This is a genomic window from Paenibacillus sp. FSL R10-2778 (assembly GCF_038593035.1).
Lineage (GTDB): Bacteria > Bacillota > Bacilli > Paenibacillales > Paenibacillaceae > Paenibacillus_AQ > Paenibacillus_AQ odorifer.
On record NZ_CP151956.1, the window covers coordinates 6683300 to 6798642 of the forward strand.

A 115343-nucleotide genomic window follows, 5' to 3' on the forward strand; every position below is an offset into this window, starting at 1 on the left:
GTCTTAGGATTGACCGTTAGCCCAGCCAAATACATTGCATCGTAATTGCCTGTCTGATACAAAGCCCTTGCCAGACTCTGATCTTTTTTCACATCCTTAACCAGCTTCTTCATATCTCCTACCTTTACTCCAAATAAAGGTTCCACAGCGCCATGTCGTAAAAAGGTATGTTTCGTCTGCTCTGTACCCATCTCCTCAAGCTTGCTCATCACTTCATCAACAGTCAGATTCATTAGGACACTCCTTTATCTTCAATGTTCTTATCCCTTTACTGTTTCTCTTATGATCGGTTCACGACCTAACGTAACTCTGTTCTTCCCTGTATTCTTAGAGTGATATAACGCTTCATCCGCTTCCCGATATAAATCTTCGAAAGTCACCTCTCTACGCTCCGTAAAAGAGATTCCGATACTTGCGGTAAGATGAATGCTATCCTGTTCATTCAAGATTATCGTGTAATCACTCATCATTGTACGAAAATCCTCTGCTTCTTTTAAGGCTGCACGTTTATCTTCAGCGAAAAAGCATACAGCAAATTCCTCGCCACCTACTCTTCCAGCAATACCTTTATTCTGGTATACCTGAAGGATTTTATTCGAGAAATCAACTAACGCCTGATCGCCCGCTAAATGACCATAAGTATCATTAATTAATTTAAAATCATCGATGTCAAATAGCAGCAGAGCCAACCCTAATCCATCCGGGATCGTTTGAATCTGGACCCTTTGCATGAAATGCCTGCGATTATAAAGCCCTGTCAGATCGTCAACCGTTGCCTGATAGACCAGTTCACGCTCATATCGCTTTTTCTCACTATGATCACTAAACACAATAAGCATACCCTTATTCTCTGTTGCCGCATGTTCCGTAGCAATTAAAGAAACCCCATAACAGAGCTCCCCTGCGCCAGAACAAACTACCTCAAACTGTCCTTCTGTCCTCTGACTGTAATGAGCTGCAATGTCTTTGTGAGATTTCATAAAAAGATCAATGTTTTTTCCCATCCAGTTATCGTTCGCTATTCGGGTAATGTCGTATAAAATAGCAGTCGCCGCATCGTTTATGCCAATGATATTATCATAACGGTCAGTCAGAACTACGCCGTCTTTCATGTGCTCTAGAATTTTGTTTTTGGTTAGAGGGAAGATGGTTAATTTGGAGCTAACAAAAAGTGCGAAATAAGCCGCTATAATCGCAGGCAAATAAGTAAACGCCGTAAAACCTGTAATGGTAATCTTCAAGAGGGGAAGTAAAAAGACGGAAATAACCGGAACCAGCAAACCCGCCAACAGCAGGATATTAGTCCGCAAATAAACTCTCGGGGTATTCAGTAGGGAAACTGCCAGCAAGCAGACCGCATATAGCCCAAAAAGCTGATCATACGCAATAAAAGCCATACTAAGGAGCGTAGGCTTTACAGCAATTCCACTAACACCCGCGACCGTCAGGACGGACACTTCACTGCGCATCAGATGATGATAGCTATCCGTAAAAATAAGAAGTACATCCATAACAATAGGGATAGAGAAGATGGCAAGCTTCACGGGCAGGCGCCCTGTGGAAGGAGATACGTATTCTTTTACCACAGCATAAGTAAAGAGCGCACTAAAAAAAAGCGGAGCCTGCTGCACATTCTTCCACCACAGCTTAGACTGAAAAGAGGGTGACATAATCTCTCCCGCCGTTGCAACAAATATAAGGCTGACTAACAGCATTAAGATCCACAAATAGCGTCTCCCTGCTAACTTACGGTGCCGATAGGAGCTGACGCCCATGTACAGACTTAGAACACTGCCCATTAATAAGTAATACGGATATCCCTGAATCCATGGCATGCCATATTTCTCCTATTTTTCAAGTCGCTCCTATCATTATAGCCTAATCCTTGGTACAAATGAATCAACAATAACAGCACATCTTATGCTTTAAATTTCACCCGATTGGAGAACATATATTTTCTGGCTAAATCCTTAAATGTTATTTTATCTTGTGCCGATTCAAAGAAACGTTTAGGGATAATCAGCGCTCTCTGTGTGGACACAAAAAACACAAACAAGTTCGTAGTTTCACCTATCTTATGTATCTCTTCCCACTTCACTTGCCCAGTGCCCGCTTCGGAAAGATAAGATATGCCTTCATCTGAAATCGTATAATTTTGCGGTTGCTGAATTAGGTTATCTGTTTTGAACGCCTTTTTCGATTTTTTGATCAAGCTTGCCTTGGTCATATACCATAAGACAGCGGCAAGAATTATAGCAGTCACAGCCAGGATTGAGATGCTTTGAGTACTGTAATCCTTAGTAATTAATAACAAAATCATAAAGTAAGCGACTACGCTAAAAGAGTTGAGTATAATCCGGCTATTCAAGCTGAACCATAAGTTAAACTCCTGAACGTCTTCACTCTTTAGGACTGTATCTACTTTTATTACATTTTCCATCACTGATCGCTCCCTCGACGCCATGTATATTTTAAATTCATCTCATTTTAACATGCCTGAACACAAAAAAGGGACATCCCCGAAGCGATTGCTTCTACATGGGTTGTCCCTCTTCAATCCGTAAGGATTCTTATTTCTTTTGTGCAAGACGTTGTTTGAACTTGTCAACACGGCCGCCTTGTTCTGTATCTCTTTGTTTACCAGTGTAAAATGGGTGGGATGCGGAACTTGCGTCCACACGGAGCACTGGGTAAGTGTTGCCGTCTTCCCATTCCATAGTTTCATTGGATGATTTAGTAGATGCACTCAAGAATTTGAAGCCTACGCTTGCATCCAAGAAAATCACTTGGTTGTACTTAGGATGTATGCCTTCTCTCATTCTGATCGTCCTCCTTCTGAATAAATTCGTGGAGCCTTTATGGTAAATTATCCAAATGATCTGTAGGTTTATATATAGAATAACCTAATAAACGTAGGAAAATTCGTAAATCTTACGATTTAGACCACCGCTCCATCATACGCTTATTTAGAGCACAAAGCAACTAATATTCAAATTACTAATTTTTCCATAACCTTTCAAAGCCTACCCATAACGCCGGAGGTTAGAGCGATTTCACCATTCCTCCATCGACTAAAAGAGATTGTCCCGTAACATAAGTATTCGCAAAAGAGCCTAGAAAAACAGCAGCCTTGCCGAATTCTTCGGGCGTGCCCAATCTTCCTAACGGGATTTGCAGCAGCGCTTCCTCTTGAATCTGCTCCATAGGGATCCCCTCTGCTTGTGCACGTTTGCCGTCTAGTTGAAGAATCCGGTCGGTTGCAATACGCCCTGGTGCGATCGTATTAATTAAAATGCGATCCGCAGCCAGCTCAGTAGCCAAGCTCTTGGTCAAGGCATACACGCCAGCGCGAAAAACATTGGAAAGAATTAACCCCTCAATAGGCTGCTTGATAGAAATCGAGCTTATATTAACGATTCGCCCTGCCCCAGAAGAGCGCAGATGCGGCAGTGATTCACGGATCAAACGAATGGTACTCATCAGTGTGAGCTCAAACCCCTGGTTCCAATCCGCGTCAACCATATCAGCGAAACCTCCGCCATGAGGCCCCCCCGCATTGGTCACTACAATATCAAGCCCACCGTTTAGGGCTACAGCCGTTTGAATAGCATGTACGATATCCTCTGGGACAGTCACATCCATCTGAACCATGTTCACCTGCTGTCCTGTGGCTGCCTGAATCTCTTTCTGTGCGTCTACAAGCTGCTCCATACTCCTGCTGGCGATCATTACCTTCGCTCCCTCACGGGCGTACTCCAGCGCAGTTGCGAGTCCTAACCCTTTACTTGCTGCGGCTACAAAAACTGATTTCCCACGAAGTCCCAAGTCCATCATTAATGCCTCCTTCTTAATTAAACTCCCAACAGCTAAGACTTAAATTTCCATACTGATAACTTCGGTGCAGCAGCTTCGCTTCTTTCCCTTTATCGCCAGTTCCCATAGCTATTATCAAGGGGATAAAGTGCTCATTAGTCGGCACTGCATCAACGCCATAAGGAGCAAGCTCCTGATAGTTAAATAGCGACTCTGTATCCCAAGCTTCCAACCTGTGCTGCAGCCAGTCATCGAATGTCTCCGCCCATTTCTCGACGTTCTCCATTCCCCACTTCACGCTACGCAAATTATGGACGGTTCCACCGCTGCCAATAATCATAATATCCTGCTCACGCAGCTCAGATAAAGCCTTACCCATTAAATATTGCTGTTCATTGGACAGCTCTCGATTAACTGACAAAGACACGACAGGAATATCTGCATTCGGATAGATTAATTTAAGAATAGCCCAAGCTCCGTGATCTAGTCCACGCTCTGTATTAAATTTGCTGACAATCCCATTCTTGTGGAACAAAGACATAATTTGCTGTGCAACCTCATTGTCCCCTTTGGCAGGATAAGTCATTCGATACATCTCATCTGGGAAGCCATAGAAATCATAGATGGTGTCGAAAGTCTCCATAACTCCAACCGATTGTGTGTGTTCTTCGAAATGTGCAGAAAATACAACTATCGCTTTCGGTTTGACATTCCTCTCAGCGAGCTCCCCAAGAAATTTCGTATATGCATTGTTATCAAGTACCAGAGAAGGAGCACCATGGGCAATAAAGTAAGAAGGTATCATAGTTTATCACTCCCTAAGTTCTGCCGTAACCAAGCGATCAGGTCCTGCTGATTCTGCGGTAATACACCATGATCCGAAGGATAAGCTTTAAAGGTTAATAATGGGGTTAGACCTTCGAAATAAGCGGCTGTTTCTGTCCCCACTGAAATTGGAAATACAGAATCATATTCACCATGCGAGATGAAGACCGATACCTCCTGCACACTCTTCAGCTCATAATCCGTCTTCACAAACCCCGGAACATAACCGTTCAGCGCTACAATTCCCCGAAGCAAATTCCCCATAGTAAGCGCGAGAGTCATGGACAAAATGGCTCCTTGACTGAAGCCAAGCAGATAACGGTGTTTAGCATCTATAGGGTATTTGTCGGTGGCGTATTCGATAAACTGCTGCAATTGCGATACAGCCTGATCAAACTGCTCGCGGATGGGATGACCTAGACTTTTGAGATCATAATATTGAAATCCTGCCCCTAAAATCATATTTCCCCGAATCCCGATAATAATAAATTCTTCAGACAAGGACTCAACAAGCCCGAACATATTCTTCTCATTGGAACCTTTGCCATGCAAGGTGAAGATAACCGGATAAACCCGATTCTCATCGTAACCGGAAGGTAGACTGACATCATATATATAAGGTGCCTTCATAACTAAACACTCCTTCAAAATATTTGTAATACAAAAATAATATTTGTAAAGATAATATTATAAACCTCTAGCTAGTATGTCAATTAATAATTTGTTAATATAAAAATATATTTGCTATTACTAATATCAAAAGGGGCTTTACTAATGAATATAGGTTCAAACATTCGTACAATCCGTAAAAGAAAACATATTACGATTGCCCAAATCTGTGAAACTACTGGCCTGTCACAAGGTTTTATGAGCCAAGTTGAGACTAATAAGACCTCTCCTTCGATTGCAACCCTTAGCCTGATTGCGGATGCGCTGAACGTTCCGTTGGCTTATTTGCTGTTAAAAAAGGAAGAGCGGATGCAGGTGGTACGCTCCAAGGAGCGGCAAATCACCAGTAGCGGAAGTGATAAACTGCAAGTTGAGCATTTAAGCTCGGCAGGTGGTGTACGAATGGTGCTTGTCCATTTCCCTCCGGGTACTTCTACGGGTGAAACTCCGCAGGCGCACGAAGGCAAAGAGGTCCATTTAGTAATAAAAGGTGAGGTTTATGCGGAGCAAGGTGAAGATTTCGGGATGTTCCAAGCGGGGGATTCCTTTAGCTGGAATGCCTGTGTGCCACATCTGGTCATAAATAAAGGCGATGAGCCGGCAAGCGTGCTCATCGCCATCCATACAGAGGCTGATAGTGAAACCGTTGATTTTTAAGCTGGCCTACACGTCGTACTCCAGCTGTTTTTTGGCCTGAACAATGAAATCCAGCGGATTCTCAATCGTGCCGGCTTGGTATTCGACCGCCCCAATCTTAAGACCCAGGCTGACCTTATATTTTCTGGAGAAATTATTGTCATTCAACTCCTGAAGCTTGAGCTTAATCCGCTCGATCACAATCTTCGCCCCATCGCTGTCCGTGAACAGCAGCAGGCCCCATGTTGCTTCATCCTTATCTAGCAGATAGAGTGCATCATTGGTACGAATACTCGCCTGACTAAGCTGAGACACGTCATAGATAGCTTCTGCCAGCTGATCTTCAGGAATGATCCGTCTGATCTCTTTCCAATACTTCACCTTCACCACTAGCAGGGTGAGCGGAATCTGATAGCGGGTCGAAATGCTTGTAAATAATGTAGCATCCGTCTGAAAAGAAATACTGTTCCGCAAATTTGTGTTTTCATCTACGATAGCCATATTGGCAGTCTTTTTGCGTAGCTGCTCATTCTCCACCTGCAAATCACGGCTGCTTAAAGTGAATACCCATAGAACGACCGTTAATAGCGGAGTCATAATTAACCAGAAATAAGTATTCAGGCTAATCGTTTCCCCCAGCGTTATCGTCTGGTACATCGTGTAGAATCCGTAAGCAAAGATAAACACCAGATTCAAGACCAGCCCCGCAGTGACCGTCGTAAAATACGTAACAATGGCCAGAATAAAAGCCACCGTTAAAATGATAATATTCTGGAGGTAATCATCCGGTGCACCTGCAATAAAGACGATACAGAGGAACGATAACACCAGGAATGATAAGAGAGCGATGTCCGACACTAAGCTGCGATTACGTCTCACGCTTATCACCACGTTTCTTCATGTGTTTGCGAAGCAGTAGGATCAGCGATAGAACTACCAGCGTCAGCACCAGTAAAATCACGATGATAAAACTGAGTACATCCGACCGTTCCATTATTTTCTGGGCCACAGAGTCCTCGGCTGCTCCAGTGATTGTTTTGAAGCGGTGTGCGCTGACATTACCGTCTTTATCAACGATTGCGCCATCGCCAAACACTTTCCATTTATCCCGCTCTGTAGCGAGCAGCTTCGATCCTAAGTAATACTCTTCCGAGCTGACCCCCGTAACCGCGAGCAATGCACGTCCCGCCTCAAATGGCGAATCAATCAGCTGCAGTGTTCCGATTCGTGCGCCGTATTGCTCTTCAATACTCATTTTCTCATTGGAGCGAATTGTGGTTCCATCTCCGTTATATTGAAAATAAAGCTTAGCATTCTGATCACGGATCACCTTATTATTCTTATAAGCACCAATAGCGATGATATTATTATTTTTCAAATGATCGGCGTTGACGGTATCGGTATAGAACTGGATATTCCCTATATTTCCGCTGGCATATTTACCAAGCAGATTAAAGATATTCGATACACTTAAATAGGCGTAATCATCCATTTGTTCGGGCAGTACAACCGCCACATGATTATAGATCCCATCGCGAATGAACGGATATGGATAGTTATTAAATAAGAGATCCGTGCGATCCTTCGTATTCAGCTGCATTACAGAATCTTTACTGATATAAGCCCACGGCATTTGGTCCCGATCGATAATACATCTGGCTCCTTCGATCTCCAAATCAAAAGCCACTGTCACCGAGAAATTTCCGGAGATATTCAAATTCTGAGGCACCGAGAGATTAAGAATATCGCCATTCGCCAGTTCCTTGGTCAGCTTCTTACTGCCAATCGGAGTATTATTGATGCTCACGGTAACCAATGAACGAGTAAAATCCAAATTCTGTGCATAACGGAAATCCAGGCTGATTTTACCGGAATCGGCAATCGAGCGGTTCGCTGGCAATGAAATAAAATACGTCTGCTCCTGATGATGTGCCCCGGTCAGTTTATCACCTGTCTCAGTGAACGTGATGTTAGAGCTAATCGAAAGCGCAGGTGCTGATACTTCTGTAGCATCCGTTACTGTTTTCAGATCACTGGTGATCTGCCCGATCAGCTCTGGATTAGCAATCAAACGACCCGCTTTAATCAGCAAGTTCTCATCCTTCGAGGTTACAACCAAGGTGGGCTGGGTATCCTTATTCACTAGCTGGAGCAGCGCGTGCGTACCCAAATCTTCAGTGGAGCTTAGCTGAGCTTTCAGTTCGCTTGGTACTCTGTCATACATAGCTACCAGTACAACTGCGGCCTTATTCTGCACAGTGTCTGCCCGGTAGGGAAGCAAGGGAATAGTCTCATCATTTAACGTAATCCCCTTAACAAACCCGGAGAGAGCATAAGTGGCTGCTTCCATTTCTGCCGCCGTGCTTTTGTCCGGTACAGTCAGAATACTCTGATTCTTTGTTAAGGTATCTATCCCGGCGAATCGCTCGCTGAAGTCACTGATCCCTCCACTCAAGGGCTTTGCGGTATAAATCACGTTAACACTGGACGTATTGAACAGATGCAGCCAATTATCCGACGTTTCATCGACCGAACAAAAGAGGTCATCTTGACGATCTGTCTTCAAATAGCCCTGAATGCCCAGCGTATTCGTCCCTTTTTTCAGAAACCCCTTGGGCGCCGCAAGGGTCAACAGCTGTTCGCCGTTGTCTTGTAGTGACGGACGAAACGTATAGAACGGGCTGCCGTTTAGCGTTAAGGTAACACTAGAAATCTGCTCTTCGGTAATTTGTGAAATTTGAAAATGCAGTTTGATCTTTACTTGATCCACATTCCAATAATCCAGAACCTCAAAATATTGCTGCTGGGCACTCGAACCAGTTAAGGACGAGTCTGTTCCCGTAAATGAAGTTGTATAAGTGGACTTATGATCCTGCGGCAACGTCTCTGCGGCAGCAGGATGGGTTGGAATTAACAAAAGGGAGAGGCAGGTTAACAGTATAACCAGCTGTTTTTTTATCTTCATGTTCTGTTTCTCCTGTGATTACATTTTTCTCATATGACTTTTTGGTGCCCCGTTAGTAGCGCTCCGTCTTATACCATTTGGCTTCTCTTTTGAAGATGAGGTCTTTCAGATATAGATATAATCCGTTAGCCGCGACAACCATCCACAGCTGGCAATAAGACACATACATCAACATTACAATCCCTAGATTGGACAAGCTCATCTCGCCCTTTTCTGTCGTTAGCGTGATGAAGGTCCCCACAACGAAAAGAATAATAGCGAGCAGCCATAAGAAATTACTAAGACCTGCAATAGTAGTATGCACATAACCCAAAGCATGCAGGATCAGCAGCACATCCGAGGTGATTAACGACAGCAGCAGCAAGAAGTAAATGGATAGAAAATAAAGAATATCGAACCGCACCTTTGCGGCCGATTTATTGAACAGCAGCGGAATATTTTTGACAATGACATAAATATTGCCCTTCGCCCAGCGGGTTCGCTGCTTGAACCAGACCTTCAGGGTCTGTGGTTCCTGCTCCCACGTGACGGATTTCGGCTGGAACTTGATTTGGTAACCCATCATATAAATCCGGAAGCTGATTTCTGTATCCTCGGCTATCGCTTTAACATCCCAACCACCGATGCTTTCCACAATTGACCTGCGCATAATGAAATTGGTTCCCGGAATAGTGCAAAGCTTGAACAGCTTCCAGCGTCCCGCTTGAGCCATCCATTGAAAGGATAAGGTCTCAATATTAATGAACCGGGTCAGTAAACTTGCATCACGATTACGGGTCCGGAACTTCCCAATCACCGCACCGAGGCTGGAATCATGCATGATCTCAGCAACCAGATAACGCAAAGCTGTTTTCTCCGGAGTATTGTCGGCATCATAAATGGCGATTAGCTCCCCTTTACAGCTGGTAAAGCCTATATTCAAGGCATTGGATTTGCCTTTGCCTCCTGTAACTGCATCCGTATTAATGACTACCAGCTGACGCCCCGGATTTCGGGATTGTATGCCCGCAAGCAGCTCGGCACTGTTATCAGAGGAGTTATCATTAATCACAATAATCTCATACCGATCTTGCGGATAATCCAGCGCCAGCAGAGATTCAACCGTCTTACAAATCACTACCCCCTCATTGTGAGCGGGAACCATAATTGAAACAAAAGGATATTCGCCCTCTATCTCTGGTATATCCTCATTTTCGGATTTAATGTAATATAGATAGCCCGCGATAATGAGGGTCACATTCACCAGCAGCAGAGACCAAATACAGATCACCGCAATCACCATCAGCACGTCTGAAATCGTCATAGGGTCCTCCAAATCACGATTAGTTGTCTCATTTCAAAAACTTTCTGCGATATAACCGGTATCCGATCATTAACAATCCGCCAAACAGCAGCAGAGAAATCATGATCACAACAATAAAAAATTGATTCTGAATATTAAAAAGTCGGGTGAAGCTCTTTTGCTGCTCCTCTGTGTAGCGATAATCGCTATCCACTGTTTCCGGTGTATAGTCCAGGCTTAGAGGTTGTCCATTAATAGAAATCATTCCATCTAATGAGGAGATTGTGTTCTGATCAGTAACGACCTGATGCTCTTCTTGCTTATAATCGGCAAAAGAAACCCAATTCCGTTCCAGACTTCGCAGCATTTCTTCAAGCTGACGCTCATCCTCGGGCATGTCGACGGTGATTACAGTATCCATCGGCAAATGCGGTATCACTTTATTGGATGTATGCAAAGCTTGAACAAATTCCAGCGGAACGCTATATAAAGAGGATGGAAAGGATTTAGAGGTGTCGCTCTGCTCCATATAATCAATCTGTTCATCCGGATATAACACCACAGAATCAAAAAAGCTCATCCCCGCTTCTGAATACTCTTTGTCATACGACCAATGCATTTCCGCTCCGACTCCAAGCGGCCCAAGCCCGTTTTCGGCCAACAGATTGATGAAATCATTCATCTTTCCTTTAAGCGTATGGTCACTGGAGCTTATCGTTGGCATCACCACTGGGGCATTGACCAGAATGCTTCCATTGCTGGATTGCACACTTTTCATAGCCACTAAATAACGCTGCATGGCCGGATAGTCGGTATTGCTGAACACAGGCCGCACACTTGCAAGAAACGGAATCCCCAGTTGATACAGCCGCTCACCCGTTTCTGCCAGCAGTCGCAGATCGGAGAAAGGATAGATTTCTTTGATCGCAAGGTACATTTTAGGAGTAGCAGTGATATGGAGCCAATCCTTCAGAACATACGCCATCCCCAGCGTACTGACATTCCCTTGTTCAAAATATGGGGCATATGTATCATTCCCCTTACTCACAGCGTACGGTGCTTGCAGACCCTCCTCCGCAAAAGAGAGTTGACCGAAGGTTTTGACCGCCTGACTCGCTACAATATAAGGCATATCCTGTACCTTAGCTTGAATTCCGGAGAACTGTCCGATTTCGAGCTCAGCACTCCCGTCATAGATCACATCAGTGGTTAGCTGTAACGCCTTCGTTAGACTAGCGGGTGGGTTGTACCCGATATGCAAATACTGCCCCTGATAATGCTCCCAATCCTCTATATAGGATTTATTCGTGATCGAAATATCCGCTTCGTTACGGACCATGATCACTCTGGAGTAATTTTTCAGCATCCCCTGCTCGTATTGATCTAGGCTTCGAAGTGTAACCTTTGTCGAGTAAGCTGCCAGCAGACGTTGAAGTTCAGTCACATTTCCATCCTTAGAGGTCCCCTTGGCAAGGCTGTCATAGAGCAGTAAGACTTGTTGTGGCGATGCAGCAGATTGAACAGGAGTGGCGGGCAGCAATAGGATGGTTAAGCTCAGCGTCAGCAGCAATATACAGTATAAGATCCCTCTGCGCTTCAAACACTCACATCCTTTTGAGGCTTTGTAAATGGACTAGACATGGTGGGGCTCTCGTTAACCGGCTTTTTGCGATTTTTGGAGAATCTGCGTCCGATCACACTAGATACTGTCAAAAAGGTCACCAAATCAAAAGATAAAGTGAACAAGAATTCATGCTTGGAAATGTCGGCATCACCGGCACCGATAATCGATACAAAAATGCCTGAAAGACCAATGCCTATCGTAGCGACAATCAATACCATCCGCTGCAATCCTCTAAAATTGCGTGCCTTAATGGCTGTTACAAAGGAAGGCATATACAGACCGATGACAAGCACTGTCCAAAGGAAGATAAAACCTATCGTTCGTGGTGCTAAAGCCTTTTTCAGCTGACTGTATCCAGTAAAAAAGTGACTCTGTGCTCGAAATTCCTTCCCAACAGATTGCTCGTAATTGCCCATCGCCGCTGGTTTAATCGAGAATGCACTTTGAGCAGCTACATTAAGAATCGAGTTAAGCTGATCCGGATTCGATATATAGTATTTAAGGATCGAAACAAATCCGTAACGACTGTAAAAGTTCTCTTGGAGGATCGGCGAATTCACATCAATAGTTCCGTATTTCTCGTAGTAAATGCTATTTTTCAAGATGGCATATTGTTCATCAATATCGAATGACTTCAGTGCCTTCTCCGGATCGGAGGAATCCTTCAGCACCCCTCGGGTCATGGCATGGAACTGGTTAATATTCACGAACTCATCCGAGATATTCAAATAAGTGAACACACCTGCGAACAGGATCAAAGCAAGGGAAACCAGGGTCAGAATACGAAAGATCTTATCCCTGCGAATCCAAAGGATTGAACACCCCAGAACCGCAATGATTATACCCACTGGCGCATTTTGCTGCTTGGAAGTAGTCAGGATAATCGTACTGATCAAGAACAGGGCCAGCAGCACGTAGTCATTGTATCTTTTTTGATATAACAACAACCAAGCTGCGAACATAGTAATCATCGTGATCATCACGACGCTCTCACCGTAAAAGGAGTTGAAATAAGCGGTATACCCGGTATCTCCAAATATAAAAATAGCAATACCTGCAGTGACCCATCCCTGCTTGCGGGTCATCCCCCATGTAATAGCCTCTATTAATAAGTAGATCGCCGCAACATATAAAATCGTGTAAATGACTGCTTGAAACCGGATATCGAAAACCTCGCTGCTAAAAAACAGCTTATTAAGTCCAATGGCCAGCTGGATAAATAGGGACTGTGAAGAAAATAATGTCGCGCCATTCTCATTAAAATATTGAAAGATTCCATATTGCTTTACAAAATAACCAAAGTATTGCTCGTCATAATCCGGCAGATTGAAATAAATTCCGTTACTATAGATGCTGCGAAAAAAATCACCATTATCCGCCATTCCGACATACGGGGCGGTAAATAAGGCGATGATGGTTATAAGCAACACTCCAACAGCAGTGATAAAAGCCGGGGACAATGGCAACGGTAGGTTAGCGAGTGTCATCCCCTGCCTCAGAGGTGATTTCACCGTGTTGTTTATCATGCAGATTCACCTTCGTTACTATAGGTTTAAATTAATAGACATAGGCCAATGATGCCATCAGATTGTCAAAGGAATAGGCTTGGCCACTAGCTACATCGCCGAAGCCTCCATACAGTGAGCTGCCGGCATCGGTTATTCTGAACTCGTTCATTCTTTCAATGCTTTTGCGATAGAGTGCATCGTCTCCGATCTCGGCACCAATCATAGCCGTAATGGCGTAAATGGCTGTTGAGCGAATATCGTTAAGCGGCTTTCCCTCACGCGAATATTGTCCATATAATGTGCCAGCCTCGACCTGCTGCTTGATAAAATTAATGCTGGAGGATTTCTGCTGGTCTACCTCTGCCAAAGCCAGAATAGACAGTAGCGATTCTACTGTATTGATATTCTCCGAACTATAGGTTCCACTCTCATAATTAAACCTTGTTTCATAGAAGGGAAACTCATCTGATAAATATCCATCTTTCAGAATAACGCTCATATTATTCAACAAAAAGTCACGAGATTCTCCAGAAACCGACAATTTTTGCATTGTACCTAAATCAATATAACATAAAGTAACGAATGTGTTGGTTTTTTTGTAATTTTCATCATAGAAGTCATACATATATCCATTTTTTACATTATAGTTATAAAACCTCTCACCATACTTAGCCGCTTCTTCTGTATATTGTTTATCTCTAAACGTATCCCCCGCTTCATAAAGCGCACGAATGATACGTAAGTCATCAACGGCAGCATTCACAGGATATAATTTCTGCTGTTTAGGGCTATATCGGTAGCTAAAACCACCCTTCATATCAAAGGTTTGCTTAGCCAGCGCCCATTCTTCTGCAAATCGCTCTTTCTCACCACTCCGTACGGCTGCCAGCATCCTCAGAGAGGCAGACTCACTTAGAATCTCATGGCCGCTTGCTGCTTCCCCGGATTGCTCTGTTTCAATTAAATTCGTATAAACACCGGACGAGCCGGTAAGCTTCGTAACAATAAATTGCTCTAAAGCATCCAATTCCTGTGAAAGGTCCCCCATATCATTATTAGCCGAACCCGTAGGATTCGGTGGCTCTGTTGTATGAACATTCGCGGAGGGCGAGGGTGTTGATGCCGGCATTGCTGTTTGCTCGCATGCTGTTAATGCTGTAAAACCTGTAAGTACCACTACAGCAACAGCTATCTCTTTCCTCAAAAAATCACCTCTCTAAGCATCTGCTTATATTGCCTAGTATTATCTATAACGGTAATATACATCACATCCTTAATCCAAATGTTAAATTTATGAAACCATTAGATGAAAAAAAAGAGGCATCCACACGCCTTCTGACGAGCAGATCCTCCTTTTTCTGTCATCTACTTACTTTATTCCATACGTTCCCAAAAACGATGGGCAGTAATGGCTGCAACGAAGCTAGCCGCGAAAACTTCCCCACCATCGCCTATTATGACTCCCGGACTGCTTCTATGTTCATCTGTTGCAAGCAGCTCAGCAAGTATTGTCGTCATCGCGATAGGTTTAAAATGTGCATAGGCTTGGTTGAGGAATAACGCTGCATCTTTATGGAATTTCTTGCGTTCCGCATTTCCACCAGCCGCATAAATCGCATCGAAGAGCACCGAATCTGTAGTGGACAAGGTATGGATGACTTCAAGCTCTGTGCCGCTTGAGCCTTTAATAAATCCAAGCTTATCACTGATTAGCTCCGGTTGTATCCCAGCTCCCATAAGCGTGTCCAACACAGGCATTACCGCAGCTTCATCAAAACCATCTCCGATAATCACGCCTACTTTCCGCGTGTTGGGATGTTTTTTCGTATTAGCCTGACTTAAGGCAGGGGAAGCTTGAGTGACCTCGGAACCGCCAACTTCTGGAGCCGCTACTCCAATGGCTTCTGCCACAGGTACAGCAAGCTCGGAGGTAATGTTAGCAAGCATATTTACGACCTGCTGTCGGACCGACTTACTCTTAACCTTTCCAAGCTCAAAAGAATAAGCTTCGATAATATGCAATTGTTCCGGAGGGCTCATACTATTCCAGAATAACTTGGCTTGTGAAAAATGATCCTCAAAGCTTTTACTCCGGCTCCGTACCTTACGGCCCTCAACCTTTTCTTGATAATGCACATAACCGCCTTCAGCCTCTGGGACAGGTCTCGGCGTGTTTTGGGCCAGAGAATTATTATGATAACTCACAGTGCCCTGATTAATCGTCTGCCGCCCATATCCGTCACGCTGGTTGTTGTGAAAAGGACAAACCGGTCTATTGATCGGCAGTTCGTGGAAGTTAGGACCTCCAAGCCGAATCAACTGGGTATCCGTATAAGAGAACAATCTGCCCTGAAGTAGGGGGTCATTGGTGAAATCAATCCCTGGCACTACATGTCCGGGGTGGAAAGCCACCTGCTCCGTTTCGGCAAAAACATTATCCACGTTGCGGTTCAAGGTCATTTTCCCAACGATCTGCACGGGCACGACTTCCTCTGGCCATAGCTTTGTAGGGTCCAGCACATCGAAATCAAACTTGAATTCGTCTTCTTCACTAAGAAGCTGAATGCCCAGCTCGTATTCCGGAAAGTTGCCGGCTTCAATCGATTCCCATAAATCACGGCGGTGAAAGTCAGGGTCCGCTCCGGATATTTTCTGTGCTTCGTCCCACACCAAAGAGTGTACACCAAGCACTGGTTTCCAATGGAATTTAACAAAATGCGCTTTCCCCTGTTCATTGATCAGACGGAAGGTGTGAACTCCAAACCCTTCCATCATCCGGAAGCTTCGCGGAATGGCGCGGTCAGACATCAGCCACATCGCCATATGGGCCGATTCCTGATTATTGGCGATGAAATCCCAGAAGGTATCATGGGCTGATGCTGCCTGAGGCATTTCATTATGCGGCTCCGGCTTAAGCGCATGCACTAAATCAGGGAACTTAATCGCATCCTGTATAAAAAAGACCGGCATATTATTGCCTACCAAATCATAATTGCCTTCTTCGGTATAAAATTTGGTCGAGAAGCCCCGGGCATCCCGCACAGTTTCGGCTGAACCCCGTGATCCTGCTACCGTTGAGAACCGGACAAACACCGGGGTCTTCACGGATGGATCTTGAAGGAATTTCGCCTTCGTATATTCTTTCAACGATTTATATACTTCAAACTCCCCGTGGGCGGCAAATCCGCGTGCATGCACGATCCGCTCAGGAATCCGCTCGTGATCAAAATGGGTCATTTTTTCCCGAAAATGAAAATCCTCCAGCAAGGTTGGCCCCCGGTCACCGGCTTTTAGGGAGAACTCATCCTCGGACACTTTCAATCCCTGATTGGTTGTTAAAGCGTGACCTTCGTCCTTACTGCGAAACTGTTCCAGTTGCTCATTTTTGCTATTTCCGTTCACTTTTTGCTGTTCACTCATTAACAATGGCTCCTTCCGAAAGGTAGAGTAACGATAATATTCATCTCTTACCCTTAAGGAAGGAACGGCAAACAAAAAGAAGCGGAATTCCGAGAAGCCATTCTCCCGAAAATCCGCTTTACTCGCTTGTCACTGACCTAACCTTTAATTCTCCGATACGTCTCTTCATCCGAAACAATATATAATCTAGCCTCTTTAGGAATAGGCTGGTCCAGCTTGCGATTGATGCTAAGGTCACTACGATCCGAGAGTAAAGTTGCACCTTGAAGGAGCAATTCCTGAAACGCCTGCCCATAGGTCTTCCATGCACTATTCACTGGAATCTCATAAATATCATCCCCATACTGGCGGCTCAGCAGCTGCGTAATCACCTCTGAATTCCCCTCTTGCAGAGCGGATCGGACTGCCAATCTAGAAATGGCATCATGCGACAGAACGAATTCATTGACCTGAACATGCCTGAAATTCTGTATATTCTTCTCCTGCATAATTTCTACGGTAGTATGTACTTGTGGCGCTATGCGCTCAATGCTGGAGGCGATAAGCAGAGATTTCCCGTCAATTAGCGATGCTTCATCAATCCGTGTGTCTCCGAACACAATGGCTGCCCTGGCTTCGTGTATGTTAGCTTTAAGGAGAATCTCATCGCTGGAAGCATCACCGTTTACAAAGTGGACCTGTTCCATATGCTCCAGCGGATGCCGTCCTATCTCATCAATGATGACGATATGACATTTAGGTGAATAGCATAACACCTCATCTACCGCAGCTTGCGCTTTCTTACTCCAATTGATTAATATCACATGATCCTTTCCCCGGAAGCTCAAAGTTCCTGCTCCTCTCCTTCTCTGCACCTCTGCAATAGAGTCAATGACCTTGCCAATAACCAAGCTGAGAAGACCAATCCCAAAAATATATAGAAACATGGTGAATAGCTTACCAACTACCGTCTCGGCAAAATAATCCCCATACCCAACGGTGGCCATCGTTGTCATAACCCAATAGAAGGCATTAAACCAGTTGTGGAATGTACTCGGTTCAAGCAGGTAAGCTATCGATGCGCTAAGAATTATAAAGATCAAAATAATCAGACCGATCGACCGTTTGCGTAAACGCATCATCCTGTTGGATATTCTCAGAAAAAAATGCATCTGCCATCCCTTCCTCACATTAATAAAGCTGCCTCTCGAGGTTATTACTGAGGGCAGCCTTATCCATGTCCATCTGCGATTTGTGAACTAAACAATCAAACTGCTGACTGCAAATGCTGTGCCGATAAACACCAAGCAGAGCATGGTGCCTACTGCCACATTGCCTTTTTCCAGATGTTCTGAAATTTTAAAGCTTGGGGTCGCCAATTCAAAAATCCAATAAGCAGCGATGAGGCACACATAACCGACAGCAAACCAAATGATCATATGCAGAATAGAGGTATTCGTATACGCCGCTACTCCAATGATAATTGCTGTAGCGAGAAATTTGCCGCCAAGCGCTAGAGCTACAGCCACATTCCCTTTTTTCAGCTCTTCCATATCCTTGAACGGGGTCATCAAGCCAAAGATAACCATACCCAACAATTGCAGAAGAATAATCACAAATATACTGACTATTAAATTAACAACAATCGTCACTTTGCCCACCCCCGAAATTTCGCATATGCCGAGTCATAATCGGCGAAATCATGTACTTCCTCAAGGACTACGGAAGCGGTCTTTTCTTTCTCTAATGCTGCATAACGCTCATCGTCTATCGGCTGCTTGATCCGGTTGCCGGAAGGCAGCTCGAGGACGGCAAAGTTTCTTGTCTTCTCATTATATTTTGTCTTGTATACTCCTACAAGATCAACATCTGTAGTTACCGATACCTTAAGGTTGGTAAGATCCTCGACTGCTGTTTTTTCATCGGGATACGATTTAATGGTCGTCCAGGAAGAGAGGCGGACTTCATTGCGTTGGTCGGCATCTGTGATCAGCTCAGCGTCCATGAACTGCAGTGTCCATATTTTATCGCCAGTAGCATAATTCTCATCATTCGGCAGCAGCTCATTATCCGGCAACACCGTCATATCGCTACCAATTAGATCACCTACAGTACTCTCCACAACCCGGTAATCCCAAGGTACCCGTGCAACACTGTCAGAAGTTTCGGCAGTGCCTGAATCAAACACACTCCCCTGATTACTGGAACATGCACTAAGCAGCAATACCGTTAGAAGCATCATACATAAAGCCCCGATCCGGGCCTTTACTAATCTGGTAGACGACTTGTTTATAGCTTTACTTTTAACCAACTATCTCACTCCCAACGCGATAAAATGACTGGCATTGCCCGTAATCAGTCCGCCAGCCCGGCCGAGCAGCCCACACGGCTTCCCATTAATGACGAACATGCCTGTCAGTAGGTGGAATTCACCTTTGGCGGTGTGTATTCGGGCTAGTTCAGCTCTTTTTTGATATACAGAGGGAAAAAGCTGACTGCTATCATAACCCTCTTCGTCCTCAATTTCTAGAGTTCCACTATCGTCAAAGAGACGTACAGAACCGCCTTCGCGGCCAAATACAGATTTGGACACAAAGCTGCCAGAGAACACAGGCTTATTATAAGTCGGCAAAATATAACGTGAGATCGCCTCACGCTCTTCATTGTCAAATAATAAGCCAAGCTCATACATTCCCCACACAGCTGCAATCAATCCCTTAGACTGCAACAGGATACTGTGTGGTCCATTAAAAAGCTGAAGATTTCCCTGTTCAACAGCATAGGCAAGTGCATCTCCACCCTCATCGACGGCCATCCACTCTTTAGGATATAGGGCGAACATCCGCTTTATCACCCGGTCCTCCCCGTCCTTCAAAATGCCCTCATCGACCCACAGATCGAGACAATCCACACACTGAATAGTAAGCCCGCTATGTCTGGCCAAGGCTTCAATCGTACCCGAATCTTCAAGATGAGAGCCATAAGCAACACAAGCTGCGGTATCTGGTCGTTCTATCTGCCAGGCTGCGGCAAGTTGTTCCTTCATCGCATGATTTGGACTAGTCACACCCGCCTGTTCACAGATCCAAGGTGTTGCTATGGAAGCCTCCACATAACCTGTAGGTGTATCGGCATTCAGTTCCAGAAGCTTGATGGTTCCATCATTAGCTATCGCAAAATCGAACCTTGCATACCGACTGATTAGACCTTCTTCCGGAATAGAAAACCCGTCAAGCATCTCCCAAAGAACAGGAGGAATGCCCAGCAGCTCATACAAATCGCGTTTTAGATGTATATACCGAACCGCTTTATCGAGGATAGCCCACAGCTTTGCGGAGGCTTCCTCAAGCTCTTTATAAATGTCGCTGCGCATCACAGCTATTGCATCCATCCAGTACTCTTCTTCCTCTAGATCTGCCCAAGTGAACCCAAGCTCATGCAGCGCTTGTACCCGTGGGCCCCGCTCCAGATCAGACAAATCTAGAATCTCAAACACGCTCTGCTGATCACTCATCCGCCGAAACCACTCTTACTGGAACCAGATCTCGATGAAGATTTCGAGCCTGAGCTTGATTTAGAGTTCTTCGAAGAGTTTAAGCCACTGGAAGTGCCACCGATTCCGTTCTTTGAAGAGGAACCTCTTCTCGTGATGGAACCCGTGGATGAGGTTGAGGTTTTAGGTTTCACTACAGAACCGGGCACCTTTTTATTCTGAAACTTTTCGCTGCTATAAGTAGGTGGTTTATAAGTGGTTCTCGTGCCTCCATAATAGGTAGGACGGTCCTTAGCCCATCCTCTGGAGGAGTAATTGGCACCGCTGTTAAACAACATGTGATACAGAAGCAAATCCGTCCAGCCAAAACCTGAATGATAACCGCCATAGTTATTCACTACCGTTGTTCCGTTTGAAGTTACTACGCCTTGGCCTTGCTCCTCTACCTCTTTCGTACCTTCTTCGGGGTAGGGAATATTCCAATCCACATTTTTATCAAAATAAGCTTTAACCTCTTCATTAGACCAAGAGACTAGCTGTGGTTCGCCCGCAGAAGTATTCGCGCTAGCCCCCGCTCCGCCAGGAATAAACATAGCATTCGCTAATAAGGCTATGCCTAGCGATGTTGATAATACACGGATGGGTTTGCCATCTGCGGTAAATAATTTTGATGCAGGCAATTCCTTATCCCTTTCTTCTTTAGCCATCGTAAGGTTCTCCTTCCCTGATGATCTTCTATCCCTCAGTGTGCATCGGAACAAGCAAAAGCTCCAGCTTGCCTTCATCCACATTCAGTCGTCCTTCAACCGCCTCATATTCCTTACTGCCCACCACTATATAATTGACATGTTCAAGTGCAGTTATCATATTCATGCTCCACGTACGCTCTTCAATCACTCGTAGATCACCTTCTGGCATTTTTTCGATTAAAACTACACTCATCCCGTTATCCATTATTACCATTCCTTCCTTATATCTGCTATAGCATCTGATACGTTTTTATCACCTTTTCGTTTCAGTTCTAAGCTTGTATAGATTGCCCAGCATTACTTTTGGAATAAGAACGTCTATATAAAAGGAGAACTCCTAACGAACACAAGCTGACAACGAGCAACAGTCCGTATACATGCTCATATGCTTTTGCCGGCGCAAGATCACGCTGAGCATGCAGCAACAGCCCACAGACCGCAACAGATACAGAACCTCCAAAGAACTGAATCAGTTGTAAAAGCCCCATACCTGAACCAATCCAAGTTCGCGGAAGAACCCGAGAAGCTTCATTATTTAAGGATGCCATTGTCGCCGAGAAGGCCGGAGAGAAGCAAAGATAACCAAGCAGAAGAACTACAGGAGATACAGAAAGGTTCAGCGCAAATGCAGCCATAACAGCGGCAAGAATACAATGCCCTATGATTAAGAAGCGCAAGTTGCCATACCGGTCAATAAAACGTCCAACAAAACGGGTAAGAAATGCAGATAATAACGCACCTGGTGCGATAAACAAACCAATCATCAACGCGGATTTACCAAACAGATTAGCGAGCACAAGCGGCATCAGGAACAAATTCCCCAAGTTCAGCACCAGAATACAAAAGCCTATGGTAACTAGCTTCAAGTATCCCGGCATTTTTAGCAGCTGCGGGTTAATAAAGGATTCCTTCGCCTTCTTCAAATACCAAGCGTGCACGATAATAGACACTACGCCCACTGCCAACCATACCAGAGATTGGGTGGTTACGGCTACCAGCAGACTTGCTGCATTTACAACGGTCAGCGCCGCCCCAATAACGTCAAAGCTTGCAGGCTTCGGCTGTTCCTTAGGTAATAACCGCAGTAGTACTGGCAATACAACAAGCACAAGGCAAGTAATTCCGAATAACCCGTTCCAGCCAAAATACTGACTGATGACACCACCAAAAATCGGGCCCAAACCAAAGGCCATTGCACTCCCTGCGGAGATCATGGCGATAGCCGCACCACGTCTTTCAATAGGCACATAACGGCTAGCCAGTACGAGACCCAATCCAGCCATCGCACCCGCGCCAGCAGATTGTACTATTCTCGTTATCAATAATGTATTAAAGTCATGCGCAAATAATCCAAACACTGAGGCCAACCCGAGAGTAATTAAGCCAACGGTCAAAAGTCTCCGAATCGGCACCACGTCTGATAAGCGGCTATAAATAACCGTCGATAAAGCATATCCAATCGAATAGCTCGAAATTACCCATGAACCTAGATCAGCAGAAATTTGGAGATCCTGAATAATGGTTGGAAGTGATACATTAAACATCGTTGTGTTCATCACTACGATAAAAAGGCACATGGTCCATAATGGCATGACTACTTTATCATTCATTACTACTTTCTCATTCATTCCTATCCATCCCTGTCCTAATTTATCTATACAAGCTTATCTAAGTTTATGCCTATAAAATCAGGATGGCAATTGGAATAGGGGGATTTAGACTACTTACGCCACATCAATCCGCACAACAATTCAAACAACTCCATGTAGTTGCGTGGATTTTTGCCCGTTAATGTATGAATGCGATTAAGCCGGTAGTTCAGTGTATTTCGGTGAATATTCAGCTTCTGTACAGTACGATTATGGTCCCCATTCTCAGCAATAAATACTTGCAGTGTTTCAATCAGGCCTGTCTTATCGCCCGACTGATCCAGTAGAGCATAAATCGTCCCGGGCCGTTCTGCCCCGTCATAGGAGAGATGAATTAAGAATCTTAGTTCTTCATAAGTGTACAGTATCTTGAGCGGGTCGACTCTACTACCAACACTAATCGCCGCCTGGGCCTGTTCAAGTGAATAAGCAGCTAACTCCTCTGCTTCGCCAGAACCTATTCGCCCCACATTCGCACATGAATTTAGTTTTCCTATGAGCTCTTTATAAAGAAAAACATCCGTTATAAAAAAAACCGCCTTATCATTCTCCAAATTCCAGTAATGTGGATAGGACCTAAATACATTTTTGAATTCTTTTCCGTTCACATCGCCTTCCACTAGGATCGCCCAGCATTTTTTCTTAAGATCAAGCCCATAGCTGCCCGCCCGTTCCAGAAACTCAAGATCATATGCTTCTTTACGATAAGACAATTCATGATAAAATTTCACACGTTTTACTCGCTCATCCTGTTCCAGCTTGTTCCTTGCTTCCTGCTCAATAAGTAATATAGTAGTGACTCTGACCAGCTTACTAAACGGCCTAACCTCATCTGGATGTCCCGTAATACCTACCACACCCAAAACTTTATGATCTATAATAATGGGTTCATTCACCCCCGGCTTCATGCCGCTGCCATCCTCGTACACTTCAAAGACATGCCCACTTTGAATGGCTATTCTCGCTCCCTCATGTAAGGTTCCGACCCGTTTCAGATCTCCGCTCCCCACAATAAAGCCGCTCTCATCCATAACATTAATGTTATAAGGAACTACGCTCATCATTTCTTGTGCTATTTGTCCTGCAAGTGATTTCGATATCTTCATGTCTGTACCTCCTGTCCCTTTATATTCTACTCAGAAAGCTTCTACCTTAAAAAAGAAAAAGGGGCTGACTCCGTTCAGTCAGCCCCTCTATCACTTTGTATAATTCAATCAGCTTCCTTGGTTCAACATGACTAACCTAGCCACATTCTCAGCCGTTCTTTCCAGATTCTCTTGCCCTTTATTCAAGGCATCCTCCAATGAAGCTGCACCTGGCATGATCCCAAAAATAGCATCAATCCCTTTATCATACAGCACTTCCGTCTGATCGCCGATCCGTCCCGCAAAAGCCAGCACAGGTTTATTATATTTCTTAGCGACCTCAGCAACGCCAAGCGGGGTCTTGCCATATTGGGTCTGGAAATCGATGCTTCCTTCCCCGGTCCACACCATGTCCGCCTGCTGCACTTTTTCTTCAAGTCCAGTATAGTCGATCACAAGCTCAATGCCCTTTTTTAATATTCCGTTTAAGAACACCACCAGTCCTGCCCCAAGGCCACCCGCTGCACCAGCACCAGACATATCTATAATATCGAAACCCAATTGCTCTTTGATGACACTCGCATAATGATGCAGATTGCTGTCCAGCTGTTTGATCATATCCGAAGTAGCCCCTTTTTGCGGACCAAATACATTGGAAGCCCCAGTCGGACCACATAATGGATTCGTAACGTCGCAGGCCACTTCAACCTGTACATCCTTAAGGCGAGGGTCAAATCCACTCAGATCAATACGGGCTAATCTGCCGAGCTCCCCACCACCAAACAACAGCTCATTGCCTTCGGCATCCAGCAGCCTGCCGCCTAATGCCTGCACCATCCCGGCGCCTCCGTCATTGGTGGCACTGCCACCGATACCGATCAGCAGCTTGCTGACCCCACGATCCAGACATGCTTTGATTAATTGTCCTGTCCCGTAGGTAGTTGTAATCAACGGGTTACGTGTCTCTGGGGATACCAGCTGAATGCCACTCGCACTAGCCATTTCCAGCACCCCTGTCAGCCCGTCTCCTGTGATTCCGTAGGATGCGCTAACTTCATTGCCCAGTGGTCCTTTAACTTTTGTTATATATACTGTACCTTCCGTTGCATCGACCAAGGACTGCATCGTTCCTTCGCCGCCATCTGCCATGGGTACATGAATACAAGTAATATTAGAATTTACTTTATGAATGCCTTTTTCCATGGCTTCACAAGCTTCTTTGGCTGTCATACTTTCCTTGAAAGAATCCGGTGCCAATACGATGACAAAGTCTTTATTCATAGAATATCCGTCCCTTCTAGTTGCAAATATAAATTATAGGATGAAGCCGTATAATATAGTGGCGACGATAGCCATCGTCAGACCCACGAGACTTTCATAAGGAATCAGTGACATCCGGTCCTTAATGTTCATCTTAACGGAATCAGCGGTCACGTGGAAGAAGTTACCGTGTGGCAGATGGTCAATGACTGTAGCCCCGGTGTGCACCATAATTGCTGCATTTAGCGGCGCTGTGCCCATCGAAAGAATAGCGGGACCAAATGATCCGGCAGCCACGATAGAAGCCGTAGAGGTTGATGCTGTAGCAGCCGCCATCAGGATCCCTGCAATTGGCGCAAGGAACGTTCCGGAAATCCCCATAGCCGTTATTGCATCTACAACAGTAGCACTCAAATCCGATTTTGAGATAATACCAGCGATAGCACCAGCACCAATCAGGATAATGGCTGTACCTGTCATTTTATTTAACCCTGAGGTTGTAAATGAAATGATGTTCTTCGTTTGTTTCATAGCAATCAATCCAATAATGCCGGCAAGAGGCAAGATGATCATAGAATCGACTTTAAATGATTTCAGCAATTCAATATTTAGAATATTTCCGATTGGGTTAATGGCTAGAAGTAAAATAGCGACAACTGGAGCGACGATGGCACGGCCAAAGCTAGGTTTAACCTTAGTACTGTCTTCCTCTTTAGTTACAACGTCACCCTCTGCAATTTTCACACCTTTGTTGACCAGCAGATTAGCAATAATAACAGTGACAATCAGACCCGCAATGGCTGGGATGAATCCATGAATCATGACCTGAGCCAAATCTACATCAAAGCCTTTAGCTACGGCAATGGTGTTCGGGTTCGGTGAAATAATGTTACCGGCTTTACCGCCACCGACCAGTGCGAGCAGCAAAGCGGTTTTGGAAATGCCGATCTTCTTACCTACGGACAAAGCGATTGGAGCGACAATAATGATAGCGACTGTGATGAATACGCCTACCGCTGTAATAATCATAGTTGCCAGCGCTATAGATAATAACGCTTTCTTTTCGCCAAGCTTATCTACTATGGTCTCGGCCATTCGTTCGGCTGCCCCTGATTCAATCAATACCCCGGCCAGCACACCAGCTGCGAGAACACGTACAACTGCCCCCATAACACTATTCGTTCCGTCGATGACATATTGTACTGTCTCTGCAATGGATGCCCCGCCTAATATTCCTCCGGCAATCGCGCCTAAAAAGAGTGCGTAGACCGGGTTAACCTTTTTGAAAATCAATACGACGGCCAGAATCAATCCCGCAATCGCGCCCATCCAGTTAATTACTGTGCCTTCCATCTCTAGTTGCCCCCTAGTATAAGAATTTGACACTATACAGTGTGTAATTTGATAACGCTTTCTAAACTGAGTATACTGCGCTTACAAACCCAATAATATTGACGGGACAACCTATTTTTTTGTGCATATGCACAAGCTCTGAGCATGAGAAAAAGACCAAGCTTAGGTTTCAGCACACCAGAGCTTGGTCTTTTAACATGAATTAGACGTATTAAGAAACTTGAGTTTCTTTCGTTAGAATAGGGGCAGCAGGATCTTCTGCCAGAACATTATCCTTTGTCTTGGAGAGGAAGATATTCAGCACAATCGCTGTAAGGGAACCAGAGACGATACCGTTTTGCAGCAGCATCCGAGCGAATTCAGGCAATTGATCGAACATCGCAGGTACAGTTGCCGAACCCAATCCAACAGCGATACTACAAGCGGCAATCAGCAGATTACCATCCTTACGCAGATCTACCTCTGACAGAATCGACATCCCGGAAACAGCAACCGATCCGAACATCACGATCATCGCTCCGCCCAGTACGGCATTGGGAATAACTGTTGTCAGAGCCGCCAATTTAGGCAGTAGTCCAAGCACAACCATAATCCCGCCGGCTGCAAAAATAACATTCCGAGTTTTGACCCGAGTCAGCGAGACCAGACCTACATTTTGCGAAAATGCTGTGTACGGAAATGCATTAAAGATCCCGCCCAGCATAATCGCCAAACCTTCTGAACGCAGCCCGTTTACGATCTGCTTTTGTTCCACTTTCTGATCCGTCACTTTACCAATCGCAAAGTAAACACCTGTGGACTCCACCATACTAACAATATTAACAATGATCATAGTGAAAATAGCCGTAAGATTGAACTGAGGCCATCCGAAGTAGAAAGGCTGTGCAACACTTACCCAAGAGGCTTCACCTACTGTAGAGAAACTAACAATGCCCATTCCATAAGCAATAATTGTACCCACTAAAAGACCTATCAAGACAGAGACCGAGCGAAGAAATCCTGTAGTAAAACGGTTAACCGCTAAAATGACCAGCAGCGTGATCAGTGCAAGCAACAAATTGCGGGGATTCCCAAAATCAGCGCTGCCTTCTCCGCCAGCTACGCTATTCATAGCTACAGGAATAAGAGATAACCCAATAATGGTCACGACTGAGCCCGTTACTATCGTTGGGAAAAACCTCAGTAGCTTCCCATAAAGGGGGGCCGCCAGTACCACGAATAAACCAGATAAAATAATTGCTCCGTACACCGTTGCCAAATTGTTGGCACTGCCGATAGCGATAATCGGCCCTACTGCCGTAAAGGTACATCCAAGAATAACCGGCAGCCTGCTGCCAAAATACTTTGTGCCCATAATCTGCAGCAAAGTAGCTAACCCGCAAGTAAACAAATCAGCTGCGATAAGATAGGCCATTTGGGTGGCATTCAGGTTCAGCGCGTTCCCTACGATCAGCGGAACAACAACTGCTCCGGCATACATCGCCAGTACATGCTGAAATCCTAATGCAAATACTTTTTTCTTGCTTAACATCTCGCACTCTCCTTGATTGGCTCTTTTGAACTTTCATTATCAATGAAGTGAATTTCACCTGGTGACATAGATGTAATCCGGGCTAAAGCATGGACTTCTATCCCTCTATCCTCGAGTAGACTCCGGCCTTCTTGGAAGCATTTTTCAATCACACAACCAACGCCAAGGAGTTCAGCGCCAGCCTCTTGCACGATATCAACCAGTCCAACAAGAGCAGCACCAGTAGCCAAAAAGTCATCTACAATAAGCACCTTATCGCTTGGTCCGATATATTTTTGCGAGACACTAACCATATAATCCTCTTTGCGTGTAAAAGAATGTACCGGCGCGGAATAGACCGCTTCAGATAAGGTCACTGCTTTCTTCTTCTTCGCATATACAAACGGTACGCCTAAGGCGATGGCCGTAGCCATGGCAAATTGAATGCCACTCGCTTCAATAGTGATGATTTTAGTGATAGGCAAATGTCCGAACAACCGCTTGAACTCCTGTCCAATTTGTAAGGCAAGCTCCGTATCCACCTGATGATTCAGAAATGAATCTACCTTTAGTACCGTATCTGATAAAATAAGACCCTCTTGTCTGATGCGCTCTTGAAGTACCTTCATAGTAAACTTGATCTCTCCTTCTGAATTAAAAACAAAAAAAGGACAAATCCCTTGAGTCGTTTCTCTCAAGTGAATTTGTCCTTCTGGGTTTTTGTCCCTTAGTGGTGTAACACTGCATAGTGTCCGCATCGCTCGGTCCAGTCCTTCCATAGTCAGGAAGCGGAACCCTAGATGCGCTATTTCACTCATAGTCGGATAATTACAGTGGTTATCCGGTAGAAACTTATGGGCCATATTCCCAAGATTATATGAGTTGACAAGCAAATATAAGGATAATGTATAATGTGAAACTTATATTTTTATAAATGTTCAATATGAATACCTTGTATATCTTACACGCTCTGTCTGGTGCTTACAAGCAAAATTTTAAGCAATTTACATGCCATTTTCAGGTTATTTTCACGAAATTCAATTGTTTACATTTAGTAGTTACTACTCCAATATCTTCTGCGCTGTTTCTTGGGTCGTTACAAGTACATTCATATAACCCCCATTTAGTGCCCCAAGGATCCCCGTTACCTTCTCAAGTGACTCCGCTACACCAATCGAATACCGTGCTTGCTTAATTTGCTCCAGCTCAATGGTCAGTGTTCGATCCGATATTCCGGTATGCACGGGAATCCCGTTGCCATCATAGAAACGTGAACAGATGTCACCAGCGACCTTTCCATTCTCCAGCTCAGCAATCACTGCATCGCCATAAAAACCGCGCCACGCCTCTTCCCCTTTCATTTCCGGCGATCCGATGCCGAACACAGCGATATCCAGATGGTCCCACGCCTTGGCAATGGTCTGATAATACTGGGAATTCATCAGTTGATCTCTAGTTTCCTTTTGCTCCGTGATCGCTGGAACATCAATCATTAACGAGCGCGCACCCCATTTTAGAGCAGCTTGATAACAGATGTTATTTACATGGTACCCGCTCTCCATCTTTCCTGATGGGCCGCCGACCGTAGGTACACAGGTTACAAATGGTCTCTGGGCTTGTGTTAGGCTATCTACGACGGCAGCTAAACTGCTTCCCCAAGAAAATCCAATCGTATCTTTCGGGAGAAGCACTTGCTCGAGCCATCTCGCACAGGCTTGTCCTATAGCTTTGCGTTTAATCGTGCTGGACTGTGCAGGATCTACCTCGACAACAATGGCTTCCCGTAGCCCGAACCGCTCCTTCAGCTCCTGCTCCAATGTAAAATGATCGCCAGTATCGTAATTAATAGTTATTGTAACGATCCCTTCTTCACGTACCCTCTTTAGCATCCTGCTGATGGTGGTACGATATATACCAAGTTGGCTGGAGATTTCACTCTGCGTTAAATTCTGTTCATAATACATTTGTGCTATTTTAATAAGCAGCTTCTTATCTTCTTTTCGATCCATGTTACAACGCCCCCGCGTATTCAACAGTTTGACGGATTTAGACCCCCCCGCTATACTGTAGACGATTGTTTTGCACATTTATTATTATATTGCACAAATGTGCTTAATATCAAAACTTTTATGAAGATGAATGGTTCAGATGGAATCAAGGTATCTCTAAATAAAAACAAAAAATCAAACAAGTGAGGTGCTGGAAATGAACCCTTTAAAGTGGGCAATTGTCGGTCCAGGAAGTATAGCTGCCGAATTTGCGGCTGCGCTGAATGAAACGGGAGGAACGTTGTATGCGGTTGGGTCGCGAAGCTTGGAGAAAGCACAACAATTCGCTAATCAATATGGAGCCACGAAAGCTTATGGCAGTTACAGTGAAATGCTGCAAGATCCTGCAATTGATGTAGTGTACATCTCTACGCCACATAGCAATCATTATGAATACATCATTGAAAGCTTACAGAATAACAAACATGTTCTCTGCGAAAAAGCAATCACGGTGAACAGCAAACAACTTCAAGAAGTCACCCGACTTGCCGCTGAAAAGGATCTGGTTGTGGCCGAAGCTATGACCATCTACCATATGCCACTGTATAAGAAACTGCGGCAGTTCATTGATGACGGCATCATCGGGCGCCTCAAAATGGTGCAGGTCTCCTTTGGCAGCCATAAAGAATATGATGTGAACAACCGTTTCTTCAGCAAAGATCTGGCGGGCGGAGCACTGCTGGATATTGGGACATATGCGCTGTCCTTCACAAGATTCTTCCTGTCCAAACAGCCCCATGAGATTCTTACTACGGTAAAACAATTCGAGACAGGAGTGGACGAGCAATCCGGTATTATTCTTAACAATGCGGCAGATGAAATGGCGGTAATCTCCCTTACAATGCGCTCCAAAATGCCTAAACGGGGGGTGGTTGCAGGAGAGCTCGGATTTATTACCGTAGACAATTTCCCGCGGGCCAGCAAAGCCACCATTCAATATTTGGATGGCACAGTAGAGACGATTGAAGCTGGAGATACAGCTAAAGCTTTGCAATACGAGATTGAAGATATGCAGCGGTATATTGCAGATAAAAGCCATAAAGAGACCCTCAACCTCTCCTTGGATGTCATGGACATTATGAGCAATGTCCGGGAGCAATGGGGGATCAAATATAGCTTTGAATAAATAAACCGTTTAGTAGGCAGCTAACTTAGGCAAATGATTGTTTTTCGAGGTAGATCGCCCGTATTCATCACTTATTCCCCCCATCTGCATTAATGTTAATGAAGTCAAAGTATGGGAGAGTGAATATGGTTGGCCTATAAAAGAGACCGGATCGTTGTCATTATTCAAAAAGGAAAACGGCGCATAATTACAAGGACCCCCCTCCACGGAGTGGACAGATTAGTCTTTGTCATCAACAATCAATATACGAACGCCCCCAACACTACACAAATTGCAAGCGGTGCAGGGCGCAGCAGCGCAAGCGGCAATAATGCCGCCATTGCTTCTCCCTATACACGCCAACAACAAAGTGTCGGCGCAGGCGGTGATGCGACTAACCTAGGCAGCGGGGGCTACAAACGCGGCAAAGCTAAGCCCCTCTTATTATATCCCTATCGCAAAGAAGTTGTGGTCGTTATCAATACCCAGACGGTTAAACTGCCTAAACGGAGCCAGAATGCCTCCGCAACTCAGGTAGCAAGCGGAGGCGGAACGTTCAGCACCGGCGGAACAAACTCCGCTATTGAAAGCCCAGGAACAAGACAGCAGCAGGCGGTTGGTGGAGGATCGGGTGGGCACGCCACTAACAAAGGCACAACTAAACGGCGCCACCTCAAACAACGGTCTCGTTAACCCTATTGGGACTATATAACAAGCATAGCAAAAAGCATGGGCAAACCTGACGAGATCAGGGTGCCCATGCTTTTTGCGGTTTGGCGAGTTGCGCTATAGGTACTTTTTAGTACCTATAGCACTTTAAAGTACGTACTATACTTAATGGACAGATCTCTTCATAATAGCACTTACCGGCCGGTGATTAACACAGCGTAGGAGTGAAAGAAATGTCCTTAGATAAAAAAAGAAGCACCTTGGCGCTCTTAGCTCTAGCCATTAGTGCCTTTGCGATTGGTACCACTGAGTTTATCAGTGTGGGGCTGCTGCCTCTAATCGCCACGGATCTGCATATACCGGTAACCACAGCCGGGTTGACCGTTACTTTATACGCTTTAGGAGTAACTTTTGGCGCACCCATCTTAACGTCGCTAACCACGTCGATATCGCGCAAAACCTTACTGCTAAGCATTATGATCGTCTTTATTATCGGCAATAGTCTTGCGGCGGCTGCGGACGGAATTACATTGCTGTTAATCGCGAGAGTAATTTCCGCTCTGGCCCATGGCTTGTTCATGTCGATTGCTTCGACTATTGCCGCCGATCTCGTGCCTGAGGATCGTAAGGCCAGTGCCATTGCCATCATGTTCACTGGACTTACAGTAGCTACTGTTACGGGCGTTCCACTAGGTACGTTCCTTGGCCAACAACTCGGCTGGCGTGCTGCATTTGTTGCTATTATTGCTATCGGGCTTATAGCACTCATCGGCAATCTGATCCTTGTTCCTTCATCCGGGCTGCGCAAAGGCACCCATACACCCCTTCGTGAGCAAGTTAAGCTGGTCACCAATGGGCGTTTACTGCTTGCCTTCGCAATTACGGCTTTGGGCTATGGGGGCACATTTGTAGTCTTTACTTATTTATCACCCCTTCTGCATGAGATCAGCGGCTTCAAAGAGAATACAGTCGCCGTAATCTTGCTTGTATACGGCATTGCGATTGCCATCGGGAACGTGATTGGAGGTAAAGCCGCCAACCGCAAACCGATGAATGCTCTATTCTATATGTTTGCAGTCCAAGCTGTCGTCTTATTTGTCTTAGCTTTTACCGCACCTTACAAGGTTGCCGCACTGATTACGATCTTCTTTATGGGACTGTTAGCTTTCATGAACGTGCCCGGCTTGCAAGTACATGTCGTTACGCTTGCAGATCGATATGCGCCAAGTGCACGAGATGTAGCTTCTGCATTAAATATTGCTGCTTTTAACGCTGGTATTGCCATTGGTGCGTACCTTGGCGGCATCGTCACAGATCATATGGGACTGATTCATACCACTTGGGTAGGTGCCATCATGGTTCTGTCCGCTGTATTACTAACGGCATGGAGCCGTGCTCTGGAGAAGAAAGATGAGGCTCCTCTCCAGACTAAAGCTGCTTAAAGAGCAGTCCATTAACAACCCAAACAAACTTTTAAATATCTTAGGAGGTTACTTTATTATGGCTCAACATCTACAGGATACAACTACATTACACAACGGTGTAAATATGCCTTGGCTAGGGCTTGGCGTATTTAAAGTGGAAGAAGGCGCAGAACTGATACAAGCGATCAAATCCGCTATTAGACACGGTTACCGCAGCATTGACACTGCCGCAATTTATGAGAATGAAACAGGCGTGGGACAAGCCATCCAAGAGGCTCTGCAAGAGAACAGCTTGTCCAGAGAAGAGCTTTTCGTAACCTCAAAGGTCTGGACCGCAGATATGGGCTACGAAGAAACCATTGCCGCCTACGAGGCTAGCTTAGCTAAACTCGGACTTGAATACCTGGATTTGTACCTTATTCACTGGCCTGTAAAAGGAAAATATAAAGAGTCTTGGAGAGCGCTTGAAACGTTGTATAAAGAGGGCCGGGTAAAAGCCATTGGGGTCAGCAACTTCCAGATTCACCATCTTGAAGATGTACTGAAGGATGCTGAGATTAAGCCGATGGTCAATCAAGTTGAATTACATCCCTATTTGAATCAGCAAGAGCTGCTCGACTTCTGCAAAGAGCAAGGAATCCAATTAGAAGCTTGGTCTCCGTTAATGCAAGGTCAATTGTTCGATCAGCCTGTACTGAAACAAATTGCCGTCAAACATGACAAATCCGTCGCTCAGGTTATTGTCCGTTGGGACCTGCAACGGGGGATTATCACCATTCCTAAGTCTACTAAAGAACACCGGATCGTCGAAAATGTAGCCGTGTTTGATTTCAAATTATCTGACGAGGATATGACTCTAATTAACTCTCTCAACCAAGATCAGCGGGTAGGTCCAGACCCAGATCATTTTGATTTCTAAGGGATTACGCACCTTGCACTAACACTATAAGCACCGGCAACACGAGAAACGAAGCAAGCGTCGTCCACAAAATACATTTGGATACCAGCTCCGGTGAGGCATTAAAACGCTCGGCTAGCACGACGGCGTTGACGGCAACTGGCATAGAAGCCAAAATCAGCAGCACAGAGAACAAGGTTCCGGTAATTTGCAGGATCGATAATCCGAGGTAAGCCACTAGCGGCGCTAAGATTAATCGAATCGACAGCCCAGTCCAAAAAGTAGACTGACCCTTGCGTGCGGATGGCATATTTCTCACTTTAACCATCTGTGCGCCAAGGATCGCCAGTACCACTGGTGAATATCCTCCAGCTACCAAGGCAACCCCTGTAGCCACCTCTGCAGGCAAATGCAGGCCAAAGATACGGAGAAGAAGGGCCAACAGAGCTGCGTAAATGGCAGGAAGTGAAAAGACCGATTTTACTGCATTTTTTACCGAGAACTGAGATCTTGCTGCAAAATAAACGCCTATCGTATTCACGATAATCATCTGTCCGATCACATATACAGAGGCCTTATCGAGACCAAGCTGTCCGAAAGCTAGCAACACCAGCGGAAGTCCATAATTCACGCTATTCGTAAACGTTGAAATCAAGGTCAGACCGGATACTTCGGATGGATCTAGCTTCAATAATTTGCCGACTATATTCGCAATCGCCCATAAGAAGATTAGATTTAGAAGCGAAAAGGCGAGCGTCTTATAAATATCATCCATGGATATCTCTGCAGTAGCCAATGTATTTAAAATAATTGCCGGCGTTAAAAAGTATAGATAAAGCGTCAATAACGGCTTCGTATCCAGATTCTTAAACCGCCCAAGTAGGGCACCCACGATCACAGGAATGGACAAAGGCATGATGACTTGGTATAACGTCGATAACACACTTTGGATCATGAATAGAACTCCTCTGCTGTAGGTTACTTCAAACTATAAGCGTAACAGCGCAGAACGTCTAAGATATGAAATCAATATATCTCATAGCCAAAACCTATCATACCAGCAAAAAAGCTCCCAACCCTTACAAAGGGTTGGGAGCTTTTCGGTATATTGTTACATCATTTTGATCTCAAGCAACTCATATTTAATGATGCCCATCGGTGCATTCACACTAACAATATCGCCGACCTTTTTACCCAGCAATTCCTTGCCTAGCGGGCTTTCATAGGAAATCTTGTTATTAAGAACATCTGCCTCAGCAGCTCCAACAATTCTATATTCGATCTTCTCCGAATATTCGATGTCATTCAGAATAACAATACAACCCATACTAACCTTTGACAGATCCATTTGGCTCTCATCCACGATCTTGGCTTTGGTCAACATTTTCTCCAGAATCATAATACGAGTCTCCATGAACGATTGATCGTCCTTGGCCGAATGGTACTCACTATTTTCCTTCAAGTCTCCATAGCTGATCGCCAATTTAAGCCGTGCGGCCAATTCCTTACGCCCTGCGCCTTTCAATTCCTTCAGCTCTTCCTCTAATTGAGCCAACCCTTCTTTGGTCAAGAACACTTCTTCATTAGACATGTATACAACTCCTATTTTGGATGCTTTATAATATTTTAACCGATATATCCCAAACTTGCGAAAGATCTTACAAGAAGAAACAACATTGTCGTCCTTAAAGGACGACAACCGTTTCTCATAGAAATATAAAGATACTTTAAAGTACAAATCATATAAATGCTTATATTTTAAAAAAATCCCTGCCACAATGGAACATTGGGCAAGGAGGTCAATGCTGCTTAATTATTCTGGCAAATGCTCTTTACAAAAAAGGAGTAACGCTTCTTCCTCGTCCTCTTCCATATCGAAATCGAGCAGTTGACCTGAAGTTGTCTCCTGTAGATCATAACTTACGATGCTGACTTGATCTTCATCCACCTTAATAATCGCTCTAGCGGATACTCCGTTCTCTACATACAGCTCATCATCCTCTGGAACGTCCAGTTGAACGACAAATTCATACCGTTTACCGGTTAGTATACCGAAAGGATCTTTTACATTCTCCACATTGTAGCCCGTAAATGTCAACATAACTCAATCAACCTCTTTTCCTAATACCTGCCACGTCATTGTATCACAAAAAGTAACATATTGTTGTCGAGGTAGTCCGTCAAGCCATGGCTTTGGATTTCTTGATTTGTTTGCTTCGCAGCTGTCCGCAGGCAGCATCAATATCCACACCATGCTCCAGACGAGTGCTTACGCTGACACCCTGCTTCTTCAAGGTATCAAAAAAGGCCCGCACCGTCTCCCGCTCGCTTCTTTGATATTGGCTGTGTTCATCCACCGGGTTATAAGGAATCAAATTCACATTGACGAGCGGGCGTCGATCGCCAATCAGCTCGGCCAGTTCAAGCGCATGCTCTCTGCCGTCGTTTACATCCTTCATCAGAATGTATTCCAGCGTAATTCTCCGCTTGGTTTTCTCCAAATAATAATCTATAGACTCCATTAGCTTCTCTATTGGAATGGCCTTGTTAATCTTCATGATCTGCGTCCGCAGTTCATTATTAGGGGCATGCAAAGAAACCGCCAGGTTCACCTGCGTATTCGCATCCGCAAATTCAACGATTTTGTTAGCCAATCCGCTCGTTGATACGGTAATCCCTCTACCTGCAATTGCTAGTCCCTTGTGATCTTTGACAATCGCCAGGAAATCGAGCAGGTTCTTGAAGTTATCGAATGGCTCGCCAATGCCCATCACTACGACGTGACTGACCTTTTGATCCAGGTTCGCCGCATCCAGATGCTGCTGGACCTTCATAATCTGCTCCACAATCTCTCCGCTGGAGAGATCCCGGCTCTTCGCCAATAGCCCACTTGCACAGAAGCTACAGCCGATATTGCAGCCCACTTGCGTGGTTACACATACAGACAAGCCGTATTTCTGTCTCATAAGCACGGTCTCGATCAGGTTGCCATCCTTTAGGCGGAACAGGAACTTAATCGTCCCATCCGCAGATTCCTGCTTCACATGTTCTTCCAAGGTATGAATGACAAAATTCTGCTCTAATAATTCTACACAATCTTTATTTACATCGAGCATTTCCGAAAAGTCTGTAATCCGCTTCCGATAAAGCCAATCCCAGACCTGCGTAGCCCGAAACTTTTTATGTCCACGTTCTAACAGCCATGCCGCCAGTTGATCAAAAGTTAATCCATAAATGGATTCTATATTCATTCGTTATCCTCTTTTCAAAACGTTAAAGTTCAGACCATCACTACTCATTGTCTCAAATTTTTTTTATTAAAACAAGGGGAGTTATTGGGTTGTGTCGAAGTTTACACCATTAAAGTCTGTTCTATGAACATGTATCTAAGGAGCGATGGAATCATATGGGTTCAACAAGAATAAAAGCAATCAGCCTCACCCTTCTAGCTGCCGTTCTAATCCTTGGCGGTTTTTTAGTGTATATTACTCTCACTGACTATAAACCACAGGAGATTACTACACTTACTGTAAACAATAATCTGCAGCAAGTAATGAAGCAGGGAGAGTCCTTTTCTGTAACTACCTTTAATATTGGCTACGCCGGGTTGGATAAAGGCCAAGATTTCTTTATGGATGGCGGAACAAAGTCACGCTCAAGCAGTAGGGAACAAACGAAGATAAACCTTGAGGCCGTAGCGTCCCTTATGACAGTTACAGACTCGGACCTGTTCATGCTGCAGGAGGTCGACATCGATTCTTCCCGTAGCAACGGTATAGATGAAGTCTCTTACTTGTCGAATAAATTTGCTGATTACAGCAATGTTTTCGCGACCAACTACAAGGTACCTTGGGTACCGCTTCCTGTTCTTGATCCGATGGGCTCGGTGAACAGCGGTTTATTAACTTTATCCCGTTTTAACAGCACAAGTAATATTAGATATGATCTCCCGGGCAAAGAAACCTGGCCTCGCCAACAATTTGATCTCGACCGTGCTTTTGTGGAGAGCAGGTTCCCCGTTGATAATGGAAAAGAACTGATTCTAGTCAATCTTCATTTATCAGCCTTTGACCAAGGCGGAACGATTCGCAAACAGCAATTGGAGTATTTATCGGCTTATATCAAGAAGGAGAATGACAAAGGGAATTACCTCATCTTAGGGGGAGATTGGAACCATTCCCTTCCGGGTACAGCTCCTGATGCTTTCGAGACAACGCAGGATTGGCCGCAATGGCTGCAAGAATTCCCTGAACATTTCCAACAGGGCTTTCAGTGGGCTGTAGATGCCAAGGTACCCTCCGTCCGGACGCTCGATGTTGCCTATACAGAAGGTGTGAATTTCCGCGCAGTGATTGATGGCTTTCTAGTCTCACCAAACGTCAGCATAAGCGGCGTACAGGGTCATGAGTTATCCTTCGAACACAGTGATCACAACCCTGTAACAGCCACTTTTATTCTGCAATAACATGGATTCTCTGATTCTATTTAAAAACAACAAATTTCAGGTTTTTCTCTTGGAAATACTTAATGATAGCGGGCAAAGCTTCTACAGTAATCTTCTTTTCGTGAAATAGATAGACTCCGCCGGACGGATCGGCATGATGAACATATTGAAGAATATCCTCTGGGTTCTTGACGTTCCAATCCTCGGGATCACGATTCCACAATAATACCTTCATCTGCTGTTCCGTCACCTTGGCGGTTAACTTGTCATTGATCGCCCCATATGGCGGCCGAAAAATAGTAATCGGTGATTGTGTAATTTCCTCCAGCGCCTGATTAGTCTTCGCCAAGTTAATCCGGTTCTCCTCAACGCCATTAGCAGTCATTTTGCTATGATCCCACGAATGACTCCCAACCGACATCTTATGCTCATTAGCATACCTAACGGCTTCCGCATTATGAGCTACCTTATTCCCAATGAATAAAAAGGTGGCAGCCACCTTATGTTCTACTAGAATATCTACGATCTCTTTCGTATACTTTGACGGTCCATCATCAAATGACAAAGCAACATAACCCTTTGGCAAACTATACAAAAATTCATTCTCAGGTAATTCATACTTTTCGTACGGTAATGTCTGTTCTTGAGGAGGGACTGAAGGTTCTGGTGTAGGCTCGGCTTGCTGGTTATGAACCGATATCGTCTGCGCAAGGGTAACGAACGGTACCGAAAGTAATGGCTCAGAGTTGGCCTCTAATACGGGTTCGTCCAGCGCTTCAGCACTATCTACGAGTTGTCCATCCATTCGCAGAGGTAACACAAATATCAAACAAGCGAACATGAGACACAGCAGTGCAACCAGTCCAATTCGTTTGGTCTTCTTTCTGCTTATCCTATGCCCTGGTTCTGTAGAGGGAAGCATGGTCTGAACTACCCTCTCCTCTTCTGCTTGAGGATAGTCCTGCTGCTTTAATTGAAGAAGTTGGGTTACATAATTTTCAGAACAGGCAAAATACAATGTTTCGCTGTAAGCTCTGTTCATTATAATCAGCGTGCTGTAGTAACTATTCCGAAACGGATCCCACTTCGGATACAGCGACAATCTCATTCTCCCTCCGGAAAAGGGACCTAGCGCCTTCAATTGTTCGTATGTAAATTCATCTATGGTGAGCTTGCTTCTTGCGTACCCAACATTACGGGTTAGACCTACCTCAATCTGATAACCGGCCTGTTCATGCTCAAGCGACAGTAACTCAATCATTAGAATGGTGTCCGGTTCCTTAGATGCCATGAATCCTATGTATCTCCGTTTCCATCGTTTCGATCCGTCAGACTACTGCCACTCCCAAAAGGAACCGTCATCCGATTGGTGAAATCGCTGATCATACCCGAGAGATACGCCTTTTCTTGGCGAATCGTATCGTACTTTTGTTTTAGATGTGCATTCTCAATCTCAACCCGTCCGATTTTCTCTTCCAGATCATTCATCTTTTTGAGTTTCTCTGCATGGGCTTCGTTATGTTTTTGAATCAGATTTACATATTTTTGCTGCTCCAGCTCAATGGTACTCTTCAATTCCTCAATCTCAGCTGTGAGCGTAGTTTGAAGCTCCCGGTAATCCTCCAGCACTTGATCGACCTTCAAATTTCTCTCAATCAACTTATGCTCAAGCTCGCGGACATTCTTTTCTCTTTCCTCAATAACCTTATTGAGGTTCTTCATATCCCGGTTTAAGCGCTCCACATGACTGCTGGAATGGGTTAACCGATCCTGAAGCTCATTAATATTGGTCTCCGCATGTTGTCTGGCCTGAATAATCTGTTCCACGGAGAAGATCAAATCGAGTGATTTTTTATCAAGCTGAGCTTTGCCTGTAGTAACCAATCCAGCTAAAGTCTCGTCCGAGGTCTTTTCTTCTATTTCTTCGACCTGTTCATCTAATAATTGTACCTTTTGAACCATATCCGACTTGGATTGCTTATCCACTGAATCTTTCTTTTTAAAAAAGGGGGAAATCATCGATTTTATCACCTCAATTATAAAAAAATGTCAAAAAATGTCGAGTGCCCACGAGTCTATTATAGTTTACTTATCTTGTATGTAAGTGAGCCTTTATATCTAACTTTCTGAAATGCACCTAAAGACCTATTCTCTTCTGCAAAATAAAAAAAGCACCCCTTCGGGTGCTTTGATTTCAATTGAATTTATCGGGAAATTGTTTGATCAATCCCTCGGTTAAGATATCTGCGAACATGATCATATGTTCCAGCCCTTTATCAAATGCGGCAATTTCGGCATCCCAATCCTTTTTAACTCTAGCTGTCACGTCATCAGTAATCAATTCCAGATGTTCATGAAGCATTTCCTTTAATTGTTCATAAGAATATTTGGGGTTCTGGCTACTAAGAAACTTGGCAATGTCATCAGCGTTGGCATACCACTCTTTATTGTATTTTTCCACATCGGCCTGATTTCCAGCCTTTACAGCACCTAGAACTTTTCCGGCAATAAGAATATGCTCCCGCAATAATTGAGCCAGCTTATCTCCAACTGCCTCACCGTAATACGGTTTAAAGACATCCCCTATGTCCTGCTGATTCTGTAACAGCCTTGCCAGTACCTTATCCTTGTCCTCAGAATCTGCAAAGGCGCTAACAATGTAGTTCTTTGTCCATACCACATGATCGATCCATAACTTCCTAAGATTATCCTTAAGCTCAATTACGGAGGGGGTTAAGCATTGCTTGTGGGAGCTCTTTTTCTCTTTAGCTGCTGCAGCATCGGCAATTGTAGGTGTAACACTTACAACCAGAAACATACACAATAAGGTTAGCTTCAACATCAAATACTTATTTTTCAATATGACCTATCTCCTTGTGAACAGTGATGGATTTGAATATCTTGTATATTGTGCACCTTTACTTCCATTTCATTCGCAACTATTCTCAGAACACAAAAAAGCACCATCACGTGGACGGTGCCTGGGTCTTACTTTTATCTAAACATCACTTTATCTACGTTGTATTTAGATTTCAGTTCATTAATGATATAGGTTTCATAGATCTCTCTATGAACTGGACTTTCGATCAAACACACATCAATTCTGGTGACCTCGTCCCGATGTTGCTTGATGTCAGATACGGTGTCTTCAAAATGTTTTTTAATTCTTGGTCTTAGCTTTCTCGCTTTACCTACAAACAACAACTCATCCTGATCATTGTAGAACATAAAGATACCGCCGTAATCTCTCGGAATCAGGTGAAAGTCCGTAAATCCGTAAATATTGCTTAACTGCGGGTTAATTTGTTTAGTAATACTAACATCCGCTTTTGGAATCGTTATGTTGATCATTAGCTCACGTCCTCTTTCTATATAGGAGTAAATAGTATCATAAATCGCTAAGTAAGACCATTCAATCTGGCGCAGTCAAATAAATACAATAAAAGCAAGTTCGATTGATCTAATGGAAATATTACTTAAAAATATAGCATTATTCAAAACCTTCCTGCCCAAGGGTTGCGGTCTTAGACAGGAGAGGATTATAAATAAAATAGAGGCGTTTGCATCATGATATATAGATATTTGTCATCTAGGAGGATTTGATTCATGGCAGTAACAGACCGGCAAAAAATAGTAGATAGCGTCCCGCAAAAGGGTTTCTTCGGACATCCTAAGGGACTTTTCACCCTTTTCTTCACAGAATTTTGGGAGCGTTTCTCTTATTATGGCATGCGAGCTATCCTTGTCTACTACATGTATTATGAAGTGACCCAAGGCGGTCTCGGATTACCTGAAGATATGGCACTTTCTATTATGTCTATCTATGGATCGCTTGTATATATGTCAGGGATCATTGGAGGCTGGCTTGCGGATCGGCTTCTCGGGACTTCGAGGGCTGTTTTCTACGGCGGCGTTTTAATCATGTTCGGGCATATACTACTGGCTATTCCAGGCAATACCACATTGTTTTTTGCTTCGATGGTTTTAATCGTACTCGGAACGGGTCTACTGAAACCCAATGTTTCAAGTATTGTCGGCGAAATTTATAGCGAGCAGGATAACCGCCGTGACGCTGCCTTCAGCATTTTTTATATGGGCATTAACCTGGGAGGATTTCTCTCCCCACTAATTGTTGGCGCAGTAGGCATGAATAATTTCCATCTAGGTTTCTCGATTGCCGCAGTCGGAATGTTTGTTGGACTAGTCGTTTATATTATGACTCGCACAAAAAATCTGGGTCTGGCCGGTACGATTGTACACAACCCTATTCCTGCAGATCAGAAGAAAAAAATCTTTACTTGGATTGGTGTAGGATTAGTTGTACTTGCGATTTTGATTACGATCGGCATTCTTACCGGAGTGCTTACCTTTGAAACATTAATAAAAATAGTAGGGGTATTAGGCTTACTTATTCCTACGATGTATTTTATTATGATGTACCGCAGTCCCAAAACAACGGCCGTTGAACGGTCAAGAATTCTCGCATACATTCCTTTATTTATCGCATCGATTATGTTCTGGGCGATTCAAGAGCAGACTTCCACAGTTCTAGCTAGTTTTGCTGATAAACGGACCCAATTGGATTTTGCAGGCTTACACATTTCTCCTGCTTGGTTCCAATCGCTTAACCCGCTGTTTATTATCACTCTTGCACCTATATTTGCCTGGTTGTGGTTAAAGCTCGGTAACCGTCAACCCTCGATTCCGCAAAAGTTCTCGCTTGGTTTATTGTTTGCCGGTTTATCCTTCCTGGTGATTCTAGTACCTGCTTATTTCGGTGGAGCTAATTCACTTGTGAATCCATTATGGCTGGTACTCAGCTATTTTATCATCGTAATCGGGGAGTTATGCTTGTCCCCTGTGGGCTTATCAGCAACGACCAAACTGGCACCGGCGGCTTTTACCGCTCAAATGATGAGTATGTGGTTCTTATCGAATGCCGCTGCTCAAGCAATTAATGCTCAAATTGTAAAGTTCTATACCCCAGATACCGAAATGATGTACTTTGGAGTAATTGGTGGAGTGGCCCTTATCCTTGCGCTTATCCTCTTCCTATTCTCTTCCAAAATTCAGAATTTCATGAAAGGGATACATTAAAGACACCCAAAGGCTGCCCGAGATCTTCTCGGCAGCCTTTTTTTGGTTTCCTATAGTTATCCAACCTCTACACCAGAAACATGGCGACAATCGTCGTGACTACCAGCCCAATCAATACAGGCTTAACATTCCGTCTCGCCAGCTCAAAGGGGCTTACTCCGCAAATAGCGGCCGCCGGAATCAATGCCCACGGAATCAGCGTGCCTCCACCCACCCAAATGGCAGCTACCTGACCCAGCGCAGTTAAAGTCGCCGCATCGGAATGTGTGGCCACCGCAAACAATTTCCCAATAGACCCGGCAAGTGAAATGCCCGAGAACCCTGAACCATCTAGGCCTGTAATGGCTCCGGTTATAGTTGCGGTCACAGCACCCACTGCGCCGTTCAGAGGAACGTTATGCGCTAGAGCGACCCCTAGATCATTTACAATCCCCTGAGATGCGGCGGGCAGCACTTTGCCGAATAATTCAGCAAACGCCGAATCCCCCAGATAGAAAAAAGCGGCAATCGGTATCACAGGACCAAATACTTTGAAGCCAAACGTAAGTCCATCAATCAGATAAGTAGTTACTTGCTCCAATCCTTTATTACGATGTGCCAACAAGGTTACTACAACCAGAATGAACACCGCAGTACCACCAACTAAGGCAGTTGCGTCTCCACCCTGCAAATCGAGCAGAAACATGCCTGCTACATCGGCTAAAAACAGGATGGGAATGGCGATGGCCAGCCATTGTTTCAATGCTGGATGAATCACCGCTGAATCTTCTGCCGTATCATTCTCTGCAGAAAACGCACTCACGGCACTTTTCCCGGCAATAAGCCCGTCTCGCCAAGTTCCCTTCTTCTGATCTCTGCGCATCATCCAATACGCCGTTATCGTAGTCACCACGCCCATAACAATTACAAGCGGAATACTCGCCTCCATGACACTGGTCACAGAAAGTCCGGCCGCATCTGCTGTTAGTTTAGGTGCACCTTGAATAATGTAATCACCTGAGAGCGCAATCCCGTGGCCAAATAAATTCATTGCCATCGCCGCTCCAAGAGCCGGCAGTCCCACTCGAATGGCAACCGGCAGCAGCACAACCCCGATCAAGGCCACTGCGGGTGAAGGCCAGAAGAACCATGAGGTGACCATCATAATCAGACCGATCCCCCAAAAGGCTATGAACGGTGTGCGCAAAAAGCGGGTAAGTGGAGCAACCATGATTTCGTTAATCCCCGTACGTGTTAATACCCGGCTCATGGCTACTATGATCGAAATAATCATGATCGTACCCATTAGCTCCTTGGTTGCATATACAAAAGAGTTGAATACACCTGTGACTGAACCACTGACGGTTTCCGTGGCTAACCACCCAAGTACAAAGATGCCCGCAATACAGATCATCGTTGTGTCCCGTCTCTTGATCAGAAGTGCCATTATAAATACGATAAATGCCAGATATACATAATGGAGCGCTGTTAACTGGATGCCCATCTCTGCACCACACCCTTCTCCTACTATCCGAGTGCTATATGGTATGCAGGGGTGTAGGCTAATGTTCGGTAGAAATGGGCCTAAAACAGCAAAAGAAGCCATCCCGTGCGTAGAGAAAATCTACGTATGGGACGGCTTCTTAATGTTTCTTAATTAGAGACTATTATTTAGCTACAACTCCGCCATCAACCGGCAGCTCAACACCTGTAATGTAAGAAGCTTCATCAGAAGCCAAGAACAATACAGCTTCAGCTACTTCAGAAGCACGACCAACACGTGGCAGCGCAGTCTGAGACATAAAGAAGCTATGCATTTTTTCGTTATTTACAAATTCAGCACTCATTGGGGTTTCGATAAATCCTGGGTGAACAGAGTTCACACGAATGTTATCTTTACCAAAGTCTACAGCTGCTGCTTTACTTAGCATACGAACTGCACCTTTAGAAGCTGTATAAGCACCAGCACCGCTGCTGCCAGTCAAACCTGCGATGGATGAAATATTAACGATGGAACCACCTTTATTGTTCTTCATTTGAGGAACAACATGCTTCATGCCAAGGAATACGCTGCTCACGTTGATGTTCATTACTTTGTTCCATTGATCAACAGTGGATTCGAGCAATTGAACCGGGAATGAGATCCCTGCATTGTTTACCAAAATGTCGATTTTCCCGAACTTGCTAATCACATCTTCTACAACCTTGATCCAGTCTTCTTCGGAAGCCACATTATGTGCATAAGCTGCTGCTTGTCCACCATTTGCTTCAATTTCCTTCACAACTGCTTGTACGGCAGCCTCGTTAATATCAGTGGCTACAACTGTAGCACCCTCTTTGGACAATAAAAGGGCTTCTTCACGGCCCATACCGCTGCCTGCACCTGTAATAATTGCTACTTTATTAGTTAGACGATTCATAATTAGGTCTCCTCTATAATCGTATTGTGATATAATATTTGAGTGATGATAGTCACACTATCACTGTGATATACATCATATCATTTTTACAAAAGAACTACAACCACTCCTTGCTTAATCCAATAAACGGTGGATATAATACTAATAATTGAAAATCCCAATCAAAAAATGGAAGGGTCTAGCCCTCATGAATCCTAAAACACGATACGAAAAAGAAAGATCCGATGGTAAACAGCAACGATTAATTACGATCCTCGAATCCGCAGAACGAGTATTATCACAAAAAGGAATCGAAAAGTCGACGATGCAAGATGTCGCAAGCGAAGCCAATATCGGGATTGCGACGTTATTTCGCTATTTTCCCAGAAAAGAAAAACTCGTAGTGGCTGTAGCCACCCGAATGCTGGAGCCTATGCTCGATCATTTTAAATACGTAGCGGACTTGCCCCTTACTTGTCTTGAACAAATCGAGAAATTATTTGATTTCTTTATTCAGGATCAAAATCATCTAAGTATTATTTTTATGGTCAATTTCGAAAGCTACGCCTCACACTCAAATGAACCTGTTGGGGATGTTCTGAGCTTCAATGCACTCAACCGCAAAATTTGGCATGAATACTCCAGGATCATTCAAAATGGGGTAGAAGACGGCTCTATTCGTGCGGGTCTCCCCGTAAAAGAGACCTTAATTACGCTCATGAATAGCTTTGCCCTCTTTTCCAGAAAACTAACGATGAAAAAAAACATTCTCCTGCTGGAATCGGATCTGGACTCCGACGATCAGCTTGAGCTGCTTAAACAAATTTTTCTGGATCATTTAAAAGCCTAAAAAGCGCCAGTTTCCTTAGGAGGGGAACTTGGCGCTTTTTCTATAGTCAAAACAAAAAGAGACATTTCCAAGGAAATTGCCTCTATCCAGATTCAAGTTGCGACCTATATACTGCCTTCGTTAGCTAGTGAAATGGGCAGGTTGCGACGGGTGATTGTTGATAAAGAAAACGAGGGCTGAAATCATATTCTTTTAACGTACGATCATGCCAAATCGGTGTAGACGAGGGTGACATAGGCGGAATCAACCAGGACCAGCGCCCTGAGACTTGGCGCCCCTGCTCGTTCTCCTGTTGCTGGAATCGAACAAATTGATCTGCTGCTGTATGGTGATCCACGATGCTGACACCTGCTTGCTTGAAGGAATACAGCACTGCGCGATTCAGCTCAAGAAGCGCCCTATCCTTCCAAAGCGTTGTGTTGCTGGAGCGATCCAGTCCCATCACATCAGCTATAGCTGGCAAAGTGTTGTATCGTCCGGTATCCCCTAAGTTACGCGAGCCGATTTCAGTCTCCATGTACCAACCGTTAAAAGGAGCAGCCGTGTACAGAATACCGCCAATTTCCAACTGCATGTCCGCGATAATGGGTACAGAATACCAACGAAGCTGAAGCTCAGCAAAACGTTCAATTTCAGGATGTGTTAACGGTACCTCCTGAATGAAGTGATCAGGAATAGGGAAAACGTAGGGATGCCCGTTGCCAATACTTATCACTAACGGCAACACATCATAATCGCCACCCGTTCCTTGCCAACCTAGTTGCTGGCACATTTTTGTGAATTCATCCGATGCCGGATCGCCTGCACGTCCGTGTTCTTCATCGCCAGGATAACCGGCATAACGAATCAATTGGTGGTTCCAGATCCGAATCCGCTGATTCGGATCTTCTCCGCTGCGGAAGACCGTGATGAGTGAACGAATACGTCCTCCGTTGTTCGCCTTTTCCAGATGTCGCAGCAACGCTTCAGCAACTTGTTCCTCAGTCTCTGCTTGGCGTTCATCGATTAGCTCAATGGATTGCCAAAAAAGACGCCCAATGCAGCGGCTATTGTGGCGCCAGGCCATTCTTGCACCATGCGCTAATTCTTCCGTTGTATGTGTGTAACTGCCTGATTGGTTAATTTCCTCATGTACGGCTAGGATGCGATGATCCGTCTCGGCTTCAGACTTGTCTAGTTCAGCGTAACATTGTCGAATGAAAGCTTCCGCCTGCCGGGTTAATTCTTCGATGTGCTTGCCATTCATATCCCTTATCCCCCATCTAAACCCTTGCTTAAACTCTCAATCCAGTATAACATCCCTCTTCCTATGCCACATCTTTCAGGGAAAAGCGCATAAGAACAACCCGTGAAGCTTGGAGCTTCACAGGTTGTGGCAGGAACATTTAGCGCTCTGAACGTTTCCCTTGCTTATTCAATGAGGCAAGTCTGCTCTTATCCTCGGTCAACAGTTCTTCAGCCAACTCCACACCTTGAGGACCTAGCCAGTCCTGAGCTTGCTGAATCGCCTGCTCAGTATGTGCCAGGCGGTTCTCAGCCTGTGCCAAAGTCTGTTCTGTTGGATGACTAAGTGCCTGAGAGACAGAGAAATGAAGCTTGCCCAAAGAATTTTTGGCTTGAGTTACATTGTCATTCGCTTGCAGACTGGAATCGGGTTGTTTCATAAATGAAATACGCTCCCTTCTGAAATGCGCCTGTTCTCTTCTAGCATGGTTTGGGTGAAGTCATCTTATGCATTCACTATCTACTGGATAATGGATTGCATAAAGGACGTCATTTCATTACTCGCTTTATTCAGGCGCTCAATGACACCGCTGAATTCAGTGACCAATTCTGCTTGTGAGTGTGAAGAAGCAGAGATCGCTTCAATTTCTTGCTCCATTTGCTTAATGGACTTTTGAACATCACTCAGTGATTTTTCAATATTATGGGTTGCTTCTTTAGTGTTAACGGACAGTTTGCGTACTTCCGTAGCAACCACCCCAAAACCTGCCCCTTGCTCTCCTACACGCGCGGCTTCGATTGCCGCATTCAGCCCAAGCAGGTTCGTCTGCTCAGAAATCTCACGAATGAAGCCGGCAACCTTATTCACTTCTTGTGATTCTGTTACGGCTCTACGCGTATTATCTAATATTTGCTGCGAGGTTGCTGATAATTCCTGAGATTGGGCAGCTACGCTCTGCACCATCTCCATTAGATGACTGCTTATCTCATTAATCTCATCTGTGAATCCTTCAAGCTTATTCTCGTTCTCTAGTGTATAGGCAATGGCAAAAACCCCGATTACATCATCATCCGTTCCGTAGATAGGTACACATGTTGAGATTACAGGAGCTCCATAAATTTCTGCTGGGATTCGGTTAGAGCTTGCTATACCTTTCAGTCCATTTGAAAGCGACAGATCTTCAGGCGGGATAGGGTTACCCTTAACCAATCCGAGATCAATAACTTTACTCGGTGCGTAATAATGGAAGATCTCCCTGTCCGTGATTCCAATCATAATATCCTGCGAGTGAATCTTTTTGAAATAAGGTGCTGCGAGGACTAAGGCATCGATAATACTCATCTCTTCATCTCCCATATAAAAAAAATGTATATGTAGTTTTATCGTCACAATGGGTTATTAAATGAATATTGTCATAGTAGAGTAACAATCCCCACGTATGATTTGTTTATGAATACTATTAGCAGACGACAATTTCTACAGAAAAGCGCTCAAGTAACTCTAGGCCTTCTTGGAACAGCTGGTGCATCCGGTATCTATTCACATTGGATCGAACCCTACTGGCTGGAAATCAAATACGTAGATATTACACTCCCTAGACTTTCTCCAGCCTTCGATAAATTTCGTATCGTTCATTTTAGCGATTTACATCAGGGGGTATATTCCAAGCCGCAAGCTTTAACGGAGCTAGCGCAGCAAATTCAACAGGTAAAGCCAGATCTGATCTGCTTCACCGGCGATTTATTAGATCATTCAGCCGATTATATTTCAGAAGCCGTAGCCTTGTGCTCTCAGTTGCGGGCTCCTTTTGGACAATTTGCAGTATTAGGCAATCATGATGCTTTTGGGACCAGAAAGGTTGTAACGAAAGGGCTAACACAATCGGGCTTCCACGTGCTCCATAATGAACATATCGTCTTAACCCAAGGTACGGACAAGCTCTATATTGCCGGAATAGATGATCCTTGGGTCGGAAAAGCAGATATCGCCCAAGCGCTGCTTCATATCCCGGAAGAGGCTTGCACAATTCTCCTTGCCCATGAACCTGATTTCGCCGATGACTTTTGCAAGCTGCCTATAGATCTGCAATTGTCTGGTCATAGTCACGGAGGCCAAGTGCGGTTTCCAATTGTCGGAGCTTTATATACCCCGCCTCACGGAAATAAATATTCAAGTGGATTATATCAACTGCCCAACAGCCAACTTCAGGTCTATACCACTCGCGGGATAGGAGTAACTCGTATGCCTGTTCGCTTTAATTGTCGCCCCGAACTCACCGTAATTACTTTACATTCTTAATGCTAGTGTCTTAATCGTACAAAATGGTTAAAAAGTATATACCTTTTGCATATCTATGCAACAACACTGTAACCGCCTTTGTAATCAAATCTATTTGGGACCTAGGTATAATTGTAGGAGTGATAGAGGAAAAAATATCATATTGCAACTACATAAGCCCATCCTTGGGAAGGAGAGATTAAGTTATGAATAAAAGTATGAAATGGACCTCAGCCATCTTGGCTGCTGGAGTATTGCTTGGAGGGTCGGGACTAGTAGGAGGAACCTCAGTTCAAGCCGCAGCTACCGGAGGAAGTACAGTAAAACAAGCCGCACAGCAACCCTCTGTAGTGCTTAAATATAAAGGCCAGACCTTATCGCAGCAAGCGAAAATAGTAAACGGCAACACCATGATCCCTTTAACTGTACTACGGGATGCTTTTGGCCTCTCCATTAACTATAATGCAAGCACCAAAACTTATAGTGTAGGCAGCGATTCCATGAAGCTGGACATGGAGGTCTCAGATTACGGTGTTAGTACAACCCTGAATGGCTATTACATTTATAGCATGACCGGCAGTCATGATGTGAAGGTCATCAACGACCGGATTTATGTTCCGTTCAAACTCTTGTCTGACTATTTAGGAGTGCAAGGCGTTTATAATCCTTCATTGAAATCACTTGATCTAAGTAAAAAAGTAATGAATGACATCAAAATCACCTCTGAAACCTTAGATAAGAGCAATAAAAATGCTAGTATCAAAGTACAGTATCCAAAAATCAGTGGCTTAACGGATGAAGTGCAGACTAAGATTAATGCGATCTTCAAAAAGCAAGCTGAACAATTCGTCGCAGAGAGTGAAGAACAGGCTAGCCGTAGAGATGGTACTATAGAGAATAAATATGACTTCTCTCAAACTTTTGTTGTCTCCTTTAACCGTGAAGGGGTTCTGAGCATCGTGACTGATCAATATGGCTATACTGGTGGAGCTCATGGTGGAGCCCTTCGTGAAGGATTTACCTTCTCGCTGAAAGACGGCAGACCAATTGAACTTAAGGACCTGCTGAAGGCAGAGCCAAACTACAAACAAAAATTAGATAAAATGTTGAAGGAAAGCACCAAGGAGCTAGCTTTTCCAGATACACCTGGCGGACTAACAGAAAAACCAAACTTCTACGTTTCCGAGAGTGGCCTTGCAATCTTCTACCAACAGTACGAAATTGCCCCTTATGCGGCTGGAATTCCTACGTACACCTTTAATTTCAGTTCAATATTACCAAAGGGAACTAACCCATTCGCTGCCTTCAAATAAACTTCTATTGTAAAAAAGAGCGTCACAGTCATTAGGACTGGGACGCTCTTTTGGTTTTACAGCTTAGGCTTCCAAACTTCCAGCCGGGCCGAAGAATTCATAATGAATTCTGTCTTCAGCCACCTTCCATTCCTTAAGAGCCTTATATATCGCCTTCATAAAAGGAGTCGGTCCGCAGAAATAGAATTCAGAGTTTACGTCTGTTACTTCTTGCAACCAAGCTAGATCAATATAACCTGTTTTATGGAACGTATCTCCTTCACTTGGAGTTTCATAACATACATAGGATCGTAGGGTAGGATGGGACTGCTCCAAATCCGCCACCATTTCTTTCATAGCATGCAAGCTTCCATTGATGGCTGCATGAATGTACGTTACCTCTCGTTCTGGCTGCGTAGCAATTAATGTCTCCAGCATACTTACCATAGGGGTTAGTCCAACCCCACCACTGATAAGAACCACTGGACGATCACTATCTTTATTTAGTACGAAATCACCTGCTGGCGAGCTTACTTCCAATATAGCTCCCACTTGTACGACATCATGAAGGAAAGTAGATACGACTCCAGCCGGTTTATCCGGCCCTTCACCTTCCCGTTTAACTGTGATGCGGTAATACGACTGTCCCGGCGCACTGGACAAACTATAGTGGCGAACATGGGTGTATTCCTCTCCCTCAGGCTGAACACGAACCGTGATGTATTGACCCGGCAAGTAAGAAGCTATAGCCCCTCCATCCTCAGGAGAAAGGTAGAAGGAAGTAATAAGTTCACTTTCTTTAACCTTCTTAGTAACCACAAAGTTTCTAAATCCACTCCAACCCCCGGGAATTTCGGCAGCTTCACGATACTTCTCTGCTTCGACACCAATAAAGGCATCTGCAATCACGCCATACGCCTTTGCCCAAGCATCAATAATTTCCGGCGTCGCCGCATCGCCAAGTACTTGCCCAATAGCAGCTAACAAAGTCTCACCTACGATGGGATAATGTTCAGGTAATACTCCCAATGCCCGATGTTTCTCCGCAATCTGTTTTACCACAGGCAAAATATTTCCCAGCTGATCAATATTCATTGCCGCCGCGAGTACGGCGTTAGCGAGTGCAGTCTGCTGTTTACCTTCCCGTTGGTTGGCATGATTAAATATATTTAGTAACTCCGGATGATTTTCAAATAACATGCCATAGAAAGTAGTTGTGATGGTCTTCCCATGAACCTGCAATACGGGCACCGTTGATTTTATGATTTCAATGGTTTGTTGATTTAACATCTAAATACCCTCTTCCCTGCAATAAATTAATTCCTCTATAAAAAGCATATAGAAGCTGAACATCCCATAGTGTGCGTTCAATCACACCGGAAATTGAAAAAATGTGAACGATTCAATAATTGCAATGATATCCATCACAATAACGTACCCGAAATCAAAAAAACTATCCAAGCAGCCATTATAGCTTCCGGGATAGCTTTTTATCTTATTATTTTGACAGCTCCACAAAACCTTCTCCGAATACATCTCGTACATCGTGGATGGTAATAAACGCCTCTTTATCAATGGATTTGACGATTTTCTTAAGCATAGTCACTTCCTGCTTGCTAATCACAATATACAGCAGCTCTTTAGGTGTCTTGGTATAGTACCCACGGCCATATATTACTGTGACGCCTCTATCCATAATTCCATTAACCTGTTCAGCAATTTTGTCCTGCTCTTGGGATACAATCGTAACAGCCTTCTTAGGGTTCACTCCCTCAATAATGAAGTCCATTATCTTAGTGGCTACATAGAGCATCACGATCGTAAACATCAGACTTTGTACTCCAATGATGAAATACGAAGCGAACACCACAATTAAATCAACGAGCAGTAGCGCGTAACTAACATTCCAGTCCAAATATTTATGTAGAATTCTGGCGATGATGGTTGACCCTGCAGTCGTTCCACCCACTCGTATAATTAGCCCGATACCCACACCTGAGAAGATACCCCCGAATATTGCATTAATTATCAACTCATCGCTGCCAATATTCCAATTTTTCGTAAGAATCAGGAATAACGAATTGAAAAACACCGCAATAATCGTGTATACCGTCGTAGTTTTGTCTAGAAATTTGTACCCCACAATTAATAATAAAGCGTTAAGAATCAAACTAACAATACCGGGTGACCACTGATACAAATAGTAAGTAATCATAGTCAGTCCCGTGACCCCGCCTTCACCGAACTCGTTCGGAATCACAAACAAATTAACGGCCAAGGAGAATAACAAAGCTCCTACAATGATGGAAACAATATCCGAAATACGCTTTTTCATACCATGCCCCTTCTACCCTAGATCTATATCCACAAATACTAACACCGCTTTGATATAGATGCAATCCATCCGAAAGAAGTCAACAGTCTATAGATACAGTAACCAGCCACCCCGCCGCCAGTGTTCAAAATAAGATCATCCACATCAAAGGTGCCGATATACAATACTAATTGTGTGAATTCAAAACAGAAGCTCAGCGCCAGCGAGAGGAAGAAAACTCTTCGAAACAGCCTTACTTTTTGCGATAACAGCATGGGCACCAAGATCCCAAACGGAATAAAGGCCAACAAATTCCCTACTAAATTAATCGATGAAAAAGGATCTGAAAGCGACAGATCGTCCATCCCCCGGGAGATCTCCTTAAAAGGGATATAGTTGCCTCGCCGATTAAAAATCCGGTCTGGATGTTCAAACATACGTCCCGCTTGCTCCCAAAGCGATAATAAGTTCACCGGTGCACCTTTAAATAAAATAATTCGGATTAAAAAATACATATAGACGATAAATATCGCTGCCAGCAAAAGGTTTATAGCAGACTTTTTTTTCGGCTCTTTAGTCATTAATATGTAGTAACAATTATGCCATCCATGTTATCGCCTGACGTCATATATTGCCCTTCCTGTGGAATTTTGATCGTAGTGTATTTGGATACCGGAAAATAACTTACTGTATAAGCCTTGCCGTCTACTGTTGTTGAAATCTCTTTGTTCTCTTTCAAGAAATCCAAATATTGTTCTAGCACAAGCCCTTTCTCATGAATAATGGCGCTGTGCGGCAACCCTACATAACGGAAATGCCAGGGTTCATATTTTATCCCCGTAATCTCGGTTTTGTCTTTCGGATAGCGGAGAATAAAGCCGTATTTCCAGGCATTTTTTTGCAGCCATTTTCCTTCAGGCGCTTTACTCATTTCTGATTGGGACGATCCGATATCCAGAGATAATCCTAAATTATGTTCACTATATTGCGCCGGTAAAGCATAGTCCGAACCTTTTTCCTGATATAATTTCTCTTGCTCTTCAAAGTCCCTGTACCCGCTGCTAATTAAAAAATGATTCACACCCTCTTTTTCGGCAGCTTTGACCATCTTATTGAATTTATGCGCTACACTTTCAGACAAACGAATCGAGGTATCCAGCAGCCCATAACCCTGCACCAGATCCGCCTGCTCATATAAGGTCACGATATCAGACTTCACACTATCCTCATGTACCGGGTATTGTTTGTTCACCAGCAACAAATCCCCTTGATACACTTGATCTTGTGTTACTACCTCTAAGCTATTGTTATTTCTAATAGATTCTTTGCGAATCTTATCATCGTATCCTAAATTACCCGTATTCGGTAAATAACGAGCCGCTGCATACCCAAGCAACAACACAACCAACGCCAAAAAGCCCCACTTCTTCATCAGCAATGTCCTCCCATTTCCTTGATAGGAATAGAATAACGAAGACACTTTAAAGAAAAAGCAGGACAAATATAAAGTTTTTCTTAAAATAAATAAATCTCACTGGCTTTACCCATTAAAAGTATATCCAACGCCCCAGATCGTCTTAATGAATTTATTCTTATTGATGTCTTCACCGAGCTTTTTGCGCAAGGTACGGATATGCACCATGACCGTGTTCCCACTCTCATAATAAGCATCGCCCCACACCTGTTGAAAAATGTTCTCCGCACTAAACACCTGCTTAGGATGGCTGACCAATAAGTGCAAAATATCAAACTCTTTTGGAGTTAGCTCAATAACCTCACCATAAAGAGTAACCGTATGCTCATCCGGTGAAATCATCAATCCCCGAACCTCTAGCACCGATTTAGGTATGGCAGCGGGCTGACTGAATTGTATGGAGCGCCGCAACTGGGAATTGACCCGGGCGACCAGCTCCATTGGGTTAAACGGTTTGGTCATATAATCATCTGCGCCCATAACCAGTCCGGTGATTTTATCAAGATCGGAAGTTTTAGCACTCAGAAAAATAATCGGCAGATGATGATGCTCCCGAATATGGCGGGTGACCTCGTAACCATCCAGCCCCGGCATCATGATATCCAGAATCGCCAAATCTATCGTTTGCGACTCAATGGCTTGTACCGCTGCCCTTCCATCGGACACTTTGAGGATATGATACCCCTCTTTTTGCAAATGCAAGGCCACCAAGTCGGCAATTTCCGCCTCATCATCCGCAATTAAAATGGTGATGCGCTTCATCTATTTTTCACTCCTATAGGTTGTGCTGTACACTCTTCATCCATTATACCCTAAACTCAAAAACCACTCCTAGAAAGAAGTGGTTTCCGATTAAATCTATGATTTATATAGTCTATTTCCTTTTATTATAGCTGTCTAACAATAGCTCTAATGAAATCCCATTTACTGTGACGCCTGAAAGATTGCAGTCTCTTATATCTACATTCGAAAGATCACAATCTACAAAGGATGTCCCGTTTAGCTGGCATCGCTCAAACTTATTGCCTTTACCGTACAAATGAATATCGTGGAAATAAGCCTCCCCTAATTCACTATTACTAACCTCTATTTCCCACAGCCCCACTTCATTAAACTTAACAGAATGCATATTGATGTCATTAAAGGTAGTACTGCTCATATTAATATTATCGAATCCGGTCCCCTCCATATTTACATTGGAGAAGTTTGTTTTATGCATATCAATATCATCAAATTCACTTTGGCCCATAGCCACACGACGAAAATTCGTTTCAGTCATTCTTTCATCCTGAAAGACTCTCTTCTTAAATTCGTCCTGTAATTTGTTTTCACTAAGATTATTATTCACTGTACTCAACATCTCCCTTTTTAAGATCGCTCTTGATCTGCGGAGTCTACTCTCAACAGCTTCGCTGGATAAATCAAGGAAATCGGCGATTTCCCTAACCTTGTAATTGTCGATATAGTAGAGAATTGTGACTATACGGTTAGCTTCTGATAGGGTGTTTAAGGCTTTCCACACATCTTGCTGGAGTTCTTTTCTGAGCAGCTGATCTTCGGTAGATTCTGGATGCGGAACCTCCATTTTTTGCATGAATTCGTAAGCAGTTTTCTTTTTATTTGACCTAAACCAATCCATGCATTCCCGTGCAGTAACCGCATATAACCAACTGGCGAGTTTCTCAGGCTCCTTTAAGTCAGGTAATTTGCGATAGGTTTTAACAAAAACCTCTTGGGCAATGTCTTGTGCGGTATGAAAATCACCCAATTTACCATAAGCAACCCCGTATACTGCATTGGAATATTTGCCGATAAGTACACTGAATGCATCCATGTCACCTTTACACACCTTATCTACCAGTTCTGCGTCCGTACAAGTCACTATTTTCCTCCTTAACATCAAGCTCATAACATAGACGGAAAAGAGACTCAAAAACCGTCTTTATGCCTGCAAATAAATTTTAATGGAGAGGGGATTTCAACTTTTCCACACCGTGATAATTATAGCCTAATTATTACCTAGCTAAAACAATCTGCGAGCCGTGACCAAACGTTTCTTCCACTTGTCACTTAAGGCTTCATAATGAACGCCAAGCTCCTTGGAGTACGTATGTAGGATCTGATTATTTCCCGCGTAAATCGCCACATGCCCAATATCGAGTCCTCGTGCACTGAAGAATAACAGGTCCCCTTTGCGCAGCTCGTTAATTCCAACCTCTTTGCCCTCTTTAGCCTGATTGTAAGAGACACGTGGCAGGTCAATTGCCAACACATCCTTAAATACATGTCCTACAAAGGAAGAACAGTCAAAGGTAGACGTCTGGTCAGTAGCAGCACCAAATTCATAAGGTGTTCCCAGATATTTTTCTCCGTAAGCAAGCAGCTCGCTTCCCTGCCGCTCTACAAGAGTCGTACTAGTATAATTGCTATATTTGGGTTTAGCAGATATATAGCCACTCTTGTTATCCTGTGTTCGTACTTCTAACCATAAAGCATCTACTTCTCTAACCACATGTACCTTATCTCCTGCTGACAACATTTGCTGCACCGTTGATTGGGCTGACGAGTCTGGCAAACTTCGCAGGTTAACCCCATACAGAATTGTCGTATCGTAATCCAGTGCCGAGTAGATACGAACGGCACGAGTAGTGGTATCCCACTTCACAGTGCTGCCCAAAGCTTCGCTGACAAAACGCAGTGGCATCATCGTATAACCGCCGGCAATCTGGCCGGGAACCGTTACACTTAAGGACTGGCCATTTTTATTCGCTGCCTGATCACCAATACGATAGGTCAGCACCAGGTCTCCCTTGGTTGCCTTAACGGTCTTGGTATCATTATTCCAAGTAATCTTTGCCCCCTGAGCTTCAAATAACTTGCGCATAGGGACTAGTACTGTATCGTTTACTAACAAGGGCTGAGCCCCCAATTGTAACTGTTGATCATCCAGATAGACGGCTGTAACCGGAGTCTGAGGCGTTGTCGCCGCATAGGCCGGAGCAGTATAGAGCATAGATGTAAGTAGTAAAAGTAACATAGCTTTCTTTTGAAATTTCATGATGTCATCACCTCGTTGATTGATATGTACACCTATTGTTACTAAAAAAAGGGCGATTAGTTTTGTTACAAATTTTGGGGTAAGCATCTACCTACGGCATAAGCACCTAAAAAAAAGAGGACTACGATCACCTTTCGGTATCATAGTCCTCTTTTTAAATATGCCTCATGGAGCCGGCTAGACAGGTTCCTCAACTTCAAAAATGGAATCAATAATGATCGGAAGATTATCCCTTACAGAAACAGCACCCAATACAGAACGAGCATGAACACCCTTGTCTCCGAACACCTCAAGCATTAAATCTGAACAACCGTTAAGCACTTTATGATGTTCTTCAAAAAGGGGATCTGCATTAACGAAGCCTTGAATTTTGACTACTCTTTTCACTTTGTCCAAAGAACCTAAAGCTGTCTTCAGGACGGCAAGGATTTCTATACCCGTTAAACGTGCAAAATGGTAGCCTTCCTCGGTAGTGTAATCTTGTCCCAGCTTTCCTTTGGGATGGCCCGCTGGTCCTTTTCCCGACACAAAACATAAACCATTAACAATTACGTAGTTAGCGTATTTTGCCGCCGGTTCACTAGCCTCGGGCAGGACAACCCCTAATGCTTCGAGTCTGCTCGCTATAGTGTGCTCTGTCATATCCATCTCCTCCTCCATTATCAACAGCTTCAATAATTAAGTAAGATCATAGTTACTACTTAGCTTCAACCTCTGCTTCCCATCTCGATATCTCAGCGCGAACAATGGGTGCTACTTGGGTACCCAATAGCTCAATGGCTCTCATTACATCCTTATGAGGCATTGTGCCAAGCGGCACATGCAGCATAAAACGTGTGATGCCTACTTGCTTGCGCAGGTGAATGATTTTCTCAGCAACGGTCTCTGGGTCACCTACATACAAGGCACCTTCAAATCTACGCGCCGCATCATAGCTTGCACGGGTGTATTGACCCCATCCGCGTTCCCGGCCAATAACATTCATACTAGCTTGTGTAGAAGGGAAGAACATATCGGCAGCCTGCTGATTGTCCTCTGCAATGAAGCCGTGTGAGTGCGAAGCAACGGGCAGCTTCGATACATCATGTCCTGCTTGCGCTGCAGCCTTCTTATAGAGCTTCACGAGCGGAGCAAACTGTAGCGGACTGCCGCCAATGATAGCCAGCACAAGCGGTAACCCTAGTAGGCCTGCACGAATTACGGATTCTGTATTTCCTCCGCTGCCAATCCATACTGGCAATGGATTCTGCACGGGACGCGGATAAATCCCCAGATTATTAATGGCAGGACGGTGCACGCCGCTCCAGGTTATTTTTTCGGATTCCCGTATTTTGAGCAGCAAGTCCAGCTTCTCATCGAACAGCTCATCATAATGATTCAAATCATACCCAAACAGCGGGAACGATTCAATAAAAGAACCCCGGCCTGCCATGATCTCTGCGCGTCCATTCGAGATTCCATCCAGGGTAGCGAAATCCTGAAACACACGTACGGGGTCATCAGAGGAAAGTACTGTAACCGCACTGGTTAGCCGAATCCGTGTCGTCTGTGAGGCCGCCGCAGCCAGTAAAACTGCTGGAGAAGACGCCGCATAATCTTTGCGATGATGTTCGCCCACGCCAAATATATCTAAACCCACCTGATCTGCAAGCACAATCTCCTCTACAACCTCGCGCAATCGCTGCGCATGACTTATCACTTCACCCGTCTGAACATCCGGTGTTGTTTCTACGAACGTGCTTATTCCTATTTCCACTTACAAATCCCCCTTAACTATAATTTCCTCTTTAAATTGTTTGTTTGATTATAACACAAGTTAAGGTTAAAAAAGCTAGTCATTCTGTCCAACCCTAGTTTCCCGGGAAACTCATCCTTAAAATTTGCAAAACCACGCTTACAAATAGAGGATTTTGAAGGAATATGTTGAAAGACTCTTAAACAAATAGCGGTTGTCGTAGAACAAATAATCATATGGCAAACGAATAAAATTCAAGGTAACATGAAAGAACTGTTAACCGGGTGGGAGAAGGTGTCACTGAAATGAATATCATGACATGGATTGATTTGTTATTATTTTTTGTTTTGTTCGCTTTGTTCATCTACATATTTGCGTCTGTAACTATCACTAACCTACATAAAGCATACTTAGTTTTTCATTTTACTATGATGTTATGGCCCTTCTGCCAATTCGCTATCAAAACGACCGACGATCCCAAGTTTCAATTGTTTTATGTAAAGCTCGCTTTTATCGACTCGGTTCTGTTAACGATTGGCTGGCTTCTGTTCACGGTACTACTCACCGGGAATTCACATCTTCTTCGAAAAAAGAACACATTGATCCTATACATTCTCGCAGCTTTGATCTTAGTAGGGGTGATCGCCAATCCAAACGGAAGTTTTGTTCTCCCTATGAACGGCGGATATATCGAAAGATATTATGGTCCGATTTTTTGGCTGCTTATTATCTTCTTAACCACCAGCGTAATGATTTCTCTGTATATCATCTATTCAGCGCTAGTCTCAAACACTACACAGCGGATCAAAAAACAAGTTGCTCATGTGCTCAAAGGGGTGCTGGTGCTAACGGTATTTATTTTATTGGATGTTTTTCTTAATGTGGTATTGCTTAAATCTGATCCAGTTATTCCAGGGCTAACCTCTCTGGGGATCTTAATCTCGGCAATCTTTTTCGTAATTGCTATCCATCGGGATAAAATATTTGATCTCGTAACCATCGCCCATCAGGATATCATTGACACCATTACAGAAGGAATTCTTGTACTGGATGATAGTGAGACTGTAGTAGAAATCAATCGCTCGCTTTTTCCAAAAATCCATCTGCAAATCGGTGCTCACTTTGACGTGTCGACCATCGCACCCATAGAGCAAACTTCCGGAGCTTTCGATTTATTCCTTCATACATACTTGAACCAGCCCATGGAGAGGACTGAGGTTGAACTATTCTACACCTCACTCGATGCATACATTAACATTACTGCGGCGCCGATTGTGGTAGGTGGAATCAGGGTTGGACGCATTCTCACTTTTCAGGACAGAAGCGAGCTGCATCGCCTCATAGCCGAGACCAATCACCAGAACGAGACCCTGCAAGAGCGTAATGCTGCATTAACTGAAATCCAGGATGAATTATCGCAGACTAACCAAAAACTTAAGCAGATGGCCATAACGGACAGCCTAACCGGTTGTTATAATCGTCATTACTTAACGTTGCACTTAGAGCATGAGATCATAGAAAATATGAAACTCAAGCAGCCTTTTGCTATCATCCTTCTGGATATCGACTTTTTCAAAACAGTGAATGATAATTACGGCCATTTAATCGGTGATGTCGTCATTTGCAGCACGGTAGAGGTAATTAAGAAAACGTTGAGGGAGACGGATGTTCTGGCGCGTTATGGCGGAGAAGAATTTATCATTTACTTACCAAATACAGATCAAACACAAGCAAACCACTTAGCAAAACATATCAAATCTATAATAGAAGCTAATAAAGTACATGTAGAGGATGTTGCTCATTCCCTCTCGATTACTGTTAGTATGGGACTGCTGTCCATTAGTAATTTTGCAGCACAATATACAGAAAGCCTGACCAATCAACTAAATGATTTATTCGAATCAGTGGACAAAGCCTTATATCAAGCAAAAAATGCCGGACGAAATCAGATTGTTGAGATTAATAGATAACGTTTAAAATAAAGAATCAGCCTACTTCTGTTGAAGTTAAGCTGATTTTTATTTTTTTAGATCTTTTTAACAAACTCGGACTTTAATTTCATAGCTCCAAAACCATCGATTTTGCAATCAATATCATGATCTCCGTCCACTAAACGGATGTTTTTCACCTTTGTTCCTATCTTCAGAACGGATGAGCTTCCTTTTACTTTAAGGTCTTTAATAATAGTTATAGCATCTCCATCATTTAAAATATTTCCGTTGGCATCTCTGACAACCTTGTTCTCTTCACTGCTTTCAGCCTCTGTGTCGAGGCTCCACTCATGCGCACATTCCGGGCAGACGAGCAAACTACCATCTTCATAAGTGTATTCTGAATTACATTTCGGGCAATTTGGCAAAGTTGACATCAAAGTGTCCTCCATTCGTTAATGTAAATCTAGTTGTGGTTCCAGTGCATAGCCTCAAAAGTATATTTCATATTTGGTAAGGTTTCCACTAGATATCAGCAGTAAGTTTGTCTAGATTTCGACAGCGGACAGTAATTCTCAAATATTGTCTTGTATATTTTTTCCTAATTCAATAAGATGGAAATGTCGAATTTTTATGTAAATACATAGGAGAGTGAGTAATGATAAGTCGCAGAAGTGTTGCATTCGCCATTATTTTGTCATTAATTACATGTGGGCTCTATACAATCTATTGGTTTATTGTTCTAACCAATGAGGTAGGCGAACTGAGTGGAGACTATACATTTACAGGAGGAAAACATTTCCTTCTAACGTTGGTTACGTGCGGGATCTGGAGCTTCATTTGGGCCTATCAGGTAGGTAAACATATTGCTGAAGCTCAAAGACAGCGCGGCCAATACCCGTCAGATAATTCAGTGCTTTATGTGATCCTGACACTCTTTGGTCTGGGTATTGTCACGTATGCCTTGGTACAATCCGATGTTAATAAACTGGTATAAGTTTACGATTTATAAAAGGACACATCCTAAACTATTTTGGGGTGTGTCCTTAAGTCTCGTCGGCGTAGTTTATCTCAAAGCATGGATACCCTTAACCAATATTAGTATCCCTTGTCCATTTCATGAATGGACTGGATTGTATTGCCCCGGATGTGGAGTCACAAGAGTTATTCTTTCCTTGCTGAAGTTCGACGTTATTCAAGCGTTTAGATTTAACCCGTTGCTGTTTATTTTAGCACCTCTGTATATGTTGTATTGGATTACTAATAAGAAGCACATCCGGCCTCTTAGCCGGGCAATTATGGCTATAATGTTGATTCTGACCGTTACATTTGGAATACTGAGGAATCTCCCGCTGTTTGAATATTTGGCCCCGACAGTAATTCGTTAACAGCAACAATTATTACAAAATAGCCTGCAGTCGCACAATTGCTTGGGCCCGATCAACCACTTCTAATTTGCTGTAAAGATTGCTAATATAATTGCGCGCCGTACCTTCCGCAATATGTAATGTATCGGCGATTTCACGGTTGTTCATTCCCCGGATAATGAGCTGTGCCAGCTCCTCTTCCCGTTCTGTCAGACTGATACGATCCAGATCCGATCTTTGCCAGTGTTCATAGTCCTCTGTTAACCTGTTCATCCTCGATGCCAGTTTGGCTGCTACCGGAGCTGGCAGAATAAATTGCCCGGATAACGTATCATGAATCGAAGCGATCATTTTATCTGCATCCATGTCCTTCAGCATATAACCGCTTGCTCCGTAGGCCATTCCCTCTACAATATAATCAGTCTCTATAAAAGTAGTCAGAATCAGAATGAAGATGTTCGGCCGAATCTGCTTTATTCGTTTCAAGGCGCTAAGGCCATCCATAACTGGCATTTGAATATCGAGCAGCACCAGATCAGGCTGGAGTGCCTCAACCATCTCGCAAGCTTCTTCTCCATTCTTGGCAGCACCAACCACTTCCATATCATCTTCCAGATCCAAAATGGTGCGAAGTCCTTCCCGCGTCAACAATTGATCATCGGCAATTACAATTTTTATTTTACTCATGTTCTATCCACAACCCTTCGCATGGGCAGATCAATCTCCAGTAAACAGCCTTCATCCATTTCTGAATCGATGGATAAGCTGCCTCCCAGCTGCTCAACCCGTTCCTTCATCGTCCTAAGTCCAAATCCCATCACGATTGGACCCATCCCTAGCCCACAATCCTTGAGTCTAAACTGCAAGTTCGCTCCAACAGACTCCAGACTAAAATGGAACTCCACACTCTTCCCATGTCTGATCCCATTAGTTAAGCCCTCCTGCAAAGCATGATAGATTGCCTTTTTATAGGCTGTTGACATGGCTTCCGGCAGATCGTAAATAACTGCATGAACAACAACGCCTGCATTGCGTTCTGTATCTCGAATCAACTGCTTCAGCATCACGGTTAAATCAGAATACCTGTCCTCTTTCAGCATATGGACAGAGCCGCGGATTTCATTCAAGCTATGCCGCACAAGATCCTGGGCCTCAGCCAGACGCTGAAAGCCGCTGTCTATCTCCTTCTTCTGAAGCAGCCGCTTGCCAGCTTCAATCTGCAGAATCGTCGATGTAAGGGTATGCCCGACAATATCATGAATCTCTTGGGCAATACGATTGCGTTCCTCAAAAACAGTAGCTTCGGCCAAAGCCGCAGATGTTTCACGCATCGAACGCTCCAGGCTACGAGTTCTTTCTACCACCTGATCCTCCAGATTTTTTTTGAGATATTGGATTCCCGAATACAGCTTGGCATTAGCGATTGAGATTGCGCATTGTGAACCAAGCAGCTTGAGCACATCGAGTCTGCTTGGAGTAAATACACCCGGTGATAGATTATTCTCCAAATAGAGCAGGCAAACCAATTTATTCTGATTCATGATGGGGAGACATAGAACCGATTTCAGTCTATTATTCCTAACGTAAGTATTACGGGTAAATATTCCTTCACTGAGTGCATCATGTAATACAACCTGTTCTTGTGTTCTTGCCGCGTAAGCAATAATCGCTGCCGGGACCAACCCCGATTCTTCCCCAAGTGGAACAGATTCGATATGCTGGGTTTCTGAGGTCCCATAAGCTTCCACCATCCATTTGCCGTCATGATCAAAAATAACAGCCCCATATTCTGCCCCAGCATTGTGGAGCATGATTCGCATCAGCGTGGCCAATAATCGGCTCATCTCCATCTCGCCCGATAATGCTTGGGCAGACATTACCACAGAAAGGGAATCCACACGATCGAGCCCGGGCTCTCGTTTAATATGCAGCAAATGGCGATGCTGCTGCTCCAGGTCAGCCGCTTTAGCCTTTGCGCCCCATTGCAGATAAGCCTCATAGGCCTCAGTCATATAGATTCTTGCCAGATGCATTTTGCCATGACGAAGCCCATATTTACCGTAACATTCCGCTGCCATCGCTAAATCGTGAATATGACCGTGGACCCGAGCATTCTCAATGGATTGCTCATACAATGCTTCAGCTTGGCGGGGATCTCGCGATAGACGAGTTAACTCAGCCTTCATTAACAGATATTTATGCTGATAATTCCCCGGACAACGCCTGGCAAGCTTTTTCATTTTCTTCAAGCATTTACGCATTTTTGCCCGATATGTACGTTGCTCTTCAGCGTTATATTCCTCATACAACTGAGCCCAGACTAAACATTCATACATGATCTGCATGGGACTGTCTAAGCCATCTTCGCGTGATTTTATAATGGCCGCTGATTTGGCTAATGCCTCACTGGCTTCCCGGTATTCCCCAAATACATAGCCCGTCAAATATTGATAGATCCAGACCATTTCTTGTATAAAATCAAAGGTGTCCCCATGAACCGACTGTGCAAAAGCAGGCTCGCTAATCTCCGCGATGGGAAAGGGATCATCTATAGAGCGATAACCTGTCAAGCGAACAAGAATGGCCGCTGCTACAATAGCCTGCTTACAATGAAGACTGTTGTTATGGCGCAGCAAATCACCGGAATGAGTAATTAACCGCTCATAGATATCGCCGAGAGGATGACCAAATTGCAAAAGGGAGGCACAGTTGATCAACACATTCTGGTTGCCCTTCCATAAGTCACCTGATTCCAGTCCTACTTTACCAGCTTTCTCGGTAAACGTATGGAGCATAGCGGGATCATAATGCCGCCAGCTATCGTAGCACATGGCGAACGCGGCTAAGGTTGTCATATGCTGTTTCGGATAGGGTTCGGATAAGCTGAACGCCAGCATGGCCCATTTGAATGTCTCTTCATCATTACGGAAGTAATAGTATTGAAACATTGCATAGCCTATGAATCCAATGGAAGCCTCCGGAGTCATCCCATAATCAAGCGTTAATTCAATCATGGTGAAGGAAGAAGCGAGCCACCCTTCTCGATTGACGTAGAAGCAAGCATTACTTGAATGATCTAAAGTAGACATTGCGATTCTACGTGCTTCATCAGTCATTGGAGGTAAAAGAGTAAGCGATTCGAGTGAGACCTTCTTGAGTCTATGCCGCAATCGTAACCATTGAAGCGTCAATTGAGCATAACCAGGATCAAATTGATGCTTCACTTTCAGTAACGATAAGGTATGCTGGCCTAAGGAGATCACCTCTTCATGGTTATCATTACTTGCTTCCAACTGCACCTTCATTACGTAGACGTAAGCCTTATCCATATTTGTCGTAGCTTTATCAATTAACAGATGGAATAATTCATTAGCCGTATCAAAATGGGAACATAAATATTCGAGCTCCGCCCTCTCACGGAATACCCGGAAGGTCAGCCCATAATGCGCCTCCCAGCTCTGCTCCTCTAATAATGACGTTGCCTGAAGCATATATTGCAAGGCTGTCTCATGTGCGGTTGTTTGCTTCGCTTTTATCCCTGCCTGTAAGTTCAGCTCTACTAGTTGAAGCCTCTCTTCAGGGCGGTCTAACCATGTAAGTGCCTGATTCAAATGATGGACAGCTTCGAATAGAGTCGTTCCTTCACTAAGCGGGCCTCGGCCTAGCAATAACAGACCAATCCTCCAATGCAGCTCGGAACGCTCCTCTTCGGAAATAAAAGTATATGCTGCCTGATGAATGCGGTTGTGCTGGAACTTATAATGCGGATATTCCTCCCCGTTAACGGGCTGCAACAAGCGCCCATGTACAGCAACCGCCAACGCATCGTTCAATGTCTCTATCGGTGTCTCCGTAATATCAGCAAGTGTACGTAAATCAAATAGGCTGCCTATAAATGCGGCTCTACTAAGTGCACATACCGTCTGTTCAGGAAATTGTTGCAATTTACTTGAAAGGTATGAAGCTACGTTATCGGGTACATTCAATTCAGTAATACGCTGGAGATCCCATTTCCAGCTTCGAATATTCTCATCAAATTCCACTCGCTGGTCATCTATCAAATCTTGAAGGAATTGCTTAATAAATAACGGGTTTCCATCTGTCTTATGAAGCAGCACGCGCGCCAGCTCGTCCAAGTCAGCTGCCTCGTAACGCATAACATCAAGTAGCAGTTGTTTTAAATCGGTGAGTTCAAGCGCTTGTAAAGAAATTCTGCTCATCGCTACGTTGCGGTCAATCAGATGTTTTTCCAGCCTACTGAGCGGGTGCAGCCTTGTAATCTCCCGATTGCGATAGGAAAGCACGATTAGCAGATGAGTCGTTGCCGTATCCTCTATAAGCGAAGTGAGATATTGCAGCGACGTATCATCAGCCCATTGCAAATTATCCAATACCAAGATCAAAGGATGATCCTCATGAGGAAAGAGTTGAATAAATCGGCTCATGATTAATTGAAAGCGATGCTGAGCTTCCAGCGGTGGCAGTGGAGGTACGGAGGGTTGTGGGCCAATCAAGAGTTCAAGCTTAGGAACAAAATCGATCAGCAACTGACCGTAATTGTCCACTGCCTGTAGAATACGCAGCCTCCAAACCTCCACCTGCAGCTTTGTTTCCATCAGCAGCTGACTAACCAACTCTTCTAAGACTTGATGCCAGATGCCATAAGGGAGTGAGGTATGTCGGGATTCGAATTTGCCTCTGGCGAAGAAACCATCCAAAGAGACTGTATTTGTAAGGGTCTCCTTCAGAAAGGTTGTTTTGCCGATACCACTCTCCCCGCTAATCCAAACCGTCTCTACGGCACCTTGTGATGCTCGTTGCAGTGCTTCCCTTAAGCTTTGTTGCTCAAGATGTCTTCCATAGAAGCGTCCTGATACCATCCAGCGCTCTGGGATATCCCAGCTTCCTAGTGGAAAAGGCTCAATATGCCCGGATTCTTCTAGACGGGATAGACATTCCTCAAGATCCGATTTAATGCCAAACGCGCTGGCATACCTCGCTTCAGGCATTTTCTCCATGCATTTACCAACAATATCAGAGACCGATAGAGGGATAGTGGGGAACCTGCGGTGCAGAGGCTCAGGTGTATCTGCAAGATGACGATATACAATATCAACAACATCATGCAGCTCAAAGGGGCGGCTGCCCGAGAGACATTCATACAGGATGATCCCCAGCGAATAAAAGTCAGAACGGTAATCCGGTTTGACTCCGGTTCGTCCCGTTTGTTCTGGAGCTATATAAGGAAGCAGAACATCGGGCCGGCCGCCTAACGGTGACAAAGGACTCGTGGTGTTTTCGGTAGAACACATTCTTATATCAATAAATTTCACTTCAAAAGTAATGGGATTGACGATTAGATGAGCGGGGGTTAGTTCATTTAGTGTTATTTTTTCACGATGAATTTGCATAAGACAATCAGCAATAGCTGTAGCGATTCGAATTAGCGCTGGAAGACCCAGTGAATTAACAGGCATACGCAGGATCTGCCCAAGGGTACTCCCCTCTATATCTTTTAAGAGAAGGACTGGTCGGTCCGCCATAATTTCCAGACTGTACGGCTCTATTGCACCACGACCGCAAAGTCGCTTAAGCATGTCATACTCATGACGAAAAGCATCGACCATGGCAGCTCCCGGATATTCTCCTATTGTTGTCTTAGCGATAACCCTTAGGCCGTCCTCTTGACGTAGGAGTCTGTATAACCTGATATCTGCGGTATTATCTATCAGATCTAAGGTTTGGTATCCTGGCAATTCAAACATCAACAGCACTCCCTAATTACAATTAGACAGAATACTCAATCTCACAAAGTAGTTAAAGCCATTATAACATCTGATCTTGCCGTTCTACTCATAAGACATTTCATATTTCGTTAATCCTATCGCGTTCGCGCACAATGCCGCCTGTGTCCGGTCAGTAACCTGCAGCTTCGCTAAAATCTGACTGACATGCTTCTTCACCGTAAATTCACTGATAAAAAGACGTGTGGCAATCACTCTATTGCAAGCACCTTGTCCAAGCTGAATCAGGACTTCCTTCTCTTTTGGTGTCAATTCATCTGTTGGACTGCCGGCGCTCATTCGCATCTTTTCTTCCATTAGACCAGGATCATAGTATTTTCTCCCTTTGTACACCAACTGGATAGCAAACAGTAATTCCTCCGGCAGTGCCTCTTTCAGAACATATCCGTCTACCAATACTTCTTCAGCCCTCAAAAAATCCTCTCTGCTCGCAGAGGAAGTCAACAGTATGAATTTACTAACAATGCCGCGGGTACGTGCTATCCTAATGACATCCAGTCCTGATTCATCAGCAAGTTTAAGATCAATGAGGACAATGTCTGGCTTTGTCTCTTCAATCACATCAAGTGCTTCCGGACCATTCGTAGCTTCACCGGCAAATTGCATATCCGATTGCATTGCAATGACAGATGCCAGCCCTCTTCTAACTAAAGGATGATCATCTACAATGATGATTTTCACAGAAACACCTCCCTCTAAACCGCATACATTATTTACTTCTTTGTATAAAAAGCTTCAATTGGAGTATTCATTTAAATTTGGCGCATTTCTGATTAAGTATAGTTAAAAGACTACACCGCTTATAGTGAGCGTTGTCATTTCTTTTGTCATATGACAAAATGGATATTTTTACATAAAAACCCCTCATTTAAAAACTGGCGAACCATGGTTATAGAGACCACAATCCGCCTGCTTTCTTGGGAATTTAATTATTATCAATAAAAGAAATGATTTGCACGAGATTACCTGCGACTTGGTAAGTTAACCCCAGCATGTAAGTTCCTTTCTCCCCGTTTGATAGGTCAATAGTGAACACATCCGGATTAGCAGCCCATTCCTTCATATCAAACACAATTTCTTTAGATGTTCTAGTGTTTCTTACCCCAGCCGAATTAGGGATCACTTTGCTGCCATCGAGCCCTTTCACCAGATTGGCCACTTCAACTACAGGTCCCTTAAATTCTCCTACCTCTACCATTTGTGGGTCGGCCAATAAGCTCGTTAGTTTAGTTAATCCTTGTAATGGGGAGAAATCTGTAATTTCATTTCCAGTAATATCAAGTGTCTCTAGGTTCTTCGCGTACTGCAAACCTCCCAAGGATCTGGCTCTTCTGGTTTCGCTGGTTAACGTTGTAAGGTTATACATATCACCTAATGTTAATTCTCCAGTTACGCCCAATGTAGTCTTGATCGAAGCACTTAAATACGGGTCCGCCACAGTAATCAGTTGCGTAAGATCTATTTGGACCAAACCTTCGGTTGCTTGTTGCAACGCTGCTACAGCTTCGTCTACTTCACTTTGCGTAACAGAAGAGTTAGCCAACACTGTCTCTGCTGTCGAGAGGCTGGACGTAAATGCCGCGATGCTCTCAGGTGTGAAGCCTTCTAGAGAAATTGCTTTAGCCGCTGCAATCGCCTGTTCGAGATCTCTAGTGAATAAGTGATCTCCATTCGCGAAATGTAGTTTGGCTCCACCCCATGTAGCATGGTCAGATCCGTTGCCATTTCCCCCGTCTGTGACGACTAATTTCAGTTCTTTTGCTTCATTAATATCCAATTCGATGAATTTCTGCGGATCTCTCGAACCCATGACCCCACTATCGAATTTCTTCTCTCCATCGACAAACACCTCAAAGCTCACCGAACCAACAGAACCGTACATTTGTCTATCTACACCTACATAGGAAGTGAAATAGTCCGCGTTTTTGTCGCTTAGATTGTATACAATCGTCGAGTTAGAGTGCGCTCCAATTCCTCTTTCATAGGACACTACCTGATTGTTCTCATCTGTTAATCTCAGCGTATTTGCACTAATAGATTTATCCTTCAAAGGTGCAGTATAGCTGTTCTGAGTAGAATTCCAGTCGTAATCCGTCAGATACGTAAAGTCCGTCATGTCTACTACGGCTATAGTTCTAATCTTCGTGGTCGTATTTCCATCACTATCTGTTACTGTGTAAGTGATTGGATACTTTCCAGCCCGGTTGAATTTAACTTGCTCTTGGCCTGTGACCTTCACTTGAGCCGTCAAGTCACCGTCTTCCGAATCCATTGCGGAATAGCTTTCACTGATATCAATCGCTTGACCCACTTTGGTTGAGACAGATTTAGGTATGGTAAGCTCTGGTGTATTGTTCAAGATCATAAACTTCGCATCAGCAAAATCACCGTGATCTGAAGCATTTCCGTTACCTGCATTATCTAACACCAGCCTCAATTCACTTACACCCTTAACAGGTATCCGCGCAAGCTTGGCTTCTGTACCAAATTTCATCAGTCCGCTGTTATAAACCACTGCCCCATCGGCAAAGATTTTGAAAATTACACTGGAGTTGCTTTGCTCAGGGATATTTCTGTCAACCCCTACATACGTTTCAAAATATTCATAGTTTGCACCTGCCAGATTATACACGATTTCAGAGCTGGCATGGGTTCCTAAGCCCTTAGCGAACTCTTTGACCTCGCCATTTACCAGCAGCTTAATCGGATTGTTAGAGCTAGCCTTATCTTTTCGAACCACATTATAATCCGTTTTTGCCGATTGCCAATCTATATCACTCAGGTATTTACTAGCGCTGTATACAACAATCTTTCTGGCCTGCACAGCGGAGTTCCCATCTGAGTCTGTAACTGAAAACTCGACGTTGTAAGTCCCTGTTTTGCTTGATGTGAATCCATTTGAATGCACTTTAACGGCTCCAATTAAGTTACCATCTTCCGTATCAAAAGCTGTTACATCGCTCAACACATCAAATTCGCTGTTCAGCTTAACGAAGGTTGTCTCTTCCGGTACTGTAATGGTAGGTTTGCTTGAATTATTCGAGAACTTCGCATCCGCCCATACCGTATGGTCTGAAGCATTGCCATCCTTAGCATCTGTTGTAACCAGCTTCACCTCTCTTGCGCCAGTCACAGGGATTTTCACAAATTGATGTTCTGTTCCTGCCCGGAAAACATCACTCTCAAATTTCTGTTCTCCATCCACATACACTGCAAAAGTAGCCGAGGAAGGTTTCCCTTTCATGGCTTGATCAATCCCAATGTAGCTTTCAAAGAAGTCGTAACCCTTACCTTCAATATCGTAAACTACCTCAGAGTTGGCATGAACACCAATCCCTTTCGCGTACGTCGCAGCCAACCCTTGGCGAACAAGGGTTATGATTCCTCCGGAAACGGCTTTATCTTTCTTTAATTCACCCCAGCCTACAACGACTGACTTGGCATTGAGATCGGAAATATAGGCGTAGTCGCTCGTTACCGTAACCTGTGTGGTTTTCGTTTCCGTAACCCCTTCGCTTTTCACTTCATATACAATTTCGTAGTTGCCTTTTTGCGTTACATCAACGTTATTGGCTTTCAGAGAGACATCTGCAGTAATATCGTTTCCTAGATAGTTAGCCGCTTTTACATAGCTCATCGGATCAAAGGTTTGATTAAGCTTTAAAGTGAGCTGATCTTCAACAGACAAGGCTGGCTTAAAGGCTTTAACCTGTACGGGCTTCAGTGGGTTCAGCTTTTTATCATAACCGACGATCTTGTACGTATAGTTGATACTCGCATCTACATTCTGATCCACAAATTGCTCAGTTCCTGTAAAACCAACTAACACATCATTTCTATACACTTCATATCCTAAAAAGTCTTGCTTAAGCTCTTTATCTATACTGAAACTTAACGTGTTCGTTCTATCCGTGGTGTTAGGTGTGATATTAACCTTAATGGCCAAATTTTTATCCGCTATTCCAGTTCCCTCATAATTAATCACCGAGTTATTTAAATACCATAACTTTTGCGGTGCCGGATACTTGGCTACTTTCGCTTTTGTCTCAGGATTCACAGTGAAGCCATGTCTGGCAAAATAGCTGCTTAAATCTAATCCCAGTACTTCGGAGGAGAACTCCACCAAATACTGCTGCTTGGAATTGTCACCGTTGGTAAGGGTGACCTTCCGCTCCCGATATAGCTTGGTCAGCTCTGTCCAGTATCCCGGATGTGCCAGCTCCAGCTGCCAATAGGCTCCGAGTTGTGCAAATAAGCCCTGCTGATTCATAACCACTTTATTTTCTTCGAGGACATATTTATAGATATCTGATTCATACGGTATACGATTATCTATCGAATTTGCCGCGACAGACATAAACATAGACACCATATTATTAGTTACTTCGCCATATTCCCGTTCACCCATAGCCAAGCGATGCCCAATTTCGTGATTCAGTCCCCAGCCCGGATAGGCTTTATTAAAATCACCTAACATGGTTCCTACTGTTCCAAGTTGGATCCCTGTATGATCTCCCGCTGCATACATCGCACCATAAGGCTGCATTAATCGAATATTCTCACGAATTAGCTTGGCATCATGAATCTCACTACTGCCATCCAAGCCATAGAAGGAAAAAATACTCTTCATCCAGGTGTCATACCCAGTTACGGTGTCCAGCGGGTTATTTCCTTGCGTAATATATTTGTTGTACGCCTCCGTCGCCGTTCCTGTGAAAATAACATGATCGCTGGCCATTTCTACCACATCTATGAGTTTACGATCTTGAACATTTGGATGAGCCGCTTTATCTTCGTCCAGTCTTTGTTTGTATGTGATTAAGAAGGTTTTGAATTGTTCTGGATCCGTGGTCTTGGTCATAAAAGGAATCTTTTCTAAACCTTCGAAGCGGATCAATGGCGCTTTCCCTTGTTCCTCAGCTGTATATGGATTGACGATATACACTGTACCGCCCTTAGTCACTTCATGTGCATAATAACTATTCGTAGCAAATTCAGGAACGGTTATAATGTTCTTACCTGGACGCAATTGCACACCTCTAGCCCAAACATTCCAAGCGGCCTCTTGTTGAGAAAAGACTAAAGAAGGTAGCTTATCGTTAGAAGCTGCGTCCACATAAACGTTGATCGTATCTCCAGGCATTGCAACGAGACCTGTAGGCTGGTTGTTCGTACCAAAACCAATTCTCAGGTTTTCCTGCGCATGCTTTTTCATATCTCCACGTTGTTCCGCCTCAATGATGGTGCCTTCGGTTTGAACTTCACCATTCACTAGCTTCTTAGCTAAATCCAAAGAATCTTTCAGGATTGGATAGAGCGGATGTACTTTTGCCGCTTCTTCTAATTCGTTGATTGCTTCGACGCTATTATAAGCAGGCACAACCGCAATCATCGTTCCATCTGTGAAAATACCATTTACAGCTTCGCTTACTTTATCTTCTGTATAAAATCTAAATTCAGCCGCAAAAGGTCTGTTGATATTAGCTTTTGTGAACTTAAATTTTAATCTTTTAAACTTCGTCGGTTCGAATTTAAATTCCAGAAAGTCATTGGTACTAACCGCGGTTCCGCTAGATACAAGTTGGAAGGTCTCTCCTTTACTCGTCTCTGATGCATAGATTTCAAAAGCCTCTGGGAATCCTTTGCGGTTATCTCTAGCCAAAAAAGCCACTCTGTCCAGCACTTCCGCTTGCGCTAGTTCAAACACGACTTCATTCGTGAAGCTTGCATCATTGTTTTTGTTCGTTTCCCAATGCGTAGTGGGCTGGTCATCCAGCATATATTCAGGCTTCGTACCTGAGTAGCTTCCACCGTTCACCGTTACTTTTGATACGTTTGCATTCGGCATTCTATAAGCTTGGCTATAGGCATTTTCATAGGCTGTTCCATACCCTTTTAGCTTCGAAACCTTGGCTGCCGTTGCCTCTACCTGATGGTTCTCCAAAAGGATCTTTGCATTCTCTATCTCTTCTTTAAACTGCGCATACAGTGGATGTGCCTGCACTTCATTCTCTAAAGCTGTTAATTTCTCTGCCGTATCAAAGGCAGCACTAACTTGGCTCAAGGTATCATCAGTAAATAAATTTTTCATTTTAGCAGAGACACTATCCTCTTTATAAAATGAAAATTCAGCCGCACTCGCCCAATCTTGGTTCGCTTTTTTGAAGACAAATTTAAGTCTCTTAAATGCCGTAGGTGCGAACTGAATCTCCACTACATCACCGGTTGAGCCTGTATATTCTCCAGAAGACACGAGCGTAAAATCACCCGCATCGGTAGTGGAGCCGTAGATATCAAATTCTTGAGCAAAACCTTTACCTTTCGCACCGGATTGCCTAGCCGCGTATACCATTCTATTTAATTCAGTGGACTCATTGAAAACAAACACAACCTCATTCGTAAACGTTGAACTATTCGGTTTGCCAGTCTCCCAATGCGTGCTCATATCCCCATCCATAGCCTTAGCTATAGGCGAGCCTGAGTAGTTACCACCGTTATTTGTGATGGATTTAATATTTGCTGGATTCATTCTAAAAACCTCATTATAGGCATTTAGAGCATCCTTGCCGTACAGCTCAAACGGAATAACCGAAGCGTTGCTTAATAAGTTAACCTTACTTTGCGCCACTTTTTTTGTTACATTTACCTTGCTTGCCTCACTTGCTAAAGCATAACCTGCCTCACTCGAAAAACTGGCCAACATGGCCGCCGATGTAGCGATCGCAATCATTTTCTTCATCTCTTCTTACCCCCAGATGTCATATGAATCTCTCCAGTGCCCAAAAATGGGCACAAAAAAAACTACCCCAAAAGAGTAGCTTGATTGCGTATAAAGTCGCCTAAAAATTAAGACTTAATTTTTATTAAACCTTAACAAGCATAAACGCCTTCGGCGTCCTATAAGGACGGTAAGCGTTTAAGCGAGAAATATAAGATATTAAGTATAGGTGTATAACTTATACTTAATATCTTATATTTTAACAAAAAGCGTTACACACTCTTTGGCAGCTGGCTGACAATAGTTATGATAACCTTAGTCCCTTTAGCTTTGCGTCCCTACATTTCCATAGGTTTGCCTATGAAGTTTCGAATACATTCAAAGAGTAACATAAGCCTAGATCGGATCGCATGATTAATTGGTATGAAATGAATATAGGTAATTGCAATTAGTTTTTCTTATGTGATAGATATTATTTATCGACCATCCCGGAAGAGAAGGGCATCCTTTAGGACTGTAGGTCTACTTAACTCCCCGATCCAAACAAACGCCGGAACCAATTCCACACATCGCCCGTGACGGGAATTAATCCGAAACCATGTTCGCCAACTGCGATTACACCATATGCCCATTGTCCGATAGCTATGGCACCCCCAGCGATCCTGCCTATCGCTATCGCACCAAACGCCGTATCCCCTATGGCGATGGCCCCCAACGCTTTTTCCGCGATTGCGATCGCTCCTACAGCCACGCCTGCAATCGCAATCGCTCCCACTGCGAAGCCAAGCCAGCTAAGTGCTATTGCTCCGATCGCTAACCACATTCCCAGTGATATTGCTCCTAAGGATAATACGCCCACGCTTATCGCACCTATGGAAATCAAGCCGACAGCTACATCTCCAATAGCGATTAATCCAACGGCTGTCTTCACACGGGGTTTACCTCCACGACCATACGCTTGACCTGAGTATCGCCCTAGATTACTGCGAATACTGATGACCGGAAATGAGGGAGAAGGCCATTGATAATCAATCTCTCGTCCATCAAAGCCCCTAGAATCTGCCCAGCGCGTTACAAATTGATGCCATTTCATATCCATCCCGTCCCCCTTTTCAATTACCTAAATTATACAACCCCGGGGGTTGGCTGTACTCAGACTCTGACCTGAAATTCATCTCATCCTCTGGACGGATATATACTCATTAGGATTACTGTTTGGGAATAGGATCAGGCTTTCCAAATAAATATCCCTGAAACAACTGATAACCACTCTGCTTAAGCCATTCAAAGTCCTCTCTAAACTCCACACCTTCTGCTAAAGGAACGGATTGGATTTCTAAAGCTTTTTCTAAAAATTGCTTTGCTATTTTCTGTTTGTTCAGATCGCTGGACACACCCTGAACATATTTCATATCCAGCTTCATGTAATGGGGTTTAAGCTCCAATAACATCTCGATCGTGCTGAAGCCCTCACCAACATCATCTAAAGCGTATTCAAATCCCCGATCCTTGTAATATGTCAAAATAGCTTTCAAATGAGCGAGATCATCCACTTTCTCCGTCTCAACAACTTCAAAGACAAAAAGAGAAGGATCGACGCCTAATTGATTGGCCAGTTCAACGGTTGATCTTAAGCAGAACTCTGGAGCGTAGATCGACGTTGGGATAAAATTAATAAACGTTTTTTTATTTAAGGGTGCAGCATATTTTACAGCCGTCATTCTACATAACCGGTCTAAAGCATATAAACGCCCACGATTACGTGCCGCCGCAAAAATCTCATTAGGATAGATAAGAGATCCGTCTTCTTTTTTAAATCTGGATAGGAGCTCGTATGCAAAAATCTCTTCCCTTACGTTCACAATCGGTTGGAAGTAGCAAGTAACAAGACCCTTAGTGATAACCTCATCAATCCACTCCATATCAAGTACAGTGGGTAATTCGGATAGGGGTCTCCATGTTTGGTCATCTATACGGAATTCAACCTGCTCCGACTCCATATGGTCATTACAGAAATCCAGAAAATCCCGCACCCCAGCCTCCTTAATTGTAATCACATTTTCTTCCACCTTATGTATCGTATTACTTCTACTCAGGTGATGAATAACCTCAGGTAAAACCCTAAGATTAAGCTCACCATGAGCCTTGATTTCAAAATTCAGATCTCTTACTACACAATGATTACAAGCCACATTCATAACCCCTTTAATAATCAATTCTCTGAAAAAGATCCCGGAACGGCTCTTCTCAATCGAAATTCGTATACTCCAGTAAATACTTCGGGTCTAACACGGTGATCTGCTGATGTTGAATCTCAATAATCTTTTGCTCTTGCAGATCTTTAAGCACAAGAGTAGCCGTCTCCCTTAACGTTCCGATCATATCCGCGAACTGCTGATGGGTCAATCGAAGATCAATCCTCTGTTTGCCTTGCTCCTCTACTCCAAATCTTTGGTATAGTCTTCTCAGCGTAAAGATCGCACGCGCTCTCGCATCATGAAATTTCATTTCATGTAATAACCGATTCGATAAAAATAAACGGTCCATTTGCAGCAGCATCAATTGCTCCTTAATCAACGGGTAATCGGCAAGCATCTGCTTAAAAGGCTCATGTTTAATCTCAAATAATACAGTATCATTCATAGCCACCGCAGACAGCACTCTTATATTGGAGGGATGGATCACTTCCAGATCGCCAAAGAAATCGCCTTTTCCAAAAAGATCTACGGTATGCTCTTTCCCTTTCGTGGTAGCATACACCCTTATAATCCCCGAATAGATAATGTAGGCATGATCCCCCGGATCTGATTCTGCAAACACCAGGGTTCCCTTAGAATATGCCTTATAAGTGAATAATCCTGAGACCGCCTCGATTTTCTCCGAGGGTAAACCCTGAAAAAAGCGAGTGCCAGTCCAAAAAGAAGCTTCCATCTCATTATTCCTTTCTAACACATTCCATAGTTTTGTATGCCAACATACTGATAATAAATCATCATCCTGTTATATTCTATCGTAACGTTGTCACATAGGCTTGATGCCAATACGATTTACAAAGGAGATCCATTCATGAAATATAATTTTGACGGAAAAGGACTTATTGAAACGCCAGATGTCGTGTTTGAGAGCAATCCGCTACTAGAACTGAGCATGTACAACAATCATATTAAAGAGATTCCCGATCAGCTCTTCCTTCATGACGAATTAGAGGTACTAAATTATGCGGGCAATGAAATCGAACGCTTATCCGAGAACATCGGTCGCTTAGTTCACCTAAGAATGCTGGATTTAGGCCATAATCGGCTGAAGGTGTTGCCGGAGAGCATTGGCGGATTGCAGGGGTTGGATTCTTTTCTATACCTAAGCAATAATCAGTTCGAACAGCTGCCGGAGCAGCTCTGTAATCTCCAGAAGCTCAAGTATCTGAACGTAACAGATAATCATCTCAAGCAATTGCCTACCCGTATAGGCGAAATGAGCAGTCTGATTGAATTGCGGCTTTATTATAATCAGCTGGAACGTTTACCTGATTCGATCACACAAATAAAAGGCCTAAGAGAGATCCATCTCTATGGTAATCAACTGGTCATGTTACCAGATCATTTGGGTGCTATAGAAGAACTTCGGATAATCGATTTAAGTGATAATCGAATCACTAAGCTGCCTTCATCTATCGGTAATTTAAGCAAGTTAAGAAGACTGAACCTTAGAAAAAATAAACTGAATAAACTCCCTGAGGAAATAGGTCAATTAAACAGCCTCGTTGAGCTTGATTTAAGAGATAATAATCTGCAAAAAATCCCGGATTCGATTTTACAGCTTGAACGATTAGAGAAACTGGATCTCAGATGGAATCACAGCTTGAAGGGAACAGACATTTTAGAGCAATTAGAGCAAAGAGGATGTATCGTTTATAAATAACAAAAAAAGCCTCCAATTAAAGAAGCTTTTCACTCAAATCCATAATATGCGTAACGCGATTTCTCCCCTGTTCTTTAGAAACGTAAAGCGCTTGATCAGCTTTTTCCAGAAGAGTGATGTCTGTATCGGTTGCTTCAAAGGTAGCTATGCCAATGCTTACCGTAATGCTGCCAATCTCCCAAGTGGAGCTGGCTATGAATTGTCGTAAACTTTCAGCTATAGCCGTGGCATCCGATGAATCTGTATTAGGCAGCAGAAGGATAAACTCCTCACCACCATACCTAGCTACGATATCTTCTTTACGAGATTGGGACTTCAGGATACTCGCCAATTTCTCCAGGACATAATCACCCATCTGATGACCGTAGGTGTCATTCACATTTTTAAAGTGATCAATATCTAGAATACATAATGAAAAAGGCGCCTGATCACGGTGATACGCTGCAATCTGCTCTTCCAGCTTTTCTTGCAGGAATCTTCTATTCTTTAATCCAGTAAGCTTGTCTGTAGTAGATAGCTCTACTAAAACGGCATTCATCTCCAGCAACTCAGCTTGCTTTTGCTCGATTTCCAGGTGAATTTGTTTGAGCTTTGCCAGCGCCTGATCTTTTTCCCAATAAGCCTCTTCTATTTGCTTCTTCGCAGATCGTAGCTCTAGCTCATAATCAATACGTTTGCCCATCTGTACGAGAATACAATCAATGACCTCTACACCTTCACACTCAAGGCGTCTGCCATTTAACAAGTAAGGCACGGCTTGCCCCTTGCTGTCCTTCAAATTGATAAATAGCTCTTCTACATGTCCATTCAGATTGATAAAAGGATAGAAGTATGAATGAAAAATAAGCTTGTTTGCCGTAGACATGATAGATTCAAAATGTTTATTTACCAAATCAACCTGCTGATATCCCATCCCATCCAAAAAGGTTTGATTCACATCGAGGATCATTCCTTCATGGGTAATGGAAACATATCCGCATGGCGCATATTTTAACCGGTCATCCATTGTCTAAATATCCTTTCAACACCATAATCTTCTCCATCTCACCCAAGATACTCATTAATCAAAGTAATGGTCTCCTGGGGATGGCTAATATGTGGATAATGGCCCTTGGCCTCCATTAACCGGAACGTACTATTATTCATATGTCTATGTAAATATTCTCCTACTTCTATAGGAACGATACTATCATCCGAGCATTGCAATATGAGGGTAGGCACTGTCGCTTTAGGCAGATCTTCTCGATGATCCGAAAAAAATGTAACTTCCGCAAATTCTCTAGCGATAATAGGGTCGGCCGAAATAAAACTTCGTTCCAGCTGTTTAGTCAACATCGGGTCAGGGTTATTCATCGCAAGTGGAGCCATAAAGCTAGCCCAGCCCGCGAAATTCATCTCCATCATATCCAGAAGCTCAGTAATATCACTTTTTTCAAAGCCCCCGAAATAAGCATCTCCCTCATTTAAATAACGTGGGGAAGGTCCGATCATAATCATTTTATCAAAATAATCCGGCCGCTCGATTGAAGCAAGCAAACCGATCATAGAGCTAATAGAATGACCTATAAAAATAAGATCCTTGAGTTCAAATGTTTCGATGACATCTAGTACATCCTGTACATAACCATGGAGAGTATGATATTTATCCGATGTATAGGCGCTTAAATCTGAATGGCCTGAGCCTACATAATCAAATAGAACGATTCGATACTTTTTCTCAAATGATGGCGTGATAAACTGCCACATGCTTTGATCACACCCAAATCCATGCGCAAAAAGGATAGTTTTTTCTCCTGCTCCAATGACTTTTACATGATTCCGCACCATAACATCGTTCATTTCATATAACTCCTCTATAGTTAGCATTCTCTCTATTTTGCAGGGTTCCCCTGGAAATATCAAGCGTAGAAAAAACTCCGCTAGATTAATCTCTAGCGGAGTTTTATGTAGCCTCCCGTTTGGGTCATCATTTGGCAAAATGGTAGCGTGCCGGGGCACCCCTGCGTTCAATCCGATAACATTTTGCCCCAAAAAATTGGTTAGAGGACCCAGAAGACCTTAAATGCGCCATTATTCCACATTTGAATTGCTATCGGACTCCACTGCAGCTATTGGCGCGAAAACACAAAATATGGGCCGATTTATATGAAATAGCGTCTCTGGAGTCCGAATCCCTTCTCAAAAGGCTGAAAATTTGCGAATAACGTCATCTGTGTCCCTAAGACTCCGTGGATAAATTGTTGAGGCAGAGGTAGACAACCAACATTTAGAATGCAGAAGTCCAACCCGCATCAGCAGCGATGATAGCTCCGTTTACAAAACTGGAATCATCCGAAGCCAGGAATAACGCAACTTGTGCGATTTCTTCAGGTGTACCTACACGAGGGATCACAGCCTGTGTTAATTGCGTACGGCTCACGCCGAATTCATTTATATTTTTCATTGAAGCACTGATGTTTGTGGCAGTAGCTCCTGGTGCGATAGCATTACAACGAATCCCTTTGTTGGCATACATAAAAGCTGTGTTTTTCGTCAAGCCTACTACAGCATGTTTAGAGGCAGTATAAGTTGCTCCCGCATGGGCACCACTTACGCCACCTGTAGAAGCGGTATTAACGATAACCCCTTTTCCTTTTTCCAGAAAAATAGGCAGTGCTTTACGAGTGGACCGCATTACACTTTTGGTATTGATATCAAAGATAAGATCCCATCGTTCATCTGTAATATCACCAACTGGCTCAAAGCCATCCATAATCCCTGCGTTATTCACTAAAATATCTAGCGTGCCATATTCTTTTACAGCGGTATCAATCATGCTATCAATATCTCCAACCAGGGCAACATTTACTTTCAGTGCCTTAGCTACTCCACCGTTACTATTGATCCCTGCGGCTACTTGTTCAGCACCTTCTAGGTTCAGATCGGCTACAATCACTTTTGCCCCTTCTTTAGCGTACAACTCTGCGATAGATTTCCCCATACCCGATGCCGCCCCAGTAACCACTGCAACTCTGTCTTGAAGTTTCATGTTGGAAGTCTCCTTTACGTTTATCTATAATGTAAATATCAATATATAAAATCTCTTTAACGCTTAAAATTTATACTACTCAAGTTTAATCCTCTAAAATTTAACTATCAATATACAAATGAGACACCAAATGTTCATAAATATATATAACGTGGGATTCTGTTCAAATAGGATTAGAAAATAGACAGTTAGGTGGTCTTCTGTTGCTTAAAAATAATCGGAGAACTAGCAAATCGCGTAAAGAGCTTAAAAACGCATTGATATTACTCATGGAAAAAAAGAATTTCCGCACCATTACGATAACCGATATCGTTACCCTTGCCGATTTAAACCGCGGAACCTTCTATAAACATTATCAAACCAAAGAAGAACTTCTAAATGAGCTAATTGATGATGTGTTGGAGGATTTAATTAAGGCTTATAAAGAACCCTATCTTCATACCGATAAATTTATAGTTAGTGAGCTGACCACCTCGAGCATCAAGATTTTTGAACATGTGGTCTCTTACTCTAATTTTTATACCATCATTATAAATTCCAATGTTCTGCCAGGGTTCCAAAATAGGATTTGCGACCTCTTAAAGGAGCTCACCAAGCGGGACTTAGTCGCAGTTAATAACACTAATACCAATGTAAATATCGAATTGTTTTCCAGTTATACCGCCTATGCTCTATTTGGATTAATCATAGAGTGGGTAAAAGGCGGATTTAAATATACAGCTAACCATATGGCAGAGCAGCTGATTGAAATTCTGTCTTTTAATTCACATAATGTGATCATCAACACTTCAAATCAACCGATTAAACAGAATTCCATCCCTATTAACGGCGACTAATTTATCTCAAACTAAAAAAAGCCACTCCAAAATAATGCTGGAGTGGCTTTTGATATGCAATTTATAACCTAAGGTCTTCTGTTTCCACCACCACCGCCACCTGGACCTTGATTAGTGTTTGCGGTTGTTACTCCGGATTCATTTAGCCAAGTTACGCTGCTTGTAATTTCGAACGCTACTACTTTTGTTCCTCCTGTATATTCACCATCCGTATACAGTCCGTTCGCTTCACTACCGGTCGAGGTACCTCCCGAGTAGAGGGTGTAAGAACCGCCGTCCTTCAGATCCGGTGAACTAATCACCACCGTTTGATAGCTCTTCGAAGGAGCAAAGGTCAGGATCGAGTTGCCTTCGCTGTCCTCTAGATGAACCAATGTTCCAGCCTCCTGGGTCTGAGGGAAGGTCATGCTGACTGCATGTTGGCTAGAGGTGTCAGACGGTGCTTGTGCCATGCCCGAACTTCCCGCAGCCACCAAAGTTCCTCCACTCTGTTCAAAGCTACCGTCGAAATCAAGTGCACCGTTACCGCTATTGGTAGGTCCATTGACAATAACCGTGCCACCCGACATTGTGATGGAGCCGTTCGAATCCAGCCCGTCACCTGAAGCATCGACCGTTAGTGTTCCTCCACTAATCGTTAGCATATTGCTAGCAGAATCGCTGAATTGATCCTGCTCCTGAGGGCCGCCGCCTACAGTCGCCTCATCGTTACCTCCTGCTACATTCACTCCATCATCAGAAGCAACCACATGAGCTTCGCCACCGGAAATCTCGATGTTTGCTCCTTCAATCCCTTCGTAGCTCTTCGTAATATCAATTTTACCACCAGATATCGCCACCAAAGCATCCGCATGGATTCCATCGTCGCCAGTTTTGATGTTGAATTCTCCATCAGCTATAGCAATGTTACTGTTGCTGTGCACTGCATCATCAGCAGAATCGATGGTAAAGGTTCCGTTATTTAAGCTTATATCTCCTCCAGCCTTCAAGCCTTTAGTACTTGGTGTTTCAGATTCTGTAGTTGTTGCCGTTGTTGTCGTTGTTGCCGTTGTTGCCGTTGTTGATGCTTCCGTTGTTGGTATCTCCGGTTTTGTTTCTGGCATCGTCTCTGGTTTGGTTTCAGATGTTGAGGTTCCTGTTGTTCCTGTTGTTCCTGGTGCTTGATCCCCTGTTCCCTGACCTCGGCCACCTCTCATGCCCATACCTTGCCCTTGATCACCTGTTTTCACTTCACCCTTCTCGTTGCCCCCACCCGTAACTAAGGTGTATGTTCCGCCATCTATTACAAGTGAAGTCTCAGCTTGAATTCCATCATTACCAGCCGTAATATCAAATGTTCCTGCTGCTATTGCTATGAAGCCTTTGTCCGTCTCAGTATCGTTGGTTGATTTCATTCCATCGCCTTCTGCCGTTATGCTGATATTTCCGTCTTGTACAGCGACAAGATCTTTACCTACAATCCCGTCATCGGCAGCCTTAATTTCAATAGTGCCACCCATAATTTTCAGATCGTCCTTGCTCGTAATTCCGTCATTATAGTTAGCGTAAACAGATAGCTTCCCGGTCCCATTAATCGTTAAATCCGCTTTACTGAAGATAGCCGCACTCGGTTCATCTGTAGTTTCATCGGCATACACGTAAGTTGCTCCATCAGATACGGAGTTCTCCGTCCCGTCTTCCAAGGTAATGATCACTTTCCCCGCTTCTTTAATATCAATTGCTGCACTATCGCTGTTCGTGATGTTCACACCGTTCAGTACCAAGTGCACAGTACCTTCATCCTGATTATTAACTACAATCTGTCCATCACTCAGCTTACCAGACAGCACATAAGTTCCTGCTGCAGTAATTGTCACTGAGCCATCCTTAGACTCAGCCCCGGTGCCGTCAACAAGCGCACTTGTTCCAGCCAAAGCAATTTCCGTCGATTGGTCAGCCGTCCAAGTTGTATTAGAATCCTCTTCATCGAACGTCACCAGATCGGATAGTTTGGCGCTTGCCAGTTGCACTCCCGTGACAGCCCCGTTCTGAGTTATCGTTGTTGCCGAGGCTGCTGCTGTACCCGCGGCTTCAGACTGTGTTGTTGTGGAATTGGTGCTGCAAGCCGACATAAGTAATGCACACAATAGCAAGATTCCTACTTTACTTCCGGTTATATATTTATCCATTTTTCATCCATCCTTTCGTTATCTTAATAGTCATTAGCAGTTGGAGTCATGGTCAGAGACAGGTCTAAATTACCGTTCCGGGTACGAATCGCATCCAAAAATTCCTTCTGGTTCACAGCCTCACCCAGCGTTACAGCGTAGACCAGTTCATATAAACTGCCAAGCTCAGTCGTTCTAATCTTTTTAAGCTCATACCCAACGTTATATTTATTGAACACTTCAGCGAAGGCTTCCTCATATCCCAGACTCTCCGGGATGGTTACCTTTAATGTTTTTTGCGACGTTGTTCTTACGCCAAAGTTAGTCCGGTTAAGGATAAACATAAGAGCGCAAAGGATAAGGGTGAACAAGACTGCATATCCAAAGGAACCCACTCCACAGGCAAGTCCAGAAGCCATGGTGAACAGAACAAATGTGATATCCTTCGGATCGCCCGGCGCACTTCTAAACCGAATGATGGAGAACGCCCCGGCAAGACTGAAAGCTCTGGCAACATTACTGCCGATAAGCAAAATGATGATGGCCACAATTACGGGCAGTAGTACCATTGTTAGTGTGAAGCTTTGCGAATAGCCGCTGGCATTGGTCTTCATATAGGTGTAGCTAATGATCCCGCCAAGAGCAATAGCTATAAAAATAGTTAGCAGTGCGTTGGTAAACGTTAACTCTGTACTAGTTGCTACGGTAAATAATGAATCAAGCATAGAGGGCACTCTCCCGTTCTGTTTTACTGTTCTTCAGCATTTTTTTATATTCGTTGCCATACTTGGAGAAGCTTGTACGGTACATTTGATGCTCTGAGAGCATTTTGGCCAGCCAGACCGGAATCGTGTTCTCAGCTTTTACTTCCATAAGCCACTGCCCCGGCTCCAGCAAGGGTTCGCCATGAACACCGTGCTCCATCTTCAGATCGTACCGGCGGCTGCGAATATTTGTATCGAATGTAATTCTTAGATCGCGATTGTTTTTACAGAACAACGCTTTTCGGTCATAAGACAGATACACCTTGGGCTGTAAATCATAGCGTGTCAGAAAATATTTGATCTCTTCAATCACCTGTTTATTCATGTAATCCTTGAATTCCGGTTCCATGCCGGTGGCGACAAAATCATAAGCCTCGTTTAATTTGAGCGACGTTCTTCTTTTATTAACAAGACCAAATACCTTCTTTTTGATTTCCAGATACACCTTCGTATCTTGATTTGGAACACCGTATGCTCTTAAACGAAGCTTCTCTTTGTACTTGGGCTTCGCAAGACTGTTACGAATCAGGGTGTTGTGCTCCGTGTCATAATATAAGTTGGTTATGGAGTAAAACTCATGTTGCTTGTTGAAATCGTCTAGTTCCATGTATTCAAGCAATTGGTTATAAAATTTATAGTAGGCTTCGTTGTCCAACAAATATTTGTTCTCATAACGGTTGAATACCTCAATCGCCATATGTGATCAATCCTTTCTGTTTATCGTTGTCTCGTGTGCTTATGAATGTATCTTAGATCCCAAACCTTTAATGAATCTTAAATGGTTTTACAAATTATTGATTATCTTTTACATTCCCTTAACACAGGTGTAAGTCGTAACTGCGGTGAATGTTGGACTTCCGGCCGCTGTTGTCTGCAGATTTCTTGATTTCAAACTGCTGTTCGCAGTCACTTCTATCTCAACCTTCATTAAGGTTCAATAAAGGTAATCCTGATATAATGACCTCAATAACAAATACTGGTTCTATGTAGGGGATGGCAAAACCATGAGAATATTAATAGTAGAAGACGAGCTTCATCTCGCTGAGGCCTTAACTCAAATATTAAAAAAACATAATTATTCGGTGGATGCAGTCCATGACGGCAGGTCGGGTCTGGATTACGCACTAAGTGGAATCTATGATTTGCTGCTGCTCGACATCATGCTGCCTGAGATGGATGGGGTCAGCGTCCTCAAGACGCTGCGGAAAAAGGGGATACCCACTCCCGTTATCCTGCTTACCGCAAAGGGTGAAATTACAGATATGGTCACTGGGCTGGACTATGGGGCTGACGATTATATCGCCAAACCTTTTTCCTCGGAGATCTTATTGGCAAGAATAAGGGCTGTACTAAGACGTAAAGGCGAGGTGATACCAGATGATGCTTTAAAGTTCGGGGATATTGAACTGAATACATCCAATCTGAAGCTTACCGTGGGTGGCAAAGAGATCAAGCTCAATCTAAAGGAATGCGAGCTATTGGAGCTTCTGATCTTGAGGAAACAAGCTGTAACCTCCAAAGAACAAATTATTGAGAAGCTGTGGGGCTTTGATTCAGATGCTGAGCACAATAATGTAGAGGTGTATATTTCTTTTTTGAGAAAAAAACTGACCTTCTTAAATTCGACCGTACGCATTAGTACGATCAGAAACGTAGGGTATGTATTAGAGGTGACGACCTAATGTTCACGAAGCTCAGAAATCGGTTTCTTATTGTTAACTTAGTCACCATCTCGGTGATCATGCTTGTGGCCTTCATCTCCATATATGTAATTACGTACCGGGATGTCCAAAACGATATTCAGATGGATCTTCACAGAATCATGGAAAACTACAAGTCTCCCGGTGGTGACACAGGACGATTAGGCAATACCAAAGGAGGAGCCACGTTACCACGTGTGGATAATAAACGTACGGATAACGGAACACCTCCTCCAGAACGCTCAATCTCATTTATGCTGAAAATAGATACAGCGTCCAACCTTACGGGGAAAGATTCCAAATTTACTATGGACGATGAATTTTATAATACGGCTCTGCAAGAAGCACTAAGCGCCGGTAAAGATACCGGAAGGTTCACCTTGGATAGCAGCAAATGGATCTTCAACATCCAGCATACGAATGATGGGGCGATGCTTGTATTTCTGGACATCACTGCAGAGCAAAAAATCCTCACCAATCTAATCTATACCTTCTCTGTAGTTGGCTCAGTGATGCTGATTATCTTGTACTTCGCTAGCCGCTTTTTTGCTAATCGTTCAATTGCGCCGGTAAAGGAGGCTTTTGAGAAACAGAAACAATTTATTGCGGATGCTTCCCATGAGTTAAAGACGCCGTTGACTATTATTAACACCAATGCGGATGTTCTCCTGTCCAACAGTGATGACACCATTCACAATCAGTCCAAGTGGCTGCACTATATCAAGTCGGAAACAGAAAGAATGACCAGCCTGACCAATGATCTGTTGTACCTGACCGAGATGGACGATTCCAGATCGAGAATGATTTATTCGAAATTCAATCTGAGCGACGTGGTTGAAAATATCATTTTAACGATGGAAGCTGTAATCTTTGAGAAGCATATCTCCCTTGAATATGACATCGAGCCTGATCTGACAGTGCTAGGCAATAGTGAACAGATCAAACAAGTGATTATGATCCTCTTGGACAATGCTGTAAAATATTCGAACCCTAAAGGTTCAGTCACCTTATCCCTTAAAAAACAACATAATGACATGGTGTTAGCGGTCACCAATACGGGGGAGGGCATTGCGCCGGAGCACTTAGCGAGCATCTTTGACCGATTCTACCGTACAAATGCTTCCCGGGCGCGTAAACAAGGGGGATATGGCCTAGGGCTGGCGATTGCCAAATCCATTATCGAGCAGCATAAAGGAAAAATTTATGCCAAAAGTTTCGTCGGCGAGTCCACCACGTTTTACGTACATCTTTCATAACTACCAAGTAAAAAAGACTCAGACCCTGTTATCTCAAAGGTTTGAGTCTTTTTATTTACTTTACACTTCGCCCCAATAAATTTCGGTATTATAATCAAAAAACACTTGCCCACCCTGATTATTTCGTTCAAAAGTATTCCGCAGCTCGGCCATCATATTCTCATAGCTTGGATCTCCGGGGACCGGAGTGTAGGAAGACGATCGAAGCCGCCCGCTTAATCCCTCCAAATCAAATACCTGCTGATTGCTAAAATGCGCTACTTGCATCTGTCCTTTCTTGAAAAAGGAACTAAGGATCTCAGGAGTAATGTTCTTATGATTAACTTGAGTGTAGTTCGTCCCGAAGGACTGTAGCAGCTGCTCATATTCCTCCAGAAATGGGGTACCGTAAGTAAGCCGGGAATTCCATATCAGAACCACTTTTCCACCCGGTTTTAGAATCCGCTTGAATTCCAATTGCGTTGCGTCCCTATCAAACCAGTGAAACGCTTGGGCGCATACGATAACGTCCATGGACTGGTCGGATAATTCTGTATGTTCAGCAGACCCCGGCGATATAGAGAAATGGTTAACCTTTGCGAAATTCTCTTCCGCAGCTCTACGCATTTCCGGATTGGGTTCAACGGCAGTCACACGACTCCCGCGCTCCAGAAGTAATGCTGAGAATATTCCTGTTCCTGCACCAATATCAGCAATATCACAATTGGGTTGGAGCCCAATAGTATTGTACAAATAATCAATGGCTTCTCCAGGATAGCTCGGCCGATATTTTACATACGAATCCACCCGATTAGAAAATATTTCTTTGCTATTCATCCTTCGTCTCCTCCTAGGCGCTCAGGTTCATAATCACTTAATTTACCTTGGTAAACCAATCGCAGCCGATCACTTTGGCGAAAATCATCCGGAGTAACGAGTGCAGGCAGCTTATTCCATAACTTAATGCCCGACCGCTCTAGAATTTCCGCTACAAATTGCGAACAAAAATAAGAGTTACTGAATTCGACAGGCTCCTTCAGGGCAATGCCAATTACGCCGAGAATATTATAGAGATACTTTTGACGGCTTCGGATAAAGACTTGCAAGACCCGCTCCATTTTCTCCACTTCGCGGGCTGTAACTTGAAGTTCATATAGGACACATGTTGTATTAGGGTATTTGCTGAACGTACCTGTCTTAATATCCTCCTTCACAAACCCTCCATTCAGGGGGTTGCTCGGATGCTTTCTGCCAAAGCTATACAGCTCGGAAAGCTCCCGATTAAAGGAGATCGAGGCATGATTATAGGGTGCTTTTGTATAGCCTTGAATGAGCTTCGTAAAAAGCGTCCCGGTATTCGTCAGTAATATAAAGACCGATGGATCTGCTGCCATTTACAATTTTCCCCTTATCAAGTTTGAGCGTTTCCTTCATAATAACATATGAACCCATTAATGGAATCTACTCTAGGACAAGTTGGTGATCAGTTATCGACCGCTCTTTATTAACTATAATTCTTATCTTTGCGGCCTTATCGGCTATTCACTTGATGTATGTAGTTATAGGGAAGCTACAGCCAAATAAGGATTATACGGGCATTGGCTTTCGTATCAAGACGTGGTGGGGAATGCTTTTTATCTTTTGCCTAGCTACCCTATTTAATCCCGTCGTCTCTCTGCTGTCTCTCATGGTGCTCTGCTTCTTTGCACTGAAAGAGTATTTCTCTATGATGAAATCACGAAAATCGGACCGCAGGCTATTTCTGTGGGCTTACTTATCCATCCCGTTGCAGTTCTACTGGATTTATATCGAATGGTACGGAATGTTTATTGTCTTCATCCCGGTTTATGTATTCTTGCTCCTACCGCTGCCCAGAATGATTAATAAAGGCACGGTTGGTTTTATGCGTAGTGTCAGCTCCACCCAATGGGGGCTTATGCTGATGGTATTCGGACTTAGTCACTTGGCCTACTTTCAATTTGCTACACCGGAGTATGGAGCGGGGCTTGTGCTTTTTCTAGTAGTGCTAACGCAGCTCAATGATGTGGTCCACTATCTGGCATCACTCTATGTAGGAAAGCGGAAAATAGTTCCCACCGCCAATCCGTATTTGACTTGGGAGGGTTTCGCTTTTGCATTTGTCATCACGACAGGAGTTTCCTATCTAATCTATCCCTACCTGACGCCGCTCAACCCAATCTTCGGGTTATTGTCAGGCATGTTGATCAGCTTGAGCGGCTTCTTTGGCAGTTTAACGGTTTCCGTGTTAAAGCGGGATCTGCTAATCGGCGATGGCGATAAATTCGTGGCATTGAAGCAAAGCCATTTAAGCCGGATCGATAGCTTAACCTACACTTCACCGGTCTTTTTTCATGTCATTCGTTATTTTTTCGACTTCATGTAGATCATCTGATGGGGAGCTTGAATCAGCCCTTCCATGAATGATTATGCAGTATCTTCACCATTTGTTCTTGCTGGCTGGCGAACTGCTTATATCGATGTCCGTTGGCGCCCGAGGGGTGGGGAAATCCCCATAAGCAGCGTTGTTTATCAAGCTCACCTGCGGACACAAGGAGTTGAAGTATACTTTCCACTGTTTTTCCTAAGGGAATAATTAAGGCCCGGCTCAGTATGTTCAGCTCCTCACGCAAGGAAGATAATGCCTGCGCCCTGAGGAATGAATTTGAAAGTAGCTTGGGCTGGGCCCCACTATAATTTTTCTTATCCACGAACACGGGAAAACGCAATAAAGAGCTAGTGTGCAGGATCGTCTGCTGCTGAAATAGTTCTTCACAAGAGGTTAGGTTCAAGTGTTGATGCAGTTTAAGTGTATCTAACATATGAATTAACGTGTTCCGCATGGAGCCTGCGAATCTGGCCGCTTCCTTCGCTGTCCTACATACCTCTTCATCTGACAAACCAGCTTCCAGACTTATGATCGCTTCTTGTATCGCTATGCCCATTTGTGTGAACCCGGGCGTTAACCCTATAATGATCACCTTAGCAGAAGGATTAATGTACTCATTATGGGGGGCATAATACATTTCCACCTTGCCATTACGCTCCATTAGAAGCTTATCCACCTGCAGATCCTCTTTAGTTAGCACTGTACCCTTCGGGAGTGAGAGGATCGCCGATTTATACTGTTGCAGATAGGTAGAGAGGAGCATATTATCTGCCTCACATGTCTCTATTTGTTATCGAACCACTCACCAGTCGGCCTTCGTACCAGACGGCTTGGCGCTGCGCTCTTCGGGCAACTGCTTCAGCCGAACAGCTGGCATGCAGCAGCACAAAGCTAGCAGTGTCGCCAACCTTTGGCCATACCTGCTCGCCTTTTGAATCAAGGGGTGTTAATCCTCCTGTTATAAATCCGAGGGATTGAGATAATGACAATTCATCATTGCAGCCGTACAACTCCGCGTAACGCCCTGCCTTCTCCAGTTGATCTCCATTTCCAAAAGGGGACCAGTGATCAGTAAGGCTATCCGTTGCCAGCTTCACTTTTACCCCTTGGCTGTGCAGCATCGGAAGTGGCATCATCATTCTTCCAATAGGCACTGTGGATGCAATAGTCATACCCAGTGATGCCATCCGTTTAGCTACCTCTTCTGCCTCTTGCTGCTGAGCTCCTGCGAACCAGAACGCATGACTGACCGTGACCTTTCCTTGCAAGCCAGCTTCTTCCGTCAGATCAGCTAACCGCGTCAGTGTTTTCTTTCCCGCTTCTTTTCCATCATGTAAATGAATATCAATGCCGGCATTACTCATCACTGCTAATTCCACCATCGTCTGGAGTGACTTCTCGATATCTCCATCCACCGTATAAGGATCTACTCCGCCTACAAAGGTTGCTCCCTCTGCCAGAGATTGTTTTACCAGCTGTACAGAATCCGAGCGCAGCAGGCCATGTTGCGGAAACGCCACAATTTCAGATGAAATTTTACCCGCGAATGCATTTAATGCTTGTACAGTCGCTTCTAATCGTTGCAAGCCGCTGACAGGCTCAATATTGCAATGGCTGCGCACATGTGTGGCACCAAACCCCTGAATAAGCGTCAGGATGCTCTCTGCTTGTTGTCTCGCCATGGGCAGCAGCTTAGGCAATAATACCTTCTCTTCCTCAATCCGTTCGAAAACACTGGACGCAGGCTTTACCGCTCTCCAAGGTCCATCGAAATATGTTTTATCTAAATGGATATGTGCTTCTTCGAAAGAAGGCAGCATCAACAACTCTTTACAGTCATATTTCGGGAGCTGGCTCTGAAGCTCGATGTCTGCTCCAACAACTTCTGAAATCTTATCCCCGTCAATACGGAGATGACAAACCTTCGTATTCGTACCCGCTACTTGCCCATCCTCAATAACATAACCTTGTTCTAATCTTATATTGGTTAACCAGTAAGAAGCATTCAACATGCTACCCCATCCTTTTCTCAACAATTTATATAGGTACGGACCGCTTTACTCTAAATGTTACCATAGCCCTTGCCATATAAAAAATGATTGGGAAATTTCAATAGCTACAGATCAATTTGACCCCGATGTTTGACTCTGGATCTAGCTTCTCTACTATAATTAACTTCCTTGTTCAGCAGTTCATCTATCCGCAGACACTTCAGACCCTTTTTATCCATTTCTTTTAAGACTTCTTCTAATCCAGTGATCATATTCAAGGGCGCTTCTTCATCTGCCCACGGTGTATCTCCGCTGTCGTGTAGAACAATGATTGAGCCTGGTTTTATTTTTTTTATTAAGGCATCCTTTAATTGCTCTGCACTCAGTGACGCTTTCCAATCTCCGACCATAACAGACCACAATACGATTCGATAAGATTCTCTTAGCAAAAAGAAATCCCCTAGATTGAGAAGCCCCCAAGGTGGGCGGTAAAAGATAGGCCGCTCTCCTGTAATTCGCTCAACAATGTCTGCTGTGCGATCTACTTGCTTCCGTCTATTGGTCCAGGGGAACTGGATCCAGTTGGGTGTATGAGTATAATTATGAATGCCGATTTGGTGTCCTTCTCTGTGCATACGCTCGATCAGTTCCGGATATTGCTGCGCCTTTTTGCCTAATACGAAGAAGGTCGCTTTTATGCCATGCTCTTTTAATAGATCTAGAAGTTCAGGTGTATAACAAGGATCCGGACCGTCATCGAACGTAAACGCAATTTCTTTCTCTGCACCTACCTCCGAGTGAACCCCCCATCCCAATATTCGGGTAAGCGCAAAAGGAACGATCATATAAAGAACAATCACATCCACTGCTAAAATTATGAAGGCCCACATTAGGAAGCCGCCTCTGTCTTACGCGGGGCAAATCGCGCTTTCAAGGACTGCTTGCTAAGCACAAGCATCATGGGAGACAACTTCTCTGTACTGTCCTCTACACGATGTTTCCCTTCCGGATGCAGCATGCGAAGTAAAAAACGAAGGTATATCCCGAACCAGTGCCGCTGCCATTTGGACTTGATAGGACGCTGCTCAAACCCTATTCCATGAATAATCCCCCGGTGAAGCAGTGTAATCCCGGTTAGCGCGTTTACTTTGCTTAGTTCCGGATTGCTGTCTAGATCACGACTGATCTCCTTCATAGCCTCGCGAAGCATACGTGCCGTACGAATTCCGGCCCGATCTGCGCCAAGCGTACGTGTCAGCTGCACAATCTGGCGATTGTCCAAATGAAGCTCACCCACCCAATCTCCCGGAAGTATCCGTTGCCCATCTTGGCAGACCAAACTTTCTCCGTGATATTTCAACACTACCAACTTACATATCCCATATCTACGCACGGACTGACTACGAAATTTGGTGATGACAGCAAATATGTTCTCCCACATCATCCAAAGGGATTGTGAGAATAATTTTATAAATGGAACTGAGGTTACCATCATTTTTCCTTCTTCCTGTTTAAGTTTATCTTCTAGCAAAATCCTTCACTAAACGCCGCGTATACCTGCCGATCATCTTTACCAGACTGTTTCCGAGATAAGCACCTATCCATAGAGACACTGCACCTAACAACATGAAGAAAAGTGAGATGTTGAATGTTTTATTTTCAATCCCAAATAGCGATATAGAGGACACATCTAATAAATACAGGACAGGTGACAACAAGAGAATAATAGGGGTCAAGTAAAAAAGAGTGGCACAAATGAGACTGACCATGCCGATTCCAAACTGCAACATCAACCCTAAAATCGCTCTCCAGTTATGTTCATCCAGAAACTCTGCCTTAACCCTTTCCCACAAGCTGCCTTCTTCTTGAGATCGGGTTGGGAGCGTGCGAACCGAGATATCCGTATAGACTTTAGTTCGAATTCGCTCATGCTGTAAAAAAGTCTCGGTAGAACGCAAAACATAATAAAGGATCGGGATCCCCACTAAGGTGAAGGACATCGAAACTCCAAAGGTAATGCCCACCAGATAAAAACAAAAGTAAAATAGCCCTGTGGCAAAAGTAATTAATAAGAAACAAAAATTCCTCACATGTTTCCGGATTATTTGATTCATGCTTTTCTCTCCCTCTCTGCAATAAAAAATTGTTCATAACTAAGCAACTCCTATGCTAGTGCTTTTGGTGTAAAATCGACCAGTGCCATAATGTCATATGACAAAAAAAACACCCTACTGCCTACTCCCACAAGGGAAAGCAAACAATAAGGTGCTCATCAATTTCAAATACTTCGGTCAGGATTAATCCGAAATGCCAAAAGCCTTCTCGACTGCCTCCTCACGGTTTCGTACCCCGAGCTTGGCATAGATGGTGGACGCGTAATTTCTCACCGTTCCATCGGACAGATATAGTTTAGCGGCAATAGATTTATAACGCATTCCCTTCGAGAGGCATTCTAGAATCTCCAGCTCACGCGGGGTCAGTCCATATTCATTACTCTTCTCTGTCGGTGGTGCCTCTGAAGCTGGATGCATCTCATAGTGATCAATTAATACATTCGTAATATCGGGTGTAATCATCTTTACGCCCCGATGTACAAGACGTATTCCTTCGAACAGCTCCTGCGGCTCGGTAGACTTTAGCAAATAGCCATCTGCCCCGTTTTGCAGTGCTTCGACTGCCATATCTGCTTCTTGAAAAGTAGTCAGGATCAACACTCGTACCCCTGGCCACTTTTGCTTAATAAGCTTGGTCGCTTCCGCACCGTCCATGCCCGGCATATTTAAGTCCATCAGCACCACGTGAGGTTGTTCCTGCTCGCAGAAGCTTATCGCTTGTTCACCATTCTCAGCTAACCCATTGATCACAAAATCCGGCTCCTGCTCTAGAATAATTCGCAGACTATCCCGGATATAGGGTTGATCATCTACCAGCAATAAACGAATCGTTTCCTCCTGTATCTCTTCAAGCCTTGGTAAACTGCAGGTCACTAAGGTCCCTTCCCCTGGCTTAGAGTAGAAATACACTTGTCCTTGCAAGTTGGAGGCACGCTCCTTCATCGCATTCACACCAAATCCTGCTTTTAAATCTCCAGTGCCTAATCCATTATCCTGCACATCCAGCCGAATCAGCTTCTCTTCATAATGTAAGCTGATGACAATTTCACTGGCCTGACCATGACGTACAGCGTTGGTTATCGACTCCTGCAAACATCTGTATAATGTCATTTGGGCCTGCTTAGATACTGTATACGGCTCTCCGAATGTTCTTAAGCGAATCTTAACCTTGGAGAAGGTCTGGAAATCATCCACTAATTTCTGCAGGGACTGCATTAGCGTCAATGAATCCTCCGAAGCGCCCACATGGTGCAAATATCGCCGAACATCATCCAAGCCATTGCGGGTTAACTTTAACAAGGCATCTATTTTGTGCTCTCCTTCAGAAGTATTCACCTCCGAACGTAAAGTCTCTAGCCCCATAATAATTGAAGTATAAGAATGCCCCACCGTATCATGCAGATCTTTGGATAAACGATCTCGTTCTTCCAGAAGTGTCATACGTTCAACTTGCGAGATGTACTGCTCTAAAACAGCATTTTGGTCCTTAATAATTCTGCCCTGCTTGTGGTTCACCACCAGTAAATGAAAAGCAAACCCAAGCGTATACACCAAACCCATGTTAACAATCATCGATACAGCATCCATTTGTTGTGACAATCTAGATAACATAATTGGAATCAAAATAACCGTGATCGGAGCTGTCCAACGATAGGACTTCTGTGCACTATTGCTGGCGATCATAAAAGCGATAGGCAGAAAAGTTACGTACGATTCAGGAAACAAAGCAGCCAAATATAAACAAAGCCCACCCGAAAAAAGGATCTCCGCTATCAGATAATACTTGTAATGCAGCTGCAAACAAAACCAAGGCACAGAAAAAGAGACCACGCCCCAAACAAACGCGATCCAGAAAGGAATCGTAAAATCCTCCGAAAGATAACACATGGTGACCAAAAAAGAAGTAGAAAAACAAATCCGAAACAGGAGGACGAGCCAATCGTACCAGAACCACTGTTTGACCAGATTAAACAAGGCATTTCCCCCTATATACTCTGCTGACTTAATCTTTATTATAGTGTAACCCCTTAAGGGCTCACTAGTTACAAAAAGTCATGAGTTGAGATGACATTTTTACTAATGGTGTAATTAGTGTAATTAATCATTCAATGTCCCTCTGAATAAGCAGCTTTTTAAATCAAAACACAGACTGTATGATAGTACATATTATTTGTCCATAAAATTGTAGTAGACCAATTGAACCAATAGGACAGCAAATTCTATAAAATATGAACACTATCGGAGGAATAATAAACTATGTTAGCCGCACTACTTCATGGCATTGCACTGGCCTTTGGATTAATTCTTCCACTTGGCGCACAAAATGTCTTTGTATTTAACCAAGGGGCCTCGCAGCCACATTTTAAAAAAGCCATTCCCGTTATTGTTACAGCCGCTTTATGCGATACCCTGCTTATTTTATTAGCCGTATTAGGTGTTTCAGTCCTTGTGTTTGCCATCCCCGTTCTGCAGACCGCTTTATTTGCTGTAGGACTTTTATTTCTTTTGTATATGGGATGGTCTATCTGGAAAAGTACACCTACATCGTCAGCGCAAGACGCAACCCCTCTATCCTCTAAAAAACAAATCCTGTTCGCGCTGTCCGTTTCTTTATTAAATCCACATGCGATTTTGGATACTATTGGCGTCATCGGCACTAGCTCACTTAGTTACACAGGCGTAGACAAAGTTGTATTTGCTGGCGCGACTATCCTAGTGTCATGGATTTGGTTCTTTGGGCTGGCTGTAGCCGGAAAAACCGTAGGACAAATCGACTCCAGCGGCAAAATCATGCGGATTATTAATAAGATCTCCGCGATCATTATTTGGATTGTTGCTGCTTATATTGCCTTCAAGCTTTTTTAAATGGAGGAAAAAGAATGCTGTACACCAATTTGCCGTATAATTATGTCCAATTCACACCATAATGTACTAGAATTTTGACTTACGGCGCAGAATGAGGTACATTACAATTTGGACGAACAATTAACAAACCAAAATACTATAATGTTCGCATTTAGAGGTGTAAATTATGAAAGAAGTATTCGATTATGAAGATATTCAATTAATTCCTGCAAAATGTATCGTAAACAGCCGTTCGGAGTGTGATACATCAGTCACCCTCGGTGGGCATAAATTTAGATTGCCGGTGGTACCTGCCAACATGCAAACCATCATTGATGAGAAGATCGCTATCTCCTTGGCGCAAAATGGCTATTTCTACATTATGCATCGTTTTGAACCGGAGAAACGTACGTCTTTCATCAAAGACATGCACTCCCGTGAATTAATCGCATCCATTAGCGTCGGAGTTAAAGAAGAAGAGTATGATTTCGTCGAACAATTATCCAAAGAACAACTGGTTCCGGAATTCATTACAATTGATATTGCACACGGCCACTCCGAAGCAGTTATTCGGATGATCAAACATATTAAACAATACCTGCCTGCCAGTTTTGTTATTGCAGGAAATGTAGGAACACCTGAAGGCGTTAGAGAATTAGAAAACGCTGGAGCTGATGCTACTAAAGTTGGGATTGGACCAGGGAAAGTATGTATCACTAAGATCAAAACTGGATTCGGTACAGGCGGCTGGCAGTTAGCTGCACTACGCTTGTGTGCCAAAGCTGCAAGCAAACCAATTATTGCCGATGGAGGCATTCGCACACACGGTGATATTGCTAAATCCGTACGATTCGGCGCTTCTATGGTCATGATTGGTTCACTATTTGCCGGTCATGAGGAATCTCCGGGTGAAACCATTGAAATCGCTGGGAAGCTCTATAAAGAATACTTTGGCTCCGCTTCAGAATACCAAAAAGGTGAAAAGAAGAACGTTGAAGGTAAAAAAATTGCGGTTGAGCATAAAGGGGCTTTAGCAGAAACCCTAAGAGAAATGGAGCAGGATCTTCAATCCTCCATCTCTTATGCAGGTGGCAATAAGTTAGAGGCTATCCGTAATGTGGATTACGTTATCGTTAAGAACTCCATTTTTAATGGAGATAAAGTCTATTAATTGAACAAACAGGTGAGCAGGATGACTTAGGTCAATCTTGCTCATCTTTTTTTATGAGAACGAGTTCTGCCGGTCTACTTTGGGGTAATGGTAAGAATAAACTCCTACTAGATCACAATAGAGAGGATTATCCTTATGCGGCAAGCTATGATTATTATTAACCCCTCCTCCGGCAAAGAAGAAGCCAGCCAATATGTCAGATATGCAACAAGAGTTCTAAGTGATCAAGACTACTCCGTTACGATCAAGGAGACGGCAAAAGAACTAGACGCCACTCGTTATTCCATCGCTGCTTGTGAGGAAGGTTATGATCTGGTGATCTCCATCGGCGGGGATGGCACGCTTCACGAGACCATTAATGGTCTTATCGATCAGGAACACCACCCAAAGTTAGGTGTGGTTCCTTTAGGAACGGCTAATGATTTCGCCCGTGCATTACAAATTCCACATGAATCCCGAAATAGCCATTCAAGCCCTTGCCTCCTCAAATTTAAAAACAGTAGATATCGGTCGCTTAAATGATCGCCTATTCGGCAACGTGGTTGCTGTAGGTTCAATTGCCGGAGCATTATCCTCTGTATCCTCCGAAGATAAAACCAAACTAGGGTCATTGGCATACTTGAAAGAAGGTCTTAAACAACTTACAAGCCCTACAGCCCACCCCCTTGTCATTCACCATGATGGACAAACGTGGCAAGGAGACTCCTTACTCTTTCTCGCCGTATTAACCAACTCAGTCGGCGGGTTCGAGAATCTAATACCGGATGCTGCGGTTGACGACGGTCTGCTTCATTGTTTTATTATTTTGGACCTCAGTATATTCAATACCATTACAGCCAGTATATCTTTACTGCTGGGTACCCTCAAGGATCATAAAGATGTTGTCTATTTCACAGCCCACAATGTAAGTGTAAGCTCTCCAGAAACCGTAAGAACCAATGTAGATGGCGAAGAAGGTCCAACTTTGCCTATTACGCTGAGTGTTCTCCCTCGTCATATCCAAGTCATTGTGCCAGAAGTGGACTAACAAACAAAAAGCAGTCCGGAACTCAAAAAGTTCCAGACTGCCCTTAATTTATGGATGCCCCGATCCATATCTTTCTACTAATCCAATGACTAAGAAGTTATTTCTATTCCACTACAATAAATTTTTTGCCTAATAACCACATTCCGCCGCTAATTCCTAAGAAATAAATAGGCATCGTCAGTAATGAACCATTATGAAGAGCGCTCATTCCCCACGTCGCCAAGCTAACAAGCAAATAATAGCCCAAGCTGAATATCGCACCTGCTGTTCCTACAACATCCTGAAATTGAACAAGAGCAAGACTTAGACAATTAGGTAAAGCAATCCCTGCACCCATTAATAGGACAAACAGCGTTATTAGAATACATACGATCACTATCATATCCGGCAGCGAGTCAAGACTGCTTGCGATTGTTAATAGCAAGGCTCCGCTCGCCATTACTAGACAGCCGATATGGATTATTTTTTCTGGGGCATAGAGGGTTAATAATCTTTTGGAGATCATTGCGCCTACAATCGACGCCAAAGCCACAATAATGCCGAGAAAACCATAGACTCCTGGTGAAATCTGAAAGTGTTCAATAAATATAAAAGGAGCTTCAGCATAATAGCTGAACAAGATTCCGTTAATGCCTCCAATTAGTAATCCAAACACCAATACACGTGGCAATGCGAGCATTTTTTTGACTATAGGCAGAATAGCCACCTTTTTTCTCATGGAAACATCAGTGGTTTCTGGCAGCTTCCAAAAAGCATACATAAATAACAACACACTCATCATTACTAATGTAAAGAAAACCGCTCGAAAACCAAAAGCTTGATCCACCCATCCGCCAATTAACGGACCTACTGCGGGAGTAAAAGCAATGACCGCCGAGATTTGGGCAAACATAACATGCCGTTTATTCCCGGAGACACTCTCACGAAGAATGGTTTGGGTAATAATCGAACCTGTTGCTGCTCCAAACGCTTGTATAAACCGGCTGACTAACAGCAGATGAATGGATTCTGAGTAAAAACACATCAAGCTTCCCATACCGTATACAAGAAGTCCAGCCAGCATGGAAGATCTCCGCCCGATGAAGTCAGACAACCAACCCCAGCTAAAAACTCCTAAAGCAAATCCAATAAAATATATACTTAACGTTAACTGTACAGAACTATTGGTGGCCCCAAGTGCTACTGCGATATCCGGTAACGATGGAGTGTAAATCGTCTCACTAATTTGCGGAAAAGCCACAAGAACAATCATTAAAAGTAACGATGGTGCTGCATATTTTTTCATCTTATTTTCGCCCTCCTACAAGCTTATATCCTCGAACAACTACAAGAATATGAGCCTAGCTAGGGAAATGGGGGCATCATTATGGCAAGACGACTATAGATCATCATGTTAGAAAATCACCTTTCATTGTTATGCTTTCATTTTTTTATAGGAGGGCTTACCCGAAAGATATCGGGCAAAGATTTGAGTTTCAATTAATCAACCAAAACATCATTATACACAGTAATAGAAAAGCTCTCAAACGAATCGCTTCGCCTGAGAGCTTATTTAGGTTAGGAATTTTGTTCTGATAATCCATGTATAGTTACGCCAACAGCGCTGGATTTCTTTTTGTCCTGAGAAGCATGTAGCTTTACCATCACAAATCTTGCAAACGGCTGTATCAATATACTTTCAGCGAACAGTGCAATTAGGAAATTTCTTGGCCAATTGGCTAAGAAGTGATTAAACGTTTGAGAACTCAACCCGTTTCCGATAATGTCTCCAATAAACGTCATACAAAATGACATTCCTAGTACGGTGAATAGGATACGGAATAGGATTTTGGCGTTGAAGCTATCTGTAGGTTGTGTGAATATAGCTGTCAGCTTTTCGGCAATACGGCCAATAACAACAGGCTCAATAATCATGACAATTACCCAAATGATCGGAAACACCTTAAGAATCGTTAAGGCAACCTCACCATTAAATTCTCCAACCCCTAAAATGATATTTATTGAAGACATAAACAGTACCGTCAGTGTAGAAATGATTGCACCATATAATGCCCCCTCCTTAGCGTTTCTTGGTAATCTTGCTTCTTGATTCATGATGTTCTTCCTTTCAATATTGTCGGTAATAGTTTGGCGATAGTTTTTAAGGGAGTTGTAGATTTTTGCGTTAGGCACAACATCATCGCCCCTTCGATCGAAGCCGTCATCCACAATGCCATCTCGAAGGCTGATTCCTGCGAATAACCTTCAGTTACAAGCTTATCGCAGTAAATTCGTTCCATGTTCTCATAGAGCAAGCTACATGCCTGGCGAACAGGTTCACTCACCGTAGCCATTTCACTGACAATACTGCTAAAGGTATATCCGGTAATCGTGCCCTCGGTTTCTAAGTTGTGAATCAACTTGTCGATCATGGATTGTATAGCTTCTAACGTCGATGGATGCTTTTTAAAAATATCCTCAATATCTATCGTAATTGCTTCATTTAAGCCCTTTAAACAAGCAATTAATAGTTCTTCTTTTCCATTTGGAAAATGATGATAAAGCGCTCCTTTGGTCACATTACAGGCTTTTAAAATTTCATTCACGCCTACATTTTTATATCCTTTTTGCTGAAAAAGAAGTGTAGCTGTATCAATCATTAGCGATTTTGTATCCACAATAACGTACTCCCCCTAACATACCAACCGGTCTGTTTGTTATTATAACAATATAAAGTTGATTAATGTAAGTCTTTTTTGCTTTTTTTCAAAAAATATTTCATTATTTTCATTTATAACTGAAAACAGGATATGATCTAGTAAGTCTAGAAGTTAATGTGGAGTTCAAAACATAATTGTCGTTATGAATAAAAAAGAATAGGGTGTATATATGAAAAAAAACGCCTTAGTAATTATGCTGATAAGCTTGATTACTTTAATCTTTATCGCAGCTTGTAATGGTAATCAGAAAAAAGATGACTTTTTGACGCCATACCTTACTCAAGAAAATAAATCTTTTTCAATCCTAATTTTATCGGAGAACGATCGTTTTTTTGAGCAAACTAAAGAGCTTGAGGATATTTACAAGGAAAATATGACTTCTATCAGCAAAGCAGGTGTTATCAAAAAAGATTCGAAAGAGGGGGACCGCTTAAAAGAGGATTTGAAGACCAACACTTACCCTTCATATATCCTATTGGACAATAAAAAAGTGCTGCTTGTAAGCGAAAATATTGAGCAGTTTAAAATAGAGTCAAAACAAATCATAGAAGAAATTCTCAACAAATAATGCATAGACATTTAAGTGCCTACAACAAAAAGGGCTCAGTTTCCTGAGCCCGCAAATACTTACCCTACTATGTTTTTATCTCTGAAGAATTGTCCCAACATTCCACGTTCTCCAGACCCACTATGCTATCTTTATAAAAGACAGGGTCCTTCCCTGCGCGCTTCTGGCGCTTATAATCCTGCAGGGCGGCAAAGGCAACCTTAGATAATAGAAGAATAGCGATCAAATTCACGATGACCATGAAGCCCATAAATAAATCAGCCAAATCCCATACCAATTGGACCTTAGCCACGGAGCCAAAAATAATCATCGCCAAGACGCTGTATCTATAGATCAGTAATACTTTTTTATTGGAGTTCAAAAATTCTATATTGGTCTCACCATAATAATAATTTCCGATTAACGTACTGAAAGCAAACAACAAAATCATGATCGCTAGGGATCCAGAAGCCCACGAACCAATATGTTCGCTTAATGCCGCTTGTGTCAGCTTAATTCCATCCAGCCCTGGCTGTTTATACGCATCCGATAACAAGATAATAAAAGCAGTACTAGAACAAATAAGTAACGTGTCTGTAAGTACACCCAGCGCTTGCATCAGCCCTTGTTTCACCGGATGACTAGTTGTTGCAGTTGCCGCAGCATTAGGAGCACTACCCATCCCCGCTTCATTGGAGAATAGTCCTCTTTTCACCCCTTGCAAAATAACTGCCCCAAAAGATCCCCCTGCGATTTGCTCAAATCCAAAAGCACTTTTCACAATAAGCGCCAGAATCGCCGGTATTTCCGTAATATTAATTAACATAATAATAACAGCAGCCCCAATATAGATCCCTGCCATTACCACTACAATATATTCGGACATTCTAGCAATACGTTTAACCCCACCAAAGATAACAGCAGCAAATGCAGCAGCGACTACAAGTCCAAGAATCACCCGATTAGTGCCAAATGAATTCTCAAAGGCCACTGTAATCGTATTGGATTGAACTGCATTAAATACAAGACCAAAGGATAACGTGATCAGAACCGCAAATACCGCGCCCATCCAACGTTTTTTCAGGCCTTGCTCCATATAATAGGCGGGCCCCCCACGAAATCCAGTCTTGTCCTTCACTTTATACACCTGTGCCAGAGTACTTTCAATAAATCCGGACGCTGATCCAATAATAGCTATGACCCACATCCAAAAAACAGCCCCTGGTCCACCTATTGCGATAGCAATTGCGATCCCTGTAATATTCCCTGTCCCAACCCTTGCTGCCATACTGATACAGAAAGCCTGAAATGACGAAATGGAATCTTTTGACCTTTCATTGGACTCTTTAAGGACCCTAAACATTTCTTTAAACATGCTAAACTGAACAAACTTCGATCGAATGGTGAAATAAATTCCACAAACAATAAGCAGAACCACCAAAATCTTCGACCAAAGAAAGTCATTTGTTGCGCTAATCATACTGTCTAACATTTGTTGCATGTAAATCCGCCTCTCCATTGTGTCGATACCCAGTTGCTGAACCTTAAGTTACATAGTATTTTCAAATATAACAGCCCTTATTTCAAAAGCCAACAAAAAAAATTAGCCAGCAACAATAAAATGGTTCTGGCTAGTCAAATATATATTTGGCATTTAACATTTAGAATTGGAGACACAACTGTTCAGCCGTATTTCATTAATCCATCGGATGAAGCCTTGAACCACTTTACGGATTTTTAGTACCGAGTTAAAGAAGACTCTAATATTTGGGTCGTTCACCGGTTAGTCGTGAACCGACACTGTACCCTATAAAAATGGCAACCAATTCTTCTTCCGAAGATTTAGTTGCCATTGTATTAATTGATGATTAAAACAATAAGAAGATGCCAGTTCCCTAAGGACAACACGAGATAAAAGTTGAACTCACATATGAACTGCAAGTGGAACACTTGCCATCACAATAAGATCCACCAAAAGTAACACAGGTTACTGTTGCTGCAATCTCTGAGCATCTGTACGTTTGTCTATACTTTGAACGTCTTCCACTACACGGTGTATCATAACAATCTTCATATTCTCCGCATATCGGTCCCATCTTCTCACCTCCTTTCAAGATTATTATTTCACATTTAAATCAAATGGCTCTTTTTGAGCAGTGAACATAGCAGCATACACTCCTCTTGATTCCAACAGACTAGCATGATCTCCAAATTCTACAACTGCCCCTTTATCAAGAACAATTATTTTATCCGCTTTCTTACAATTGGCTAAACGATGAGTAATAATAATTGCTGTCTTCCCAGAGCACATCTCAAAAAAAAGATCGAACAGCTTTCTTTCAGATAAAGGGTCCATTGCAGATGTAGGTTCATCCAATAAGAATATATCCGCCTCTTTGATAAGTGATCTTGTCAGAGCCACTTTCTGCCACTGCCCTCCAGAAAGCTCGGTTCCATTTCCGTATACTCTTCCTAATAATGAATCTTTACCTGCAGATAATTGTTTAGAAATTATGTTGTAATCTTCGAATGTATTTTGCCTCTCCAATTTATTCAAATCATTCAACGAATTACTTCGATGAAACAACACATTTTCTACCAAAGTAAATTCATACTTAACATAATTTTGAAATAAAACAGTTAATTTACTCCACACCTTATTTGCATTTTTCTTAGTCACTTTTTTGTGGTCATAGAAAACAGAACCCGAAGTCGGCTCATAATAACCTATAAGACATTTCGCTAAAGTGCTTTTTCCTGATCCGTTTTCTCCTACGATTGCTACCGTTTCTCCAGCTTTTATACTGAATGATATATCTTTTAATACTGAATTAGCCTGTCCGGGATATTGAAAAGATAAATTCTTAACGGTAATTTCATCTTGCAAGTTTATTTCGTATTGATCAGAAGCTTCCTCTATATAATCTTTTTCCTTTGAGCAGAAAACAAAATCATAAAACTCTTCAACTACAAACGAGTTCCCATAGATAGACCCGGCGTCATTTACTAATGAAATGATTCCTGCCATGCTAGACGTAAACAAAGAGGAGTACGCAATATATTCACCGATTGTCATCCCATCATGAGTTCCAAAATAAATTAATCCAAAAAAATAAAATGTATTAAATAAATGGGTAAGGTTAGAAAATAGTCTTTTCTTTGATGTAACACTTTTAGTTAACTTATACTGGTCATTTGATGTTTTCCAATACAGCGATTTCCATTTATCCAGAAGAAACTGACCATGATTGTATATCTTCAATTCCTGTTGAGCTTCTCTATCCTTGAATAAATTAATTAGATACCCCGCTCTTCTCACGTCTAATGACTGTGCAAATCCTTGAAGATACTGATCTTTTGAGGCCTTAAGATAAATAAAGAGACTAGGAATAATCAAGATAACAAGAACAATTCCTAGGCTCCAATTAATTCTCACTAACAAAATTAAATAAGAGATTAAAATAAATACGTTTTTCAATAATCCCAATAATGAAACAAATGTACTTATACATTTTGATCCTAAACCACTGATTCTCTCAAGCAGGTTATAATTGTTAGTATCCTCAAAATAAATTACAGGTGTGTCCATTAACTTATGAGCCTTCATATCTTCTAAGTAGTAATCGGCATTTTGGTTAAGACGTTTAATGAGTAGCATTTTCCAATCAATAATAAAACTAGAAATAACCAATAATGAAATATTTAAACTAAAAAAGAAAATTAAGTTCTCAGTTAATTTTCCAAATTGGAACACATTGCTTATAGAATCAGTTAGTTTACTGATAATATAAATCTGTGCTGCCGGAATACAGCTTTCAATGAAAAAAAGAATACTAAGAATTAGAACTTTCTTTTTCTGATTTAAAGTGGCCTTATGAAAAAGGACGCAATGCTTATGAACATTTTGATATACATTATTCATTCCTATCCAGACCAATATAAAGTGGATATTCTGCAATGACTTGTCCATGTATGCACATTTTATATATGTAATTCCCCTCTTGGACTATAGGGTAATTCACTTGAATACTAGTATCTCCACCTGGAAACATGTATTGGGGTCTATAATTTTTTATGGGAAAGAGAGAAGAATTCATATCAATTTTCCCATCAGGTGCATAGACATCTAAATATCCCTCTTCTTCATACTCAGGAAACGGCAGCTGCAATTTAATTAAAACAAACGTTTTGATAGAGCAAGGTAGATATGAAACGTTAACTCTATTCAAAATATGTTCCATTGTATGAGAGCCAGTATCGTGACTATAAAAGCCAGAGGATGCTACAAATAGACTTGCCTTCACTGAATCCATATATTCCTCCACACCCTTTAGATAGTACTTTAATCAAAGTCATGTAAAAATCTTAATAATTCATCTATATTTTCCGTATACTGTTCTCTGATAACCTCACCTGCAGAGTTTACTTGCACACATGTAGGAGTATTAACAATGCCTAATTGAATATAAGGACTTGTATAAGATATTACTGGAAAATCAAAGCCCAACTCATTTATTAAAGTCTCATTATCTGCTTCTTCTCCATCGGTTACCAATATAAACTCACCGTTTAATTCAACTTGTGATAATTTGGGTATAACATCGACACAATGCAGGCAGCTGAAGGAAACCATACAATAAATTGTTTCCTTTGCTGGCAGAGGGATTTCTTCAAATATCTTTTCAAATCGTTTTTCCGCAGTTACTACTTCATCTTCTAAAAGAGTAGCTCTTTTCAAAACGTCTTTTAAAATCATCTCAAACCTCCTTATAAAAAAATTAATAATTTAAGAGGATCTTTCTGAGGGGCTGAGTCAAGATATCTAACATAAAATCCGCCCCACAGTTTTCAGCTTTTAAGATTTGCCCGAACTTATTAAGTGTAAATGCCTTTGGATAATTAAATATTAGTAATTCTTCTTTCATCCTCTGTTTACTAAGAGAGAATACACGAGCTCTATTTTGAAAATAAGAATTTAATTCCTTTACTGTATTTGCATCGACATTCATAAAAATCACTACATTAAGATTAGAGTGTTGGTTGATGTAGTCATCAATAACCTCCATAGCAACCTCGCAAGCTTTACATTCCATACTAAGAAAAACGGCAAGAATATGTTCATTGCGGATTAAATCAAGCAGTTTCCAGTCACTATTGTCAATATCAAAGTTCGATAAATAGTCTCCTACCTCAGGACTAAAGTTTCTAGGAGGCTTGAAAAGTGAATCTATCATTGATGTTTGCGTATTCATTAAATTTTCCTCCTAATTACGAGTAAATATTTTGTTCTTCAAGAGATTTATCTGCCAGAAAGGAGAATACTTTTTTTGTTTTTATTAAAATAACTGTTTGTTCTAGCGCTTCAATTAGGCGGTCGATATCTTCATCAGTAATTGACTCATGAAAGCTGAGTCTAATACTGCTGGAAGCTATAGCCTGATCATTGCAAATTGCCATTAGCACCCGACTTTCTTTACTCCCCTTAGAAGAACAAGCAGACTGTGACGATGCAATAATCCCCTTTTTGGCCAATATAGATAAAAAAATAGCTGAACTTGTAGCTGTATATGAAAAATTCAAAATATGGGGTGAACCTAAACCAGGACTTGGGCTATTGATGTGCAAACCGTCTATATTATGTAAAACTGAATAAACCCGTTTATATATCATTGTTAAAGAATTTAATCTCTCTTCTTGTTGGTTAACAGCTATCTTAATGGCTTCTTGCATACTCAGGACACCAGTAATGTTGGTTGTTCCTGGTCTAATACCAAATTCTTGATTTCCTCCAAACATAATAGGAGAGATATTGACATGTCCTTTCTTCATTAAAAGCCCCATCCCTTTTGGGCCTCCAATTTTATGTGCTGATATGGTATAAAGGTCTACGTATTCTAAAGAAATAGCTATTTTTCCAAATCCCTGTACTCCATCAACATGAAAATAAATGTGAGGATAATTTTTCAACAAATTCCCTATGTCTTCGATAGGTTGTATAGCACCTGTTTCATTATTTACTTGCATAATACTTACTAAAGCAGTGTTTTCTTTAATTGCTTCTTTCAAAGATTCAATATTCACCATTCCATTACAATCAACAGGTAAATAAGTTACGTCTACTCCCTGGTCATTTAAAAATTCTATACAACGTATAACAGAAGGATGTTCAATTTTAGTAGTGATGACATGGAGTCGTCTATTATTATTTTGTAATGCCCTTATAACACCAAATATAGCTAAGTTATTACTCTCAGTAGCTCCAGAAGTAAATATTAATTCAGAGGAATTCACACCTAATAAATTTGAAATAGAAATTCGTGCTTCATTAATTAGCTGCTCAATCTCTAAACCCATCATATGTGTCGAGGAAGGGTTTGCATAATATTCTAATGATGAACTCATTAAAACTTGTGAAACCATAGGATCAATTGGTGTAGAAGCACAATAATCAAAATACAGTGGAGTTAAGTTTATTTCTTCTGAGCCATTCTTTAAAATACCACTATTCAAACTAAATTCCTCCAATCCTATTATTTAAAATTAATTGTAATAATTTACTTTAATTCATATATATAAATATACATGCCATTTTTTGGTGAGTCAATCCAGGAATTACATCTATTTTTCACTTGCTTGGTTTTCAAATAACATGACTAAATTAAAATCATTATTCCATTCAGTAGCTTGAGGTTTTCACAAAAATTGGCCAGATCTCATAGTTACCGTACTGTGGACGTCCAATAACCGCTCAATGCTCCTCAATCTAGTACTTTATTTTTTCTATACACTGACTTCTGAATTTAAGCGAAACTAAATAACCAGTCACCGATTGATTTCCGGTGACTGGTTATTTTAAACTTATATAGTATTTTGATACCTCTCTAACAAAATGAGTAAGTCCTATGCAGTATGAATCAAATTTATGAATTTAGCATTTTTAGAGCTATATATTCGGCATTTAACATTGATGTTTTTTTTAAGAAGGACCTTTATGACGAGTCCAAATAATCATACAGCAGATATCTTTGAGGTATTAATTAGCCACAGCTTTAAAATATTGGTACACCTGATTTAACTTCTTATCATGTTTCCCTTTTGGACTCTCCATATTCCCAAATTCGAAAAACTTCACTTTCTTGATGCCACAATATTGAAATAGTGCTTTTCTCATCAGCACTTTATGGGAATTATTCAGCCAATATAAAGGATAAAGGGTCGGCCCCTTCATGCTGGAAATGCAAACCACAGACTTTCCTTTCAGCAGCCCTTCGGGGATGAGACCACCCTTTTCTCTGTAAGCGAAATTAGAAGCAAACATTTGGTCAATATAACCGAGCAACATCGCGGGAGGACGTCCCCACCAGATTGGATACACAAACACAATTTTATCGGCCTGACGAATCTGCTCCCGATACTTCTCGAGCTTGGGATCGATATGCATGTCTCTTCTACGTTTATTTTCATTAAATACCAGCACAGGATCAAATTGCTCTTCGTAAAGATCAAGGACCTCTATCTTCGTGATCTTTTGATTCTCATTACTTCCCTGAATGACTTTATTGAAAAAAGCATAACTTAAACTTTTATGATTCGGATGTGTATAGATGACTAAAACGTTCATTGCTCCACCTCTTTAATTATCATTTGATAACAAAATGGTATCACAACCGTTATTTAGTTGTCAAATGATAATTGTATTATGATAATTATTTTGTTAAGGTTTACAATAAGAGGTGATCCTTATGGACAAACAAGCGTTTTTTCAGAAAATTGTTACCTTTACGACAGCAGTCCATGAAGTAACATTTGACTTTACCAAAGATGTTAGACCGGAAGGCATTACTCCCGTTCAATATAGTATTCTGGAATATATTGCGGTTAGCCAGCCTGTTACCCTCAGCCAAATCAGCGATTGTAAGAATATCTCTATGCCGAATACCAGCCGTGAGCTGAAGAAATTAACAGAAAAAAACCTGTGTGAGAAGCTTGATGTCGCCGAGGACAGGCGTAAGCAAATGATCCGGTTGTCTGATGCTGGACAAGCGATGATGAACGAGGCTTTTGAACGGATCGGTGAACGTTTTCTAAACCGGATTAAAGAGGTTCCCCCAGAGGAATTAGCCGAGATTAACCATGCCCTCGATATCCTGCAATCTAAGGTGTTTAATACCCAGCAATGATCCGAGAAAAAGACAATAGAGCAGCGGTTCCCCATTAATGGGAGCACCGCTGCTCTGTGTTTTGGGTCGTTGGTTAGCTGACTCAAGAACGATTATTGGCTAGTTAAAGCCTGACGACTTCGAATCAGCCTCACCTTCAGCTAAATCGCCGAATCGTATTCGTCCACTGAGGCTTTCGGACCCAGATGACGTTATAGGCATGTTTTTAGCCTTTTGTGCGTAGTTTCGGACTCCAGCGACGCTATTCCTATGAATCGGGTTCATATTGGGTGTTTTTTATGCCAATAGCTGCTATACGGTCCGTTGGCATTCCAAATATGCGAAAAAGCTGCATTTAAGGTCAGCTGAGTCCGAAAGACGCTTCCCTAATAATCCCCTAATAGAAATAGGCACTCCTCTTAAGGAATGCCTTGATTGGATTATAAGTATTCTTAGCCAGCGAAACGGACTATTTCACCAGTCCGCTGATAAAGGTCTCAAAATTGTCAGCCAAACGTGTGATTTTGTATTTGTTATCCCGATCTACATGAATAACCTCAGGTTCGCCATCATTTCCGAATTCACGGTAATCCAGCATCACCACTTCATTCTCAGAAGGACAATCACAAATCACCACACCAACTTCAGGATAACGTCCATTTTCAATCACAGTCCGGCTGCCTGAAGCCCCACACAGCGACTTATTCTTATCTCGTCCAATTCCGAGGATACCAGAAATCGTAATAAATTCTCCTGTTCCCGGAATCGGATAACGATTGTTATGAGGAATTCCCCCATTATGTAACTTCATCATATCCACATAGGAAGCAGGCAGCTTGAAGACCAGCTCTTCTTGTACAGAAGTAATCAATGCATCTGAAGGCGGGTCAGAAATATATTCTGAGAACGCATACTCGCTGTCATCCCAGAAATTAGTGGCATCCAACGCTATTACAGGCTTCTTAGCAGGTTTGTTTACAGGCTTTTTCGCAGCTTTTTTAGCCAATTTACGTTTGATCCAGCCCAGAAACTCCAATGTGTCTTCATCATCAGGTTCCAGCTGATCGGCAATCGTAAACGCTTTTAAAGCTTCGTCATATCTTTTCAGATAATAATAAGAAACCCCGATACGGTAATGCCAGAGCGGGTCACCTTCACCCTCATCTTCAATGCTCAAATACTGCTCTAAAGCCTCTTCATATTGCCCGAGATTATTAAGCGCCCTGCCCAAATGACTAGTTAGAACATAATCTCTTTCCTCTTCAGGAATTTCCGTGATTGCATCCACGATTTCTTGAAATTCATCTTCCTCATGCCATTCATCCAATTTTGCCAATAACTCATCACTCATCATTAATACCTCCTATTAACGATCACTCAAAATACCTATTAGAAATTATACCATTTCTAACCTATGCCCAGCCAATAACGCATGTCCTAGCCCTATCAATCAAAAAGCAACTTCCCTTTTTGCTGTGAAAAACAGACCGCAGCGTTTATCTGCGGCCTGTTTTTCGTATACAGAAAACCATTTTAATTATGGTAACTATAATTGCTGCTTTCTATCCTGCCTTTACGACTGCATCCCGTTTTCGATCCTCTGCAGGAACTCTTCAGCGGCACTATAGCCAAGCTGCTTAAGGTACCAATTGTTCGCAGCCGCTTCGATCAGGCCAGCCACGTCACGGCCAGGCTGAAGCTGAATTTCAATATGCGGAATTTGCACGCCAAGATAGTCTGTGAACTGGGGTTCGATTTCGAGCTCATTATTCAAGGAATTCTCCCGCCATGGTGACAACTCGATGTCGAGTACAATTCGTGTCTCTTCCTGAAAAGCTCTACGCCCGTACTGCCGTACAACATTGATCAGACCAATACTGCGCAGCGCTAGGAATTCACGGGTCGTTTCATTATGCGTGCCGAGAAGCGTCGCCGGTCCCAGCTTCTTAAGCACAACTACATCATCGGCTACAAACCGATGGCCTCTTCTAATGAGCGTGTGAGCGGTTTCGCTTTTTCCGATCCCGGACTTGCCTCTCAATAGGACACCTATGCCAGACACGTTCACACACACTCCATGAATTGAAAGTTCTGGCGCCAGCGCCTTCACCAGATAAGTATCAATCTTTGCGATGAACTCTGACGTCGTCTCTTCCGTCCGAAGTAGTGGTATACCTTCTTGGTCGCAGAATAAAGTCAAATAGGGAATCTCCTGCTGACCCGTCGTCACAATAAAACATGGGGGATGATACTTAACGATATTGCCAATATGTAACTTGCGTTGCTCAACGCTTAGCTTTAGCAGATAATTGATTTCTTTACGGCCCAATACTTGTACTCGCTTCATGGGGAAAAAGTCGAAGTAACCCACGAACTCCAGGCCAGGTCTATGTGTCTTAGAGCGAGTGATCTCGCGGTCCATGCAGCTAGCACCCGCAAGCACTTCCAGCTTAAACGTTTCCGTAAGGCTTTGAACGGTAATCGATTTCAATGTTGTTCTCCTCCTGTGGCTACGTATTTTGAATACGTAATACGGTTACCGGGATATATTCAACGACGAATAGAATGATTCCTGCAAAAGAAATAGACAGATCATGAGATATTAACAACTATGTTCCTTCAAGAAAATTAATCAGGTATATCTCCGGTTGCGTGAGAAAATCTGCAAAACTACATAAATCCGCGTACGTCTGATGTTCCACGTCGTAACAGCCTATCAGGCCTTTTTTCTTCGGATTCCACATAAGCAGCAGATCAGAGTAATTATCTATATCGGCTGACAGACGGAGCAGCTTTTGCCGGCCGATTTTTATTTCAATGGTATCAGT

At 43.1% G+C, this 115343-nt stretch carries 108 protein-coding genes and 2 riboswitches (2 of these 110 running past the window's edge); of the genes, 24 read left to right on the forward strand and 84 right to left on the reverse strand.

Going from position 1 to position 115343, the window contains the following annotated elements; genetic code table 11:
* The 7 genes from NST40_RS29900 to NST40_RS29930 form a co-directional block, all read right to left on the reverse strand.
* Window positions 1-227: the beginning of a DNA alkylation repair protein gene (locus tag NST40_RS29900; protein WP_076218263.1), read on the reverse strand. Its footprint begins 481 nt before the window's first position; 227 of the gene's 708 nt are visible here — the first part of the coding sequence; its start codon is at window positions 225-227; the stop codon falls past the left edge of the window.
* Window positions 228-260: 33 nt separating this feature from the next.
* Window positions 261-1835: a diguanylate cyclase gene (locus NST40_RS29905; RefSeq protein ID WP_339245411.1), complete on the reverse strand. Its 1575-nt coding sequence runs from the start codon at window positions 1833-1835 to the stop codon at window positions 261-263.
* Window positions 1836-1918: 83 nt separating this feature from the next.
* Window positions 1919-2440, reverse strand: a complete 522-nt coding sequence (locus NST40_RS29910) for a YcxB family protein (protein WP_076124082.1) — start codon at window positions 2438-2440, stop codon at window positions 1919-1921.
* A gap of 130 nt (window positions 2441-2570) precedes the next feature.
* A complete protein-coding gene (locus NST40_RS29915) occupies window positions 2571-2819 on the reverse strand; it encodes a type B 50S ribosomal protein L31 (protein WP_036682161.1) in 249 nt (82 codons plus the stop codon).
* A gap of 223 nt (window positions 2820-3042) precedes the next feature.
* A complete protein-coding gene (locus NST40_RS29920) occupies window positions 3043-3831 on the reverse strand; it encodes an SDR family oxidoreductase (protein WP_076218249.1) in 789 nt (262 codons plus the stop codon).
* A 16-nt stretch (window positions 3832-3847) separates the two neighbouring features.
* Complete coding sequence (locus NST40_RS29925; RefSeq protein ID WP_076218250.1) at window positions 3848-4618, reverse strand: class III extradiol ring-cleavage dioxygenase; 771 nt, start codon at window positions 4616-4618, stop codon at window positions 3848-3850.
* Window positions 4615-5268 carry an alpha/beta hydrolase-fold protein gene (locus NST40_RS29930; protein WP_076218251.1) on the reverse strand — a complete coding sequence of 218 codons (654 nt, stop codon included), beginning with the start codon at window positions 5266-5268 and terminating at the stop codon, window positions 4615-4617. The genes NST40_RS29925 and NST40_RS29930 overlap by 4 nt, the downstream gene beginning before the upstream one ends.
* A 144-nt stretch (window positions 5269-5412) precedes the next feature.
* Here NST40_RS29930 and NST40_RS29935 point away from each other — a divergent pair, with 144 nt between their 5' ends.
* Window positions 5413-5964, forward strand: a complete 552-nt coding sequence (locus NST40_RS29935) for a helix-turn-helix transcriptional regulator (protein WP_076191653.1) — start codon at window positions 5413-5415, stop codon at window positions 5962-5964.
* A 6-nt stretch (window positions 5965-5970) separates the two neighbouring features.
* Here NST40_RS29935 and NST40_RS29940 read toward each other — a convergent pair whose 3' ends face one another.
* The 20 genes from NST40_RS29940 to NST40_RS30035 form a co-directional block, all read right to left on the reverse strand.
* Window positions 5971-6822, reverse strand: coding sequence for a diguanylate cyclase (locus NST40_RS29940; RefSeq protein ID WP_036682174.1), 852 nt, complete (start codon window positions 6820-6822; stop codon window positions 5971-5973).
* On the reverse strand, window positions 6812-8908 hold the full coding sequence (locus NST40_RS29945) for a cellulose biosynthesis cyclic di-GMP-binding regulatory protein BcsB (RefSeq protein ID WP_076276273.1): 2097 nt from the start codon (window positions 8906-8908) through the stop codon (window positions 6812-6814). The genes NST40_RS29940 and NST40_RS29945 overlap by 11 nt, the downstream gene beginning before the upstream one ends.
* A 52-nt stretch (window positions 8909-8960) precedes the next feature.
* Window positions 8961-10211 (reverse strand): glycosyltransferase family 2 protein, encoded by a 1251-nt coding sequence (locus NST40_RS29950; RefSeq protein ID WP_036682179.1) that lies wholly within the window; start codon window positions 10209-10211, stop codon window positions 8961-8963.
* A 28-nt stretch (window positions 10212-10239) separates the two neighbouring features.
* Window positions 10240-11790, reverse strand: a complete 1551-nt coding sequence (locus NST40_RS29955; protein ID WP_076276274.1) for a hypothetical protein — start codon at window positions 11788-11790, stop codon at window positions 10240-10242.
* Window positions 11787-13340 (reverse strand): hypothetical protein, encoded by a 1554-nt coding sequence (locus NST40_RS29960; RefSeq protein WP_076276275.1) that lies wholly within the window; start codon window positions 13338-13340, stop codon window positions 11787-11789. The genes NST40_RS29955 and NST40_RS29960 overlap by 4 nt, the downstream gene beginning before the upstream one ends.
* 31 nt (window positions 13341-13371) lie before the next feature.
* Complete coding sequence (locus NST40_RS29965; protein ID WP_081387421.1) at window positions 13372-14526, reverse strand: glycosyl hydrolase family 8; 1155 nt, start codon at window positions 14524-14526, stop codon at window positions 13372-13374.
* Between the two features lie 170 nt (window positions 14527-14696).
* The gene (locus tag NST40_RS29970) at window positions 14697-16742 is read right to left on the reverse strand and encodes a catalase (RefSeq protein ID WP_076276276.1); all 2046 of its coding nucleotides are present in this window, start codon (window positions 16740-16742) and stop codon (window positions 14697-14699) included.
* 137 nt (window positions 16743-16879) lie between these two features.
* A complete protein-coding gene (locus NST40_RS29975) occupies window positions 16880-17893 on the reverse strand; it encodes a potassium channel family protein (protein WP_076276277.1) in 1014 nt (337 codons plus the stop codon).
* 87 nt (window positions 17894-17980) lie between these two features.
* The gene (locus NST40_RS29980) at window positions 17981-18373 is read right to left on the reverse strand and encodes a DUF350 domain-containing protein (protein ID WP_038573772.1); all 393 of its coding nucleotides are present in this window, start codon (window positions 18371-18373) and stop codon (window positions 17981-17983) included.
* Window positions 18370-18963 (reverse strand): hypothetical protein, encoded by a 594-nt coding sequence (locus NST40_RS29985; RefSeq protein WP_232061559.1) that lies wholly within the window; start codon window positions 18961-18963, stop codon window positions 18370-18372. The genes NST40_RS29980 and NST40_RS29985 overlap by 4 nt, the downstream gene beginning before the upstream one ends.
* A 69-nt stretch (window positions 18964-19032) precedes the next feature.
* Complete coding sequence (locus NST40_RS29990; RefSeq protein ID WP_076218257.1) at window positions 19033-20235, reverse strand: glutathionylspermidine synthase family protein; 1203 nt, start codon at window positions 20233-20235, stop codon at window positions 19033-19035.
* Entirely contained in the window at window positions 20232-20921 is a 690-nt protein-coding gene (locus tag NST40_RS29995; protein ID WP_076124098.1) for a hypothetical protein, read from the reverse strand. Before NST40_RS29995 ends, NST40_RS29990 begins: the two co-directional genes overlap by 4 nt.
* A 28-nt stretch (window positions 20922-20949) precedes the next feature.
* Window positions 20950-21168 (reverse strand): hypothetical protein, encoded by a 219-nt coding sequence (locus NST40_RS30000; RefSeq protein WP_036682196.1) that lies wholly within the window; start codon window positions 21166-21168, stop codon window positions 20950-20952.
* Between the two features lie 67 nt (window positions 21169-21235).
* Entirely contained in the window at window positions 21236-22591 is a 1356-nt protein-coding gene (locus NST40_RS30005) for an MFS transporter (RefSeq protein WP_256718952.1), read from the reverse strand.
* A gap of 92 nt (window positions 22592-22683) precedes the next feature.
* Window positions 22684-23718 (reverse strand): sugar diacid recognition domain-containing protein, encoded by a 1035-nt coding sequence (locus NST40_RS30010; protein WP_076181893.1) that lies wholly within the window; start codon window positions 23716-23718, stop codon window positions 22684-22686.
* 108 nt (window positions 23719-23826) lie between these two features.
* Complete coding sequence (locus tag NST40_RS30015) at window positions 23827-24978, reverse strand: glycerate kinase (RefSeq protein WP_076218259.1); 1152 nt, start codon at window positions 24976-24978, stop codon at window positions 23827-23829.
* Window positions 24979-25011: 33 nt separating this feature from the next.
* Entirely contained in the window at window positions 25012-26310 is a 1299-nt protein-coding gene (locus tag NST40_RS30020) for an SLC13 family permease (RefSeq protein WP_076218260.1), read from the reverse strand.
* 211 nt (window positions 26311-26521) lie between these two features.
* The gene (locus NST40_RS30025; RefSeq protein WP_076105084.1) at window positions 26522-27841 is read right to left on the reverse strand and encodes a nucleobase:cation symporter-2 family protein; all 1320 of its coding nucleotides are present in this window, start codon (window positions 27839-27841) and stop codon (window positions 26522-26524) included.
* Window positions 27835-28449 (reverse strand): xanthine phosphoribosyltransferase, encoded by a 615-nt coding sequence (locus NST40_RS30030; RefSeq protein ID WP_036682464.1) that lies wholly within the window; start codon window positions 28447-28449, stop codon window positions 27835-27837. Before NST40_RS30030 ends, NST40_RS30025 begins: the two co-directional genes overlap by 7 nt.
* Window positions 28450-28617: 168 nt before the next feature.
* A riboswitch (purine riboswitch) is annotated at window positions 28618-28721 on the reverse strand.
* 160 nt (window positions 28722-28881) lie between these two features.
* On the reverse strand, window positions 28882-29829 hold the full coding sequence (locus NST40_RS30035; RefSeq protein WP_076276278.1) for a sugar-binding transcriptional regulator: 948 nt from the start codon (window positions 29827-29829) through the stop codon (window positions 28882-28884).
* 196 nt (window positions 29830-30025) lie between these two features.
* Between NST40_RS30035 and NST40_RS30040 the strand changes: the two genes are divergently transcribed.
* From NST40_RS30040 to NST40_RS30055, 4 genes are all read left to right on the forward strand, one after another.
* Window positions 30026-30994: a Gfo/Idh/MocA family oxidoreductase gene (locus NST40_RS30040; protein ID WP_342410275.1), complete on the forward strand. Its 969-nt coding sequence runs from the start codon at window positions 30026-30028 to the stop codon at window positions 30992-30994.
* A gap of 159 nt (window positions 30995-31153) precedes the next feature.
* Complete coding sequence (locus NST40_RS30045) at window positions 31154-31666, forward strand: hypothetical protein (RefSeq protein WP_248549042.1); 513 nt, start codon at window positions 31154-31156, stop codon at window positions 31664-31666.
* Window positions 31667-31875: 209 nt separating this feature from the next.
* A complete protein-coding gene (locus NST40_RS30050) occupies window positions 31876-33084 on the forward strand; it encodes an MFS transporter (protein WP_076105088.1) in 1209 nt (402 codons plus the stop codon).
* 58 nt (window positions 33085-33142) lie between these two features.
* A complete protein-coding gene (locus NST40_RS30055; protein ID WP_342410276.1) occupies window positions 33143-33985 on the forward strand; it encodes an aldo/keto reductase in 843 nt (280 codons plus the stop codon).
* A 4-nt stretch (window positions 33986-33989) separates the two neighbouring features.
* Here NST40_RS30055 and NST40_RS30060 read toward each other — a convergent pair whose 3' ends face one another.
* The 4 genes from NST40_RS30060 to rlmN form a co-directional block, all read right to left on the reverse strand.
* On the reverse strand, window positions 33990-34919 hold the full coding sequence (locus tag NST40_RS30060; RefSeq protein WP_076124113.1) for an AEC family transporter: 930 nt from the start codon (window positions 34917-34919) through the stop codon (window positions 33990-33992).
* 156 nt (window positions 34920-35075) lie between these two features.
* Window positions 35076-35555 (reverse strand): transcription elongation factor GreA, encoded by a 480-nt coding sequence (greA, locus tag NST40_RS30065; protein ID WP_036682220.1) that lies wholly within the window; start codon window positions 35553-35555, stop codon window positions 35076-35078.
* A 222-nt stretch (window positions 35556-35777) separates the two neighbouring features.
* The gene (locus NST40_RS30070) at window positions 35778-36065 is read right to left on the reverse strand and encodes a DUF6509 family protein (RefSeq protein WP_036682221.1); all 288 of its coding nucleotides are present in this window, start codon (window positions 36063-36065) and stop codon (window positions 35778-35780) included.
* 79 nt (window positions 36066-36144) lie between these two features.
* The gene (rlmN, locus tag NST40_RS30075; protein WP_036682223.1) at window positions 36145-37215 is read right to left on the reverse strand and encodes a 23S rRNA (adenine(2503)-C(2))-methyltransferase RlmN; all 1071 of its coding nucleotides are present in this window, start codon (window positions 37213-37215) and stop codon (window positions 36145-36147) included.
* A gap of 155 nt (window positions 37216-37370) precedes the next feature.
* Between rlmN and NST40_RS30080 the strand changes: the two genes are divergently transcribed.
* Window positions 37371-38429 carry an endonuclease/exonuclease/phosphatase family protein gene (locus NST40_RS30080; RefSeq protein WP_076124115.1) on the forward strand — a complete coding sequence of 353 codons (1059 nt, stop codon included), beginning with the start codon at window positions 37371-37373 and terminating at the stop codon, window positions 38427-38429.
* A gap of 16 nt (window positions 38430-38445) precedes the next feature.
* Here the strand turns inward: NST40_RS30080 and NST40_RS30085 are convergent, their stop codons facing one another.
* The 4 genes from NST40_RS30085 to NST40_RS30100 all read right to left on the reverse strand — a co-directional run bounded on the left by NST40_RS30085 (window position 38446) and on the right by NST40_RS30100 (window position 41759).
* Entirely contained in the window at window positions 38446-39699 is a 1254-nt protein-coding gene (locus tag NST40_RS30085) for a polysaccharide deacetylase family protein (protein WP_341004122.1), read from the reverse strand.
* Between the two features lie 5 nt (window positions 39700-39704).
* Window positions 39705-40427, reverse strand: coding sequence for a hypothetical protein (locus NST40_RS30090; RefSeq protein ID WP_076124118.1), 723 nt, complete (start codon window positions 40425-40427; stop codon window positions 39705-39707).
* A 175-nt stretch (window positions 40428-40602) separates the two neighbouring features.
* Window positions 40603-41268, reverse strand: a complete 666-nt coding sequence (locus NST40_RS30095; protein WP_175617270.1) for a glycosyltransferase — start codon at window positions 41266-41268, stop codon at window positions 40603-40605.
* Between the two features lie 134 nt (window positions 41269-41402).
* Entirely contained in the window at window positions 41403-41759 is a 357-nt protein-coding gene (locus tag NST40_RS30100; RefSeq protein ID WP_036682230.1) for a nucleotide excision repair endonuclease, read from the reverse strand.
* 255 nt (window positions 41760-42014) lie between these two features.
* On the opposite strand from NST40_RS30100, the gene NST40_RS30105 reads away from it, so the two are divergent.
* Window positions 42015-43505 carry a peptide MFS transporter gene (locus tag NST40_RS30105; RefSeq protein ID WP_076219954.1) on the forward strand — a complete coding sequence of 497 codons (1491 nt, stop codon included), beginning with the start codon at window positions 42015-42017 and terminating at the stop codon, window positions 43503-43505.
* Window positions 43506-43572: 67 nt separating this feature from the next.
* On the opposite strand, the gene NST40_RS30110 is transcribed toward NST40_RS30105, so the two are convergent.
* Window positions 43573-44988, reverse strand: a complete 1416-nt coding sequence (locus tag NST40_RS30110; protein ID WP_076219953.1) for a hypothetical protein — start codon at window positions 44986-44988, stop codon at window positions 43573-43575.
* Between the two features lie 163 nt (window positions 44989-45151).
* Window positions 45152-45904: an SDR family NAD(P)-dependent oxidoreductase gene (locus tag NST40_RS30115; protein WP_038573803.1), complete on the reverse strand. Its 753-nt coding sequence runs from the start codon at window positions 45902-45904 to the stop codon at window positions 45152-45154.
* Window positions 45905-46091: 187 nt separating this feature from the next.
* Here NST40_RS30115 and NST40_RS30120 point away from each other — a divergent pair, with 187 nt between their 5' ends.
* Window positions 46092-46733 (forward strand): helix-turn-helix domain-containing protein, encoded by a 642-nt coding sequence (locus tag NST40_RS30120; RefSeq protein ID WP_342410277.1) that lies wholly within the window; start codon window positions 46092-46094, stop codon window positions 46731-46733.
* A gap of 124 nt (window positions 46734-46857) precedes the next feature.
* Here the strand turns inward: NST40_RS30120 and NST40_RS30125 are convergent, their stop codons facing one another.
* The 3 genes from NST40_RS30125 to NST40_RS30135 all read right to left on the reverse strand — a co-directional run bounded on the left by NST40_RS30125 (window position 46858) and on the right by NST40_RS30135 (window position 49299).
* The gene (locus NST40_RS30125; RefSeq protein ID WP_076124125.1) at window positions 46858-47979 is read right to left on the reverse strand and encodes a nitric oxide synthase oxygenase; all 1122 of its coding nucleotides are present in this window, start codon (window positions 47977-47979) and stop codon (window positions 46858-46860) included.
* Window positions 47980-48118: 139 nt separating this feature from the next.
* Entirely contained in the window at window positions 48119-48397 is a 279-nt protein-coding gene (locus NST40_RS30130) for a hypothetical protein (protein ID WP_038573810.1), read from the reverse strand.
* Window positions 48398-48477: 80 nt separating this feature from the next.
* Complete coding sequence (locus NST40_RS30135; protein ID WP_036682244.1) at window positions 48478-49299, reverse strand: methyl-accepting chemotaxis protein; 822 nt, start codon at window positions 49297-49299, stop codon at window positions 48478-48480.
* A 108-nt stretch (window positions 49300-49407) separates the two neighbouring features.
* Between NST40_RS30135 and NST40_RS30140 the strand changes: the two genes are divergently transcribed.
* Both NST40_RS30140 and NST40_RS30145 read left to right on the forward strand, forming a co-directional pair.
* Entirely contained in the window at window positions 49408-50256 is an 849-nt protein-coding gene (locus tag NST40_RS30140; RefSeq protein WP_076124127.1) for a metallophosphoesterase, read from the forward strand.
* 185 nt (window positions 50257-50441) lie between these two features.
* Window positions 50442-51548, forward strand: coding sequence for a DUF4163 domain-containing protein (locus NST40_RS30145; protein WP_076218802.1), 1107 nt, complete (start codon window positions 50442-50444; stop codon window positions 51546-51548).
* Window positions 51549-51611: 63 nt separating this feature from the next.
* On the opposite strand, the gene hmpA is transcribed toward NST40_RS30145, so the two are convergent.
* The 9 genes from hmpA to NST40_RS30190 all read right to left on the reverse strand — a co-directional run bounded on the left by hmpA (window position 51612) and on the right by NST40_RS30190 (window position 60129).
* Entirely contained in the window at window positions 51612-52817 is a 1206-nt protein-coding gene (hmpA, locus tag NST40_RS30150) for an NO-inducible flavohemoprotein (protein WP_076218803.1), read from the reverse strand.
* Between the two features lie 208 nt (window positions 52818-53025).
* Complete coding sequence (locus NST40_RS30155; RefSeq protein WP_036682251.1) at window positions 53026-53862, reverse strand: YitT family protein; 837 nt, start codon at window positions 53860-53862, stop codon at window positions 53026-53028.
* A gap of 38 nt (window positions 53863-53900) precedes the next feature.
* Window positions 53901-54422, reverse strand: a complete 522-nt coding sequence (locus NST40_RS30160; RefSeq protein ID WP_076124132.1) for a VanZ family protein — start codon at window positions 54420-54422, stop codon at window positions 53901-53903.
* Window positions 54422-55273 carry a M15 family metallopeptidase gene (locus NST40_RS30165; RefSeq protein WP_076124134.1) on the reverse strand — a complete coding sequence of 284 codons (852 nt, stop codon included), beginning with the start codon at window positions 55271-55273 and terminating at the stop codon, window positions 54422-54424. The genes NST40_RS30160 and NST40_RS30165 overlap by 1 nt, the downstream gene beginning before the upstream one ends.
* A 108-nt stretch (window positions 55274-55381) precedes the next feature.
* Entirely contained in the window at window positions 55382-56077 is a 696-nt protein-coding gene (locus NST40_RS30170) for a response regulator transcription factor (protein WP_076124136.1), read from the reverse strand.
* A 112-nt stretch (window positions 56078-56189) separates the two neighbouring features.
* Window positions 56190-57197 carry a sigma-70 family RNA polymerase sigma factor gene (locus NST40_RS30175; RefSeq protein WP_076218804.1) on the reverse strand — a complete coding sequence of 336 codons (1008 nt, stop codon included), beginning with the start codon at window positions 57195-57197 and terminating at the stop codon, window positions 56190-56192.
* A 141-nt stretch (window positions 57198-57338) separates the two neighbouring features.
* Complete coding sequence (locus tag NST40_RS30180; protein WP_076276284.1) at window positions 57339-58373, reverse strand: stalk domain-containing protein; 1035 nt, start codon at window positions 58371-58373, stop codon at window positions 57339-57341.
* A 177-nt stretch (window positions 58374-58550) separates the two neighbouring features.
* Window positions 58551-59015 carry a RidA family protein gene (locus tag NST40_RS30185; RefSeq protein ID WP_076132951.1) on the reverse strand — a complete coding sequence of 155 codons (465 nt, stop codon included), beginning with the start codon at window positions 59013-59015 and terminating at the stop codon, window positions 58551-58553.
* A 55-nt stretch (window positions 59016-59070) separates the two neighbouring features.
* The gene (locus NST40_RS30190) at window positions 59071-60129 is read right to left on the reverse strand and encodes an LLM class flavin-dependent oxidoreductase (RefSeq protein ID WP_076124143.1); all 1059 of its coding nucleotides are present in this window, start codon (window positions 60127-60129) and stop codon (window positions 59071-59073) included.
* Between the two features lie 284 nt (window positions 60130-60413).
* Between NST40_RS30190 and NST40_RS30195 the strand changes: the two genes are divergently transcribed.
* The gene (locus tag NST40_RS30195; protein WP_076124145.1) at window positions 60414-62078 is read left to right on the forward strand and encodes a diguanylate cyclase; all 1665 of its coding nucleotides are present in this window, start codon (window positions 60414-60416) and stop codon (window positions 62076-62078) included.
* A gap of 56 nt (window positions 62079-62134) precedes the next feature.
* Here the strand turns inward: NST40_RS30195 and NST40_RS30200 are convergent, their stop codons facing one another.
* A complete protein-coding gene (locus NST40_RS30200; RefSeq protein ID WP_036682263.1) occupies window positions 62135-62476 on the reverse strand; it encodes a zinc ribbon domain-containing protein YjdM in 342 nt (113 codons plus the stop codon).
* 221 nt (window positions 62477-62697) lie between these two features.
* Between NST40_RS30200 and NST40_RS30205 the strand changes: the two genes are divergently transcribed.
* Window positions 62698-63036 carry a DUF4234 domain-containing protein gene (locus NST40_RS30205; RefSeq protein ID WP_051491231.1) on the forward strand — a complete coding sequence of 113 codons (339 nt, stop codon included), beginning with the start codon at window positions 62698-62700 and terminating at the stop codon, window positions 63034-63036.
* On the forward strand, window positions 63017-63427 hold the full coding sequence (locus tag NST40_RS30210; protein ID WP_076218808.1) for a DUF2752 domain-containing protein: 411 nt from the start codon (window positions 63017-63019) through the stop codon (window positions 63425-63427). Before NST40_RS30205 ends, NST40_RS30210 begins: the two co-directional genes overlap by 20 nt.
* Window positions 63428-63439: 12 nt before the next feature.
* Here NST40_RS30210 and NST40_RS30215 read toward each other — a convergent pair whose 3' ends face one another.
* From NST40_RS30215 to NST40_RS30245, 7 genes are all read right to left on the reverse strand, one after another.
* Complete coding sequence (locus NST40_RS30215) at window positions 63440-64093, reverse strand: response regulator transcription factor (protein WP_076276285.1); 654 nt, start codon at window positions 64091-64093, stop codon at window positions 63440-63442.
* Complete coding sequence (locus NST40_RS30220; protein WP_076276286.1) at window positions 64090-69171, reverse strand: AAA family ATPase; 5082 nt, start codon at window positions 69169-69171, stop codon at window positions 64090-64092. The genes NST40_RS30215 and NST40_RS30220 overlap by 4 nt, the downstream gene beginning before the upstream one ends.
* Before the next feature lie 84 nt (window positions 69172-69255).
* Window positions 69256-69891: a response regulator transcription factor gene (locus NST40_RS30225; protein ID WP_076218810.1), complete on the reverse strand. Its 636-nt coding sequence runs from the start codon at window positions 69889-69891 to the stop codon at window positions 69256-69258.
* 244 nt (window positions 69892-70135) lie between these two features.
* Window positions 70136-75949: an NPCBM/NEW2 domain-containing protein gene (locus NST40_RS30230; RefSeq protein ID WP_076276287.1), complete on the reverse strand. Its 5814-nt coding sequence runs from the start codon at window positions 75947-75949 to the stop codon at window positions 70136-70138.
* Window positions 75950-76210: 261 nt separating this feature from the next.
* A riboswitch (cyclic di-GMP riboswitch) is annotated at window positions 76211-76297 on the reverse strand.
* Window positions 76298-76454: 157 nt separating this feature from the next.
* Window positions 76455-77021 carry a hypothetical protein gene (locus tag NST40_RS30235; protein WP_076276340.1) on the reverse strand — a complete coding sequence of 189 codons (567 nt, stop codon included), beginning with the start codon at window positions 77019-77021 and terminating at the stop codon, window positions 76455-76457.
* A 115-nt stretch (window positions 77022-77136) separates the two neighbouring features.
* Window positions 77137-77985, reverse strand: coding sequence for an EAL domain-containing protein (locus tag NST40_RS30240; protein ID WP_305953541.1), 849 nt, complete (start codon window positions 77983-77985; stop codon window positions 77137-77139).
* A gap of 190 nt (window positions 77986-78175) precedes the next feature.
* Complete coding sequence (locus NST40_RS30245; protein WP_076276288.1) at window positions 78176-78859, reverse strand: Crp/Fnr family transcriptional regulator; 684 nt, start codon at window positions 78857-78859, stop codon at window positions 78176-78178.
* A gap of 135 nt (window positions 78860-78994) precedes the next feature.
* Here NST40_RS30245 and NST40_RS30250 point away from each other — a divergent pair, with 135 nt between their 5' ends.
* Window positions 78995-79846, forward strand: a complete 852-nt coding sequence (locus NST40_RS30250; protein ID WP_076276289.1) for a leucine-rich repeat domain-containing protein — start codon at window positions 78995-78997, stop codon at window positions 79844-79846.
* 16 nt (window positions 79847-79862) lie between these two features.
* Here NST40_RS30250 and NST40_RS30255 read toward each other — a convergent pair whose 3' ends face one another.
* The 3 genes from NST40_RS30255 to NST40_RS30265 form a co-directional block, all read right to left on the reverse strand.
* Window positions 79863-80852: a sensor domain-containing diguanylate cyclase gene (locus tag NST40_RS30255; protein WP_076124160.1), complete on the reverse strand. Its 990-nt coding sequence runs from the start codon at window positions 80850-80852 to the stop codon at window positions 79863-79865.
* 38 nt (window positions 80853-80890) lie between these two features.
* Window positions 80891-81685 (reverse strand): alpha/beta hydrolase, encoded by a 795-nt coding sequence (locus NST40_RS30260; RefSeq protein WP_076220289.1) that lies wholly within the window; start codon window positions 81683-81685, stop codon window positions 80891-80893.
* A gap of 427 nt (window positions 81686-82112) precedes the next feature.
* Window positions 82113-82874: an SDR family oxidoreductase gene (locus NST40_RS30265; RefSeq protein WP_076124164.1), complete on the reverse strand. Its 762-nt coding sequence runs from the start codon at window positions 82872-82874 to the stop codon at window positions 82113-82115.
* A gap of 203 nt (window positions 82875-83077) precedes the next feature.
* Here NST40_RS30265 and NST40_RS30270 point away from each other — a divergent pair, with 203 nt between their 5' ends.
* The gene (locus NST40_RS30270; protein WP_256718954.1) at window positions 83078-83710 is read left to right on the forward strand and encodes a TetR/AcrR family transcriptional regulator; all 633 of its coding nucleotides are present in this window, start codon (window positions 83078-83080) and stop codon (window positions 83708-83710) included.
* 68 nt (window positions 83711-83778) lie between these two features.
* On the opposite strand, the gene NST40_RS30275 is transcribed toward NST40_RS30270, so the two are convergent.
* From NST40_RS30275 to NST40_RS30285, 3 genes are read right to left on the reverse strand one after another with little or no spacing between them, the layout of a single operon-like run.
* Window positions 83779-85878 carry a carbohydrate-binding domain-containing protein gene (locus tag NST40_RS30275; protein WP_342410278.1) on the reverse strand — a complete coding sequence of 700 codons (2100 nt, stop codon included), beginning with the start codon at window positions 85876-85878 and terminating at the stop codon, window positions 83779-83781.
* A 23-nt stretch (window positions 85879-85901) separates the two neighbouring features.
* Window positions 85902-86582, reverse strand: a complete 681-nt coding sequence (locus NST40_RS30280) for a DUF4956 domain-containing protein (RefSeq protein ID WP_076132792.1) — start codon at window positions 86580-86582, stop codon at window positions 85902-85904.
* Window positions 86575-87318 (reverse strand): polyphosphate polymerase domain-containing protein, encoded by a 744-nt coding sequence (locus NST40_RS30285; protein ID WP_076105108.1) that lies wholly within the window; start codon window positions 87316-87318, stop codon window positions 86575-86577. Before NST40_RS30285 ends, NST40_RS30280 begins: the two co-directional genes overlap by 8 nt.
* 307 nt (window positions 87319-87625) lie before the next feature.
* Here NST40_RS30285 and NST40_RS30290 point away from each other — a divergent pair, with 307 nt between their 5' ends.
* Window positions 87626-88303, forward strand: coding sequence for a response regulator transcription factor (locus NST40_RS30290; protein ID WP_076099753.1), 678 nt, complete (start codon window positions 87626-87628; stop codon window positions 88301-88303).
* Entirely contained in the window at window positions 88303-89577 is a 1275-nt protein-coding gene (locus NST40_RS30295) for a HAMP domain-containing sensor histidine kinase (protein ID WP_076124170.1), read from the forward strand. Before NST40_RS30290 ends, NST40_RS30295 begins: the two co-directional genes overlap by 1 nt.
* A 60-nt stretch (window positions 89578-89637) precedes the next feature.
* On the opposite strand, the gene NST40_RS30300 is transcribed toward NST40_RS30295, so the two are convergent.
* Both NST40_RS30300 and NST40_RS30305 read right to left on the reverse strand, forming a co-directional pair.
* The gene (locus tag NST40_RS30300) at window positions 89638-90393 is read right to left on the reverse strand and encodes a methyltransferase domain-containing protein (protein ID WP_342410279.1); all 756 of its coding nucleotides are present in this window, start codon (window positions 90391-90393) and stop codon (window positions 89638-89640) included.
* Window positions 90390-90950 carry a hypothetical protein gene (locus NST40_RS30305; RefSeq protein WP_076220564.1) on the reverse strand — a complete coding sequence of 187 codons (561 nt, stop codon included), beginning with the start codon at window positions 90948-90950 and terminating at the stop codon, window positions 90390-90392. The genes NST40_RS30300 and NST40_RS30305 overlap by 4 nt, the downstream gene beginning before the upstream one ends.
* A gap of 95 nt (window positions 90951-91045) precedes the next feature.
* Here NST40_RS30305 and NST40_RS30310 point away from each other — a divergent pair, with 95 nt between their 5' ends.
* Window positions 91046-91960, forward strand: coding sequence for a phosphatidate cytidylyltransferase (locus NST40_RS30310; RefSeq protein WP_076132799.1), 915 nt, complete (start codon window positions 91046-91048; stop codon window positions 91958-91960).
* 22 nt (window positions 91961-91982) lie between these two features.
* On the opposite strand, the gene NST40_RS30315 is transcribed toward NST40_RS30310, so the two are convergent.
* The 6 genes from NST40_RS30315 to NST40_RS30340 form a co-directional block, all read right to left on the reverse strand.
* The gene (locus tag NST40_RS30315) at window positions 91983-92639 is read right to left on the reverse strand and encodes a uracil-DNA glycosylase family protein (protein WP_256718955.1); all 657 of its coding nucleotides are present in this window, start codon (window positions 92637-92639) and stop codon (window positions 91983-91985) included.
* 97 nt (window positions 92640-92736) lie between these two features.
* Window positions 92737-93975: an amidohydrolase gene (locus tag NST40_RS30320; protein ID WP_342410280.1), complete on the reverse strand. Its 1239-nt coding sequence runs from the start codon at window positions 93973-93975 to the stop codon at window positions 92737-92739.
* A 104-nt stretch (window positions 93976-94079) separates the two neighbouring features.
* Window positions 94080-94844 carry a polysaccharide deacetylase family protein gene (locus NST40_RS30325; protein ID WP_076220092.1) on the reverse strand — a complete coding sequence of 255 codons (765 nt, stop codon included), beginning with the start codon at window positions 94842-94844 and terminating at the stop codon, window positions 94080-94082.
* Window positions 94844-95449, reverse strand: coding sequence for a polysaccharide deacetylase (locus NST40_RS30330; RefSeq protein WP_254847726.1), 606 nt, complete (start codon window positions 95447-95449; stop codon window positions 94844-94846). Before NST40_RS30330 ends, NST40_RS30325 begins: the two co-directional genes overlap by 1 nt.
* 22 nt (window positions 95450-95471) lie before the next feature.
* On the reverse strand, window positions 95472-96068 hold the full coding sequence (locus tag NST40_RS30335; RefSeq protein ID WP_076124185.1) for a sensor domain-containing protein: 597 nt from the start codon (window positions 96066-96068) through the stop codon (window positions 95472-95474).
* A gap of 183 nt (window positions 96069-96251) precedes the next feature.
* Window positions 96252-98042 (reverse strand): hybrid sensor histidine kinase/response regulator transcription factor, encoded by a 1791-nt coding sequence (locus tag NST40_RS30340; RefSeq protein ID WP_076220090.1) that lies wholly within the window; start codon window positions 98040-98042, stop codon window positions 96252-96254.
* A 282-nt stretch (window positions 98043-98324) separates the two neighbouring features.
* Here NST40_RS30340 and NST40_RS30345 point away from each other — a divergent pair, with 282 nt between their 5' ends.
* The 4 genes from NST40_RS30345 (at window position 98325) to NST40_RS30360 (ending at window position 101110) form a co-directional block, all read left to right on the forward strand.
* Entirely contained in the window at window positions 98325-98933 is a 609-nt protein-coding gene (locus NST40_RS30345) for a LysE/ArgO family amino acid transporter (RefSeq protein ID WP_076124191.1), read from the forward strand.
* Window positions 98934-99099: 166 nt separating this feature from the next.
* Window positions 99100-100083 carry a GMP reductase gene (gene guaC / locus NST40_RS30350; protein ID WP_036682307.1) on the forward strand — a complete coding sequence of 328 codons (984 nt, stop codon included), beginning with the start codon at window positions 99100-99102 and terminating at the stop codon, window positions 100081-100083.
* Between the two features lie 135 nt (window positions 100084-100218).
* Entirely contained in the window at window positions 100219-100605 is a 387-nt protein-coding gene (locus NST40_RS30355) for an acylglycerol kinase family protein (RefSeq protein WP_342410281.1), read from the forward strand.
* A complete protein-coding gene (locus tag NST40_RS30360) occupies window positions 100532-101110 on the forward strand; it encodes a YegS/Rv2252/BmrU family lipid kinase (RefSeq protein WP_342410282.1) in 579 nt (192 codons plus the stop codon). The genes NST40_RS30355 and NST40_RS30360 overlap by 74 nt, the downstream gene beginning before the upstream one ends.
* A gap of 103 nt (window positions 101111-101213) precedes the next feature.
* Here the strand turns inward: NST40_RS30360 and NST40_RS30365 are convergent, their stop codons facing one another.
* From NST40_RS30365 to NST40_RS30375, 3 genes are all read right to left on the reverse strand, one after another.
* On the reverse strand, window positions 101214-102395 hold the full coding sequence (locus tag NST40_RS30365) for a multidrug effflux MFS transporter (protein ID WP_076124195.1): 1182 nt from the start codon (window positions 102393-102395) through the stop codon (window positions 101214-101216).
* 272 nt (window positions 102396-102667) lie between these two features.
* Window positions 102668-103204, reverse strand: coding sequence for a DUF2798 domain-containing protein (locus NST40_RS30370; protein ID WP_076124197.1), 537 nt, complete (start codon window positions 103202-103204; stop codon window positions 102668-102670).
* Window positions 103201-103767 (reverse strand): TetR/AcrR family transcriptional regulator, encoded by a 567-nt coding sequence (locus NST40_RS30375; protein WP_076276294.1) that lies wholly within the window; start codon window positions 103765-103767, stop codon window positions 103201-103203. The genes NST40_RS30370 and NST40_RS30375 overlap by 4 nt, the downstream gene beginning before the upstream one ends.
* Before the next feature lie 211 nt (window positions 103768-103978).
* Between NST40_RS30375 and NST40_RS30380 the strand changes: the two genes are divergently transcribed.
* Complete coding sequence (locus NST40_RS30380) at window positions 103979-104377, forward strand: hypothetical protein (RefSeq protein ID WP_076276295.1); 399 nt, start codon at window positions 103979-103981, stop codon at window positions 104375-104377.
* A 67-nt stretch (window positions 104378-104444) separates the two neighbouring features.
* Here the strand turns inward: NST40_RS30380 and NST40_RS30385 are convergent, their stop codons facing one another.
* From NST40_RS30385 to NST40_RS30415, 7 genes are all read right to left on the reverse strand, one after another.
* The gene (locus NST40_RS30385) at window positions 104445-105857 is read right to left on the reverse strand and encodes an alanine/glycine:cation symporter family protein (protein ID WP_076276296.1); all 1413 of its coding nucleotides are present in this window, start codon (window positions 105855-105857) and stop codon (window positions 104445-104447) included.
* Window positions 105858-106475: 618 nt separating this feature from the next.
* Entirely contained in the window at window positions 106476-108278 is a 1803-nt protein-coding gene (locus NST40_RS30390) for an ABC transporter ATP-binding protein (protein ID WP_076276297.1), read from the reverse strand.
* Window positions 108271-108669, reverse strand: coding sequence for a hypothetical protein (locus NST40_RS30395; protein ID WP_076220710.1), 399 nt, complete (start codon window positions 108667-108669; stop codon window positions 108271-108273). Before NST40_RS30395 ends, NST40_RS30390 begins: the two co-directional genes overlap by 8 nt.
* A gap of 29 nt (window positions 108670-108698) precedes the next feature.
* On the reverse strand, window positions 108699-109112 hold the full coding sequence (locus NST40_RS30400) for a hypothetical protein (RefSeq protein WP_076220711.1): 414 nt from the start codon (window positions 109110-109112) through the stop codon (window positions 108699-108701).
* Window positions 109113-109134: 22 nt separating this feature from the next.
* Window positions 109135-109608: a hypothetical protein gene (locus NST40_RS30405; protein WP_076220712.1), complete on the reverse strand. Its 474-nt coding sequence runs from the start codon at window positions 109606-109608 to the stop codon at window positions 109135-109137.
* A 16-nt stretch (window positions 109609-109624) separates the two neighbouring features.
* Window positions 109625-110866 (reverse strand): cysteine desulfurase family protein, encoded by a 1242-nt coding sequence (locus NST40_RS30410; RefSeq protein WP_081387424.1) that lies wholly within the window; start codon window positions 110864-110866, stop codon window positions 109625-109627.
* Window positions 110867-111389: 523 nt separating this feature from the next.
* Window positions 111390-111977: an NAD(P)H-dependent oxidoreductase gene (locus NST40_RS30415; protein ID WP_036682318.1), complete on the reverse strand. Its 588-nt coding sequence runs from the start codon at window positions 111975-111977 to the stop codon at window positions 111390-111392.
* A 121-nt stretch (window positions 111978-112098) separates the two neighbouring features.
* Here NST40_RS30415 and NST40_RS30420 point away from each other — a divergent pair, with 121 nt between their 5' ends.
* The gene (locus NST40_RS30420; protein WP_076124207.1) at window positions 112099-112536 is read left to right on the forward strand and encodes a MarR family transcriptional regulator; all 438 of its coding nucleotides are present in this window, start codon (window positions 112099-112101) and stop codon (window positions 112534-112536) included.
* 448 nt (window positions 112537-112984) lie between these two features.
* On the opposite strand, the gene NST40_RS30425 is transcribed toward NST40_RS30420, so the two are convergent.
* From NST40_RS30425 to NST40_RS30435, 3 genes are all read right to left on the reverse strand, one after another.
* Entirely contained in the window at window positions 112985-113866 is an 882-nt protein-coding gene (locus NST40_RS30425; protein ID WP_076220470.1) for an SMI1/KNR4 family protein, read from the reverse strand.
* Between the two features lie 222 nt (window positions 113867-114088).
* Window positions 114089-115006 (reverse strand): HPr(Ser) kinase/phosphatase, encoded by a 918-nt coding sequence (gene hprK, locus NST40_RS30430; protein ID WP_076140599.1) that lies wholly within the window; start codon window positions 115004-115006, stop codon window positions 114089-114091.
* 118 nt (window positions 115007-115124) lie between these two features.
* Window positions 115125-115343, reverse strand: the 3' portion of a protein-coding gene (locus NST40_RS30435) for an ankyrin repeat domain-containing protein (RefSeq protein WP_076124213.1). It continues 858 nt past the right edge of the window; the window shows 219 of its 1077 coding nt (coding positions 859-1077); the start codon falls outside the window, past its right edge; its stop codon occupies window positions 115125-115127.

Excerpts from the sequence above, each read along its gene's own strand:
- NST40_RS30160 (WP_076124132.1), bottom strand. The coding sequence starts at position 54,422 with ATGACTAAAGAGCCGAAAAAAAAGTCTGCTATAAACCTTTTGCTGGCA.
- rlmN (WP_036682223.1), bottom strand. The coding sequence starts at position 37,215 with ATGAATATAGAATCCATTTATGGATTAACTTTTGATCAACTGGCGGCA.
- NST40_RS30145 (WP_076218802.1), top strand. The coding sequence starts at position 50,442 with ATGAATAAAAGTATGAAATGGACCTCAGCCATCTTGGCTGCTGGAGTA.
- NST40_RS30415 (WP_036682318.1), bottom strand. The coding sequence starts at position 111,977 with ATGAACGTTTTAGTCATCTATACACATCCGAATCATAAAAGTTTAAGT.
- NST40_RS30265 (WP_076124164.1), bottom strand. The coding sequence starts at position 82,874 with ATGAAACTTCAAGACAGAGTTGCAGTGGTTACTGGGGCGGCATCGGGT.
- NST40_RS29975 (WP_076276277.1), bottom strand. The coding sequence starts at position 17,893 with ATGCATTTTTTTCTGAGAATATCCAACAGGATGATGCGTTTACGCAAA.
- NST40_RS30035 (WP_076276278.1), bottom strand. The coding sequence starts at position 29,829 with ATGGATCGAAAAGAAGATAAGAAGCTGCTTATTAAAATAGCACAAATG.
- NST40_RS30155 (WP_036682251.1), bottom strand. The coding sequence starts at position 53,862 with ATGAAAAAGCGTATTTCGGATATTGTTTCCATCATTGTAGGAGCTTTG.
- NST40_RS30180 (WP_076276284.1), bottom strand. The coding sequence starts at position 58,373 with ATGAAATTTCAAAAGAAAGCTATGTTACTTTTACTACTTACATCTATG.
- NST40_RS30235 (WP_076276340.1), bottom strand. The coding sequence starts at position 77,021 with ATGAAATGGCATCAATTTGTAACGCGCTGGGCAGATTCTAGGGGCTTT.
- NST40_RS30345 (WP_076124191.1), top strand. The coding sequence starts at position 98,325 with ATGTTAGCCGCACTACTTCATGGCATTGCACTGGCCTTTGGATTAATT.
- NST40_RS30060 (WP_076124113.1), bottom strand. The coding sequence starts at position 34,919 with ATGATCCAAAGTGTGTTATCGACGTTATACCAAGTCATCATGCCTTTG.
- NST40_RS30380 (WP_076276295.1), top strand. The coding sequence starts at position 103,979 with ATGAAAAAAAACGCCTTAGTAATTATGCTGATAAGCTTGATTACTTTA.
- NST40_RS30105 (WP_076219954.1), top strand. The coding sequence starts at position 42,015 with ATGGCAGTAACAGACCGGCAAAAAATAGTAGATAGCGTCCCGCAAAAG.
- NST40_RS30370 (WP_076124197.1), bottom strand. The coding sequence starts at position 103,204 with ATGAATCAAGAAGCAAGATTACCAAGAAACGCTAAGGAGGGGGCATTA.
- NST40_RS30015 (WP_076218259.1), bottom strand. The coding sequence starts at position 24,978 with ATGAATAAAGACTTTGTCATCGTATTGGCACCGGATTCTTTCAAGGAA.
- NST40_RS29920 (WP_076218249.1), bottom strand. The coding sequence starts at position 3,831 with ATGGACTTGGGACTTCGTGGGAAATCAGTTTTTGTAGCCGCAGCAAGT.
- NST40_RS30285 (WP_076105108.1), bottom strand. The coding sequence starts at position 87,318 with ATGGCGATTGAGGTATTCAACCGTTATGAGAACAAATATTTGTTGGAC.
- NST40_RS29935 (WP_076191653.1), top strand. The coding sequence starts at position 5,413 with ATGAATATAGGTTCAAACATTCGTACAATCCGTAAAAGAAAACATATT.
- NST40_RS29995 (WP_076124098.1), bottom strand. The coding sequence starts at position 20,921 with ATGGCTAAAGAAGAAAGGGATAAGGAATTGCCTGCATCAAAATTATTT.
- guaC (WP_036682307.1), top strand. The coding sequence starts at position 99,100 with ATGAAAGAAGTATTCGATTATGAAGATATTCAATTAATTCCTGCAAAA.
- NST40_RS30010 (WP_076181893.1), bottom strand. The coding sequence starts at position 23,718 with ATGAAGATATCGAAATCACTTGCAGGACAAATAGCACAAGAAATGATG.
- NST40_RS29990 (WP_076218257.1), bottom strand. The coding sequence starts at position 20,235 with ATGAGTGATCAGCAGAGCGTGTTTGAGATTCTAGATTTGTCTGATCTG.
- hmpA (WP_076218803.1), bottom strand. The coding sequence starts at position 52,817 with ATGTTAAATCAACAAACCATTGAAATCATAAAATCAACGGTGCCCGTA.
- NST40_RS30320 (WP_342410280.1), bottom strand. The coding sequence starts at position 93,975 with ATGTTGAATGCTTCTTACTGGTTAACCAATATAAGATTAGAACAAGGT.
- NST40_RS30020 (WP_076218260.1), bottom strand. The coding sequence starts at position 26,310 with ATGGAAGGCACAGTAATTAACTGGATGGGCGCGATTGCGGGATTGATT.
- NST40_RS30215 (WP_076276285.1), bottom strand. The coding sequence starts at position 64,093 with ATGAGTAAAATAAAAATTGTAATTGCCGATGATCAATTGTTGACGCGG.
- NST40_RS30135 (WP_036682244.1), bottom strand. The coding sequence starts at position 49,299 with ATGAGTATTATCGATGCCTTAGTCCTCGCAGCACCTTATTTCAAAAAG.
- NST40_RS30185 (WP_076132951.1), bottom strand. The coding sequence starts at position 59,015 with ATGACAGAGCACACTATAGCGAGCAGACTCGAAGCATTAGGGGTTGTC.
- NST40_RS30295 (WP_076124170.1), top strand. The coding sequence starts at position 88,303 with ATGTTCACGAAGCTCAGAAATCGGTTTCTTATTGTTAACTTAGTCACC.
- NST40_RS30140 (WP_076124127.1), top strand. The coding sequence starts at position 49,408 with ATGAATACTATTAGCAGACGACAATTTCTACAGAAAAGCGCTCAAGTA.
- NST40_RS30070 (WP_036682221.1), bottom strand. The coding sequence starts at position 36,065 with ATGTTGACATTTACGGGCTACAATGTGGAGAATGTAAAAGATCCTTTC.
- NST40_RS30130 (WP_038573810.1), bottom strand. The coding sequence starts at position 48,397 with ATGAAACAACCCGATTCCAGTCTGCAAGCGAATGACAATGTAACTCAA.
- NST40_RS30290 (WP_076099753.1), top strand. The coding sequence starts at position 87,626 with ATGAGAATATTAATAGTAGAAGACGAGCTTCATCTCGCTGAGGCCTTA.
- NST40_RS29970 (WP_076276276.1), bottom strand. The coding sequence starts at position 16,742 with ATGAGTGAACAGCAAAAAGTGAACGGAAATAGCAAAAATGAGCAACTG.
- NST40_RS30250 (WP_076276289.1), top strand. The coding sequence starts at position 78,995 with ATGAAATATAATTTTGACGGAAAAGGACTTATTGAAACGCCAGATGTC.
- NST40_RS30300 (WP_342410279.1), bottom strand. The coding sequence starts at position 90,393 with ATGAATAGCAAAGAAATATTTTCTAATCGGGTGGATTCGTATGTAAAA.
- NST40_RS30100 (WP_036682230.1), bottom strand. The coding sequence starts at position 41,759 with ATGATCAACATAACGATTCCAAAAGCGGATGTTAGTATTACTAAACAA.
- NST40_RS30245 (WP_076276288.1), bottom strand. The coding sequence starts at position 78,859 with ATGGAAGCTTCTTTTTGGACTGGCACTCGCTTTTTTCAGGGTTTACCC.
- NST40_RS30220 (WP_076276286.1), bottom strand. The coding sequence starts at position 69,171 with ATGTTTGAATTGCCAGGATACCAAACCTTAGATCTGATAGATAATACC.
- NST40_RS30085 (WP_341004122.1), bottom strand. The coding sequence starts at position 39,699 with ATGGCATCTAAGGAACCGGACACCATTCTAATGATTGAGTTACTGTCG.
- NST40_RS30400 (WP_076220711.1), bottom strand. The coding sequence starts at position 109,112 with ATGATTTTAAAAGACGTTTTGAAAAGAGCTACTCTTTTAGAAGATGAA.
- NST40_RS29960 (WP_076276275.1), bottom strand. The coding sequence starts at position 13,340 with ATGATAAACAACACGGTGAAATCACCTCTGAGGCAGGGGATGACACTC.
- NST40_RS29925 (WP_076218250.1), bottom strand. The coding sequence starts at position 4,618 with ATGATACCTTCTTACTTTATTGCCCATGGTGCTCCTTCTCTGGTACTT.
- NST40_RS29950 (WP_036682179.1), bottom strand. The coding sequence starts at position 10,211 with ATGACGATTTCAGACGTGCTGATGGTGATTGCGGTGATCTGTATTTGG.
- NST40_RS30425 (WP_076220470.1), bottom strand. The coding sequence starts at position 113,866 with ATGAGTGATGAGTTATTGGCAAAATTGGATGAATGGCATGAGGAAGAT.
- NST40_RS30165 (WP_076124134.1), bottom strand. The coding sequence starts at position 55,273 with ATGAAGAAGTGGGGCTTTTTGGCGTTGGTTGTGTTGTTGCTTGGGTAT.
- NST40_RS30405 (WP_076220712.1), bottom strand. The coding sequence starts at position 109,608 with ATGAATACGCAAACATCAATGATAGATTCACTTTTCAAGCCTCCTAGA.
- NST40_RS30000 (WP_036682196.1), bottom strand. The coding sequence starts at position 21,168 with ATGGATAACGGGATGAGTGTAGTTTTAATCGAAAAAATGCCAGAAGGT.
- NST40_RS30115 (WP_038573803.1), bottom strand. The coding sequence starts at position 45,904 with ATGAATCGTCTAACTAATAAAGTAGCAATTATTACAGGTGCAGGCAGC.
- NST40_RS30005 (WP_256718952.1), bottom strand. The coding sequence starts at position 22,591 with ATGAATGAGAAAGTAGTAATGAATGATAAAGTAGTCATGCCATTATGG.
- NST40_RS30205 (WP_051491231.1), top strand. The coding sequence starts at position 62,698 with ATGATAAGTCGCAGAAGTGTTGCATTCGCCATTATTTTGTCATTAATT.
- NST40_RS30305 (WP_076220564.1), bottom strand. The coding sequence starts at position 90,950 with ATGGCAGCAGATCCATCGGTCTTTATATTACTGACGAATACCGGGACG.
- NST40_RS30110 (WP_076219953.1), bottom strand. The coding sequence starts at position 44,988 with ATGGGCATCCAGTTAACAGCGCTCCATTATGTATATCTGGCATTTATC.
- NST40_RS30390 (WP_076276297.1), bottom strand. The coding sequence starts at position 108,278 with ATGAATAATGTATATCAAAATGTTCATAAGCATTGCGTCCTTTTTCAT.
- NST40_RS30080 (WP_076124115.1), top strand. The coding sequence starts at position 37,371 with ATGGGTTCAACAAGAATAAAAGCAATCAGCCTCACCCTTCTAGCTGCC.
- NST40_RS30055 (WP_342410276.1), top strand. The coding sequence starts at position 33,143 with ATGGCTCAACATCTACAGGATACAACTACATTACACAACGGTGTAAAT.
- NST40_RS30030 (WP_036682464.1), bottom strand. The coding sequence starts at position 28,449 with ATGAAGGTACTTCAAGAGCGCATCAGACAAGAGGGTCTTATTTTATCA.
- NST40_RS29910 (WP_076124082.1), bottom strand. The coding sequence starts at position 2,440 with ATGGAAAATGTAATAAAAGTAGATACAGTCCTAAAGAGTGAAGACGTT.
- NST40_RS30255 (WP_076124160.1), bottom strand. The coding sequence starts at position 80,852 with ATGGATGACCGGTTAAAATATGCGCCATGCGGATATGTTTCCATTACC.
- NST40_RS30330 (WP_254847726.1), bottom strand. The coding sequence starts at position 95,449 with ATGATGGTAACCTCAGTTCCATTTATAAAATTATTCTCACAATCCCTT.
- NST40_RS30125 (WP_076124125.1), bottom strand. The coding sequence starts at position 47,979 with ATGAATGGCAAGCACATCGAAGAATTAACCCGGCAGGCGGAAGCTTTC.
- NST40_RS30385 (WP_076276296.1), bottom strand. The coding sequence starts at position 105,857 with ATGCAACAAATGTTAGACAGTATGATTAGCGCAACAAATGACTTTCTT.
- NST40_RS30420 (WP_076124207.1), top strand. The coding sequence starts at position 112,099 with ATGGACAAACAAGCGTTTTTTCAGAAAATTGTTACCTTTACGACAGCA.
- NST40_RS30335 (WP_076124185.1), bottom strand. The coding sequence starts at position 96,068 with ATGAATCAAATAATCCGGAAACATGTGAGGAATTTTTGTTTCTTATTA.
- NST40_RS30275 (WP_342410278.1), bottom strand. The coding sequence starts at position 85,878 with ATGGATAAATATATAACCGGAAGTAAAGTAGGAATCTTGCTATTGTGT.
- NST40_RS30090 (WP_076124118.1), bottom strand. The coding sequence starts at position 40,427 with ATGATTTCCCCCTTTTTTAAAAAGAAAGATTCAGTGGATAAGCAATCC.
- NST40_RS30025 (WP_076105084.1), bottom strand. The coding sequence starts at position 27,841 with ATGTTAAGCAAGAAAAAAGTATTTGCATTAGGATTTCAGCATGTACTG.
- NST40_RS30360 (WP_342410282.1), top strand. The coding sequence starts at position 100,532 with ATGAATCCCGAAATAGCCATTCAAGCCCTTGCCTCCTCAAATTTAAAA.
- NST40_RS30200 (WP_036682263.1), bottom strand. The coding sequence starts at position 62,476 with ATGTCAACTTTGCCAAATTGCCCGAAATGTAATTCAGAATACACTTAT.
- NST40_RS30260 (WP_076220289.1), bottom strand. The coding sequence starts at position 81,685 with ATGAACGATGTTATGGTGCGGAATCATGTAAAAGTCATTGGAGCAGGA.
- NST40_RS30365 (WP_076124195.1), bottom strand. The coding sequence starts at position 102,395 with ATGAAAAAATATGCAGCACCATCGTTACTTTTAATGATTGTTCTTGTG.
- NST40_RS29945 (WP_076276273.1), bottom strand. The coding sequence starts at position 8,908 with ATGAAGATAAAAAAACAGCTGGTTATACTGTTAACCTGCCTCTCCCTT.
- NST40_RS30040 (WP_342410275.1), top strand. The coding sequence starts at position 30,026 with ATGAACCCTTTAAAGTGGGCAATTGTCGGTCCAGGAAGTATAGCTGCC.
- NST40_RS30230 (WP_076276287.1), bottom strand. The coding sequence starts at position 75,949 with ATGAAGAAAATGATTGCGATCGCTACATCGGCGGCCATGTTGGCCAGT.
- NST40_RS29930 (WP_076218251.1), bottom strand. The coding sequence starts at position 5,268 with ATGAAGGCACCTTATATATATGATGTCAGTCTACCTTCCGGTTACGAT.
- NST40_RS29985 (WP_232061559.1), bottom strand. The coding sequence starts at position 18,963 with ATGATGCTTCTAACGGTATTGCTGCTTAGTGCATGTTCCAGTAATCAG.
- NST40_RS30280 (WP_076132792.1), bottom strand. The coding sequence starts at position 86,582 with ATGCTTGATTCATTATTTACCGTAGCAACTAGTACAGAGTTAACGTTT.
- greA (WP_036682220.1), bottom strand. The coding sequence starts at position 35,555 with ATGTCTAATGAAGAAGTGTTCTTGACCAAAGAAGGGTTGGCTCAATTA.
- NST40_RS30170 (WP_076124136.1), bottom strand. The coding sequence starts at position 56,077 with ATGAAGCGCATCACCATTTTAATTGCGGATGATGAGGCGGAAATTGCC.
- NST40_RS30195 (WP_076124145.1), top strand. The coding sequence starts at position 60,414 with ATGAATATCATGACATGGATTGATTTGTTATTATTTTTTGTTTTGTTC.
- NST40_RS29905 (WP_339245411.1), bottom strand. The coding sequence starts at position 1,835 with ATGCCATGGATTCAGGGATATCCGTATTACTTATTAATGGGCAGTGTT.
- NST40_RS30050 (WP_076105088.1), top strand. The coding sequence starts at position 31,876 with ATGTCCTTAGATAAAAAAAGAAGCACCTTGGCGCTCTTAGCTCTAGCC.
- NST40_RS30325 (WP_076220092.1), bottom strand. The coding sequence starts at position 94,844 with ATGTGGGCCTTCATAATTTTAGCAGTGGATGTGATTGTTCTTTATATG.
- NST40_RS30210 (WP_076218808.1), top strand. The coding sequence starts at position 63,017 with ATGTTAATAAACTGGTATAAGTTTACGATTTATAAAAGGACACATCCT.
- NST40_RS30120 (WP_342410277.1), top strand. The coding sequence starts at position 46,092 with ATGAATCCTAAAACACGATACGAAAAAGAAAGATCCGATGGTAAACAG.
- NST40_RS29915 (WP_036682161.1), bottom strand. The coding sequence starts at position 2,819 with ATGAGAGAAGGCATACATCCTAAGTACAACCAAGTGATTTTCTTGGAT.
- NST40_RS30355 (WP_342410281.1), top strand. The coding sequence starts at position 100,219 with ATGCGGCAAGCTATGATTATTATTAACCCCTCCTCCGGCAAAGAAGAA.
- NST40_RS30395 (WP_076220710.1), bottom strand. The coding sequence starts at position 108,669 with ATGGATTCAGTGAAGGCAAGTCTATTTGTAGCATCCTCTGGCTTTTAT.